This window comes from Pseudoalteromonas sp. '520P1 No. 423', assembly GCF_001269985.1.
Taxonomy (GTDB): Bacteria; Pseudomonadota; Gammaproteobacteria; order Enterobacterales; family Alteromonadaceae; genus Pseudoalteromonas.
The window spans coordinates 1,268,775-1,384,117 of sequence record NZ_BBZB01000001.1 but is presented as its reverse complement, the minus strand read 5'-3'; the positions used below and the strand labels follow the sequence as shown (position 1 = coordinate 1,384,117).

Sequence of the window (115,343 nt, the reverse complement as noted above, 5' to 3'; positions counted from 1 at the left end):
TTATCCAACTTCTGTTTTTGCTAATTTATATCACCAACGATGGGGAGTTGAAGAAGATTATAAAGTATTAAAAAGTCGAATTAATATTGAGAATTATTCTAGTGTTTCCGTTGAAGGTGTTTTACAAGACTTACATGCTAAGCTGCTGACTAAAAACCTTGCTGCTTGTGCCATCCATTATGCAAAACGAAAAATAAAGAAGCCTAAAAACAACAGGAGCTATGATTATAAAATTAACTTCACCTTTGCAATAATCAGCTAAAAAATAATGTTGTTAGGTTCACAATGAAGCTAGCTGAGTTTGAGTTATACGAATTACTGATAAGTAAAATATCAAAGAATTTAAGTATTATTCGGCCCGATTATTATCTATATTAATGCGCCCATCTTCTAAGTAAGTGACAAGTTTGTGTGCTTGATTAAGCCAATAAGTAAGTGCTTCACCTAGTTTTGATTTCGGTGGGATTTTGTCTTTATTATTAATTACCCAGACATGAAGTTTATCGATAATCGCTTTTGATTTTTCTTGTCGTACTTGATATTTTTCATCAACATTTTTGTCTTTTAGCGAAGCTTCAATACCGTAGAGTTTTCCGATAAGGTTTAAAGCAACATCTGCTTTTCCTGTTTTATTATTACCTTGCACCGTTTTTTCGTCGACAAATTTGCTACGTGCATGTGCCATACAACCTGCTATTTTTGCTTCTGTTTTGCCATAAGCACTCTAACCGTCAACTTGTAAGTAACCTTGATAGCCACCAAGGTAATTAACCACACAAGATGCCGCACGACTATTATGATATTCAAATAAAACGATATTTGGTATCATGTTAATCGTCGGTTTATCAGTACCGCAGCAATAAACCCACATATAGCTGGTTGTTTTTTCTTCTTTGATTACTTTTAAGGGCGTTCCATCTGCATCGATGACAGCTTGGCTAAGTAAGGTCTTTTTTAATCTTTCATACAACGGAGCAAATAATTCTTCGCAACGCATGATCCAATCTGACATGGTTTTACGATTCAGCTCAATACCGTAATCATTGAACATTTTTGCTTGTCGATATAATGGCAAGCCATATTGATATTTGGCGCTAATAATTTGGCTCAGTAAACTATTAGCATCAATTTTCATGCTCGCAGTTTAGCAAGTATTTTAAGTCTAATCTGTTTTCGAATTTAAATAATATTAAGGGCATGTACACGATCGTTGACTGCTATTTTGATCTAACTAGATCTGTGATTGATAATGTAATGGTTCATGACCAAGTACATCATATCCTGATAATAACCATTGAAGCTGCTCTGAACTCAATGTAAATTCTTGAGTCGATATTTTGCTAGGCCATTTGAACTTTTGTTTCTCAAGTCGCTTGTACCACAGTGCAAAGCCAGTTTTATCCCAATACAGGATTTTGAGTTTATCTTTGGCTTTATTGCAAAATACAAATAACGCACCAGTATAAGCATCACGAGTAAGTTCATATTCCACAATACCAACGAGTCCATTGATGGATTTTCTAAAATCGACAAAATCACGATGTAAAAACACCTTCGGCACATCAACAAACATTTTCATTGGGCAAACTCTCGCAATAGTTGAGCAAGATATGAAGCTGGGATTGAATTTGGGAAGGTAAGCGTTGCATTTCCAACACAGAGATTAATATTCTCAGGTTGGCGTGTTTCAAACTCAACTTGTGCGTCACTTTAGCGCGAATAAATCCAGATTGCGTTACATTTAGTTTTTTACGGTGAGCATAAAAGCTAGTAAGTGAGAGTTTATGCTGGCGACAATAATCAATAATGGTTAAACCACTAGATTGTTGATCTTTAATAATAGATTGCCATTGTTCTTGGCTGCGCATAATTCTCATAAGTTACTCCAAAAATTGTTTGGTAATAACTTAACGAGACTGATAAATATTTGTTAGACGCAGGTCGCCGGACGTTTACTTTGTTAGAAAAGATAGGAGATTCGTAGCAAACAAGTTCTCTATGAGCTATAAACGTATGTGTTAAATCCTTAAGTTAATGACATTGTTTAACAGATAGCAGTTGTTTGTGTTGTAGCAATGACATACATGTTTGTGTTACTGAAGAAAGTGAACCACTCGATGTAGGTATTTTTCGATTAGATATTAGTAATACTGTGTTTATAATTTTTAGTTTTTTGTGATAAAAGACTTTCGAAGTAATTAATATCGCTATTTACTAATTGTAATATTTCTTCTCCGCCACTAGCATTAATACCTTTATATATCAAAGGAGATAGAATAAAATCTGTGTTCTCTATTTGAGTTAGTGAATGCTGAAACTGCTCCCAAAACAGAGTTGTCATAGAAGTAGCAAGTATACTTGCGATCCCCATTTTTCGCCATGAAGGTGATACATACAAATAGGTTAAATGGCAACAAATTCCAATATTATTATCTTTACATAACTCATCGTTATCATACCAATAATCCATTATGGAAAAATTAAAACTAATGTATGCGATTGGAACATCAGCCATATCTTCTGCAAATAAAGTTAACAAATAATGTTTCATTTGTTTATTAGAATTATAACCCACTTTTATTTTAAATGAACTTGCTATTTTTTCTTTTACTTGGATAACACTTTCATTATAAATTAATGTTTTCATAATTTCTTCAGAGCTAATGTGTGTGGGTTCTTCAAAAACAATTAAGTTTGGAATTTTATGAGAAATAAACGAATTTGGATGCTGGCTCTTTATTGTTTGAAGATCTGTTTTTGTAATACTCTGAATAAATCCATTACTTTTTGACTTAATAATGGTTTCATCTAATAAAAATAAAGATTTTAGCATATTTTTTTTATTTTTCATTGTCACGATACTCCCCTACATAGAACATAGTTTGAGTCAGGTGTAACTCATATTTAATTTATAGTAGATATTATTAAGTCCTGCTAATTATTAACAATTAATAATGCAAAAAATTTAAAACACATTTTATGCTTGGAAAAATGCATAATCAAAATTGATAGTAATAAGCCCCTGACAACTCAAAAAAAACAACTCATTCCTTTGCTTATTGAAGATATCACTCAGGGCAAACGGGTTAAAACTATACATAATTAAAGCCTACTGTGAGTATTTTCATCATATAATCCACGTCCCAACCTGCTTTTAGGCGTTTTGTTTTAACGCCTACTTTTACACTTTTCTCATTTTTAATAAATTAAGCACTATTTTATTCATCATCGAGAACTTCTCTACCGCATAACCACTGCTAAGACGATTTTGATATTCGTTAAAACTGGCGTCCAATTACCAATGTAATTTATTTTCAACCAACCAATGACTAGGTATCCCATTATCTAACTCTAAAAAACCTTTAAACTAGCTAATTTTAGATTTACCATACTATTCAATTGAGTAAAATAATCACAACCACAGATAATTGCACAGATAGAGATCGTCAATATATTAACTAAAGGATGTCGAGGTGTTGATTTAAACCCGTTTGCACTGAATTAATATACAAGGTACAGATCCGTTTAAAAGTGATATCATTTTATAAATTAATATCACTTAGCATTATAAAGAAAGCTTAAATTATGAAATTCTCTAACAGTTACAGCCAACTAGATAGTGCCTTCTATCAACGTATTGCTCCAACAAAAGTGACAGCACCACAATTGCTACTTTGGAATAAAAGCCTTGCAAAAGATCTTTTGATAGATGAAAAGATCACACAAGATAAAAATCTATTAGCTCAGTACTTTTCTGGCAATCAAATACCTGATGGTGCTGAGCCTATGGCATTAGCTTACAGCGGGCATCAATTTGGCCACTTTAATCCTAATTTAGGTGACGGTCGCGCCCATTTGCTAGGAGAGATCCTAACATGTGATAACAACAGATTTGATATTCAATTAAAAGGCTCTGGCCCAACACAATTTTCAAGACAAGGTGATGGCCGCTGTGCGATAGGACCTGCTCTACGTGAATATATAATGAGTGAAGCCATGTTTGCACTTGGCGTGCCTACTTCTCGATGCTTATCGGTAGTCATAACTGGCGAACCAGTATATCGAGAACAAGCAATGATAGGGGCTGTCGTCACCCGTGTCGCATCAAGTCATATCAGAGTCGGTACTTTTCAATACTTTGCCGCTAGAGGAGATTTAGAATCTTTAAAAACATTAACGGACTATACAATTAATCGTCACTTTTCTCGTATTGATATTAATGCTGAAGATAAAGTAGAGCAATTTTTATCGGCCGCTATAGATAAACAAATTGAATTAATAGTAGCTTGGATGCGTATTGGTTTTATTCATGGTGTTATGAATACAGATAATACAGCGATTTCAGGTGAGACGATAGATTTTGGACCGTGTGCTATGATGAGCCATTACCATTCTGGTACTGTCTTTAGCTCTATTGATAAACAAGGTCGATACGCATTTGGCAACCAACCACACATTGCGCAATGGAATATGGCAAGGTTAGCCGAGTGTTTAATGTTATTAGTTGATAACAACCAAGAAAAAGCATTAGAAAAAATAGAACCTTTAATTATTGCCTTTACAGATAAATTTGAAACAGCTTACTTTACAATGCTTGCAAATAAATTAGGTTTTGATGAGGTTACCAAAAAAGAGCAGCTATTTATAAATGAATTATTAGCGCATATGCAAAAGCAACACCTTGATTATACAAATACATTTGTTAAGTTATCTGATTCTTTAACAGATACAGAACTACAAAACGAATTAAAACAAGTATTAGGTGATTGGTATACTCGCTGGCTACAAATGCTTGAAAATAAAAATCAAAATACTAAAGCAGCTCAAACATTAATGCAAAAAAACAATCCATTAGTGATCCCAAGAAATCATCATGTTGAAGCGATATTAGCAGAATATGAAACATCTGGTCAAAGCACTGTAATAGATGACTTCCTTGATGTATTGCGTTCTCCTTATCAACAACTAAAACAAACAAGTCAGTTTCAAGATGAACCTAAGGATGGCGATCATCAATATCGTACTTTTTGTGGTACTTAACACTTAAGAAACGAGATATAATGCACTACAAATCATGATCAACTTCAGCAATCACATTTAAATTTAATTAAGAGCACTTTTGAAAATAAGTAAACGCCTCAATACCATCAATAATATGATAACAAATCAATATGAACATATTTGGGATTGCTGTTGCGATCATGGGCAATTAGGTATAAATCTACTAGCGAGACAAGCTGCTTCTAAAATTCATTTTGTTGATGTTGTTGCACCTTTGATGAGCGAGCTTGGAGCAAAGTTACAGCGCTTTTTCAATATTAATCCTGATCATAAAAACTGGCAGGTATATTGTTTAGATGTTGCACGGCTTCCTTTAGAAAATACATGTAAAAACAGTAAACAATTAATTATTATTGCTGGTGTGGGCGGAGATTTATTAGTTGAACTAATTAATAGCATAATTAAAAACCATCCTGAACATAATTTAGAGTTTTTATTATGCCCAGTTCATCATCATTATAAAGTACGTACATCTCTTATTAAATCAGGGTTTGGTTTAATTGATGAAACACTAATTCGTGAAAATAACCGTTTTTATGAAATATTGCATGTCAGTCAGTCATCAGATAAAATTATTTTTCCTGTCGGTTCAAGCATGTGGGACTTTTCAAGAAAAGATGATACCGATTATCTAACAAAAACAATAAATCATTATCAACGTATGGCGCAAAAACCTGATGAGGATATTTTAGGTATTCTTGCGCAATACCAAGCTTTGCTTAATTATTAAAACTATAACAACAAGTCACCTTCTATCGGAATATAGTCTGTTGCACTATTAATTAAAGCTGCCGCGGTTAGCATAGCGACACCATAGACGGCACAAGGAACATTAAACTTACTTTGTACACGATCTAATAACATCGCAAAATCACCATCACCCGAGACTAAAATAACTTTATCAACCTCACTGGCATAATCCATAATATCCAACGTAATGCCCACATCCCAGTCACCTTTTGCACTGCCATCAGCTCTTTGGATAAAAGGTTTTAATTTCACTTCAAACCCTATGGCTCTGAGAATATTTTGAAATTGCTTTTGTTTGTCATCACTGCGCCCAATTGCATAAGCAAAAGCATATTTAACCTCTGAATTCTCAGATACTCTTGCCCAAAAAGCATTGTAGTCAAAGTTGCGTTTATGGGCATCTCTACAGGTATAATATACATTTTGTACATCTACAAAAATTGCTATTTTTTCCACACTAAATCCTATTTATTTTTATTTGTTTTTTCAGTCTCTATATAGGAACTATTTAAAATTAGCGCCTAGACTTGTTTTAAAGGGATTAAAAAATAAAATGATATGACAATTAAAAGTAATCTATCACACTCTTTAGCTATTTATGCTTTTTCATTCGTATTATGCTTTAAACTAAATGCACAAGAAACTGAGTTTTCGGGTTTTCACGGCTATTAACAGGGGCCACTATAGGTGACGATACTCAATATTTTGGACATCATGATGACTTTACATTTAAAGCAGATAGTTTAATTGGATTACAGCTTGATGTTGATTTTGCCTCAAATTTATCAGCTACAGCACAACTACTAGGTACATTAGATAAACATAAAATACAGGAGGTTATTAATGACCCATATATTATTAGTAGATGATGAACCTGCAGTATTAAATGCATTAACACGTATTTTACGAAAAGATTATCAAATTACGAGTTTCTCAAATGCCAATGATGCGCTTGAGGCAATAAAGCATAATCTAAATACAGATTCGCAATTTGATTTCATTATTTCTGATATTCGCATGCCACATATGGATGGCATTGAACTATTAACCCATATTTATAAAATAGCCCCACAAATGAGTCGAGTTTTATTATCTGGTTATGCTGATATGGAGCTTTGCCAGTCTGCAATACCTGAAAACATAGCGCAAATTATATTATCTAAACCTTGGGACAACTTTGAAATAAAAACCATAATCAACTTATTGTTAGAGCTTGCACATTTAAAGCAAGAAAATTTATCACTTAAAAATGCTCACTCATCCAATTTATAGAAGATTACAATCTAATTAATCCATTTTATCTATTTTTATATTGCTATATTCTAGGTGTTATTCAAATAAGTGAGGATTAAAACATGTTTACAGTAATTTTTGGTCGTGATGGCTGTCCATTTTGTGTTCGCGCTAAAGAAGTAGCAACACAATTAAGCAAAGATGTTGAAGGATTCAAATTTAAATATATAGATATAATTAAAGAAGGCATTTCAAAAGCTGATCTTGAAAAAACAGTCGGTAAACCGGTTGAAACTGTACCTCAGATCTTTATCGATCAAGTGCATATTGGTGGTTTTACCGAATTTGAAGCACATGCAAAAGAAAATTTAGGCTTATACAGCACAAAACAGCCTATTTAAAATTCGACCAAGTTCAATCACATAGAAAATAGTTGTAATTTACCCGAGCTATTACTGCTCTTTTCCTATACAATGCGCGCCTCTTTAAATATGCCGAGGCGCTTTAATGTCTGAATCTGTTACTTTTTCATCCTTAGAACTATCACCTGCTATATTACAAGCTGTTGAAAAATTAGGTTACGAAACACCTTCTGAAATTCAAGCTAAATGTATTCCTTCTTTATTAGCAGGAAAGGATGTATTAGGACTTGCACAAACAGGTACAGGTAAAACTGCTGCGTTTGCTTTACCCCTGTTAAATAATATAGATGTTAAAGCTAAATACCCTCAAATATTAGTATTAGCACCCACTCGTGAACTTGCTATTCAAGTAGCAGAAGCATTTGAGCAATACGCTAAATTTACTCACGGCGTAAAAGTATTACCTATCTACGGTGGCCAAAGCTACGGTATCCAGTTAAAAGCACTACGTGAAGGCGCACAAATTATTGTGGGTACTCCTGGACGTGTTATGGATCACTTAAATAAAGGCACATTAAAGCTAGATAGACTTAGCGCTATGGTACTTGATGAAGCTGATGAAATGTTACGCATGGGCTTTATCGATGATGTTGAAACTATCATGGCTAAAACGCCAGTAGAAAAACAAACATGTTTATTCTCTGCCACTATGCCTAAGCAAATTCAGTCTATTTGTAGCAAATACCTAGAAAATGCTGAACATGTAAGTGTTGCAGCACGTAATTCAACTGTTGAAAGCGTTGAGCAAGTATTTTGGATGGCTGGTCACGTCCATAAGAACAAAGCAATTGTACGTTTCTTACAAGCTGAAAACTATGACGCATCTATCGTATTCGTAAGAACGCGTAACGATACAGTACAGCTAGCAGAGTACTTAGAGCGCGCAGGTTTCTCTGTTGCACCACTAAACGGTGACATGAATCAACAAGCTCGTGAACGTACTATTGAACGTTTAAAAAATGGTTTATTAGATATCGTAATCGCAACTGACGTTGCAGCACGTGGTCTAGATGTACCGCGTATCGATTTAGTTATTAACTACGATATTCCACAAGATGCTGAAGCATATGTTCACCGTATAGGCCGCACTGGTCGTGCTGGTCGTACTGGTAAAGCACTTTTATTTGTTAAGCGTAACGAACGTTACATGCTTAAAAATATTGTTCGTGGTACTAAATCAGATATCGCTGAAGTACAACTTCCAAGCACTGATATTGTTCAACAAAAACGTCTTGAAAATTTAGCTACGACATTAACAAAAACTGCTGAGTTAAATGATATTGCGTTTTATAATGAATTAGCAGAGAAATTAACTGCTGAACTTGGCTTATCAAGTGATGCACTTGCTGGCGCTTTACTTTACTTGGCACAAAAACAGTCGCCAATCAAAGTTGAAGAAGCACCTAAAATGCCAGAACGCGCACCAAGAGGCGATCGTAATGATCGTGGCCGTGGTGATCGTAATGACAGAAGTGGTCGTAGTCGCGATCGCAATGACAGAGGCGGTCGTGGTGAGCGCTCTGAAGGTCGTCAAGACAGAGAACGTAAACCTCGTGAGCGTCGTCCTAAAGACAATGGTCCAGTAGATACATACCGTATCGAAATCGGTCGTGATGATGGTGTACAAGTTAAAAACATCGTAGGCGCAATTGCTAACGAAGCTGATATCCCAAGTAAGTTTATTGGTGATATTCGTTTACATGACGATCACAGCACAGTTGAATTACCACAGAATATGCCTGAAGCAACATTAAAGCATTTTAAAACTGTTGTAATTTGTCAAAAGCAAATGAAAATGTCTTTAAACAAGTAATTGTTTAAATAATAAAAAAAGCTTGCCTAGCCAGGCTTTTTTTATGTCTGACTTTTATATATATAGTTAAAAACACATTCTGATACTTCAATAAAATTCAGACCGCAACTATGCTCGTATTTAACACACTGCTCGGGAGTCACATCAATGCATAAAACTACAGGGCAAATATCTTGAAGATATTCAGCCATTCTTTCTTTAAAATCAATACGGCCATCTAATTCATCAACCATATTTTCAACTCCTGCCCATTTATCAGAAGCCAATAGCTTTTCAAAATAAATTTGAGATTTTGAGTTCATAAAATTTTATATTTTCACAAGTTATACAAGTCAGATTTTCAGCATAACTAAGTAAAAGTACAAAACTTTGATTGAAATCAAAAACTCCCTTTATTTAATATTAGAGCAACAAATGATTACATTTTTAGCTAATAAACCTTAGCTATAGGCTTTAATAAAGCGTTTAATGCAATCTTTTAAATAACTATCACTGGGTGCCGTATCCTCAGTGTTATGACCTAAAGTACGTTTTAAATGCCAATCACCCTGAACCATACCTAGCAACTGAATTGTCGCAAACCGTGTATCCTCTATATCCAATTGACCAGCCGCCGATATTAAAGCTAAGCACTCACTTACTTGATCTTGAATCATCCTAGGTCCTGCGCAGTAAAAACATGAACCTAACTGTGGATGCTCTGCTCTGTGAGTCACACAAGTTGTATAAACTTGAATTGCATCAGCTGATAAAATCAAATCGCTAAAGGTTTTTATTATTTTAAATATATTATCTTCTAAAGGATGTTCAGGATGATAAAGCTGCCCGTGAAATTCTGAAGCCGCACAACGGGCACCCACAGTTTCGACAAATAAAGACTCTTTGTCTTTAAAGTGACTATATACTGTTTGTTTCGATACGCCCGCTTCTTTAGCCACCTTATCCATACTGGTATTTGGATAACCATGTTCAATAAATAACTTACTGGCAGATTCAATTATTTGATCACGTTTTAACTGTGACTTACTACGCTTTGACTCAACTTCACTTACGACCATTTATGAAAAACCTCGACCCCGAAAACCACAGTAGACTAGACAGTCTAGTTTGGTTATTTTATAGTTAACCTAGACTCACCAGTCTAATATGATAACTAGCCTACTTCAAGGTGCAAACGGCAGCATACTGAGGTAGAACTTTTTCTGATTTCACCTGGAAGGTAAAATGAAAAACCAACTACTTGCTTTTTTAAGTTTATTTTTTATAAGTTTGAGTGTTTTAAGTGCTGAAAACATTGTCAATATTGAAGCAATGACATTACAACAAAAAGAGTCTTACCAAGTAGAGCGCCACTTTAGCGGTCGTATAATTAAACAGCAGGATGCAAAACTCGCTTTTGAATTTTCTGGAAAAATTAACAAAGTTCATTTTGACCAAGGTGATAAAGTCTCTAAAAACACGACGCTGATCAGTTTAGATACCCGCTTGCTTAATATTGAAAAACAAAAGCTTGAAGCGAATCTCAAACGGTTGGAAGCGGAATTATCTCTTGCTAAACAAGATCTAAAAAGACTAGTAAAATTAAAACAACAAAATTACGCAGCTGAACAAAACCTCGACCAAATCAATACACAAATTAATATTCTTAAAGCGAATAAAAGTGAAATTCGAGCCGCTATTTCAGGTATCGAACTACAAATAGAAAAATCACATTTAAAAGCCCCCTTTGACGGTATTTTAGGCCAAAGATTTGTTTCTACGGGTGAAATTGTCGCACCAGGCACGCCAGTTATTCGTTTATTAAAAAACGGCCATAATCAAATTCAAGTAGGTGTGCCACAACATTTGCAACATACAATACAAACGCATATGCCTGTCATTATCTCAGGCAAAGAATATATGGCAAAAGTGCTCAGTACAGGTGCAGAATTAGACCCTATTTCACATACCCTGCTAATGCGATTTTCGCTACCTGATGATGCGCCTATTTATGCAGGTCAAGTTGCACGATTGAAAATAAAACAGAATAAACAGGCTTTAGGTTATTGGGTGCCTTTATCTGCATTAACAGATGGTATCCGTGGGACATGGAATCTTTATCATATAAATCAACAAGACGGTACATCTCGCTTAAAACCTATCATAGTTGAGGTGATATATACCGATGGTAAAAATGCTTATATCAGCACTTCCTTACCCGATAAAAGTAAAATTGTAGCCAATGGCCTGCACAAAGTAAGCACTAACATAGCGGTCAAAGTTGTTAAAACCAGACTTGCCGATAAAGCGACTTTAAAAGGTGAGCTTTAATGATCAAATATCTATTTGAACACCCTCGTCTGCAAGCATTAATTATTGTTTTATTATGCGTTAGTGGGCTTGCTGCGATTAGCAGCTTGCCAAGAACAGAAGATCCAAGGATCACCAATCGCTTTGCCTCTGTTACTACTTTTTTACCTGGTGCCAGCGCTGAGCGCATTGAAGTACAATTAAGTGAAGTTTTAGAGCAAAAATTAAAAGCACAACAAGAAATAAAACTCATCGTTTCAACTTCACGACCGGGTATTTCAGTACTCAGTATTGAACTAAAAGATAGTGTTATTGATCCTATTCCTATTTGGTCAAGATTAAGAGATTTGTTAGCCGATGTACAAACTCAATTACCTACCCAAGCCAGTACGCCTCAATTAGATGATGAAAAAGGCTATGCGTATACACGAATATTCGCGTTAACAGGTAACACACCACAAGTATCACTTTCTACTATCAACCGTTATGCTAAAGAGCTGCAAAGTAAATTACGTAATGTATCCGGTGTGGAAATTGTACATTTTTTTGGTAAGCCTGAAGAAGAAGTATTAGTTGAAATCGACGCAAACAAAGCAGTCATATTAAATATTTCTGTACAACAAATAGCAAACGCACTTAAAGGGGCTGACTCAAAAGTTGCAGCGGGAACCTTAGTTAATAATAAAACACAAATTCAGTTAGAGGTAACAGGCGCTTTTGACTCTATCACGCGCATTGAACAAATCCCCATTACCAGTAGTGAGACTGGCAGCCAATATCAGTTATCAGATTTAGCAAGTATTACAAAATCAATTAAAACACCACAATTTGATATTGCTTTAATTGATGGTCAGCCAGGCGTTTATGTTGCGGCACGCATGCTACCTAGGCTTCGTATCGACAATTTTTCAAAGAATGTAGATGACAGCAAAAACCTTTTTTTACAAAATCTACCTGAACAAGTGCAATTAAAGGAGATTTTTAATCAACAACCCTATACAGAAAATAGATTAGGCGAACTGCTAAGTAATATTTTGGTGGGTTTTATTATTATACTCTCAGTTTTAATGCTTACTTTAGGTTTTAAAGCCGCGATCATCGTTGGTTCAGCTTTACCGCTCACCGTATTATTTACTTTAGTGACGATGCAATATTACGGCTTACCAATACATCAGATGTCAGTAACAGGTTTAGTTGTCGCACTGGGTATTATGGTAGATAACGCAATTGTTATGACCGACTCAATACAAAGGTATCGCCAGCAAGGATACTCTGCATTAAAAGCCGTACAAACTGCAGTCTCACATTTTTGGATGCCATTATTAGGGTCAACGCTAACAACAATATTAGCATTTGCGCCGATTGTACTTATGCCAGGACCAGCAGGTGAATTTGTTGGTGGCATTGCCTTAAGCGTAATATTCGCTTTAATTGGATCATATTTAATATCTCACACTTTAATCGCTGTATTTGCAGGCCAATTTATCAATGGTAAAGAGCCTAATAGCATTTTGGGGCGAGGAATTCGATTACCTAAGTTATCAGAAAAATTTACAGTTTCATTAAAATGGAGCTTAAATCATCCGAAACGAACATTATCATTAGTATTTATGTTACCAGTGTTAGGTTTTTTAAGCGCGGGACAACTGACTGAACAATTTTTCCCACCATCTGATCGTGACATGTTTCATATTGAAATGCGTTTATCACCAAGCAGTAGCATAGAAAATACCAAACAAACAACTTTAGAAATTGATCAGTTTATCAGGGAGTTTGATGGAATAGAAAAACTAGACTGGATGATAGGCAATAACTTCCCCAGCTTTTATTACAATATAAAACCTCGAAGCCGTGGCGCATCAAACTACGCCCAAGCTATGGTTAAAGTAGCTAACTTTAAGGTTGCCAATAAACTGATCCCTAAACTGCAAACTGAGCTAGATATTGCATTTCCACAGGCACAAATTATAGTTAGGAAATTAGAACAAGGCCCTCCATTTAATGCGCCAATTGAAATGCGAATTTATGGCCCTAACCTTGATACATTAAATACATTAGGATCAGAACTACGTACTTTATTAATCTCACATGAAAATGTAACTCAAACCCGTGCGACACTCATGTCTGGCAATCCTAAGCTTTGGTTAAAAGCGGATGAAATAGCATTAAAACAAAGCGGATTAACCTTAAATGATTTAGCCAACCAATTACAGTCGCAATATCATGGTGTGATATCGGGTAGTATCATAGAACAAACTGAAACTATCCCAGTAAGGGTGAGAGTATCTGATGCTGACAGAAGCTCAACGCAAGCACTCAACTCAACTAACTTTTTAGCAAACCAAGCATTAAACATTGAAGCTTTTACAGAGCTCAGTTTAAAACCATCGAGAGGCAGCATAGAGCGCAGAAATGGCGAACGGGTTAATGTTGTTGAAGGTTATTTAAAAACAGACATTATTCCACAATCAGTATTAAATGACTTTCAAGAAATTTTAGCTAATTCTGATTTTAAAGTACCGCCAGGCTACAAATTAGAAATAGGTGGCGAATCACAAAAACGCAACGAAGCAGTAGGCCAACTAATCGCTTCTGTAGGTATTATTGCAGTATTGCTGATCACTGTGCTGGTTGTTTCTTTTAATTCATTTACCATCACATTTTTAATTCTCATTAATGCTATTCAAGCTGCGATGTTAGGTTTATTAAGTGTTTACTTAGGCGGTTTTCCATTTGGTTTTACTGTGATTATCGGTCTGCTTGGCTTAATGGGATTAGCAATTAATGCCGCCATTGTTATTTTATCTGAGCTGCGTGCGACTAATGCGGGCAAAGATCAAGAAAAAATTATTGCCGCAGTGATGAATAGCTCCAGGCATATTACTTCAACAACAATCACGACAGTAGGTGGTTTTATGCCTCTTATATTAGCTGGCGGTGGTTTTTGGCCTCCATTTGCAGTATCAATTGCAGGCGGTACAGCATTAACAACCATATTATCTTTCTATTTTGTACCTGTGGCATATAAATTACTGATAGCAAAAAAATCTAAACTTGCTTTCACGCCTGAAAATAGCGAAATACCTGCAAGTTAAGCCTACTAAATAGCTTATCTAAAATTTAGATAAGCTATTTAGTCCCGCAAACTACTCGCTCTCAAAACATCAAATTACATTATTAGGTCCAAAAAACTTGGTTTAAATTCAGGGTTATGCAAAACTAGAGTTATTCAATAATCTCTATAAATTAATGCTGATAAAAGGTGACAATGAATGTCGAATTTTAATGCCTGGAAGCTCTTTAGTTTTTTTTGCTTTTCAATTTTTCTGTTAGGCTGTGAGTCTAAAGAAGAACAAGCCCAAAAATCTGTTCAGTTAGAAATTAATTCAACTGAATTAGAAATCGCAAGCTTAAGAAAAGCACTGGATAATAATTATATCCGTAACGCTAAACTGCTAAAAGAATATGATAGCTATGTACAAAATAACTTACCTAAAATCTCACAAATAAGTAGTTTAGTTGCACAAGATGCCACAACTCAAGGTCCATTATTTCAAGGTTTAACAACACGCTTAAATGATATAAAAAACGAGCCTGTTACCTTAGATAATGCGTATATCCAATTAGACAGATTAGCCAAAATTAAAGAAGCCGCCAAGCTCAGCATATTTGGTGATGCTTTAACAGATCCGTTAAATGTAATAGCTGATATGTCTGAGGGCAATTTAGCCCGTGTGGGTGCGATCAGCAAACAAGCTGAAGATGCCGCAAACCAAGGTGAAAACTTTGGTTCTGGTAGCCAAATGATAGGCAACCCTAACTATGGTAATTGGCAAACTAACTCTAGCGGTATTAGCTTTTGGCAATGGTATGGCATGTACCGTATGTTTGGCGATGTTGTTGGTGGCGTAAGCTACGATAGATGGAGCCGCAAGCGTCGTTATAGTTATTATAACGACTATGGCCGTTCACGTTATACCAGTAAAAATCAATATAAAACACAGCAAAAAATTGAAACCCGCACTAAGCAATCATACAAGCGCCAAGGTAAGCAATTCACCAGCCCTTACGCTAAAAAACGCTCAGGTGCTTCAAGTTTAAGTAGAAGCAGTTATACCCCAGTAAAAACCAGAAGTAGTTATTCAAAAAGCAACTACTCAAAGAGTTCAGGCTCTGTTCGAAATAGCTCAAGCCGTACTTCACGTGGCGTCAGTCGCGGTAAATAACCAATAAAAAATACTGGTACTAACGAATTTAAATAAAGAATTTTTTGGAGAATATAATATGAACGGATTAACATTATGGACAGCGCAAGCACTCGCCATAGACTTTATCGTCATCATAGCCCTATTTGTAAGTTTAAAACTTATTAAAGGCTGGGTCTCAAATTTACATGCCAATGATGAAATTACAAAACGTGATAACTTTGCATTTGGTTTAAGTTTTGCAGCAGGCCTAGCTGGTTTAGCTATCGTATTAACAGGAATTACAAGTGGTAACTTTGCAGATACTTTACTTGAAGAAGCGATGCAAATGGGTGGTTATGGTTTAGTAGGTATCGCTTTAATTAAACTTGGACATTTTTTTCAAGACAAAGTGGCACTACGTAAAGTTGATTTACATTTTGAGATTGTAAAAGGCAATGTAACTGCAGCACTAATTGAATTTGGTCATATCGTTACTGTCGCAATACTGATTCGCTCGGCACTAATTTGGGTATTAACTGAAGGCTGGCATGGACTGCCTATCGTGATTGCAGCATTTATCATAGGCAATATCATCATGTTATTAGTCAGTCAGTATCGTGTGCAGTTATTCAAACGCACAAATAAAAATGGCGATTGTTTACAACAAGCAATTAAAGATAATAATCTAGCTGTTGGTGTACGTTACGCAGGCTTTTTAATTGGTAGTGGTTTAGCGATTACAGCAGCGACAGGTCTTGCGCCTTATAATGCAGATAATATCAATATGAGCTTACTTTACTGGGCTGGCGCGGCTATTTTTAGTTTAGTGATGTTTATTCTTCTGCATTTAATCACTATAAAAATTATTTTATCTGGTACTGATATTTCAGATGAAGTGAACCGTCAAAAGAATGTAGGTGTTGCAGCAATTTCAGCAACAACCTCATTTGCGATTGGTTTAACGATGGCGACTTTATTGGGTAATTAACCTACATTTCATAGCTCATAAGCAATAAATACTTATGAGCTACTCCCTCACATTGATCTGAGCTTAACCCTATTGAATACCTCAACATTAACACAGTCTAAAAAAACATTATGGTTTCACGATATATTACTAATTTCAGTAATGGCAATCCTTGCTGGCTGTGGCCTTATTTATGAATATTTACTCTCTCACTATGCTGGGCGTGTTTTAGGATCCGTAGAAAGCGCTATATACGCCATGATCGGCACTATGATAGTTGCCATGGGCATAGGTGCATTCTTAGCACGCTGGTTTAAAGACGCATTCACCGCTTTTGCATGGTTAGAAGCTTTAATTGCTTTAATTGGCATGAGTTGTATTTTATTTATCGCCAGCCTTATTGCCATTAGTTACACCTTGCCTCACACCCTTTCCGATACATTCAACTTACCACCTAACGTACTACTTGATGGTTATTTATTTGAAAAAATGCAAGATGTCGCGCAATTTATGCCTTATGTATTTGGTTTAATATTAGGCATCTTTATTGGCATGGAGATCCCACTTATCGCCCGAGTGCGACAACAAGTATATGGTCGTTTTTTAGAAAATAATGCAGGTACGATTTATGGTGCTGATTACATAGGTGCAGGTATAGGTGCGGCTATTTGGGTCACTATTATGCTATCTATGCCCATAATGCAAGCTGCTGCTTGGACTGCTTTATTTAATATCGTGGCTGGATTTATCTTTTTAGCTAAATATCGTAGCCATATCCGTTATGCAAAGTCTTTATTTGTTTGCCATATTATATTGTTATGCTTATTCAGCCTGCTATTAGTGATGGGCACAACTTGGATGAAAGATTTAAGCAGCGTGTTATATAAAGACAAAGTAATCTATTCTCAATCAACAAAATATCAGCATTTAGTGGTGACGGAGCGCTTTTTAAAAAATCAAAATGAACCAATAACAGATCTCTATTTAAACGGACGGTTACAATTCTCCAGTGCTGATGAACAACTGTATCATTCAATGTTAGTTTACCCTGCTATGGCAGCATCAAATCGCCAGGAAAATGTTTTAATTATTGGCGGCGGTGATGGCTTAGCACTAAGAGATGCACTTAAGTGGCCAGTTAAATCGGTGACTTTAATTGATTTAGATGCGCAATTACTGACTTTATTTGGTTTTGAAAATAAGCAATATTCAAGTGAAAAATTCGAAATACCTAACTATATAAAACAGCGTGTGGTTAAGTTAAATGAAAATGCGATGAGCGATCCTAGAGCGAATATCATTGCAACTGATGCTTTTTTAGAAGTAGAAAAGTTATTAGATCAAAGCAAACAATTTGATACAATAATTATTGATTTACCGGATCCTAATCATCCTGATTTAAATAAACTATATAGTGACTATTTTTATAATCAGGTTCGACAATTATTAGCACCAGATGGTGCCTTAGCAATACAATCTACCTCACCTTATCATGCCCAAAGTGCTTTTTTAAGCATCGCCAAAACGGTTAAGTTTTCTGGTTTTTTACATGTTGAACAATACCAGCAAAATATCCCTTCTTTTGGCCAATGGGGTTGGACGATTGCAACACGCTCAGGACAAAGTGCCAGTCAGCGTATTGAAAAATTGCAACAACTACCAGTGGAATCACCATGGTTAAGCAAAGAATATATTCTTGCTTCATTTATCTTTCCACGAAACTTTTTTGATGAAATTAAGTCTATTGAAGTCAATAGACTAGGATCAGGTGTACTGTATGATTATCACAGTCAAGCTTGGCAAAGTGAATCTGAATTGTATAAAAACTAAATTAATTTGCACTTTACTGTTGACATAATATGTCGCAAGTGTAATTCTTAACTCAGACATAATATGTCATTTATAGCAAAGGAACAGAAGATGGAATTAAATGAACTTTCAATCAAGTTAGCAACATTCGAAGCAGAAGGTGTTAGTTTTGAGTCTTTTCTAATTGCAAGTGAAGGCGAACAGGAAGTCCTTCAAGTAATTGTTGATGGTAATGATGAGTTACCCATTTTTGTAACACAAACTGACGAACAACTGCTTTGCATTAGTTACTTGTTTTCTGAAAGCGAAGTAAAAGCAGAATTAAAAGATGAACTTAATGAAGCACTACTTAGATTAAACGTGCCAATTCCATTAAGTGCATTTGCAAAGGTTGATGATAAATATGCCATTTTTGGTGCTTTATCAGTTAATTCATCTTTCGATGATATAACACATGAATTAGTAACATTAGCTGACAACGCAATTGATGCATTAGATGCGGTCACAGCTTACTTAAATGAATAATGGTTTAGGCCAGGAGATAAGATTATGAGCATACTTAAAAAATTATTTACAGCAGTACGTGGCGGCGCAAGAGAAGTAGGTGAATCAATTGTTGACGCTAATGGTATCCGTATTTTCGAACAAGAAATTGCTGATGCACAAAACGCATTACAAAAAGCGAAAAAAAGCTTAACTGAAGTAATGGCTAAAGAAATGCAGTGTAAACGTAAAGTAAGCGCTTTAAATGACAGCATTAGCGAGCATGAAGAATATGCAGGCCAAGCACTTAGCCAAGATAACGAAGCATTAGCAATTGAAATTGCTGAAAAGATTGGTGATTTTGAAACTGAAAAAGCAGAGCAAGAACAAGTGCTAGCGGGTTTTAGTAATCATATTGTTGCCCTTAAGCAACAAGTTAAAGAAGCAGAAAAAACCATCAAGGAAAATCAGCGTCAATTAACTATGGTTAAAACCACTGAAAGCGTGCAAAAAGCAACAATGGCAGTTAATAGCACACTAAATACAAATGAATCTTCAATGACTTCAGCGCGCGCTTCTCTTGATCGTATCAAGCAAAGACAAGCTGATAGACAAGATGAACTGTCTGCAGCAAAACAGCTTGAATCAGCGGCTAACGGCGATGATTTAAAAGCTAAGATGGCAGAAGCAGGTATTGGCGGTAGCAATACCAAAAATAGCGATATTTTAGCGCGTATTAAAGCAAAACAAGGTAAGTAAGTTTTAAATACCTTAAGGTTAGCGAGTTCGCTCGCTAACTTATCTGCTCTGACTTTAACTCTATAAACATCTAGTTAAGGAACACTCCATGTTTAGCTTCTTCAAATCAAAAAAAAATAAACCCGAACGCCAGCTTAATGATGCCAGTCAGTTAAAATCTGGTGATATGCTGCAAGTCATCGATTCTTTTGCCTATCCAGCTTGGCTTAAAGGCCAAATGCTCAAAGTAGCAGATGTGCAAACTTATCAATATGAACGCAGTTCAGATACCGAATTTGTTTTAGAAACAGATTCAGGTCAAGTTGTATTTTTACAAATAGAAAAAGAAGATGGCGAACAATGGGCTAACTTTTCAATAAAAGTTCAAAGAGAAGATGTAGATGCAATTTTCACTTTAGATGAATTTTCTCGTATTTTTGATGAAGAAGATTTAACACATTTAAAAACCAACGATAAACCGAGCCAATTTAGTCAATTCTTAGCTGACGAATATAAACAAACCGAAAACCCTTATGTAGCATACTTTCATAAACAAGATTTTCGTAATTTAGCATTACCACGTTATGAAAGTGAAAGTGGTGAACCTTGTGAAATGATTACGCTAATGTCGCCTCAAGAAAGCCATAGCCTTAATATTGAGATTTGGGATGGTGGTGATACAGAAGTATCATTAACACTGACGCGCCCTATCACTGATATCGTAGACCTATTTCCTGGTAGCGCTACATGATCAAAAAAGAAGAAAAGTGGTTAAAACAAGAGCAAGCGATCCGTGCAACGCAAATGGCTTTTGATTTAAGCAGTGAAGTGCAAAAAAATATTAAGAAACAGGCGATAGATGAAGAGTTAACGCCTTCAGATATGATCCGAAAGATTTTAGATTTAGATGTTAAATCTAAAAAAACCAGACAAAGGTTATCTTTTAATCTTAATGATGACGAGATTAAACAATTAGCCATTCGCTTTGGTGTCGATACCGAAGATAAACGCGCAGTTAAACAGAAAGTAGCAGATATTTTAATTGAGTATGCAATAGACGATAACAAGGAATAAGTATGAAAGGTGCAGGCGGAACGTCAGGTGGCATAGGCCAATTTTTTATTGGTTTAGTCATGATGAGTGGCGGGTTTTATATGCTACTCAACGCTATTAAGGTGAGCTCATCTTTTGGTATGGGTACCCGCTTGTATGGCATTTCAGGTATAAGCATAACCAGTGGCATGGTAATGATCCCTTTTATATTTGGTATTGGACTCGTATTTTATAACAGTAGAAACATATTAGGTTGGATACTCTCATTAGGCTCAATTACAGCTTTAATTTTTGGTGTTATTAGCTCTATACGCTTTTCATTTGCAAGTATGAGTTCATTTGATTTAATTGTTATTTTAGTGCTGAGTATGGGTGGATTAGGTTTATTTTTAAAATCTTTAAAAGCGATAGATAAGCATTATCCTGATGAAAAGTCTTAACTTTTATTTAAAATCAATTTATATTATGGGAATAATATATTACATAAAATAATAAAAGTTTAATGATTAAACTAATAAAAATGTAAAAGGAATAAAATGGAATTTTTAAATACCGCATTGATCTTTCCAACTGTTGTATTTTCAGTGTTATTAATCATAGTTATTTTATTTTGGTTAGTCACAATCGTTGGCTTAGCCGATATAGATATGTTTGAAGCAGATGTTGAACTCGAAACCCAAGCGAATACAGCAAGTACCTTAGGAATATTTAATAACTTAGGCTTAAGTGAAGTACCTTTAACGGTTTCAGCTAGTATAATAATTATGACTGCCTGGTTAATCAGCATTTATAGTCAAGCTTGGTTTTTAGCTGAGTTTAAATCACATTCATTATATTATGTTTTTGGTGCGCTCATTATATTTGCATGTAGCATCATATCACTTCCCATTAGCGCGCTAATTACCAAACCATTAAGACGCTTTTTTACCAGTAAACAAACAGCCAATAAACATGATTTTATCGGCCTAGAATGTACCATTGCCACCTCAAAAGTAACCCAGACATTTGGCCAAGCGAGAGTCACGCTTCAAGGGGCTGAACAATTAATTGAAATCAGAGTTCAAGATCCAACCCATCAATTCAATCTCGGTGATACCGCACTATTAATAGAGCACTTAGTTGACTCTCGTAGTTACGTTATCGCACCAAAACCTTGGTCATAAACCAATAATATATAAACTAATCAGCTGAATTTAAGTCATTTAAATAGCTAACAAAAGCAACATATAATCATTTAGTAAGGAAACAACATGGATTTTTTAGACAATTTAGTACCAATATTAACGTTTGTTGGTATCGGTATCGCAATTATTTTTGCCATTTTACTAATCGTAGGTAAGTTTTATCGCAAGGTAGATCAAGGCCAAGCATTAATCATTAATAAAATGAAAAATGAGCCTGATGTCACCACCACAGGCGGAATTGTATATCCTGTGATCCATAAAATGGAAGTAATGGATATTTCAACCAAGCGCATGGTATTAGAACGCAAAGATAAAGGCGGTTTAATTTGTAAAGATAATATTCGTGCCGATATTACAATTACATTTTATATTAGAGTTAACGAAAATAAAGATGATATTTTACGTGTCGCTAAGCAAGTAGGTTGTGTACGCGCATCTTACCCTGAAACACTACAAGAGCTGTTTGAAGCAAAATTCTCTGAAGCACTTAAAACAGTCGGTAAACAGCTAGATTTTGTTGAATTATTCACTCAAAGAAATCAATTCAGAGACAAAATAAAAGAAGTGATTGGTCAAGATTTATCGGGTTATACCCTAGAAGATGTGGCGATAGATTATTTAGAGCAGACTGCGATTTCAAAGTTAGATCCACAAAACATTTTAGATGCTGAAGGTATACGCCGTATCACTGAAATGACAGCTTCACAAAATGTTGCAACTAATCAGCTAAAAAACGAAGAAGATATTCAAATCAAAAAGCAAAATGCTGAAACACATGAAAAAGCATTAGAATTAGCACGCCAAGAAGAAGATGCCAAAGCCAGACAAGCAAGAGAAGTTGCAACAGTAAAAGCGCGTGAAACAGCTGAAACAGAACGCGTTCAGCAAGAAGAGCGTTTAAAATCAGAGCAAGCTAAAATGCAAACTGATGAAGCGATTGGCATTACGGAACAAAACAAACAACGAGAGCTTGATATTGCCGAACAAAATCGTTTACGTGTCTTAGCCATTGAAGAAGAAAAAGTATTAAAAGCACGCCAAATAGAACAAATAGAGCGTGAAAAAGAAACTGAAATATTAACCATTAATAAACAAAAAGCACTGGAAGTTGAACGTAAAGAAATAGCTGAGGTACAACGCGATCGTATCGCGGTTGAAAAAACAGTTGCTCAAGAGCAGGAACGCATCAAAGATGTACAAGCGCTTTCAGAAGCAGAAAGACAAAAAGAATCTCTTATTATTGCAGCCAAAGCAGAAGCTGAACAGGCATTAGTAAAAGATATAGAAGCAGCTAAAGCCGCAGAACAATCAGCTGAATATAAAGCAAAAGAGCAAGAAACTTTAGCGGCAGCACAATTACGTGTTGCAAATCAAAATGCTGAATCTAAGAAGATATTAGCTGAAGCCACCAAAGTAGAACGTGCAGCCATAGGTCTAGCTGAAGCAGATGTAATTAAAGCAAAAGCCGAGGCTAGTGCAGTACAAGGCGAAGTTGATGCGAAAGTACTTAAACAAAAGCTTGAAGCCCAAGCGCAAGGTGATAAAGAAATTGGTTTAGTCGATGCTGAAATTAAGGAAGCGATGGCACTGGCAATAGAGAAACAAGGCGAAGCTGAGGCGCTTAACTTAGAGCGTATGATGACAGCTGAAGCAAAAGGCTTAGAAGAAAAGCTTGAAGCACTTAATGCAATGAGTCCTGAAGCCAGAGATTACGAAACTTACACCTTACAACTCAATCAGAAGAAAGAATTATCACTAGCCTCTATTGAAGCGAATAAACATGTTTCAGCTAATCAAGCTGAGATTATGGCTAAAGCATTAGGTTCAGCAGATATTAATATTATGGGTGGTGATGGTCAGTTCTTTAATCAATTCATGAAAGCAATCAGCTTAGGTAAATCTATTGATGGTTTTGTTGATGAAAGCAAAGTTGTGCAATCAGCATTTAAAGATCATTTAAGTGGTGAACGTAACATCATTGAAGATTTAAAAGGTGTGATTTCAGGTGCTCAAGGTTCAAGTGAAACCTTGAAAAATATGAGCATGACAAAACTGATGAATCAATTTGCTAATTCATCGGAAGCAGATAAATCACAATTAATGAGCTTATTGGGCTCTACTTTTAATTCCAATAATAAAAAAAATGGCGCTCAAGATTCTTAATTGAACCATAACATACTTCAAATCACATGATTTTTTATTGTGTGATTTGATATTCAATTTAGGCTTTTCATTTATCATGGTTATCGAAATTTCAATGCGTTTCGTTGTAATTTCAATAGCATTGGTATCAAGATATAAACAGTTAAGTCAATTTTAACTGGACTAGTTCAGCAATAGGATTTTATAAATGACGGATTCACATAACTCAGACCAAGACAATATAGCTTTACAAGGCGGATCTTATGATTTGATCAAAAGGCGTTTATTAAACTTAGGCACTGAACTAAAGTCACAAATAGATAACGTAAATCAAGAACGCATTGAAACCTTTGGTAGTACAGATTTAAAAGTAAAAGGCCGAGTACGAGTACGTACTGAAAACAACTGTATTCCACGTGATATTATATGCATTGGCGATACGCTGGTTTTTGCTTTCAATGTCTTTATTGGATTAAAAACAACAACCAAAGTGTCTGATGTATTTAGTTTGCACAGGCTAGTCAATCAAGAAGAACACTTTGAAATAGAAGATATAAAAACTGATAATAGTTTCTTAACCGATAGCAGGTTTATTCGCGACTTTGATGAGCTATATACTTATTACAAACAAGCGCAACTGCAGCATTTATATAAGCAAGATGGTCATTTATATGCGATATTTCAAATAGGCGAACGCCTTACTGATATTCGTGTATTCCGTTGGTCTATCTCAGCTGACAATCAAATTAGTTATATTGATAATCGTGGTGAAAAAGCAATAAAAGCACCACAAAATCACGATTTTGAATGGCATCAAACCAGCAGAAAAGAACATGAGGAAGGTCGCTACCCTCATATCAACATTTTAGATAAGGTATTTGTTGAAACTTTAAATGGTACCTTAACAATTAAAATTGAAAATAATACTAGCTCAGGACAAGGGATCTACAGTGAAACAGTTGAAGATAAAAATCAATCTTTAGCTGATTGCGAACTGGAATATGCCCAAGTCGGTTCATTGATTTTATTGAAAATACTGCCTTATCGTGAAAAGCAGTGGCGCTACTTAATTTTTAACAGTGATTCTCATCAAGTGATCCGCCAAGATGCGATTGGTGATGCATGTGTACAATTACCAGAAGATCACGGCATTATTTTTCCAGGTGGTTATTATTTACAATCTGGTCAAACTCGGAAGTTTGAAGATAACGCTGATGATTTAGAGTTTCACCGTCAAATAAAATCCCCTAATGGCGAAGATGTCTTATTTGTATTTTATGAGCCAAAAGAAGGTCGTTATGCCCTATTTGCTTACAACTTAATTGATAAGAATTTACAAAACCCTATTTTTGGTCATGGTTATACGTTATTTGAAGACGGTACAACCCTTACTTTTAAAGCCGATAAAGATGAAGCTGAGCGAGTTCATCCAGTTCAAATATGGCAAAGCCCATTTGTTAGTCCTGAGTTTGCCGATAATGCACCGCAAGATACTAGCCTTTTAGGCAAGATCGGTAATCCTGATTTAGTACGTGGTATTTCAGATTTATATAGTTTGCATAAATTAATCAACGAACAAAGTCCACAAATCCATCACTATGAAGCCATGATTGGATTATCTCGTAACTTATTCGATCGGTATCATTGGCTATCTGAAACTACTTTTAGTGATATAGAGCAAAGCTTACATCATATTTTTGAGACTTCAGAGCAAGTCTTGGATGAGTTTGAAAAAGTTAATGAAATACAGAGTAAAGCAAAACTTGCACTAAACGATGCAAATACAGCTTTTGAATCTTTAAAAAGTGCAATCCGTCCAGATAGTTTTAAACTCGCCAGTGAGTTTGTTGATGGCTTAAATCAACTTAAGCAGCAAAAAGGGCAATTAATCAGCTTAGAAGAATTAAAGTTTATTGATTTATCCGCATTAGAAATTTTAAATCAACAAGTTGACGATATAACGCAAATGTTAAGCCAAGCCACCGCTGTTTTTTTACAACAAGAAAAAGCGCTTACGCCCTATCATACAAGTTTAAAAGAAGTTGAAGACTTTACCAAAACCTGTGAAAGCGTAACTGAGCTAAAACAACATATCGCTACCTTAGATGAATTAAGCAATGGCTTAGATTTACTAAACCATACCATGCTTGATTTACAAATTGACGACAGCCGCATTCGCAGTCAAATATTAGAAGATATTTCAATTGTATATGGCTTAGTTAATCGCGCTAAAGCCAGTATCGAAATCAAGCGTAAAAGCTTAGGTTCAGTGGAAGCTAAAGCTGAATTTTCAGCCCGATTTAAACTACTATCACAAAGCGTTACTGGTGCACTTAATAATGCAAAAACACCTGTAGAATGTGATGACCAATTATCTCGTTTACTGATCCAACTAGAAGAGTTGGAATCTCAATTTAGTGAATACGATGAATTTTTAGCTGATATTCTCACTAAACGTGATGATATTTTTGATAGCTTTGAAAAACATAAACAAACTTTAATTGATGCCCAGCAACGACGTGCGGTCAACTTAGCTTCTGCAGCAGAGCGTATTCTAAACGGGATCAATCGCAGAACAGCTACTTTCACTGATTTAGATGTACTAAATACTTATTTTGCTTCAGATCCAATGATCAGTAAGCTAAAAGCTTTGATCAATGAATTAAAAACCTTGGACGATCAAATCAAAGCCGATGATTTACAAGCAAAACTTAAAGCATGTAAAGATCAAGGAATACGAGGATTACGGGATAAACTCGATATTTATAGTGATGGTGGTAATACAATCTCGATTGGTAAGCACCAGTTTAGTGTTAATAAACAAGTATTAGATCTGACGTTATTACCGAAAGATAATGAGCTTACGTTACATCTAACCGGTTCAGATTATTTTGAAAGCATTAAAGATCCACTTTATAAAAATCAACTAGATGCTAATAAGCACTTATGGGAGCAAGCATTAATCTCTGAATCTGAGGTAATTTATCGCGGTGAGTATTTAGCATCCGCAATCTTGCTTGCAGCAGATTCAATTACTGATCCGCTTACTTTTAGTCAATTATTTACAGCTCAAAAAGATAATAGTTTAATTAATCTCGTACAAAAGTTTGCAGAACCTAGATATCAAGAAGGATATGAAAAAGGCATTCATGACCATGATGCCTGTCTCATTTTAAACGTATTATTAAAGCAAAAGTCAGAAAATGGCTTATTAATTTATCCTGCTGCTGAGCGTATTATTGCTGCTTTATTTTGGCAAAATAAAGAACAAACAGAACAGGAGTGTTTATTACAACAAGCCAAAAATGCCGACTTAATGCAGCAACACTTCAAGGATAGTGTCTTTTTCAATAACCTGACCACCAGCTTAATTGATGAAATAAGCCAATTTCAGCAGACTAATCCCCTATTAGCTGAGCATCATTTAGCAGCCAATGCACAAATTTGTGCTCAGTACTTAATAAATGAACTCGCACAGCAAAAACCTGATTGTGATCAAGCCCTTTTTTCTATTACAGCTGCTGCAAAAAGTTTAGCTGAACAATTTATACAAGATGTTAAAAGCAAAGGAATTTATAATCATTTACTACAAGCTGATGAACAACTCTGTGCCTTAACACCTCGCTGGCAACTCTACTTCACTTGGTTAAATGCATATAATCACACATTGCAAATACCGGCTACACACGCTATTTCACTTGAAAGTGCGCATTACTTACTGTGTTTAACGCCTGCTTCATTACAATTTAATAGCTTAAACAATACTGCAACAGATAATCGTATTACCGGGTTAATGGGGCAACACTCAAGAATTTCCGAACAAAATTTAACTGTTGATTATGCAGAGTTTTTTGCCCGTACTACTGAGTATCAAAACAGCCAAGTTAGCGCCTTTTCTCAATACCATAAACTGCGAAATAATATACTCGAAATTGAAAAGGAACGCTTACAATTAGATGAATTTAAAGCACGTCCTTTAAGCTCTTTTGTACGTAATCAATTAATTGATAAAGTATATTTTCCCATCATAGGTGACAATTTAGCCAAGCAAATTGGTGCTTCAGGAAATAATAAACGTACCGATTTAATGGGCATGTTATTACTCATCTCACCTCCAGGATATGGTAAAACAACCTTAATCGAATACATTGCCAGTCGTTTAGGTTTGACCTTTGTTAAAGTAAATTGTCCATCGATAGGCCATGATCAAGTATCTCTAGATCCCGCCCAAGCCATTAATGCTACCGCCGAAAAAGAAATTGAAAAGATAAATCAAAGTTTCGAAATGGGCAATAATGTCATGTTATATCTTGATGATATTCAACATACTAACCCTGAGTTTTTACAAAAATTTATCTCTTTATGTGATGGTTCTCGGCGTATTGATGGCGTATGGAAAGGCAAAAGTAAAACCTATGATTTACGAGGTAAAAAGTTTGCAGTGGTCATGGCTGGTAACCCTTATACTGAATCAGGTGAAAGCTTCCAGATCCCTGACATGTTATCTAATCGTGCTGATATATATAACTTAGGCGATACATTATCGGGTTGTGAAAGTGAATTTGCGATGAGTTTCATTGAAAATGCATTAACTTCAAACTCTGTATTGGCACCGCTTGCCAATCGAAATATGCAAGATCTCTATAAACTAGTTCGTATTTGCCAAGGCGAAGATATTTCCCTTAATGAGTTAGAACATGGCTATAGCCAGGCTGAAGCAAGTGAAATCAAAGCTGTACTGACTAAATTAATGACAATTCGTGACACTGTGCTCAAAGTTAACGAACAATATATCGCATCAGCAGCGCAAGATGATAAATACCGCACAGAGCCACCTTTTAAATTACAAGGTAGCTACCGAAATATGAATAAAATGGCGGAAAAAGTGGTTGCCGTCATGAATGACTCAGAACTTGAAAATTTAGTACAAGATCATTATCAAGGCGAAGCACAAACGCTCAGTAAAGGTAGTGAAGAAAACTTACTTAAACTAGCTGAATTACGTAAAACACTCAGCAAAGATGATAATGAACGTTGGCAAGCTATTAAACAAGATTATAGTCGTCTAAATAAGTTAGATGACGCTGGCAGTCCTGCAATGTTAGCCGTTAATCAAATGAGTTTATTACATGAATCGCTTGAAGGTATTTCAAGTAAACTTGATAAACAAAACCTGAGTTGGGATCATAGTGATTCATTACTACAGGTGGCTAACTCTATAAACCAAACTAGCCCTCAAAGCCAGTTACAAACCATAGCTGAATCTTTAATCGCTAATAACTCTAATGAGCAACTAACAACACTTAACCACACGCTCACTCAACTAGATAACAACCACAATTTACAACAATTATCGCAATCACTAAGCCAAGCTATCAGTGCTAATAACAACACTGATAAATTATCTGAATTAGTTTTAGCAATTCAAAACAATAATAATTCAGAGCAGCTATCTCAGCTCATTGATATCAATAAACAGTTAACTGACACATTACAGCAACAAGCTGTGCCTGAGGTGAATATCGATAATCATACCGATCCACAAGTAGCCGATGCAGTACAAGCCATAGCACAAACGATTGATGTATCTTTATTACCTGTATTAAAAATTATGCATCATAAAATAAGACTCGATCATGATGTATGGAATAAAGTTGATGCGATATCTAAAAAATTAAAACAACTTGATCCTGCTTTTAGCGAACCAGAAACAACATTAACCAGACACGATGAAGAAATTGTCGCAACCAGAAATAATTAAGGAAAATACGATGCACTGTCCTAAATGCAAAAATAAAGATTTAACTGCGACAAAAATAGATAAGGGGTTATCGGCCATGGGCTGCCAGCAATGTTCTGGCGCTTTAATCTCTTTACTTTATTATAGAGACTGGGCTGAATTATCAGCGAGTATCGGCTGAAGATATAGACCTTGAAAATGTAAATGCTACTAGCACCGCTTTGAATTGTCCTAAATGTGCACGCTTAATGCGTAAATTTAGGATCTCAGGTTGTCATAATAATCGATTAGATTTATGTAATAGCTGTTATGATGTTTGGTTAGATGACGGTGAATGGCAAACGTTACAAGCACTGCAAATGAGCAATTTAATGCCGAGTATTTTCACCATTCCGTGGCAAAAAAAAGTACGTATTCAGGCACAAGATGAAGATAGAAAACAGCGTTATATAAAAATATTAGGGGAAGACGATTTAAATAAATCAGAGCAGTTAGTCAATGGTTAAAATATCACCCAAAAAGACAAGATATAATGTTTTATATTAATCATCAGTAAGTTATTACGTTAATAGCGATTGACATTACCACTGCACCTAAACTTTAACTGTTACTTTATAAGCGCAACGTCTCGCTCCTTCAATGATATGCTCTTCTCTGCTCACAGTTGCAACATCAGCTAAAATAGTTTGGAATAAATTCAGCTCAGAACGACAGAAATTTAAACAACTACTAGCAGCAGCGCAGATAGGACAATGGTTTTCTAATAGCCAGTAAACAGAGTCATCACATATTTTATTATCAAGCGATCCTTTTACTACATTGGCCATATACCCTTCTTGGGTTCTTAACTGTGCTAAAGCATTTAGCTTATCTTCTAAACCCTCTTTATTCGCTAATGCAGCTTGATATAAATCTAATGATGCTTGCTCTCTATGAGAAATTAACTGCTCTAAACCAGAATCCCCAAATACACTTTTAACAGAATCAATTAGCTGAACCGTAAGCTCTTCATGCCTATCTGAAAACCGGCTATTACTTTTAGTTGTTAATGCCCAATATCGTGTAGGCCTGCCTCTGGCAGCCTTTTTATCTTCAAAACTAATATCACCAGACTCTTCTAGTGCTTGCAAGTGTTGCCTCACCCCCATAGTTGTTAATTTTAACTCGCTCGCTAATACCTTAGCAGTTAATGCACCTTCAACTTTAAGTAAGCTAATTATTTTTTCGCTTGTTTTCACACCTTCACCAGTACGCTATTTTTATTTTTCCTCCCTATTATTCCTTAATCAAATATTAAGTAAACTTTTTTATTTACTTTATTCGAAGTCCCCTCTTTACAAAATTAAGTAAAGAGTTTACTTTACTTAAAAATAATAAACTGGTAGCAACACCAGATCATTTAATCATTAGAAATGTTGAGCAAGTCTTAACTGATGATCAAGGCCAAGATTTAGACCCTAGAGATACAAACCTAAGAGATAGAGTTAATTACAGCATGCATATGTTGCATCAATATAGTGGCGCATTAAAAACGATTAGAGCGCAACATCACAACCAACCTTTCCCTAAACAGCAAGAGTACTTATACGGCATGTAAACCATAATTTATAAGGATAGATATATGAACTTAAATCAAGTCACACTACCCGTGAATAACATGGAAAAAGCAACTAAGTTTTATACTTTATTAGGCTTTTTACTGATAGTTGATACACCTCACTATGCAAGATTTGAATGCCCTAATGGCGTAAGCTTCTCACTATCATTAAATGAAGAGCCTTTCAGTAATGGTGCCATTATTTATTTTGAGAATGAAGGTTTAGATATTTGGGTAGAAGCGCTGATAGCTAAAGGCGTTGAATTTAAGCAATTACCTACTGATCAATCTTACTTATGGCGTGAAGCTATTTTAATCGACCCTTCAGGCAATAAAATTAAGCTCTATAAAGCAGGTGAAAATAGATTGAATCCGCCTTGGCGAGTTAATTAGGATATAAGATAAAGGAGCATAAAATGATACACCTAGAACATTTAAATTTAGTCGTAAAAAACATACCTAATTCACTTAAGTTTTATCAAGCAGCACTCCCTCACTGGTCTATGCGTGGTGGCGATAGAAGACAATGGTCTGGTAAACCTCGTAACTGGGTACATTTTGGTGACGATTACCAATACCTATCACTCAATGATAATGGTGAAAATGAGAATAGAGACTTAACAGGCCATCAGGTAGGCCTTGCCAATTTTGCCTTTGTTACACATGACCTTAAAAATGTCATGGCAAGATTAGCATTAGCAGGCTTTACATCTGAAAAAGGTGACATCGAAAATAAATCCCGTCAAAACTTATATTACTTAGATCCTGATGGTCAAGTTATTGATATAAAATGGGATTTATCTGAAGGTAATACAAGTAATAGTTTAAATCTCAGTCATACATATCAGACAGCGGGACAATATCAAGTATCGCTGACTGTAACAGATAACGAAGGTGCACAAGCAGGTACTGCAATTTCAGTCAATTTAACAGATTTAGACGCTTTACCTGTTGCCGATTTCTCTTATAGCAAATCTGGTTTACAAGTATCTTTTATCAATAATCTACTGATGATGTTGATATCACAAACGCCATTTGGGCATTTGGCGATGGACAAATGGCGTTAACTAAAAACAGCCAAAATATCTATTCACAATCAGGTAGCTATGATGTCACGTTAACCGTATCCGATAACGCAGGGCAATAATCCTCTATCACTAAAAAAATTACGGTTACAGATGGACAAAAAATCAAGCATCAAAAGAGCATTCAGGTAACTGGCAAGAGTGGAGCTATATAAACCAATGTAACTAATCGCAATTACCTTGATAATTTAAGTTACGTCATACTCAACTATGGCATAACTTCATTACTTTAAAAGTATCAAAAAAATGATAAAACCAGCCATGGGTACATATCTAAAAAAACACCATTTTTACAGGAAAATACTAATAATTGTCATTACTAATAAAATGCCTATCTCGAAATAATAATAACTCTAATTTGCATTGTAAGTACTTTATTTTAAAAGAATATATCTAATTCGTATTTATATAAAAACATTCTAACACTGTCTATTTTTTGTTCTACACTTTAATTACCTAAATGTTTTTACTACTAGTGCAAAACAGGACATTAAAAATGAAAGGCAAAAGTAACATAATAAGCTCTTTGAATCAGATCCTGACCTATGAGCTGACATCAATTAATCAATATTTTTTACATGCCAGAATATTCAAAAACTGGGGCTTAGAAGAGCTCAATGAAAAAGACTATAAAAAATCTATCAAAGATATGAAACAAGCTGATGATTTAATTGAAAGGATTTTATTTTTAGAAGGCTTACCTAATTTACAGCACCTAGAAAAGCTTCGCATAGGAGAAAACACTACCGAAATGATCCAATGTGATATGGACTTTCAACTAGAGCAAATCGCCATAATGCGAACAGCCATTGAATTATGTGAAAAAGAGGAAGATTACGTTAGTAGAGAATTACTAGAGTCTATCCTTGAGTACGAAGAAGAACATGTAGATTGGCTCGAGTCTCAACAGTTCTTAATTGATAACACAGGTATAGAGAACTACCAACAATCTATGATGGAGTCTTAACATGCAAGGTTCACAAAAAGTAATAGATCTACTCAACAAACAGCTCACCTTAGAACTCACTTCTATGGATCAATATCTTGCGCATGGCAAAATGTTCGAAGATTGGGGAATTGACAAACTCCATGAACATGAAATGCATGAACATGAAGAAGAATTAGGTCACGCTAAACGTTTAGCTGAAAGAATACTATTTTTAGAAGGCCAAGCAGATACAGCCTCCAGAGCACCTTTATTAATCGGCTCTAATACCAAGGAAATGCTAGAAAATGATTTAAAAGCTGAACATATTGTAGCTGAAAGTTTAAGAATGATTATTGGCGTCTGTGAACAAGAAAAAGATTATGTGACGCGAGAAATTCTTGAAGACTTATTAGATGATACAGAAATGGATCATATTTACTGGTTAGAGCAACAACTTGGTCTCATTGATAAAGTCGGGATACATAACTATATTCAGTCTCAAATGAGTACACCTTAAAATTAATTTTTCAAAACAAAATCGCTTGTAATAGCTAAATGTTACAAGCGATTTTTTTATTTTAATATGCTACTTCTGACGACTAGGCTCAAACGTATCATACCTAGGTAACCCTGCATCTAAGTCTTCCCAATTAGCTTGTGAAGATACAAAATTATGAGATATGGGTCGCTCTATAATATCAGACTCTAAAATACCTAAGCGTAGCCTAAAGCGGCTTGGATCATCTTTATTTTCACTGTATACAGGTGAACCACATGCTGAACAAAAGTGACGAATTCTTCCTGGTTTAAAAGTAAATGAAGATAATTTTTCTCTGCCTTTTACAACTTTAAAGTCACTTGATTGTACAAAACCATTGGTAGCAAAAGCGGTACCACTTGATTTTCGACATAATGAACAATGACAATGAATGATATCGCTAATATAGCCTTTTAACGCGACTTCTACCTCGCCGCATAAGCATTTACCTGTATACATTTTAAATCCTTTAAACTGTTAGCATTTTTTGAGTAGCTGCTAATAAATTATGTTTTGTTGTTGGTTCTACAGAGGCATGCCCTGCATTTTCGCTTATCACTAATTCTGATTTTGGTAAATGTTGATGTAAAATCCAAGCATTATCAAATGGGCAAACAACATCATAACGACCATGAACTATCGTTGTTGGGATATGCGCTATTTTATCGCAATTAGCTAAAATTTGATTTTCAGTTAAGAAACAATCATTCACCATATAGTGTGCTTCATGGCGCGCTAAACTCCAACTAGATTCATCATCAGTTTTATCTGCAACAAATGCTTCATCTGGTAATAAAGTACAACAACGGATCTCCCATTGTGCCCAAGCTTTTGCAATTTTTAATGCCAGTTCTTTATCTTCACCTATCATGATTTCATAAGCCGCTTTGATAGAAGTATCAGCTTGACCTTTAGGTAAAGTATCTAGGTATGCTTGCCAGTAATCAGGGAACAATCGTGTAGCACCACCTCCAGAAAATGCCCAATTAGTATCGTCTGGTCTGGCTAAGAAGATCCCCCTTAATACTAAGCTTTTTACATTGTCAGGATGAGTTTGTGCATATACTAAAGACAAAGTTGAGCCCCATGAACCACCAAATACATGCCAACTATCAATCGCCAGCTTAGTACGGATCATTTCTATATCAGCAACTAAATACTTGGTTTCATTTTTCTCTAAACTGCCATGAGGTTTTGAACGACCACAGCCTCGCTGATCAAAAAGAATAATGTGATATTTTTCAGGATCAAAAAAGCGTCTATCTGTTTCTGAGCACCCTCCTCCTGGCCCACCATGTATAAATAAAACAGCTTGCCCTTGTAGGTTACCGCATTGTTCTACATAAACTTGATGGCCATCACCTACTTCTAATAAAAAATCATTGAAAGGTGTTATTTCAGGATAAAACTCATTCATTTATTTGTCTCACTATTTTTTTCTGATGCAAAACTATCAGAAAAAGCAGGTGTATAAAATATTTAATGTGGGTTTTTTATCACTCAATAGTTAAAAGTGGTTATGGCAAATTTGGAATAGGATGAGGCTTTTCAAGCAAGACTTAATCAAACAGCATGCGCCCAATTTAGTTTCATTTCAAGCTAAAAGATCACTATTTTATTAATTAAAAAAAAATTAATTTATTTGTCATTTAACCCTTGTTTTTTCGATGCACAAGACCGATTATTATATTGAAGACAATGAAAAAGGATACAAATATGAAGATAGAGATTTCCGGTCATCACGTTGAAATTACTGAAGCTATTAAACAATCAGTAGAGAATAAATTTTCTAAAATCGGCCAGCATTATCCAGATATTATGTCGCTAAAGGCTATTGTTACAGTAGAGCGAAATGAACAAAAAATTGAAGTATCGACCGTATATGAAGGAGTAAGTATTTCAGTAAACGCATCAGATAAAGAACTATACTCAGCAATTGCAAGTGCAGTTAAAAAGCTAGAGTCATCTTTATCACATCGCAAAGGCGTTTTAAAAGCGAATTTACATAGCAAACCACATTCAGCAGAGGTATTAGACGAAGTTGAATAACCAATAAGGTTTTTGTTAGCTTGCTCTAAATTTTGAGCAAGCTTTCCCATTTAAAATCAATTAAAACAATCCTTAACTACAAACACTTTCCCCAGACTGACTTTTATTAACTAATCCAAGTTCTACAATTATTTTAAGTAAAAATGTTTCCCTTTCAATCGACATGCCTTTTTTATCACTATTGGCGATTGTATCTTCGTTATGCTTAATCGCTTTAAATATATTAACCCAAACAGGTTTCATACCATTTTTAATTTCATAATCTTCAAGCTTAGTTTCACCTAACTCATCATCTATGGTGCAAGTAAAACAATAAGACAGCATATGAACAATATCAAAATTAGCTTTATACCAAGGTCTAAACTCTTCATATAAACCAAATTCTTTAATATCTGTAATATTACAAGCACCGGTCTCTTCACTTAACTCTCTAATTAAGCCTGCTTGAATATCTTCTCCCTCATCAATACCGCCACCAGGTAAAGTGTAATCATGGTATCTAGCGGTATACACCATTAAAATATCTTCACCTTTTAAAATAATGCCTCGAGCAGCCTTACGTTGAAAAACACTGCCGGATAAAGATGCTATATCAGGATGAGTAGTTGATTTTAATAATTGCATATAACTCGATAAATTAAGATTTGGAGGCGCGAATTTTAACTCAGATAAAACATGATATATACCATAACTGATTCTTTTTTATTCTTTATGACCTTACACAAACTAAGGGCTTCACATTCATTTACATTAGCTTTCAAACTACTAAAATAGAAATAAGAACAATTATCATAAACTTACAATTCCTATACTTTTTTGCTCAATTTAAGTCCAAATTAGTTCTATACAAGAGACTTATGCTAAGTAGAACCCTCAAAAATTGACAGCGCTATCTACATCTATTTTATCGCATTATGTAGATTAAAAAGAATAAATGTTTAATGTAAATAAACTACTCAATAACCTACAAGTGAGTGCAAAACTTCGTTTAACAATCATCATATCCAGTTTGATTATTTTAATAACTCAGTTACTTTCTGCCGATAAATTAAAAGAAAATATGTACGCAGAACGCACCCAAAATGCCAAACTATTAACTCAAGTGATTAATAATCAAGTTAATGCCATTTCAACTATGGACGATAAATCAATAGATGAAAAAAAGCAGTATATACAGTCGCTTTTAATGCTATGAATAAAGATTTTTGCAATGTGCTATTTAATATTAATGACAATACCAATTCATTGGCTTCACAAGCAGAAGAGTTATCTTGTGTCACCAAACAAATTAATACAGGTATGTCATTACAAAAACAAAATATAAATAATATCAAAGGTGAAGTGAGCGATTTATCTGCATCAGCAGAAAACGTATTTAAGCAAACTGAATCATCTTTAACAGTCGCAAAACAAGCAAATACGCTTACTATTGAGGGTCTGTCACATATAGAGCAAAACGCTAAAACAATTCAATCGGTTGTGTCCAGTGTGGCCAATGCACAGCTGACAGTAAAAGCACTGCAAGTATCTTCAAGCCAGATATGTGAAGTCCTTGATGTTATTAAACAAGTGCCTGAGCAGACAAATTTACTCGCACTCAATGCCGCTATTGAAGCAGCAAGAGCGGGAGAGCAAGGTCGTGGCTTTGCAGTGGTAGCAGATGAAGTCAGGACATTAGCTAAACGGACACAAGATTCCACAGCAAATATTGAAACCATGATAGATAAACTGCATCAAGGTGTTGAATCCACTGTATTGGAAATGACAAATTGTAAATACGCCACAGAGAAAGGTTTAGAAATCAGTAATGCTTGTAATACAACTTTAACTAAAATAGATGTTTCAGTTAAACAGCTCATGGCTAACTGCTCAGATATTGCCGGCGTTACACTAGAACAAAAGCAGGCAGTTGAAGTCATAGAACAAAGCATCTTTGATGTTTCTAATATCGCAGAAGAAACAGAGCTAGGCGCTAAACATGTTTATTCATCAATTCATCAATTCATCAATTCATCAATTCATCAATTCATCAATTCATCAATTAAATGAAATGTCACAAAGCCCCAATTGTCTAGTCCAGCGGTTCAAAGTCTAAATAGTTAAAAAATTGTCGAGCGCCCTGCTCGACAACTCTCCATTAACCTTTATTAATAATGTTCGCGTACACCTGTCCGCGGACTGTCCGCTGTCCGTCCGTACAATTATTTAAAAAAACACCAAAAGAACAAAAACCAATAGAATCAACAAATTAAAAACTGGCACACTAGTTGATATAGTAAGAAATAATTACACGATAAAAATATAAATAAGGACATGGCTCATGATTAAAGATACTTCACAACAAGACCGTGTAGTACAACCTAAAAATAATAAATTTTTAGGTTTTAATCGTACAAGTTTAATTGCCCTGACATGTGCAACTGCAATAGCTTTAATTGGTTGGATAAGCTATCCAGCGATGGCATCATTGTTAAGTGCAGATCTCACAGTATCAAAACAACAAGTTCGTTTAGCAACCGTTGAGCGCGGTCTATTTATTGAAGATATTCGTGTTGAAGGCCGTACTATTGCCGCTGTTAACCCAACGCTCTACTCTATGGATGAAGGCACCGTATTTTTACATGTAAAACCAGGTGATACAGTTGAAGCAGATCAACTATTAGCTGTAATCGATAGTCCACAACTTAAAAGTGAATACGCACAAGAACAAGCCAGATTAGATGAGCTTTCGATTCAAGTTGAACGCCAAAAAATTCAAACCCGTAGTGATTTATTAAATAATCAACAAACTATGGAAATTGCAGCAGTAGATTTGGCTGCAGCACAAAGCGAAATGGCCCGCTCAAAAGCCAGCATAGAAAAGTCGCTTATTTCGCAATTAGAATATGACGAAGTTGTCGTAAGATTAAAGCGTGCAACGCTCACTAATAATCATGCTATCGAAAGTTTAAAGCTACAAAAAGAGCAATTAGAGTTTGAGCTAAAAGCATTAGAACTGCAATTACAGCGCCAAAGCCATATTAGTGAAGAGCTAGAGCGAAAAGTCGCTGCATTAGAAATTCGTTCACCATTAAACGGTATTGTTGGTAATGTTAATATCCAACAAAAACAAGCCGTATTACGTAATACACCACTATTATCACTTGTAGATTTATCCGCTTTTGAAATTGAAGCGCAAATTCCAGAAAGCTACGCCGATGAATTAGGGCTAGGATTTGATGCCAATATCACCCTTAATGGACAATCTTATGCTGGTAAGCTGACTGCAATTTCACCTGAAGTAAACAATGGTCAAGTCTCTGGACGCGTACGTTTAATTGAACAAATTCCAGGCATGCGTCAAAACCAACGCGTATCAGCACAAATCATTATAGAGAAAAAAGACAACGTTCTCACACTCCAAAGAGGTGCTTTTGTTGAATCGGGTGCAGGACTTAAAGCCTATGTTGTAAAAAACAATTTAGCAAAAAAAGTGAAAATAACACTGGGTGCACGCAGTACAGGAAAAGTTGAAATAACCTCAGGCTTACAGCCTGGTGACACCGTAGTTATTTCAAATATCACACCATTTAATGATCAAAGCCAAGTGCTAATAACCCAATAAAATTTTATTAAAAATAGCTTAGCTACAAGAAGAACAAAAAATAGTAAACACCTTAAATAAAGGGTTTAAATAAATATATTACGCCACGTAGTGGCCTCAATAAAACTGCACAGCAGATTTATAAGGATTTGAAATGTTATCAATGAAAAATGTCAGCAAAATTTATCGTACCGACTTAATTGAAACCCACGCATTAAGCGATGTTAATTTAGAAGTTGCAGAAGGTGATTTTGTATCCGTTACAGGGCCTTCAGGTTCAGGTAAAACAACTTTTTTAAACCTAGCGGGTATGCTTGAAACCTTCGAACAAGGTGACTACTTTTTAGATGGTGTAAACGTTAAAGGCCTTAACGACAATCAACTATCACGTTTAAGAAATGAAAAGATTGGTTTTATTTTTCAGGGGTTTAATCTTATTTCAGATTTAAGTTTATACGACAATGTTGAAGTCCCTTTAATTTTTCGTGGTTTAAATAGAAGCGAGCGTAAAAAACGTATTGAGGAATCTCTAGAAATTGTAGGCCTAGCATCTCGTATGCATCACTTACCTAATCAACTCAGTGGTGGTCAACAACAAAGGGTTGCGATTGCTCGCGCTTTAGCAGGTAAACCACGCTTTTTGTTAGCCGATGAACCCACAGGAAATTTAGATTCTTTAATGGCACGCCAAGTCATGGATTTATTGCAAGATATCAATAAAAAAGGCACTACGATTATCATGGTAACCCATGATCCTGAACTTGCTAGGCGTGCTAATCGTAACATTCAAATTCTTGATGGCCAAGTAAGTGATATTCAGCAATCTCAATTAACAGATATGGCTGTTTAGGAGTATCAAATGAGTGAGTTACTAAAACAAGTTCTACATAGTTTAAAACATAAAAAAAATCTGAACGCCCTGATGGTGATTACTATTGCAATTGGCATTGCCTTAATGACCACTATGATGACGATTTCACTTCAACAGCAAAAAGTACCGTTACCGCATAAAAGTGAAAATGTGCAATTGATTATGTTAGATAACCGTGCTGCTGATGCGTTAGAGCAAGAAGCGTCTCGTATGCCAAGAACAACTTACAAAGATATCGAAAACATTTTTAATGCTCGATTAGCTGTTAACAGCCTAGTCAGAATATGGGAAACACAATTTATTGCTGAACCAGAAAATTTAACAGCAAGACCAATGAATTTATCTGCTAGTGCAACAAACTATCAACTTTTCAATCTTATGGAAATGCCATTTATTTATGGAGAACCTTGGAGTAAAGAAGCTGAATCAAGTTCACAAGCTGTCATTGTAATAGACAAAACGGTTAATGATGAACTCTTTGGTGGAGTAAACTCTGTTGGTAAACGTCTGTTAGTAAATAAAAAACCACTGACTGTAGTTGGTGTGATGGATATATCTGTTCATAACAGACGATTTCAAAATAGATATTTTAGCACCAGAGATAATGATCAAGCCTTTATTCCATATACTTTTGCATTAGATAATAATTTTAGGCGACGTGGCCAAGTTTTTTGTCCCGAATCACAAAGAGCCTTAAGCAGTACCTTTAGAACGCAAAATGTGGCTGGATTAAAAACATCTGAATGTGGCTTTGAAAATCTATGGGTTGAATTTTCTAACGCTGAACAGTCAGATGCTTTTTTTTCTTGGCTCACAGCTTATAGTCAAAAACAAAAAGAAGTAGGACGCTTTTTCCAAGAAAAAATCGTTTATGGTCAAACTATTAATCAGCTTATGACTGTGTATGGAAATGATACATGGATAAAAACTTTAGCCATGATGTCTTACCTATTATTTGCAGTATGTATTATTAATACTTCAGGAATTATGTTGGCAAAGTTTCAATCAAAGTCAAAATTAGTCAGCTTATACCGCGCCCTAGGTGCAACAAAAGCTTATATCGTAAAAATACATTTAATCGAAGTATTGTTTATTTCTCTCATAGGTATTTTAGTTGGTTTGTTACTTTCAAAATTTGGTTTAGAAATTATGTTCCATATTAGAAGATATCAATCTGATTATTTATCAGATCCTGTTCAGTTACGTGCAATTTATTCCATTGATTGGCTACTTATAGCTAAAACAGCAACTATCACAGTTTTCAGCGTCATTATCGCTGGTCTTTATCCAATATGGCGCATTAGTAATCTTGCTCCAGCTAGTCAATTACGAGGCACATAACATGGAAATTTTACATATATTAAAAATATTAAAGCGCTCTAAAGCCATCGCATTATTAATCATTTTACAAATTGCGATCACTTTAGCCATCGTGAGTAACTCAGTATTTATTACTGCTAACGTTCTAGATAACTGGTTAATTGAAGCTAATTTAGATGAACACGAAATCATCAATATTTGGACCACTGTATATGATGAAAACTTGGATAAACGCCAATTGTTAGAGGATGACCTAAAACGATTAACAAGTATAGACGGCGTAAATTTGGCGACACCAACAATAGAAAACGTACTTGAAAGAAGAAGATACTACAATCAAGTTTATAACTCTGTTGATGAAAATGCGGCGGCACATGAACTTGGGTTATTTGACACCAACTTAGATGGTCCAGCAGTCTTAGGCATAGAAATGATTTCAGGCAGAACGCTTGAGCCTCTAGATTTAATACAAGGCCATTATCTCGACGTACAACAAACGGCACCCAACGTACTTGTTAGTGAAGATATGGCTGAAAGCTTATTTCCTGACGGCAATGCTTTAGGCAGTACTTTTTATATAACCAGTGAAAGAGTGCCAGCAAAAATAGTCGGTATTTATAAAAATATCATGTTAGGAGAAATGGCTGTTTATGGGCAAGTTGAATACCACAGCGTTATTCGACCACAAGTGAAATATGGTCAAAATGCTCTATTCAATTATATGGTGCGTATCAATCCAAATATGGGTGAGGAAATTTTACAAAAGATTGAGGATGTTTTATATGAGCAACCAGGCAGATATGTGCAAGGGGTTGAATTTGCAGCGCGTGCTAAAAAACGCTTGTGGGATGGCCGTAGTAGCTTTGCCTTTACTATGTTGGGGATCAGTTTCATTGGCTTATGTATTACAGCCATGGGCATTGTTGGTTTGGTAACTTTTTCTGTATCATTACGAAAAAAAGAAATTGGTACTAAACGCGCTTTAGGTGCAACTAAAAGCCAAGTAATTAGATATTTCTTAATTGAAAATAGTATTTTAGCCTTTATGGGCATGGCCTTAGGCATTATTTTATCACTCTACCTAAACCTACTTTTAATTGACCGATTTAATATTAGTGGTTTAATACAGTTTGATTATTGCGTTTATATTGCCTGTTTTATTTGGTCAATATGTTTAATGGCTGTTTATTTTCCTGCAAGAAAAGCCGCGAATATCGCACCTGCAATTATCACACGTGGTTTAGCGTAAATAATTAGAATAATTTTTGAGGGGGAATCCCCTCAAAAAATTAAAACATAACAAGTATAGTTTTAATCTCGAATTTCCCATAAACGGATATACAGCTAATAAAAGTAAAAATAGCTAAAACAACAGTAATTAAAATAAGAATAACGCCATAAAGTGGCACCAATAGAAATGCGAAGCAGCTCTATAAAGGATTAACATGAACCCAAAAGTCTTAGTGATAGACGACAACCCAGATGTAATAAAAGCACTTAGAGTGCTTTTTATTTTAAACGATATTGAATGTATAGGTGCCGAATCCCCCGCTCAAGGGCTAAAGTGTTTAGCAGATCAAAAAATTGACTTAGTTATTCAAGATATGAACTTTAGCCAAGACACCATTTCAGGTGATGAAGGCAAAGTTTTATTTGGTCAAATACGCGAAGCATTTACTGATTTACCTGTTATTTTATTAACCGGTTGGGCAGATCTCGAAACAGCAGTGCAATTAGTAAAAGAAGGCGCAGCAGATTATTTGTCTAAACCTTGGAATGACGATAAAATTTTAGCCTCAGTACGAAATCTTATAGAGCTATCTCAGCTACAACAACAAGACTCTCGCCGTCGCACTCGTGTGCAAACCCGCTTACAAAAGCTACAACTGAAATATAACTTATGTAGTATGGCTTTTGCTGCTGAATCTATGTTGAGTTTATTGGAAATGGCAACGCAAGTCGCAGCTGCCCCTATCCCCGTTTTAATAACAGGCCCTAACGGTGCAGGTAAAGAAAAAATAGCAGAAGTCATTCAAGCGAATAGTGATTTAAAAAACAAACCTTTCATAAAAGTAAACGTAGGTGCCCTGCCCGCAGATTTATTAGAAGCTGAATTATTTGGTGCCGAGCAAGGTGCGTTTACAGGTGCAGGAAAACAGCGCATTGGCCGTTTTGAAGCAGCTGATGGCGGTACTTTATTTTTAGATGAAATAGGTAATTTATCTATTGAGGGTCAAAAAAAGCTATTACGCGTTTTACAAACTGGTGAATTTGAACGTTTAGGCAGTTCAAAAACCCAAAAAGTTACCGTTAGAGTGATCAGTGCAACCAACGAAAACCTCACAAAAGCCATTAAAAAAGGTCATTTTAGAGAAGATTTATATTACAGACTCAATGTGATTGAACTTGATTTACCCCCGCTAAACCAACGTAAAGAAGATATTAACGCGCTGATATCATTATTTATGGATGAAGGTAAGACCTTATCAAAAAGCGCTGAATCGTTAATACAAAACTATGATTGGCCAGGCAATGTAAGAGAGTTACAAAATGCCATTGCACGAGCATGTTTATTATGTGGCGATAATGAAATTCAGCCCGAACATTTAGGCATAAAACAGACTAAAAGTACTCGAAATGAAGCTGTCGAATATACAAAATCTGATATTGAAAAAGCATTAGAGCAACATCAAGGGGTTGTATCACAAGCTGCTAAAAGTTTAGGTTTAAGTCGCCAAGCCTTTTATCGCAGAATGGAAAAATTCGCCATTGAGCTAAATAAAAAATGATTAAAAAAATGACGCTTTCCGCGCGATTACTGAGTTTATTTTTTATTGCGTTATTAATACAAGCTTGCATTTATGTAAGCTTTTCCTACTTAGGCTTCCCCTTAATATTAGCGGTATTTATAGGATTGATAACTAGCTTTAGTTTGGTGTTTGTAGGCATTCAAAGCTTATTAAAACCAAGCCGAGATTTGATAAGCGCACTAACATCCGGGGTTTTAAGTTTTCAAGATAATGATTTTAGTGTGCAAATTCATAATGAGTTTAAAGGCGAATTAGGGCAATTAGTTAATGCCTATAACGCCTTAGCAAAAACCATGAAAAAAGAACGTATGAGCCTGTTTCAGCGTGAATTATTGCTCGATACTATAATGCAAAGTACACCTGTTTCAATCGTTTTAACCAATGAAAATGAACAGGTTGTTTATTCAAATTTAGTGGCGCAAAAGCTATTTAATGTAAAAGGAAAGTTAGAAGGGCTAACCTTTACAAACATTGTGAACCATCTTGATGATGAACTTAAAAGCAGTTGTTTAAACAAACAGTCAGGATTAATTACCTTAAATAAAGATGATAAAAAGCAGACCTATTATTTGTCTTGTCAACATTTTCAAATGAATATGCGTCAACATACTTTATATTTATTTAAAGATTTAACCACTGAGATTTCACGACAAGAAATTAACCTGTGGAAGAATGCAATTAGATTAATTTCTCACGAACTAAACAATTCATTAGCCCCAATTGCATCACTCACCTCATCAGCACTAAAAATACTCGATAAACCAGCCCACTTTGAGATGCTTCCTGATATATTAACAACCATTAACCGTCGCGCAGATAATTTAAAAGTATTTTTGGAACAATACGCCCAGTTTGCTCGCTTACCAGAGCCAACTAAAACAAGACAAAACCTCAAAATACTGCTCACTTCAGTGCAGCGTATTTATGATTTTAATTTATTAGGCGAATTGCCCAAAGTAGATGGTTATTTTGATGCAACTCAGATTGAACAAGTATTTATCAATTTATTAAAAAATGCGCATGAATCAGGTTGCGAGTTAAGCGAAATTGCACTTAAAGTCGTATTTGAAAATAACCGTTTAGTCTTTGCGTTAGTTGATAGAGGTAAAGGTATGCAAGCCTCACAACTTCAACAAGCTTTATTGCCTTTTTTTAGTACCAAAGAAAAAGGCACAGGTTTAGGTTTAAGTTTATGTAATGAAGTAATATCTGCCCACGATGGCCAATTAAAATTGGCCAATCGTGAGCAAGGTGGATTACTCGTTAAATTTGATGTGCCAGCTTGGGATAAAAGTAAACAAACTTAAATTTACCTTTGATCATCTCAATATAAATGCAAGATAAGTTTAAGCGGATTGAATAAACTTATCTTGTTGATTATTTTCGACTTTAATTATTTGCCCACTTTCCATATAGAGCAACTTATCTGCACAATCGAAATATTTATCATCATGACTAATAACAAAAACACATTTACCTCTGTTTTTGAGTTCTGGTAATAACTCTTTATAAAAAATATCTTTGAATACAGGATCTTGATCTGCAGCCCACTCATCAAAAATCACGAACGGTCTTTCTTCTAAGTAAGTAATAACTAAAGCTAGTCTTTTACGTTGTCCTTGAGAAAGAGATTGCGTACTAAAAGCACCATTTTGAATTTTTACCTTATGATTTAGATGTAACTTTTTAATTAGGCTATTACCATGTGCTTCTCTTTCTTCAGAGCTAGTTTCATCACATTCAAGTAAGCTTTCAAATAAATGAAAGTCAGAAAAAACTGCAGTAAATAGTTGACGATAATTATCTTGTTCAGCTTCAGAAACAACATTACCATCTAGATATATTTTACCAGATTCTGGGCGATATAAACCTGAAAGTAACTTGGCAAGCGAGGTTTTTCCACTGCCATTACCTCCAACCAAAATATTCACCTCACCAGGATTAAACTCTAAATCTATAGGCCCCAAAGTAAAAATATCATCTTTCACTTCTTGATAGTATGAATGGGTAACGCGGTTCAATTTGATTTGTTTAAAACTAGTCTTATCATGACTACTTTCAACGGAAGTTACTTCTTGATTAATTTCACTCGTTATTTCATCTATTCTCATAGCGGAAACTTTAGCTAAATTAGCTCTAGGCAAGTTAATTAATAAGACTTCAAGTGGTGTAACCATATACAAAATAACAAGAGAAAAACCTGTTATCGTTACCAATCTATCCGTTGATTCTCCAGCAAGAAAAAATAAAACAAGCCCTATAAAAGCATAAATTAAAAAGTTACCCCAACTAGATGAAATCACAAAAATAGACATACCTGTTGCACGTTGCTTTCTTACAGATTCTATAGATCCACCTAACAATTGCGCTTCAAAGTGCTGACGTTTTTTTCTATTAAGCTTAAGCTCTTTAGCCCCATCAATTAAGGAACGAAAGTAACCATATAATTTATCTTGTTCATGAGCTGAGTTATTTAAATATTTAATCGCTTTTAGATGTGCTAAATGATATCCCAATCCGCCTAATAAAAATGTACATAAAGCTACGATAAAAATAGTAAAAGATAAATATGCCATATAAGTTAAGCAGCCAATTACAACAACAGCATTAGTTATGATAACTGGTACACTTACAAAAAATTGAGCAACATTTGTACTGTGATCTGACAGTGCAGATTGGATTTTTGCCCCACCAATTTTTTCTAATTTTTCAAATGATGTACTGAGAATTTTATTACTAATAAAGTGTCTCATATTGGCATGTGCATTTTGGCTTAATTGCTCAAATAAAGTTTGAGACATCGCCCTTGCAAGAAAACCCAAAACAGCAAGTGCCGTAAAAGGTAAAATAAAAGATTGAAGTTCTTGTTGAGATGAAGCGCTTATCGCGCCATTTATTTGAGTTAATAACAACACACTACAAGCCCCCGATACAATGCCCGCCATGATTGCCATTACGAGTAAATTACGAGATCTCTGTATTAAAAATTTAAGCACATCTGATATCCAAAATATAATTTTAACTATTAGACGAAAATCTCACGCAATAATTTAACTAAAAATTCCCTTTACATTTATATCGTTCCTAAATGAAAATGCGCCTTTTAATTCTTAAAATGCATAACAATTACATTAATTTATCAAGCAAATTAAATTAATAACTAGGGTGCCTATATGCTAAATTGCCTCAGTTCTATATTCACAGGAGACTTGAAATCTCTAGCCACTCCTGTGATGAGTAATGTTGAAAATCACCACTGTGATATGAATTTAAATGAGCTCTTAGATAAATTACCTGTAATGATTGAAAAATATAAAGAACAACATTACAAAAACACCTGTATTTCAGTAGATGAAGTCGCACTAGTCTCTGCTTGGAGTTTAGATTATTTGTGGAAGATATTACCTTCAATTATCGTGGCATCATGTGTTTTAAAAAGATCTCTGCCTTTAAGTATTGAGAATATTAAAATACATATTAGCCCTTTAGGTACTATTGAAAATATCATGTTAACTGATGAAGGGATTGCAATTCCTCATAGTTCTACTCAACTGCGCTTTTCTCCATTAATTGAAGATCACTTAACGCCAATTTTCAAATCGTTAAATTATCAATTTAATGTCCCTGAAAAAATATTATGGGGCAACGCAGTGAGATACATAAAAAACATATTTAATACCTTAATTGAGCGCTTACCCTTAATAGAAGATATTAATTTAGATCAACAAACCTTATTAACAACAAAAAGGTTTGAAGACGGTAGTTATAACCCGCTTTATTTTAAAACTAGATATATAAAAACTGATAATGTTCAACATATGGCCCATAGTCAATGCTGTTTGTATTACAAATTACCAGATAATGACTATTGCGCCTTATGCCCTAGAAAAAACTTTAAATAATTATCAAAACTACAATTGAACCTCTTTTTTCTGAATTAGTGAGTAGAAATAACTACAAAATAAATTTTAAATTTTGGATTATATAAAACGTCATTATTAATATTCTTTTATTGCTTAATTTTAAATAGAAATTAACAGAACAAAGATCACGCTAATAAATAATGATTTTTAAAATTTGCCTAGTGTTAAATTTGGCTACGGTAGGTTTTGAATATATATACCGGATGGAAACACAACCATCCAATAATCAGGATATTAAAATGAAAATTTACGATTTAATTGGTATTGGTTTTGGACCATCTAATATCGCACTTGCGATTGCACTTGAAGAAAATGATCCTCAAAGCTTAAAAAATGTATGTTTCATTGAAAAACAAGCTAGCTTCGCTTGGCACAATGATATGATGCTAGAAAATGCACATATGCAAATTTCATTTTTAAAAGATCTTGTTTCTTTAAGAAATCCAAAAAGTCATTATAGCTTCATCAATTACCTTCATGAAAATAATCGCTTAGCTGATTTTATAAACCTAAAAACGTTTTATCCTAGTCGAACTGAATTCAATGATTATTTGAAATGGGCTGCAAGTCACTTCCATGACAACACTGCATATAGTGAAACTGTATTTGAAGTTATCCCACAATTAAATGACTTAAATAATGTCACGCATTTATTAGTTAAAAGCTATAACAGTGAAGGTAAAGTAGTAGAGCGTTTAACTAAAGACTTAGTTATTTCTGTAGGAGGCACAGCTAATGTGCCTGAAGAATTTAAAACATTCAAAAATGATCCGAGAATTATTCACTCAAGTAAATACTTATCTGAGATAAAACAAAATCACTTGGCCAATAAAGTTGCTGTGATAGGTGCAGGACAAAGTGCTGCAGAAATATTTATGGATCTCAACAGTCAGCATCACAAGCCTAGCATTGATTTAATCATGCGTGCTCGAGCTATAAAGCCTTCAGATAGCAGCCCTTACGTAAATGAAATTTTTAATGCTGAATTCACCGATTATGTTTTTGATAAAAACCAAGCAGAACGCCAAGCATTATTAGAAGAGTTTTGGCATACTAACTATGCAGCACCCGATCTTGAAGTTATTCAAAGTATCTACGATGTATTTTATCAACAAAAAGTGACTGGATCTGACCACCATAGTTTTTTACGCGGGCATCAAGTGAGTTCTGTTTTAGCAGATGAAAATGGCGTTCACATCATAGTAAAAGATTTAGATAATGGCACTACTTCGCAAAATACGTATGACACCGTTGTACTTGCAACTGGATACCAAAGACAACAACACCTGACATTGCTAGCACCTTTAGCCCAATATCTTAATGACTATAATGTAGACCGCACATACTGCATTAAAACTTCTGATAATTTTGAACCTAAAATTTATTTACAAGGCTCTTGTGAGAAAAGTCATGGCTTAAGTGATACTTTACTTTCTATTATGTCAGTCCGTAGTCACGAGATAGTTACGTCTCTGTCTAAATCTAGTGAGTTAGTAGATTAAAAAATATATCGTTGAATTTATTTAAGTACATCACGAATTTAAAACAGGCTGTATTTTAAATTATGAAAATACAGCCTTTATAAAAACTTTAAAAACGAAACTATTAACAAACATAAAAGCACCAGCGTCCATTGTTAATATCAAGTCATTTAGCACCAAACTTCATCAAGTTTATTAATTCTTCTCATGAAAAATACAATTTTGTATTTAGTATTCTTTTTACCTGATATAAAATACGAATGAAAACAATTATCACTTCCGGAGAGAGTATAGTGAATTTCAACAAACGTAGCCCAATGTTTAAAAAGTCTCATTTAGCAATCGCAATTGCTTTGAGTTCATCTTCAATGACCTCTATCGCTGAAGAAGAAACAAATAATAGTTATACTAAAGAAGTCTATTTAGAAAAAATAGAAGTAACAGGTAGCAGATTAGAGCAAGCTTCATCTGCGACAGGTATTTTATCTTCGATCAAAAATATCCCTCAATCTATCTCAGTATTAGACCGAGATTTACTTGATAGCTTTGGTGTTGAAAATGCGGCTGACGCTTTAAAACTAGCCCCAGGTATACATGTACAACAAGTTGAGTCTTCTCGTACATTTTTTAATGCGCGAGGCAATACAATCACTAACTTCCAATTTGATGGCGTACCTGTACATTTCGATAGCTTCTTTAGTGAAGCCGCTAAAGACTCTGTTTCTTTTGATCGAATTGAAATTGTACGTGGCGCTACGGGTCTATTATCAGGTATGGGTGAACCATCAGCCGCAGTAAACTTTATCCGTAAAAAACCTAAAAGTGATAATAATGGTTTCGTTAAGGCTTCAGTTGGCTCTTGGGATACATATAGAGTAGAAGCAGATCAATCTCTTGTTTTGGATGAATCTGGTGATATTAAAGCACGATTTGCAGGTGCTAAAGAGCAAGGTGAAAGTTATATAGATCTTGTTGAAAAGGACAACGTACAGCTATACGGCATAGTTTCTTACGATATAAGTGAAAATACTATTGCAAATATAGGTGGTGAGTACACAAAGAGTAGACCTAAAGGCAGTACTTGGGGCGGTTTACCTTTATGGCATACAGATGGCACAAATACTGATTTTGATGAAAGTCAAACGACTGGCGCTGAATGGACCCGATGGGATCGAGATACTTCAAGTGTTTTTGTCAACTTAACGCACTTTTTTGAAAACGACTGGAGCATCAGGGCTGAGATAGAAAATCGCGAAGACAGCATGGACGGTAAACTTATCTATATGACTGGCTTAGTACACGAACCTACAGGCTTAGGTATGCAAGCAACTAGTGTAACTAACTATATTAGTGATCGCGAATTACAATCTGCTCGTGTATTTGCCTCAGGTTCTTTTGAATTTCTTGAAAGAGAACATAAGCTAATGTTAGGTGCGATTCAAACTAAACAAGACATTTATGCATATTCGCATATCCCTTTAACTCCTATTGAAGTTGGTAGTTTTTATGAATGGGATGGCTCAGTTGAAGAACCAAGCTTTTCAGCTGAAAAATACGGTGAAAGTACTGATAAAGAAAAACAAACTGGAATTTATTTTGCTACTCAATTAAGTTTAACTGATGACTTAAATCTAACTTTAGGTAATAGACATACTAAATACGAATTAAACTCTGTAAAACAAACTGTTAATACTCCATATGCAGGTTTAGTTTATCAAGTGACAGATCAAGTTTCAGCATATTCTAGCTACACTGAAATCTTCAGCCCTCAATCAGCACGAGATATCAATAATAATTTATTAGATGCAATTATTGGTAACAATATAGAGTTAGGTATTAAAAGTAGCTTCTTAGATGATGCCATGGTAGTAACTGCTGCAATTTTTAAAGCAGAAAAAGATAATGTTGCACAACTAGATCCTAATGCGACAGAACCTTTACCTGGCGGTGCGTATCCAAGTATAGCTGTCAAAGGCACTAATCACAAAGGATATGAACTTGATGCAACAGGTAATTTAGCAGAAAACCTAACATTAAACTTTAGCTATAGCCATGTTAAATCTGAATATCCTGATGGTCGTGATTTCTCAACTCACTTACCTAAAGACCAAATAAAATTATCTTCTATCTATGATATCAATCATGCAACATCGGTTGGTCTAGTAGCTAACTGGCAAAGTAGCACAGTGACAATTTTACCTGATAATTTAAATCCATTAAAACCATTAGGTATTGATTTAAAAGCTGAACAAGATAGCTATACATTAGTTGATTTTATGGCTAAATACGAAATTAATGACAATCTAAAATTGCAACTAAATATCAATAACTTATTTGATAAAAAACACTATGCTAGTACACAGTGGTTCTACAGCGGCTACTACGGCGCACCAAGACATGCTAAATTGAGCATTAACTACGCTTGGTAATATATTTAAGTACACTTAAATAACAAAAAAGGGTATCAAATTAATTTGATACCCTTTTTTACTGTATTAAACATTTAATTCAATATTACTTAAAAAAGCTGATCAGTTCCTCACTTATTTGCTGTGCGCCTGCACCAGTCAACATAGTAAAGTGATCGCCATCAACCATTTGAAATGCCACTTTGTGTTTTAAGCTTTCATCGAGTGCAGACATATATAAAGGCAAATCAACATCGGTTTCCTTTGCTAAAATCATCAGAGGTTTAATACCTTCATCTGGTGTGACTTTATAAGTAAAAAATAACTCAGATTGAATATTGTAAACATGTTGGATCTTATCAATAAATGCCTTATCAACTGCTTTATTGAGTTTGATCTCATCCCTTAAAGTTTGCTTTGTTTTAGGTTTCACATAATTAGCTAAATCAAATATTGTATCTAGGAATACTAAATGCGCTTGATGACCCTCTTTTTTCAAGTATTTAACCATCTCAAGAGCGATTGCACCGCCATATGAGTGTCCTAAAATATAAAATGGACCGCTTGCTTGCTCCATATAAATATCATGTACAAATTGCTCAGCATTTTCGGTAATACTTGAAAAAGGTTTAGATTCATCAAGTATACCTCTATGGTGAAACGCCATAATGTTAAACTGATTTGCCAGTGGCGTTTGCGAAATTGTAGCAAAAGTATTTGCTAAGCCACCGACACCTGGCACACAGTAAATAGATAAGGCATTATCTTGATTATTATTAAGTTTTACCAAAGACCCTTGAGTACTTGGTTCATTTTCCATTGTCACTTTGCTTTTAATTTTACAAGTCATAATAAAATCAGACAAAGACTGAATAGTGTTATATTCAAATATCGCTTTTAACGGTAGCTCAAAGTTCAATATTTGACTGACTTTAGAAACTAACTGCATGCTTAATAATGAATGCCCACCTAATTCAAAAAAGCTAATATCTGTACTTAACTCAGCTGAATTTATATGAAGTATCTCAGCCCAAATAGCGACAAGTGCTTCTTCCGTTTTGTTAATAGGTTTGACTAGCGCTTTATTGTTCACTGACATCTCAGCACTAGGTAAAGCGCTTTTATCTATTTTTCCATTAGGCGTTAATGGCCAGTCTTCGACTGCAACAAATTTATTCGGGATCATATAATCAGGCAATGAGGCTTTTAATGATAACCTGAGTTCAGATACTAGCTCTTGCAGATCTTGTGCGCTGTTCAATTGAATATATGCGATTAATTCTTGCAAGCCACCAGCTTGTGCCTGCGCGATCACAAGTGCCGAATTAACCTGTTTTTGTAACGATAACTGATATTCAATTTCACCTAATTCAATTCTAAAGCCTCTAATTTTCACTTGATCATCTGTTCGCCCTATATATTCAAGCTCACCTTGATGATTCCAACTTGCTAAATCACCTGTTCGATATAAACGGCTACCCTGATCACAAAATGGGTTAGCTATAAACTTTTCAGCTGTTAAATCAGCTCTACCAAAATAACCTCGTGCTAAACCACCCGAGAAATATAATTCACCCACAACGCCAAATGGAACCTGGTTCAAATTGCTATCTAATACATAAGCTTTTCTATCACCAACAGCTTGACCTATAGGCATATAAGCTGACTTAAATTCATCTCCTTGAAAGTATTTTGAAATAGCGGGTGTAATGACAGTTTCTGTTGGGCCATAACCATTAATAATGCGTTTAGTCCCTAATGTTTTTTGAATAAAATCAAAAGCCTCTTTACTCATTGCCTCACCGCCAACGGTATAAGATCTCACAGCTAATTGAGCACCTTTAGTACCTACCATTTGCGCAAATTGATGTAAATAACTAGGTGTAAAACAGGCGATTGTTACCCCATATTGCTTCATTTTTTCAAAAGTCTGCTCTGGCGTCCAAATATCATTATCCCTAGGAAACAAAGTAGAACCAAAAACTAAAGGTGTCCAAATTCTTTCATGAGCACCATCAAAATTAATTGAGGCAAACTGTAACTCACAATCATCTGGTGTCATTTCATATTCTTGACCTATACATTGTATATGCATAGATAACGCTTTATGCGTTACAGCCACGGCTTTTGGTTTGCCTGTTGAGCCTGATGTATAAATTAAATACACTAAGTTATCACCAAATATACATCGCTGTGGATTTGCTTTATTCATTAAAGAAGTATCGAGTTGATCCATATTAATCAGAGTTTGTTGCTTTTCCATTTTTGGTAAAATAGATAAACTAGACTCAGTTAGAATCATTTTTAAATTAGCATCTTGAGCAATAAACTTTTGTCTATGTTCAGGGTAATTGGGATCTAATGGCACATAAGCCGCACCAGATTTCATAATTGCTAATAACGCGACTACCATGTTTAAAGATCGATTTAATGAAACGCCAATTCTATCTTCTAACTGTACACCTGAAGTAATTAAATAATGTGCTAGCTGATTGGCTTTATCATTAAGTTCTCTATATGTCATTGTTTGATCATTACAGATCAAGGCTATGCTTTGAGGTCTAATACAAGCTTGCTTTTCAAATAATTCAAACACATGTGCATCATCATCATGGACAAACTTATTAGCATTGAATTGATTTAACTTAAGATGTTCGCTTTTAGGTAAAACACTAAGCTGAGCAACATTAACATCAGATGACTTTAATGCTTGTAATAAATTCTTTAACGCTGTCAACATATATTCTGATATTGTTTTTATTTCAACGCTATCGTGAATATGGAAACACAATAAAAACTCATCAGACAAATCATCAACAGCTAAACCAAATGGGTAATTGGTTCTCTCTTGACCTGAAATAAACTTAAACAAAGGGTTCTGTTCATTTTCTTGTTTTTTCTTTGAATGACGATAATTCAAAACACCACTAAATAAAGGCACATCAGGTTGTAAACCACTACACCTTTGAGACTCTCCTAAGGATGTTTGCTCATAAGGAATTAATGCAATCAAATCACGAGAGATTTGTTCAATAAATGCTTTCGCCGATTTATTTAACTGAATACGGATAGGCAAGGTATTGATAAACATACCTAACATCGACTCTATATTATCTACCCCTTGTAAGCGTCCCGACATCACAGTACCAAAGACAAGATCACTTCGACATGAACAAGCACTTAACACCATAGCCCAAGCACCATGGAAGATCGCCGCAGTACTCAATTTCATGGTTTTAGAAATATTTCTTATGTCATCATTAAGTTCATTTGTTAATTGTAATTTTAACTCATTAATATCATCACCATTACCTCTTACATTTGATATACCAAAGGGTAATGTAGGTTCAGTAATATCACTTAATTGCGCTTTAAAAAATTGCGTTGCATCTAAGGTTTTTCCTTGCTCTTGAGTAAATGCAATAAACTCTCTATATGGCGCTGGTGTTGCTAATTCCTTATGACGACCTTTTTCAAACATAGCTAATTCATGTTGAATGATTTCTAAAGTAACATGATCAGAAATCAAGTGGTGTGCTTGTAATAGGACATAATATTTCCCAGTTTCAGGCACTTTAGCTACTTTAATACACATTAAAGGTGCTAACTCTATCTCTAACCATTGATTCTTAGGCTCAGTTAAAACTTGCATCTCATCAAGAATATTCACCCCTTGCGGGAAATCTAATTCAGTAACAGGAAGTGCTACCTGCTTTAGGACAACCTGAACAGCTTGTTCTCTATCTCGCCATAAAATTGCTGTACGCAATACATCATGTCGATTAATAATAAACTTAAATCCATCCATAAATGCTTTTAAAGCTTCATCATTAGCTATTTCAAATAAGTTAGGCGTCACATAGGGATCACTTTTTAATGATTCGCTTACACCATGTATAAATAAGACGCCTTCTTGTAACGGGGCTAATGGATAGATATCTTGTATATTCTTCATTCCGCCAGGAACTTGACTGGCAATCTGATTTATCTCTGTTTGAGATAAAGAAATAAGTGGCAACATAGATGGCGTAATAAAATCACAGCTTCCTGGTACTTTAGTACCAATTACTTTATTACTGCGCTCATTTGTTGAAACGCCTTTAACCAAACGCTTGGCGATATCAGCTAAGTCACTGGCATTAAATAACTCAGCAATTGCTGACTCATAACCTAACTTGTTCAATTTTGAAGACAATTCCATTAATAATAATGAATGTCCACCTAATTCAAAAAAGTTTGCTTTTGTAGATATGTTTTCAGCTTCAATTGAAAATAATTGGGCACATATTGATATAACATCTTTCTCAGCTTGTGTTGTAGCAGGCACATACTCGTCTTGCGCGAGTGAAAGATCAAAATCAGGTAAAGATTTCTTATCTATTTTTCCATTAGGAGTTAACGGCCACTCCTCAATTAAAACAAATGCCGATGGCATCATATGACTAGGCAATTGTGAAGATAAGTCTTCTTTTATGGCCTCTATCGTCGTTTGTGAATGCACCATTAACTCAGCACTTACTTTTGCATAACCAACAAGTTGATTGATTCCTGTTGGCATTGTTTTAGCCATAATAAGTGCGGAGTCAACTAATTCATGCTGACTGAGTTTATGTTCGATTTCGCCCAATTCAATTCTAAATCCTCGTATTTTAACTTGATCGTCTATACGACCAAAATACTCTAATAACCCTTGTTCATTGAATCTTGCGATATCACCTGTACGATATAATCGGGAACCTTTATCACAAAAAGGATTCGCAATAAATTTTTCAGCTGTCAGCTCGGGACGTCCATAATACCCTCTAGCTAAACCACCAGAGAAATATAACTCGCCTGTTACGCCTACAGGTAATAAGTTTAAGTTTGCATCTAATATTAATGCTTCTCGATCTCCTACCGCATTGCCTATTGGCATATAAGCAGTTTCAAAAGTATCAGTTAAATGGTATTTTGAGATTGCAGGTGTAATTACGGTTTCAGTGGGCCCATAACCGTTTATGATGCGAGCTGGAGATAAGGTTTTTTGAACATAGTCAAAAGCATCCTTACTCATAGCTTCTCCGCCAACCGTATAAGACCTAATTGGCAGCGCCGCACCTTTTTCTCCAATAGTTTGAGCAAATTGATGTAAATAGCTAGGTGTAAAACAAGCGATTGTTACACCAAATTCAGCTATTTTTTCATAAGTTTGTTCTGGCGACCAAACTTCATTATCTCTAGGCATTAATGTGGAACCAAAAGCCAGAGGTGTCCAGATCCTTTCATGAGCACCATCAAAACTGATAGAAGCAAATTGTAATTCGCAATCATCTTCAGTCATACCATATTCTTTTCCAATACATTGAATATGCATAGATAATTGATCATGCGAAACTGCCACAGCTTTAGGTAATCCTGTAGATCCTGATGTATAAATTAAATAAACTAAATTATCAGGAAAAATCTTACTATTGACATTAAACGTCGGATAATAAGTTAAATCTAATTTATCTATGTTGATGCGTTCAATAGATTCCATCGCAGTACAAGCTAAGTCACTCTCTGTTAGTAATAACTTAACACCACTATCTGAGATAATATATTCTTGACGTTGTTTTGGATATGCAGGATCGATAGGTACATAAGTATTCCCTGATTTCATAATTGCTAACAAAGCAATAATCATATCTACAGAACGATTTACACATACACCAACTCTATCTTCTAAGCATGCGCCTTTTTCTCTTAAAAAGTGCGCTAAACGATTCGCGCGTTCGTTTAATTCTTTATAAGTTAATTGTTTATTTTGACATATTAAGGCAATTGCATCTGGGGTTGATTTAACTTGCTGCTCAATTAATTGGTGAACATGTGAGCCTTTATCATATTCTAATTGTGTTAAGCCTTTTTTAGCTAATTTCAAGCCCACTTCATCAGAAGCTAAAGCCAAATCTATTAACTCAACTTGTGGCATCATATTATTCAAATTGCTTTCTAGGCTTGTAAAAATATGAAGAAAGTCAGAATTAATTTTTTCAATATGCGCTTTAGTAAAAATTGACTGATCAAAAATCCAATTGATCACACCTTTAGAGTTCGTCAGTAATATTTCTATTGAAATATCAAATTTAGCACTCACGGTTTCTATTTCTAAAGGCGACAAAGTAATATCATGTAATGAGTGCGCTATATCCTTACCATTAGACAAATCAGTTTTCATGTTTAACATAATTTGAAATAAAGGTGTAAAGGCTTGCTCCCTCGGAATATTTAAATGTTCAACTAACTCTTCAAAAGGCACATCTTGATTTGATTGTGCATCTAAATGTAACTGTCTAAGATCAGAAAAGTAATTAGCAAAACTTGTATGATCTGTGTTTGCTCTCAAAACCAAGGTATTGGCAAAAAAACCAATCAAAGGAGCCAAATCAGCTTGCTGCCTATTCGCAATTGGCGTACCAATAACTATGTCGCTCTGATTACTGTGTCTAGATAGCGTTAATGCTAAAACCCCATGCATAAGCATAAAAGGAGTTAAGCGATATTGCTTTGCTAGCGCTTGAATTGACGCTAATTGCGCTGAAGGTAAATGAGATGAAACTGTTTGACCTATATGTTGTTTTATTTTACTTCTGGACATATCTAAAGGTATTTGATGACATGAGGGCACGCCATCAAGTTGTTGCTTCCAGTATGCAAGCTGATCAGATGTTTCTTGATTATTTTGCCAATGAGCATAATCACTATACTGAATTGCCAATTCAGGTAATGGGCTCTCAATCGATTTGGCAAAAGCACTGTATAAACTAAAGAATTCTTTTTGCAATACATCTATAGACCAACCATCCGAAGCAATATGATGCATCACTAACAATAAAATACCTTTAGATCGGTTGCTATCAGCACTTAAATCTATATAGCTAGCTCGGATCATTAAATCACTTTTTAAATTAAATGATTTTTGGACCTCGCTTTTGATTAATTCACTGCTTGCCTGAGTGTTTTGACTACCAGGTAAAGTATATTCTGCAGTTTTAAATTGCCATGAATTTAAAACTTGGAAATCACCATTTGAATTACTTTTAGGATAAACAGTGCGAAGCACTGCATGTCTTTTGATGATTTCATCAAAAACGCTATTTACTAATGTTAAATCCAATTTCCCATCAATTTTTAACCCACAAACTATGTTGTACTCTGAAGAACTTGATTGGAGTTTATCGATAAATAACAAACGTTTTTGGGCAGAAGATAAAGTTTTTATATCTGCATTTACTTTTTCAATTTTATTTTCTTTATGATTTTTTTGCGTTGAAAATTGATTTGCTAATAAAGTAATTAACTCATTTTTATTGGCTTTTAATAAAGATTTTATTTCAGAAGTCATAGCGCCAACAGGCGCCTTAAATTTCAATTTGCCCTGTTCAAGGTAAAGATTAATGCCTTTCCCTAAAACTAACTCTAATACTGCACTTGGAGTCATTATATTTCACCTTCTTCAACAACATCTAAATCATCTAAATATGCTTGCGACGCATTATATTTCTCAGTTAATTGCTCATGCGCAAGCATTTGAGCCATTTGTGCCAAATCCCTCATATTAAATAGTGACTTTAATTCGACACCTGCATATTCAAAGCCATCCATAGTTTTTATTTGAGTCAATAAACGCGCAACCAATAAAGAATGCCCCCCTAAATCAAAAAAGTTGTCATTAATACTGATTTGATTGACAGGTTGATCTAGTAACTCAGCCCATATATTTGCTAATGTGATTTCTAATTCACTGCTTGGCTTAACATAAGCTTCTTTGATATTGCTGGTATTTAATTTAACCAATGACTTTTTATCCAGCTTGCCATTTGGTGTAAGTGGCCATTGAGAAATCTGAGTATATGAATTGGGCACCATATAATGAGGTAATACACTTGCTAACACAGCTTTTATTTCACCAAAATCATAAACATCCTCTTCATTGCTAGATGTTCTTGATAAGGTTTCTTCAAATTGGATATATGCAACGAGATGAGCATCGCCATTAGCATTATTTTGCACTAAGACAACAGATGAATTAACCTCTTCTAATTGATTTAATTGAAATTCAATCTCAGCAAGTTCAATTCTAAATCCACGAACTTTTACCTGTTCATCAGCACGGCCTATAAAAGCGAAGTTGCCACAAGGTAGTTTTTTAACTAAATCACCGGTTTTATATAAACGTACTGCTACACTGCTATTGGTAAACTGATGATTTATAAAGCGCTCATCAGTACGAGTTTGATCCATTAAGTAACCTCGAGTAACCCCTTGACCGCCTATATATAATTCTCCGACGGTACCATCTGGTACTAACTGATTATGCTGATTCAAAATATAAAACTGGGTATTTTGAATTGGCTTGCCAATATCAACACTGTCTTTTGAATTTAACGCACTTATTGATGACCAAACTGTTGTTTCTGTTGGACCATACATGTTAAATACAGTTACTTTATCTAAATTTACTAACTCATTTTTCAGGCTGTTGCTTAGCGGCTCCCCCCCTGATAACAAAGTGACTGGATGACTTGGCTGCCACCCTATTGTTGTTAACATTTTCCAAGTTGCAGGTGTCGCTTGTATTAAATTCACATTAAATTGTGCTACTAACTTAGAAATTTCATCTGCATTTTGTGACTGAGATTTATCACTAAAAATTAAAGCCGCACCACTTATTAAAGGTAAGAAAACTTCAAGAGTATGAATATCAAAAGATAAAGATGTTAAGCCTAAAACACTATCACCTGATTTAAGCTCAAATTTATTTTTCATAGCGCTTATAAAATTAATAAATTGAGCATGCTCAACCATGACGCCTTTAGGTGTACCTGTGGATCCTGAAGTATAAATAACATAAGCTAAATTTTTAGGGTTTAATCCAGATAACACCAAATCAAGGTTCGCTTTACTCAGCACATTAGAATCAAATTCAGATGTAAATATTTCTCCCATATCATTAAGCAAGACAGACTTTTGCCCATTAAGGGGTAGTTGAGCTAATAATTTTTCTTGAGTTAAGACCACAGTTAATTGACCATGAGTCAACATGTGCTCTACTCTAGATGATGGATAATCAGGATCGATTGGTACATATGCACCTCCAGCTTTTAGCACAGCTAACACAGCTACAACTGTAGATATAGATCTTTCTAAGCACACCCCAATACGCATATCTGGTTGAATCTTATATTGGTTCAATAAATGATGCGCTAATTGATTGGCTCTTTCATTGAGTGTTTGATAACTAATACGATACTCACCAAATACTAAAGCTGTGAGATCTGGCGTACATGCTACTTGTTGTTCAAATAATTGATGGATGCACGCAGAGTTATCTAGCCTAACTTCAAGCCCCTGAGAATCACATAATTGACGATTAACTTCTTCTGGAGGCAAGATAGTTAACGAATTCACGGCAACTAAGTCCTCTGAAATTAAAGCATCAACTAAATTGGTTATAGCGGTATGCATATAACTTTCAATTTGACGAAGATTAATTTGTTCTGCTATTTGAAAATTAAATGAGAATTCATCACCAAAATCATCGACCGATAAACTTATTGGATAATGAGTGCGATCATGTCCTGATAAATATTTGAAAAACGTATCATCTTGAGTACTTTGACTAGCGTTTACATTTAACTGCTGTGAATGACGGTAATTTAAAACAGCATTAAATAGCGGTGTGTCATTATGTACATTGGCACAACGTTGAGCTTGAGCTAATGAAGTTTGTTCATATGGTATTAAAGACAAAAGGTTATGATGCACTGTTTTTAGGAATGATGTGACATCTTGATTATTTAAATCAATACGTAAAGGTAACGTATTAATAAACATACCGACCATTTTGTCTATCTGGGTTACCCCTTGTAATCGCCCAGACAAAACAGTACCAAAGACAACTTTATCAACACCACTACAAGCGCCTATCACCATAGCCCACGCACCATGAAACAAAGCAGCTGGTGTTAGCTGGTGTTGCTGACAAACTTGCCTTATTTTATTATTTAGTTGAGCATCTAAAGCCACTCTAGATTCAATGATCTTACTTTGACTCTTACCATCGATAATTAAGTTAAACGCTAAACTAGGCGCATCAATATCAGTTAACTTTTGAGTAAAGTAATCTAAGGCATCTTGTTGTTTATCTTGCAGTAATGTGTATTTAATAAAATGACGATACTCAGGTGCTGGTAATAATATATCTGATTTACCCAGAGCAAATAACTTCAACTCTTGCTGAATAATTTCCAAAGTAACATGATCAGCAATAAGATGATGAGATTTTAGCAAGGCATAATAGCGTTCTGTTTTAGGATCAAAAGCAACTGTTAAATTCAATAAAGGCGCTGTTTCTATATCAAACCATAACTTTTCACTATCGCTAAGTGCTAATATTTCATCCTTAACATTCCTAGTATCATCAAATTGTATGTGTTCAACTTTTAATTGTGCTTGCTTTAATACAACTTGAAAAGCTTGGCTGTTATTACGCCACATGATTGCAGTTCTTAATGCATCGTGTCTGCTAATTACAAAATTTAAACCTTTGATAAAAGTTGATAGGTCTTGTTCGTTTTTAAGCTCAAAAATACTAGGGGAAATAAAAGGGTCTGCTTGTTTTGCTTCACTTAGTTTATGTATAAACAATATACCTTCTTGCAGCGGCGCCAATGGATATATATCTTGAATATTTGCCATGCCGCCAGGCAACCTATTTGATATAGCAATAATTTCATCTTGTGATAAAGCAGCTAAATCTATCATTTGTGGTGTAACACAATCACAAATATCAGGTATTTTACTCGAAATATCTTCTTGATTTATTTCAGTATTATCAACCAACAACTTAGCCATTTGCTGTAAATTTTCAGCTTTAAATAGCTCACTTATTGAAACATCAAAACCTTTGGCTTTTAAACTCGCGTTTAACTTCATTATTAATAAAGAGTGTCCGCCCCATTCAAAAAAGTTTGCACTTAGGCTTAATTCACTGCTATCAATATTGAGTAATTGTGAGCAAACCTCAACAATTAACGCCTCTTGCTGTGTACTTGGAGCAATAAAACGATTTAGTTCATCAGCTAAATCAGGCTCAGGTAAAGATTTTTTATCTATTTTTCCATTAATAGTTAATGGCCAATTTGTAATCGCCACTAAGTGTTGCGGCAACATATAATCTGGTAAAACTTGCTTTAAATATGCTTTTAATAATTTAATATTTTCGCTGTTTTCATTAACTGATTTAAATTTAATATATGCCTGTAAATACATTGTTTTTGATGGCGATACTTTTGTTAAAACAATCACAGAGTCAACTTCAGGATATTTCGCTATTTGCTGCTCTATTTCACCTAATTCAATGCGAAACCCTCTAATTTTAACTTGTTCATCAGTACGACCAATAAACTGGAGTTCTCCATTAGGTAAATAACGAACTAAATCGCCTGTTTTATATAAAACACTGCAATTATCGACACCACATTCTTTACTATATGGATTATCAATAAACTTTTCTTTTGTTAATTTAGGGTTATTTAAGTAACCTCGGGCTAAACTATCTCCCCCTATATAAAGCTCACCAACAGCACCAAGTGGCGCTAAAGTACCATCAAAGTTAAAGATATATAAATAAGTATTATATAAGGCTTTACCGATAGAGATCGGGCTATTAGGTGTTAATTTTGCATATGAGGCACACACAGTTGTTTCAGACGGACCATATGCGTTATACATTGCATAGGATGCACTCCAAGTATTCGCCACATTGGCATCACATGCTTCCCCAGCTACTATCAAAGCTTTAAAGCTATAATTATTATCAAAATCTAAACACGATAACAAAGCTGGCGGTAATGTCGCATGTGTAACATGTTTTTCTTTCAGTAATGTCTGCAGTAATAAATTTGATTGTTTTTCTTCTTGGCTACATACATACAAGCCAGCACCATTAGTAAATGCCATTATCCATTCAAATGTTGCGGCATCAAAACTAATGGATGCAAATTGCAATACGCGACTATCAGCTGACACATCAAATGATTTTTTCTGGCTATGCGCTAAATTGACAGCACCACGATGCGCTAATAACACACCTTTTGGCTGGCCTGTTGAGCCAGAAGTGTAAATAACATATGCTAAATGCGACGACTCTAATTTTATTGAAGCCGGTAGAATATTCTCATTAGAAGATAAGCTTATGTCATGCTTTATCACTTCATCATCGATGCATAATGTATTAAAAGCACTTAACGCTAAGCGAGTTTCTATGCATTTTTGTGTAATAATTACACTCGGGTTAGCATCAGCTAAAATATAATCTACTCGAGATTTTGGATATTCAGGATCTATCGGTATATAAGCTGCGCCTGATTTTAGTATGGCTAATATAGCAATCACCATATCAATTGAGCGTTCAATACTTAGTGCGACTAATGAATCAGGTGAAATATCGTATCTTTCGCGTATAAAGTGAGCTAACTGATTAGCACTATGGTTAAGTTGACTATAGCTCAATGATTGATTTTCAAATACGATCGCTGTGCTATCTGGCCGCGCCAAAACGTGTTCTTCAAATAATTCATGAATACAGACTGATGCGTCATAAGCGACAGCTGGATTATTTGACAGATTTAATAAGCTATTGATTTCTTTTTTATTTAATAAAGATACGTCAGAAACTGGGAATTCACTTAATTCTTGTTTATTTAGATCTGTCTCTAGTTTTGAAAATTCTTCTAATACTTGGCATAAGTGATCGCTCATCAAGCGAATATGTTGCTCACTGAAAATTGATTTATCATATACCCACTTTATTTGAGCACCTTGCTCTGTAATCTTGATATCTATATCTAAGTCAAATCTCGCTACAACTGTATCAAATTTATATTCAGATAAGCTGCAATCCTTTAAAGGCACTTTAGCCCCAGTAGTGGACAACTGATTACTTGCAGTTAAGACTATTTGAAACAAAGGATTGTATGCTGTACTTCGAGTAACATTTAATCTTTCTACCAATTGCTCAAATGGTACGTCTTGATGAGATTGTGACGATAAATTTACATCTCTTATATGATTAAAATAATCAAGTAGTCTATTATGGGAAGTATTTAGGCGTAAAACTAAAGTACTAGCGAAGAAACCAACGAGTGATTCCAGTTCAATAAACTCTCTGTTTGCAATAGGCGTACCTATCACAATATCACTGTTATTGCTGTGCTTTGATAAAACAAGGGCTAATGCACCATGAGATAACATAAATGGCGTTAGTTTATGCGCTTTAGCTAAACTCAACAATTTAATAGCTATGTCTGAGTTTAATGTCTGAGTAATTTCTCCGCCATGATATTGTTTTTTTTCTGGTCTTTGAAAGTCCAAAGGTAAACTATGGATAGCTGGTACATCTTCTAAGTGCGCTTCCCAATATTTAAATTGAGATTCTAATTGATCACTATTATATTTTTGTTGTTGCCAAGCGGCATAATCACCGTATTGCAGTTGCATTGCATTGAGCTGACTTTCTTCATCTTTAGAAAATGACTCATATAAAGACACTAGCTCTTTTTTAAGTATTTGCTGTGACCATCCATCAGCAGCGATATGGTGCATATTAAAAACTAATACGCCTTCATTAGACATGTGTAAATAACTCACCCTGATCATAAGATCTGAAGTTAAATCAAAAGGTGAATAAGTTTCTTCTTTGAGTATCTTCTCTAGTTTTTCTTGTTGTAGATTTTCATTAAAACTTGTTAAATCATATTCTTTAATACTAAATTCAAATTTTTCCAAAATAATTTGAATTGGGCCATCTTCTGTATTTTTATATACAGTACGTAAAATTTCATGGCGCTGGATTATTTCATTAATGGCTTTTTGCAAAATAGAAAGTGAGACCTTGCCTTCTATTTTAAAAGCGACAGCTGAATTATATTCAGCTGAATTGCCTTGAAGTTGTTCAATTAACCACATTCGGTTTTGTGAAAATGACAGTGGATATTGAGTTTGTTTAAGCGAAGGTATTTGTAAGTTTACTGCATCATCTAGATCGTCACCTAAAACCATTTTTAACATTTCAGGATCAAATTCCGATAGTAAATCATCAATCATTTTTGCACCATCTAAAAAAGAAAAGCGGGAGTTAACCCCGCTTTTTAGATCAGTACACTGTACTGACTTAAAGTAGAAGTTTACGTCTCAATTGCTGCTGCTCCTCTATACCTAAAGTTGCGAGTTTTAATTGGATCGCTGCTAATTTTTCTAATTTAGACGGTTCAGAACCTAAGTTATTTAAAACTTTTGCAAGTTTTACTACATTTGAGTTTTCAAAAACCATAATAGGCTCTATTTCAACTTTTAATAACTTTCTCAGCCTAGTGACAAATTTAATCACTGTAAGAGAATGTGCACCTAACTCCATAAAACACTGAGTTGTACTAATGTCATTAATTTCTAGTAAATCTTTCATCACATCGCATATAAGTGTCTCTAATGAGTTTGCAGGTTTAGTAATAACACGTTCACTAAAATGCTCAGATTTAGGCAATAAACTTTTGTTAATTTTCCCATTGCCAAATAAAGGTAAATCTTTAATCGACAACCAAAATGTTGGGATCATAAATGCGGGTAGCTTATGTGCGAGTTTATCTATATATTTTTTTTGAGAATCAGAATCAAGCAAGCCTGTTTCTTTATTTTCATTTACTATATAAGCAATTAAAGTATTATTTTCTCCTATAACTACAGCATGCTCTATATCTGAAAAAGTATTTATATGATGCGCTATTTCATTTGGTTCTACCCTAAAACCTCTAATTTTAGTTTGATCATCTTTTCGACCAGCTAATAAAATCCCCCCATCTACATGATATCTAGCTAAATCTCCTGTTGGATATATTTTATCCGCAAAGTTAAGCCCAGTTTTAAAGCCAAACTCTGGACTATGGTTAAAATATTGACTTGCTAATTGATGACCAAAAATATGTAACTCACCTAACTGACCAACCGAACATAATTCATTAAACTCGTTCAAGATCACAGCACCACAGCCTTCAAACACTCCGGTTAGCTTAGGGATAAACTCATCTTTACTGACTTTGTCAAAATGATGATACATCACTCCAACTGTTGACTCTGTTGGTCCATAATGATTATAAATATCAATTTCATAAGACTTTTTATATATAGATTTGATCAACTTACTCGATACAGCTTCACCACCAAAAATTATTTTTCTCGGCACATATCTCCAAGTATCACTATCAATTAAAGCCATGTAATGAGTAGGTACAATTTTAATACAATCAATATCATTTTGTTCTAAAAACAACTGGAATTTTTCAGAATCATTGACTTGTTCATCGGTTGCAATATGCAAGCTAGCACCGTTATACAATGCATTAAATAAGCAAGTGTAACCTAAGTCTGCTGCGATAGTAGATGTCATTGCAAAGTGCTTATTTTCATTAAGAGATAAGGCTTTAGAAGATGAATAACAGTACTGATTTAGCTGGCTATGGCCGATACAAACACCTTTTGGCTCTCCTGTAGTACCTGAGGTATAAATCATATATGCCGTATTCGAGGGTTTTATATTAGGTAGTACATTTGCTTGTGGCGCTTGCTCTGCAAGTGTTTGCAAATTCAAATGTGCTATGTCAGCAACCAATTGGTCTTGCTCAGTAATTATAAATGCCGGTTTTGCTTGATTTGCAATTTGATTAATTCGCTCAATCGGCCATTGTGGATCTAATGGTATATAAGCCCCACCTGCTCTCATTACACTCAACATAGCAACCACAAGCTCACAGCTTTTAGGTAAACAAATAGCTAAAGTATCACAGTCTTTAACACCTAGGTTAATGAGTTGGCTAGCATAGTTATTTACTTTTGTGGCTAAAGCTTTATAACTATACTGTTTTTCACTGCATTTAATAGCGACCGAATCAGCTTGAGTACTTTCATAATACGCTAGTTTGTCAAAAATAGTCTCAATTGCAGAATGAACCTCTGAATTATCAAGTTTTAACAACGCTTCTTTTTCAGTATTACTCACCAAACTTATTGCTTTAACTGATTTATTAAGGTAGAGACCCCCCATAGATAATAAATACAGATATTGAGACATAAGCTGCTCTACTACGGCTAGATTCACAGTGCTTTTTTGATAACTCAAAGATAACTTAAATTCATCGCCTAATTGGTAGCAACGCTGACTTATTTTTGCCATGCTGACATCTTTGGTATTAAGTAGTTTCAAACGATTATTTTCAGGCGCATAGATAAAACCTGCAGCTGTTGTTATATCAAGCCCTTTAAGTAGTTTAGTATTAAAGCATTCAGCCCATTCTTGATGAGAGCTCAATTGAGCATCAAGTTTTTGCAACCAAGAAATAAAACTGTCATTTTCATCCAGTTTAATATTAACGGGTAAGACATTTTCAAACACCCCAATAGCATCAGCTAAGGCTTCATCATCTTGTTTAGGATCATATTGCCATAAACTATTAAATTGAGATTGTGCTGTTAACTTAGCTAATAAAAACCACCATGTGCCCGTTAAAATTGTACTGATAGAAACGTTATATTCAGATGATGTTTGTTGAATTTGTGATAAAATACTTGGTTCTAAGTTTATTAATTTAGTTTCAAAAGCCATAGTGCTATTAGACTCTTGAACAAATAAATCGCTTATTTCTATTTCAGGAGAGCCCGTTAAATTTTCCTCAGTATATTGTTGCCAATATGCTTGACCTTGTAAGCCTTCTTCTGAATTAATTAATTCATCTCGCCATTGTACAAAATCAGGAAACTGTAACACTTCCTCAACATCATCATTTGATACCAGTTGTTGCGATAAGCAAATGACACTAGCCATATCCATGACAATTGCACTCACTCTTAAAAATAAAAACTTATTTTCAGAAGTGACAACTTGAATAACCTGTATATTATTAGCTGTTTGTGCATTTATATTACTAGGTAATAAAGCTAAAACAGAATCAAAGTTTGGCTCACTTGTATCTTGCCAAGCTAAGCGATCAATTACGACTTTTTCAAGGCCTATAGGAATACTGCGAATCCCTTTATAACCCTCAACCGATTTGTATATAGATGTTAAACTTATATGCTGTTGGATCAGTAAATTTAACTTTTCTTCTAAAGCTTCTACTTCAATAACATTATCTAAGTGCAACTTTACTTGGTGAAAAGCATCTATGCCTGAACCTTCTAAAATACTATTTTGAGTATCACTTAGACTTACACCTGATGGGTAAGCATTAATGTATTCGTTTAACATGCTTCATAACCTTCTGTTTCTTTTTCTTCAGTTTCACTAATTGATAGTTGTGATTTATTAAACATATCTCCCATAGCCACCACGATTTTACGTGCACCTTCAAAAGGGTCTCTAGCATGAGCTGCAAGCATATTATCCAACATCACAACATCTGACTTTCTCCAGTCAAATCGAACCGCACATTCTTCATATGCGTCACCAATGATCTTCATTTCTTCGGTAGATATTTTGCTGCCATCACCAAAATAAACATTTCGAGGTAAATTATTTTCGCCAACTAATTCAAGTAAATCATTCCTATCTCCTTCATCTAGAACTGAAACATGATGCAATTGAACTTGATTAAAAAACGTTCTCTCACCACTTAACGGATGTACAATAACGCCATGTGTTTTAGTACGAGTTTGTAAACCATCCTTTTCTAACCATTCAAATTCGGTTCCTGAATTCCTCAGCATTTGCTCTACTTCAGCTTTATTTTCTGTTTGGAAAAATGATTGCCAAGGAACATCTAAACCTTTAATAAAACTTCGAACATATAACAGGCCTTTTTCTGAAATTTTATTAACTAAATCTGTTGATAAGACATCTAACATTTTTCGACAATCAACAATAGGTGTTGCGCCACCTATAGGTGAAGGTGTTTCACAGTAAAACCATTGTTTTCTTGGCCATTTAGATAAATGAGCACTTTCGTTATGAAATAAAATCATCTTGTCTTTAGGGTATGGTGTGGATTTGTAGGTATTTTTACCTTTAGTGTTTTTAGGTAAGTCTCCGTAATTACCATACAGACCAGGATGCAAAGCTTCAGCAAATTTTTCAAAATCTGTAGCTGATTCTAACGAAAGGCCTCTAAATACTATGCCACCATGCGATAACAATAAATCATTAATTGCAGGTCGATTAGCTTGAGCCCAACTAACAGGATCAACGTCTTTTGATGGTGCTTCTAATACGATAGGAAATGTGCCTTTATCATTAAAAAATGATTTTTTAAGTGGTGATTCAACCGCTTTTACTTTTGACTTCAAACCGCGCTTTAACGATGAAAACTTAGATTTTTTACTTTTTTGTTCACTATCGATATCAACTTGTAATTGCTTAACAATTGAGGCAACAAGACTTTGTGATTCGGATATTATTTTTACTGTAAATTCAATCCATTTAGCCAATAAGTTTTGCATTTTTTGTTCTTGATATAAATCCGCTTTAAATAACCAGCGACACTCAATTTCACTGCCAGGTGTAACAAAAAATACTGAGTCAAATTTACTTAATTCATTCGCTTGAGATACTAATTGCGAAGCAGCTATATCATTAAATTGCCAATTAATCTCAGGCATATTGTGCATTACAAATAGCTGCTGAATTAAAGGTGATACTCCAGCCTTAAAAGGAACTTTTGATAATTGAATAATTTCATCTAACGGGACATTTTGATTTTCATTTATATCTATACTTTGTTGCTGTGTTTGCTGAATATACTCACAGATGGTTAAATCACCTTCAAGTTTAGACCTTCTTGGCAACACTTTAATAAAGTAGCCTATTAATGAAGCTAGCTCAGGCTGCTCTCGACCAGCAAGATCAGTCCCTAAAACAATATCATCTAATTTAGTTAATCCGTGTATGAATAGTTGGTAGCTACTTAATAAAACATTAAATAATGACGTTTTTTGCTGTTTAGCAAATGCCAAAAGCATCTCACTATTTGTAAGTGAAAACTTAGCTTGGACACTTTTACCTAAATAGCTAACTTCTGAAGTTTTAGGTAAATGTGGTTTTATTGCACTATTTAAAGGTGTATCAGCACAAATTTTTTGCCAATAACTTTGTTCTAATTGATAGCTTTGAGATGATTTATATTCATTTTGCCAATATGCATAGTCTAAAAATTGAACTTTTAATGGCGCCAGTTCAGCTTTGCTACCTCCCAAAACTTGTTTATAAGCAAGCCCCAGCTCTCTCATAAAATTACTCATAGACCATCCATCACTAATAATATGATGCATATTTACAAATAATTGAGTTTTATTAGCATTCAAATGCAATAATTTAGCTTTTAGTAACGGAGGCTTAGCTAAATCAAATCCTTCAGACTCAAACGCCTTTTGAATTTCAATCGCTATATTATCTAATTCAGAGTCATTATGATGGCTGATATCGGCAAATTTGAGCTCAAAAAGTATTTCATCTAATAAAACCGTGCTTGGTTCTTCTGATTTCTCGACAAAAGCAATACGGAAAATTTCATGGCGATTGAATACTAATTTAAATGCTTCAGATAATTTTTTGTGATCAATGCTCCCGTTAAATTCAACTCCACCTGATATATTATACGCTAAACGCTCTGCTTCACTTTTAGCTAATTTATCCGTGAACCACATTAACCTTTGGCCTGGTGATAAAGGCATATTATCACTGCGTTCAATTATCTTTATTTGTTTATCAGTAGGTTGTGCCGAAGTTAATTCTAAAGCCTGTACAAATGAAGCTAGATTTTGACTTTCAAATAATAAGCGTGGCTCGCAAACATAATTTAAATCGGTATTAACTTTACTCGCCATAGTTACAGCTTTAATTGAATCACCTCCTAAAGCAAAAAAGTTATCATTCAATCCAACTCTTTCTACCGATAGCACATCTTGCCAAATTTGACTCACCTGCTGAGCTAACTGAGTTTTTGGAGCTAAATAACTAGCACTAGTAGAGTTTGATTGATTTGAAAAACGAGCATATTCATCTAGTGTATGATTAATATAACCTAAAGAGCAGGCAGAACGCTGTAATTTGCCACTTGAAGTTTTAGGTAAACAACCTGGCTGTAATAGCATTACATCACCAATAGATTCACCACAATAATTTATTACCGATTGATTGATTTGATTGAATATCTCTGAGTCTAACTCTTTATTTTGGAATCGCTTAGGAAGCTCTAAAGCCACGCCTATTGTTTCAGTTTCTTTTGTTTTTATAGCAAAAATTGCCACTCGGCCTTTACGGGTAAACTCACAATTATTTTCAATATGCAGTTCTACATCTTGTGGATATATATTACGCCCGCGAATAATAATTAAATCTTTAAGACGACCTGTTACAAATAGCTCACCTTGCTCTTGAAATCCTAGATCTCCAGTCCTTAACCAACTTTTATCTTTGTATTGTACAAAAGTAGCATTCGTAGCATCTTGGTTATTCCAATATCCAGACGATATACTCTTGCCGCTAACCCAGATCTCACCAACTTCATTGTCGTTACAAGGTGTAAGTGACTCTGCTGACATAATCATTATTTCATGAGCTTGATATACACCTCCTGAACTAACAAGTATGGCCCCGTCTTTATTTTCTTTTGCGATATTTTGTGACAGTGCTGCTTGATCTATAGATTTAGTGATCATGCCCTTACCACGCTTAGCACCAGTCACAAATAAAGTCGACTCAGCTAGGCCATAACATGGATAAAAAGCTTCTTTTTTAAACCCAACACTTTTGAATTTTTGGTAAAACTCAGTCAATGTATTATATCGAACAGGCTCAGCGCCAGAAAAAGCGATATTCCAAGAGCTTAAATCGAGATCTTTAATTTGAGACTCTTTTATTCTTTCTAAACATAACCTGTATGAAAAATCTGGCCCACCTGTACCTGTGATCTTATATTTTGAAATGGCTTCTAACCATCTAATGGGTCTTTCTAAAAAATAATTGGGACTAGTTAAAATTAATGGCACACCAGCAAATAATGGTAATAATAAGCCGCCAATCAAGCCCATATCATGATATAAAGGCAACCAACTTAGTAGCTTATCAGATTGTGAAATACTAAAACCTGACTGGATGAGTTTAAGGTTTGCATCTAAATTAGAAAAACTAACTTTTACCCCTTTAGGTAAGGCAGTTGAACCAGATGTATATTGTAAAAATGCGATATCATCATTTTGTATACTGACAGGCTTATATTGATAGTCTTGGCAATCTAAAAGTGCATCAACAAAAATTGATGACACATTTACAATATCCCCTAACTTTTCTTCAAATTTATTCGATAAATCAGAGGTAGTGATCACACAGCTAGCACCTGAATCTAAAATTATAGAACTAATACGCTCTAAATGTTGTGGCTTTAAAGATTCTGGAGGGTGTGCCGGTACAGCAATTAAACCCGCAAATAAACAAGCAAAAAAGGAGATAACATATTGTTCGTCATTGTTTAATAAAATGACAATTCGCTCTCCTTGCGCATGTTTTTTTTGTAATTCGCTCGCTAACGAAATAATTTTTTTGTGTAATTCTGCATAAGATAACTTCACTTCCCCAGTAGCTTTCAAAACGGTCAACCCGACTTCATTAGGCTGAGTTGATACTGAATTTAAAAAGTTATTAATTATGTTTATTTTTGAATTTGGTAATAAAGTCGCTTTAGAAAAAGTCTTATTCATTTGAATACCTTTTGATAAAAATACCGAGAAAATGAAGTTATAAATTACCTATTTATCAGAATTCATTTGTTCTACTAATGACAAAGGTCGCATGTCAGTCCAGTTATTGCTTATATACTCTAGGCATTCTTCTTTATTGCCTTCTATTTTCTCGCTAGTCCACCCACCTGGGATACTTTTACTTTTAGGCCATAAGGAATATTGGCCTTCTTTATTTTTAAGCACACAAAATAAAGCATCTTGTTTATCAAAATAACTCATATTTACATTTCCAAATTTTTGCTTTTTTTACTCTGAAGTTATGACGATTGAAGTAGACAAAACTTTAAATAAGAAAACCTCTTATTGCGAATAATTATCAAAATGATTTAGAATAGCATTACAGTACCATTAAAAGATCCAAACACTAAGACCAACAACCATGTCAGTACAAAAAACAAACAACCCAAATCAATGGCAAGATGTGTTTACCAAAAATAGAACCTCTATGTTAGAAACAGCAGGTGAAATAACTGGGTGTCACAAAAAAGCTGAAGATATTTTGCAAGATGCATATATAAAAGTGATAGAAAAATCCCCATATGAAAGTGTTAATTACCATAAAAGTTTTGCATTTCGCGTTATTCGAAATTTATCTATAGATCATTACCGTCGTAAGAAATTGGAAAGAAACTTATTCCAAGAAGATGAAGAATTAGATGAACAACAAACTGAGTATAACCAATGCATAAATAACCCTGAGCGCTCTATCATTTGCATGAACCAATTCGAAGTAATAGATAAAGCACTTTCTAAAATGAGTGAAAGAAGTCAAAACACCTTTAAACTTTTAAAGCATGATGGATTGAGTCAAGTCGAGATTTCAAATAAGTTAAAAATATCGCCTACTTTGGTAAATTTTATAATCAAAGATGTCATTAGTGATTTAAAGCTCGCATTAACCGAAAAGCCACAATATATTAATTAACTTTATTAAAGAGATAGTCAGATTAGCTAAAAGTATCTATCTTATTAACTTCAATGAAATCAATTTACTGATGTTCACTATGTATTTTAATAAGGATTTTTTTATACAAATGAAATAAATCCGATATTTCTGAAATTGAGATATTTTCATTTATTTGATGGATCGTTTTATTACTTGGGCCAAGCTCTATTACTTGCGTAGATTGATTAGCAATAAAACGACCATCTGAAGTACCTCCTGAAATAGACAAGCTAGGTTGCATATCAAATAACTCTTGAATGCAGCTACTCACTAAATCTGTAAAGCTCTCTTTGCCAGCTTCGCAAACAGTTTGATAGGGAATACATAATCTTTGCCATAAAATTCGTGCATGAGGATCAATACTATGCAATAAATTTATCGTTTTACTTTTAAATTCTTCTAAGTCAAAACTACTGTTAAATCTGATATTAAAGCAAAGCTCTGCTTGGGGGGGGACAATATTATCAGTGAAGTCTGAAGTAGTTAAATATGTGATTTGAAGCGTATTTCCGGGTTGATGTTGCGTACCTAAATACCATGGAAACTGTAATAATTGATTGGAGAAATTAACTGCTTTGTGTAATGCATTATCAGCTAATAAAGGATAGGCAACATGGCCAGCTTTGCCACTAAAATTAATTTTAGCTGAAATCGCTCCCCTTCTACCTACTTTAATTACATCTCCTACTTTTGATGTCGCTGTAGGCTCCCCAACTAAACAATAGTCTAAAGCAATTCCCTTTTTATTTAATGCTTCCACCATAATTTTAGTGCCAAACTCAGCCTCACCTTCTTCATCACAAGTCAAAAGCCAATACAGGGTGCCTTTTTTAAGCGTTTTTAATACAGATTCAGTCGCAGACATAAAGCAACCTATAGAGCCTTTCATATCAACAGCCCCTCTGCCATACAATTTTCCTTCAGAAATCACACCAGAAAAAGGTGGATGCTTCCAAGATAATTCATCTGCAGGCACGACATCAATGTGACCTGCAAAGGCAAAATTAGGACCATCATTATCAAACTTTTTATATGCTATTAAGTTATCAACTCCACCTTTTGATATTTTTTCAAATACAAATCCATGTTTTTTTAACCAATTAATTAAATAATCTAAGCAACCATGATGATCTGGCGTAATGCTAGGATAAGAAATCAGCTTTTGTATGTTCTCAATTGCTTGCGCTATATATTGTTTTGTAAGTAAAGATTCAGCCATAACATATAATTTAAATATTGCTCTAGCTTTTAAAGACGAGATTGAAGTATAAAAATTTAATAAAAACCCATCTTGCATACAAAAATGATAAGCATTACTATTTAAATGAGAGAAATTAACTTATGAGAGTAATATGCTGCTATCAAATAATATTAATGCATTTGAATATCTAGAGAATGGATTAATGGATCCTTTAAACAACTTGTCTTTGATTGGTAAATGGTCTAAAAATAATTCATTTTTATTATCTCCATTTCATAATCAATACACATTAGACTGGTTAATTAACGCTTTTGATGCACTTTTTCATCATTTTACTGAGATAAAACATATTCGCATTCCAAAAAAAAGTTGGCAAAGTCAACCAGCTTTACAAGATATGATAAAAGTTTTAAATGCTGAAAGTTTTTCAAAATATGAATTTTATTGTTCAAAATTAGTAGCTCATAACGATAAAAAGCAAATTTTAAGTAACTTTAACAAAGAAGATCTTATTTGCCCTACTCGGAATTTATCGCCAACAGGTGAAGTGTACAGACGTTTTGACCATAAATTACAGCAAATGATTTCTTTTAGAGTAGTCGATATTGAGTCCGATTTAGCTCTTTTTCACAATTGGATGCACAACCCTAGAGTCGCAGAGTTTTGGCAACAAGCATGGCCTGAAGATGAATTAAAACAGTATTTATTAAATAAATTATCAACGCCGATAACATTACCTTTAATTGGCTATTTTAATGATCAGCCTTTTGGTTATTTTGAAGTTTATTGGGCTGCAGAAGATCATATTTCGGAACACTATAATTGGCAGGCTTATGATCGTGGTTTACATTTACTGGTAGGTGAAGAGTCCTTTCGAGGTAAAAACTATTTTGCATCATGGTTATGTGCAATAAGCCATTTTATATATCAAGATGATCCCCAGACACAACGTATCGTTTTAGAGCCAAGAGCTGACAATCATAAACTATTTAATCACATTCTACATTATGGATACAAAAAACAATTTAATTTTGAATTTCCACACAAAACAGCAACGCTTTTAATGGGTAACAAGCATGATTTTTTTAAAAGAAATTTAAATTGCTAATATCTAATTAAAATTATAATTACTATAAATTTGAACACCCAAATAAAAATAAATATCATTTGCATTAAGTAACTTTAATTGTATAAAGTTACTTAATGAATTATTTAAAATAAATAAAGCTAATGAACTTTGAAAATCAACTCGCTATCGTTATCGGTGCGTCATCAAGAATAGGTAAAAAAGTTGCAAAGACCTTATTGCAACAAGGTACCAAAGTCATCCTATTAGATAATGACAAACAACAACTTGTTTTATTGTATATGCAGCTAAAAAATGATTTCGAAAATAAAGTTTTTTTCTTCGAGTTTGATATAGATGATAAGTGGCAAGTTTTTCAATTTCTAGATATGGTAGAACAAGATTTTGGCTCTATAAATAATTTAGTTAATTGCTCAGATACCTTAAGCCTAGCGTCAATTAAAAATGAAGCTGGTCGCAACAAGCAATCTCATTTTTACAAATGTACTTTGCAAGCGATTGCTAAAAAAATGGCAAAACAAAAATTGAGCAGTATTGTCACGCTTGAAACACAACTAAAGAATCCACTTAAACAGTCATTAACCAAATTATCTCGAGAATTAAATACATTTGGGGTACGGTTTAATATTTTAAATTCATCAGTATTTAATGCTCAAATGCCTGTAAAAAAAATGATTGAGTTTGAAAATAAAATTTCAAATACAATCATTTTTTTATTATCAGATAAGGCAAAGCACATTAGTATGCAAAGTCTTAAAATTGATGGTTACCCAGAAATTGAAAGTATTTAGGTCTTTGTATATTAACCATTTAAAGTAAATCTTAAAATTGATGATTAAATAATGAGTAAGCAACTAACAACATAATTGAGCCTACCAGCATATCTATCATGCGTTGAACTTTAGGTTGTGCAAGCCAAGGAGCCATTTTTGAAGCACCTGTTGCTAAACTATAAAACCATAAAATAGAAGCTAACATTGTACCCACTGCAAAAGCTATTTTTTCATTACCCGCAAACTGCCCGCCAACACTGCCTAAAATCATAACGGTATCTAAATAAACATGCGGATTTAATAAAGTCACAGCAAAAGTAGTACCTACAACAGCTGCTTTGGTTTTAATCCCTTTTTGACTGCCAAAACCTTGATATTTATTTTGCCAAGCGGTTTTAAAAGACATTGCACCATAAATTAACAAAAATGAAATACCGCCCCAAGTGATCGCTAATAATAGCCATTCACTACTGGCTATCAGCTGACCTCCGCCAAATACCCCTAAGCCGATTAATAATACATCACACACCATGCAAATTGTTGCGGCTAATATATGATGATTACGTTTAATGCCCTGCCCTAATATATGAGAATTTTGTGCGCCTATCGGAATGATCATGCTAGCGCCTAAAACCAAACCTTGAAACATTGCTGAAATAGTCATTTACTACTGCTCATTGAAAATTGATGGAGTAAATTTAATACTTAAATTAAAATAAATAAAATTAATAGTTTTTATACTTGATAAATTTTACTTATATAGAGGTAACATGAACCAGCTAGATTATAAATTATTGCACGCTTTAAGCATTGTAATTAAACAGCAAAGTTTTGAAAAAGCAGCTGATGTTTTATGCATTACACAACCTGCGGTTTCACAAAGGATCAAACAATTAGAGCAACTGGTTGCCCAGCCTGTTTTAATACGCGCCCAGCCTATTGTCGCAACTGAGCTAGGTAAAAAACTATTAAGTCATTATCACCAAGTACAACAACTAGAGGCTGAATTATTACCGCAAATTCTACTAGATCAGCCAGAATCCACTTTAACAGTTAATTTAGCAACCAATGCTGATAGCTTAGCGACTTGGTTAATAGGTGCATTAACACCTTTAATAAACCAACACCCAATTGAACTTAACTTAATTGTTGCCGATGAATCCCGTACATTAGATAAATTGAAAGATGGTGAAGTATTTGGTGCCATTAGCCTCAATGATAAAGCAGTTTCAGGCTGTGAAGTGACTCAGCTAGGTACAATGGAATATATTTTAGTAGCTTCACCTGAGTTTAAAAAAAGATATTTTGCCAATGGCATTAATCAACAAAGTTTACAATATGCACCAGGTGCCGCTTTTGATCAAAAAGACGATATGCATATTAAATTCATTGAACAACATTTCGGTTTAAAAGGCGGCAGCTATCCATGTCATACAGTGCGCTCATCAGAGGCTTTTGTGGAATTAGTAAAACAAGGTGCTGCTTATTCTTTGATCCCTAAATTACAAATTGAAAATGAATTAACCTCAGGTGAAATAATTAATATTTCACCAAATATAAAGCTCACTCAAACTTTATATTGGCACAGATGGTCTTTAGTAAAAGGCGTTTATAAACAAATATCTGAAACAATAATCAAAACAGGTACTGATACCTTAAAAGGATAAAATAACTTTAGAGTTTATCTAAGTGCTAAGCCTAAAGTCCTTTTATACTCGCTGCGGGTTTAATGTTGAGATCTCCAGAATCCAATCTAATAATTGACTTTTAAGACGACTGGTCCAATAATAGTCAGCGGATAAACTTAAATAACCCAATCCGAGACAGTTAAAATGATTAAACAAGATACTAAAGAGATGATCTTGGCAGCTGGCCATTCTCTGATAATTGAAAAGAGCTATAACGGATGTGGCCTTAAAGAAATACTCGATACAGCAGGTGTGCCCAAAGGGTCTTTCTATCATTACTTTAAGTCCAAAGAAGACTTTGGCATGGCGCTTATAGAACGCGCTTCAGATGAAAATAGCGAATTCATGCGTGATATTTTCCGCGATAGAAAGTTCACACCATTAACCAGGATTAAAAACTTCTTTGCCCGCATTCAGCAATATCATGATGAGGAAGGCATTGATTGCCAATGTTTAATTCCAAAATTAGCACTTGAGCAATCTAAATTAAGCGAGACCATGCGTGGTGCCTTAAAGTGTTCACAAGATTCAATGAATGCCCTAATGGCGCAAGTTATCACACAAGCGCAAGCTGAAAATGAACTAGCTGATAATATACATCCGCAAAAAATGGCTGCTTTTTTATTTAGTGCTAGCCACGGAGCATCAATTCAAATGCAAGTTGAAAATAGTGCCCAACCCTATAATGACTTTGTAGATATTGTATTTCAGAACCTATTAGTCAAACCTTAAGTTAAAATATACAACCCTTTTCAGGCACGGCTTTAGTCGTGCTTTTTTATGTCTTAAGCTAAAACAATTCAAATAGTCTCAATCAAACTACATCACACACACGCATACAAAAACCCATTTTAAAAACATTCCGTTGCAAAATTTATTAATCAAATCTCTTATACCAATTGTATTAATTAACTTCCCATTCAGCGGGAGTTAATTAATACAATTGGTATTATATAACTGAAAATTTAAAATAGAATAAAAAAAAACATAAATTCGATCTTGCATCTGATCGCAAAATAATCAAAAATACACAAATAGACGACTGGTCTAATAATTTACAAATATTCAACAACAATATTGTCGGGGGATGATATGCGCCAAAATTCATTTTCAAGTGTATTAAAAGAATCTATTTTAAGTATTCTTTTAATTATGAGTGTTGCTTCACTCTTTTTCTCATATAACGTGTCAGCTAATCAAGTTGTGCGCTTTTCAAGTGTTGCACTGCAAGACTTACAATCACATAAACGTGTAACTGGCACTTTAAAAGCTTTAACACAAACTCATATTGCATCTGCAGAAGCGGGTGTTGTGATAAAAGTTTTTGTAAATGAAGGCGACTCAGTAAAACTTGGTCAAGAATTGTTGCAAATAGATAACCGTAAAATGTTAGCTGAAAAGTCTCGACTAGAGGCCGAATTAGCACTTGCACAAGCAAAGCATGCTTTAGCACAAGCTGAGTTTAATTTAGCTGAAGACGATTATATTGCTTACAAACATTCTGCAAATAAAAATGCGATTTCAGAACAAAGGCTTCGCCAAAGTAAAACTGCCGCTTTATCTGGTCAAGCCAATGTGATTGCTGCCCATGAAGCTATAAAGGCATTACAAGCACAATTAAATATTGCTGAAGTACGCTTAGATGATATGACAATTAAAGCCCCTTTTAATGGACAAATTACCCAAAGAATCGCTGAACCTGGTCAATGGTTAGGTGCAGGTGATAACGCACTGACTTTAACTTCTCAAGGTAAATTAGAGGCTTGGTTAGATGTACCTGAGCGTTTTGCTCATACCATGACATCAATTCCAACTAAAGTAGGTCTCAGTGTAGGCGATAAAATGCTAAATGGTTTTAACATTAAAGTATTACGTAATGTAGATGCCAGAGCCCGTACATTCAAAGTTGTTAGCCAAGTTGAGTTTCAAGGTTTAATGCCTGGTATGTCAGTAGAAGCTTGGTTACCAGAAGGCGCTAAAACGCAATACTTAACTGTACCAAAAGATGCGATAGTACAGCGTGGTACAAGTACTTTAGTTTATAAAGTGAATCAAAAAGATGAAAAACAAATGGCTGAAGTAATTCCTGTCACTGTTGTATTTCATCAAGGCAATATCGCGGCAGTATTGAGTCCGATGTTAAAAGCAGATGACAAGGTAATCACTGAAGGTAATGAAAGGTTAATGCCTGGTCCTGTTATGGCTGTAGCTGATGAAACAAATACAAAGGCATTATAATGAAAATTGTTGAAACGGCTGTAAAGCAGCCCATTAGCGTCATTGTAGGTGTTTTACTTTCTATCATGGCGGGGATCTTAGCTTTTAATCAAGTTCCTGTTCAAATGACCCCCACTGTGGACTCTGTTGTTGTCAGTGTTCGTACTTTTTGGGAAAACGCGTCTCCTGAAGAAATTGAGTCAGATGTAGTTGCTGAACAAGAAAAAGTACTTAGCGATGTGACCGGTCTAATTTCTATGACCAGTATCAGTCAAACATCAGCTGCTCAGTTAAGATTAGAGTTTGAAACAGGCACTGATATCGCACAAGCGCAAGCTGAAGTAGTGCAAAAGCTAAATGAAGTTCCTGCATATCCTAACGGTGTAAGCGAACCAACCGTTGAGGGCATAGATCCTATGTCGGTTGATTATATTGCTTGGGTTGGTTTGGCAGCAACAGATCCAACATTTGATAATACAACTTTATATGACTTTATGGAGCGTCGTTTACGTCCTAGATTAGAGAATATTGAAGGTGTATCAAAAGTAGGTATTTTAGGTGCCCGTGAACGTGAATTACAAATACGTTTTGATTCTACTCGATTAGCTAACTATGGCATCAGTTACAGTGAACTTGTTGATGCAATACAGCTAACTAATAGTAATTATTCTGGTGGTAAATTACCTGACGGTAAAAATGATATTCGAGTACGTGCTATGGGTCGCTTTAGCGATGCACAAACTGTTGCCAATACTGTTATTCGCCGTGATGTTAATGGCCCTGTTTATTTAAAAGATATTGCAGAAGTTGTAGAAACTTACAAAGAAATGACTGACTGGGTACGTGCACGTGGCGTACAAATGCCATTTTTCAATTTCCAACTTGCTAATGGTGCCAATCTACTGGATACCATGAATAAGCTAAAAGCTGAGTTTGCTGCACTAAATGCACCGGATGGTTTATTAGAACAACATGCTAAAAAACTGGGTTTAACAGGCACATTTGAAATGGTACTGACTTGGGATTCTTCTAGTTATGTTGAAAATGCGATTTCATTAGTACAAAGCAATATCTTAATAGGCGGATTACTTGCTGTATTAACCTTATTATTATTCTTAAGATCATTAAGAACTATCGGCGTAATTGCTATCGCAATTCCTATTTCTATGGTGGGTTCTATTGTTGTTTTAGTGGCTTTAGGTCGCTCGATTAATATCGTATCACTGGCGGGCATGGCCTTTGCTGTTGGTATGGTAGTTGATAATGCAATTGTAGTAATCGAAAATATATTTCGTCATTTAGAAATGGGTAAAAAGCCATTAAAAGCCAGTGTTGAAGGTACACAAGAAGTAGCCGGTGCTGTATTTGCATCAACTTTAACAACGCTTGTAGTATTCATTCCAATTTTAACAATTCAAGATAGTGCAGGTCAGCTATTTAGAGATATCTCTTTAGCGATTATGGCTGCGGTTTCTATCAGCTTTATTGTTTCAGTATTAGTAATACCCGTTGCCGGCGCACACTTATTAAGAGCCCGTTCTGAGAGCAAACAAGTTCAAATCAAGAATCCTATATTAAATAAGCTATCAGCAAGAGCTGAGAAAGTGCCATCACAAATTGGTAATTTTGTTTATAAAATTTCTGGCAGCACTAAAAAACGATTAACTGTCATTGGCAGCTTTGCAGTAGTTACCTTAGTGGGTATCGCTATATTAATTCCACCTATGGATTATTTACCTAAAGGTAACCGTAACTTTGCTTTTGGCTTTATGGTGCCACCACCGGGCTATAATTTAGATCAAATATCAGAAATTGGTGATCGTATCGAAGAGAAACTTCGCCCTGCTTGGGAAATATCTGGCGATAGATTTACAGCTGAAGCTAATTTACGTAACGGCCCTTTATCAACAGTCGATAACCGTCCTGATGTACATTTAATGGATGGCTCTGTCATTAAAGCGCCTAAAATCGATCATTACTTTTTAGTCGCTATGGGTGGTCAGGTATTACATGGCATGATCCCTATGAATGCTAAAGAAACCGTTGATGCCGTTGATTTATTAAATCAAACATTAATGGGTGTAAACGCACCAGATGTAATCGGTTTTGCTTTTCAATTCCCACTATTTAATACAGGTGGTACAACTGGATCTGCCATTCAAATTGATTTAGTAGGTGATGATTTACCGCAAATAACCCAAGGTGCCACAGCATTACTATTTAAGTTAATTGGTAACTATGGCCCTTATGCCACTTTACCAGAACCTGCTAACTTTTTATTACCAACACCTGAGCTTGCAATTAAGCCAATTGACGAAAGATTAGCTGAATTAAATATGTCTCGTCGTGATTTAGGCTTGGCAGTGCAAGCAAATGGAGATGGCATTATTTTAATGAATGGCTTTGAAATTGGCGGTGAGTTAAAAGATATTAAAATTGTAAGCAATGCGCAGCAAACAGATTTCCCTATTGATGAGTTGTTGCAAACGCCTTTAGCAACACCTGAAGGACAAGTAGTTGATTTACAATCTTTAGCGGTATTAGAGCGCAGTCAAAGTGCAGATCAAATTAAACATGTTGCGCGCCAACGTGCGGTTACTTTACAGTTTACGCCACCAGCTGGTATGCCATTAGAGCAAGCAATTGCTTCTATTAATAGCATGGTTGAAGAACTCAGAACTCAAGGTGCAATTTCTCCTTTAGTTGAAGTTAACCTTGCAGGTAGTGCTGGTAAACTAAATGATATTAAAGCCGCTTTATTAGGTGATGGTTCTTTCACTGGCATGCTAGGTTCTAGCTTTTTCTTAGCTATGCTAGTTATCTATCTCGTTATGGTTGTTTTATTCCAAAACTGGAAATACCCGTTAGTAATATTAGTAACTGTACCTCTTGCAACTTTGGGTGGATTTATGGGGCTATCTGGCGTGCATTGGGTAAGCGTTATGGACAGGTATACACCAATACAAAACTTAGATGTACTGACTATTTTAGGTTTTGTGATACTTGCGGGTGTTGTGGTAAATAACGCTATTTTGATTGTTCATCAATCTTTAAATATTTTGAAACAAAAAACAATCAGCCCACGCTTGGCTATAAAAGAGTCTGTTGAGAGCCGAGTTCGCCCTATTATGATGTCGACTTTAACCTCTGTAGGTGGCATGTTACCTCTAGTTCTGATGCCTGGTGCCGGTAGTGAGCTTTACCGAGGTTTAGGTGCAGTAGTTGTTGGTGGCTTAGTTGTCTCAACCGTATTTACTTTAATTCTAGTGCCTATCATATTAAGCTTTATGATAACTGAGAAAGATTATCAAGACCGCAAACTTGATGATCCGCAGTTAAAGGAAGCCGCATAGTGTAAAAACTTTGCATGATATGGATATCATTTGATGACTGACAAAATCCCAGCTTATGCTGGGATTTTTATTTTCTTTAAAATTGTATACAATCTAACTTCATCTTCAAAGATTGGAATGCAAATGCCACACTCACTAATAAAAAAAAGCCTATGAACCCAGCCTGGTTCAATGATAAAAATGAACAAAAATACAATTTAAAAAGCCCAGCACTCCAATAATTCTTTTTCTAGTAGATGCATTGATATCAATTCGTTACTATAGCTTTTTTATTACCGTTAATATCGATATGTTTGATTTAGCTATCTTAGGGGTTTTTATCCCGACTTTCTTTTTTGTTTCTATCACACCGGGCATGTGCATGACGCTTGCTATGACCTTAGGTATGAGTATCGGGGTGCGTCGCACTATGTGGATGATGATAGGAGAGCTCATTGGCGTAGCGCTAGTTGCCATTGCAGCTGTGTTAGGGGTTGCTAGCGTGATGCTCAATTATCCTGACATTTTTGAAATATTAAAATGGCTAGGAGGTACCTATTTAGCTTATATTGGCATCAATATGTGGTTATCAAAAGGTAAGATGGCGATAGATGAGAATCAACAACATGATGTCAGCCGACAGTCCTTATTTACTCAAGGTCTAGTAACAGCTATCGCCAATCCTAAAGGATGGGCATTTATGATTTCTTTATTGCCGCCTTTTATAAACGTAGAACGGGAAGTTGCACCACAGTTAATCATGCTACTTAGCGTTGTTATGATCACTGAATTTACCAGTATGATGGCCTATGCCACTGGCGGAAAAAGCTTAAGACTATTTTTAAGCCGCGGTGATAATATCAAATGGATGAACCGTATAGCTGGCAGTTTAATGGTAGGAGTTGGTATTTGGTTAGCATTAGGCTAATACTTCCTTGTCAAAAATAATCTATAAAAAAACACCTCACTATCATTAATGACAATAAGGTGTTTTTTATTAGAACAATAACTTGTTTTTCTAATTATTGCGCTGCTACCAAGTAGCCTCAATAAATCCGCGAAGCAGGTTTATCTTTATACTTTTTGGCTTGCGACCCAACGTTTGATCTTCGCTTCTAAAATTGGCATAGGTAAAGCGCCATCAATTAGAATTTGAGTATGGAACTGTTTAACATCAAACTTATCACCAAGCTCTTTAGCACTATACTCTCGTAGTTCACGAATTTTAAATTGACCTAATTTATAAGATAATGCCTGACCTGGCCATGCAATATAACGCTCAACTTCAGATTCAATATCACTGGCAGCCATAGATGAATTTGCTTTCATATATTCAATGCCTTGCTCACGGGTCCAGCCTTTTGCATGAAAACCTGTATCTAGTACTAAGCGCATTGCACGTAATTGCTCATCAACTAAACGGCCGTACCACATATATGGGTCAGTGAATAAACCTAGCTCTTTACCTAAGCTTTCTGCATATAACGCCCAACCTTCAGCAAATACGGTATAGCCACCAAATTTACGAATGCGTGGTAAGGCTTCAACTTCTTGCTGTAATGCGATTTGGAAGTGATGCCCAGGTGCTGCTTCATGAATCGATAAGGTTTCTAATAAAAACTTAGGTTGTGCTTTTAAGTTATGGGTATTGATGTAAAAGATACCAGGGCGAGAACCGTCTGGCGCAGGACCTTGGTAAGAAGCACCCGCAGCCGATGCTGCTCTGAAGTCTTCTACCGCTTTTACAACATAATCAGCTTTTGGCGCTATATCAAATAACTGGGGTAAGCTTGCATCTATTTTTTGTTTTACTTGTTCATAAGCTGCAATGAGCTCTTCGGGTGTATCATAATAAAACTCATCACTTTCTCTTAAATGAACAAAAAATGCAGCTAAGTCACCTTTAAAGTTTACTTGCTCTTTTACTTTTTTCATTTCACCTAAAATACGTGATACTTCACTTAAACCAATTTCATGAATTTCATTGGCTGATAAGTCTAGAGTCGTATTTGTTTTTATTTGGTATTCATACCAAGCCTTACCGTTTGGCAATTCACTGTAACCCACACTTGCACGTGTTTTAGGTATATAATCTTGCTCTAAGAAGGTCACCATGTCTTGATACGCAGGCACTAAACTATTTAAAATCATACTTTTATGCGCTGACTTTATTTTAGCTTTCTCTTGCTCAGTTAAAGTATCAGGCATAGCCGCAACAGGCATCCAAAATACTGATTGAGTATGATCTGTTACAACATGGGCTTTAAATTGAGGCAATAGCTTAACCGCTAACACATTTGGCAATACTACACCTTGCTCTGTGCCTTGCTTCATGGCCACTTGAACACTTTTAAGCCAAGTTACAAAACCTTCAGCTCTTAATCTAAAGTCTTTAAAATCTTGTACTGTACTAAAAGGCTGAGCACTTTGACCTGAACCTAACCCTGCAAATGTATTATGTGCGCCACCCATTTGATCAATTGGTAAAAGGTGATCTAAAAATTTATCACCTTCAACTGCTAACGCTAAATCTCGAGAAAAAATCTCGTAAGTCAGTAATGCCTGACCTGTTAATTTATTAATATTTATTTTAGTAATTTTATCTTGATATTTTTTAACAAAAGCCAATTCTTTTGCGCGATTTTCAGCACTGATCGGTGGAGAGAATTGATCGTTATATTGAGGTTGGCCAACAAAAGTGCCTGATATTGGACTAAAGGCTAAACCCTCATCAAAGTATGCTTCAACGATGTTTTCTATTTTTTTATTTTCAGATAGTTGAATTTTTTGTTCTACTGCCGCTGTTTCTTGAAGTTTTGACTCAACACAACCCATTAATGATGCGCATATAGCCAAAGAAAGTAAGGTTTTATTTTTCATGAGAGGCACTTTTTTAAAAGACTAATTTTGTACCAGAAATTTCTGGTATTCGTTTTTTGTCAGTGTATATTCTGTATTAATAAAACGAAACCTATATAACCAATTAATTTGGATATATTTTCACTTGTGAATTAAGAATGAAAAATGATTGAATCTGAAATAAAAGAATTTGAGCGCATGTATGCAATTGTTATGGAGTATTTAGTCACTTACAGCTTTCAAGTTGTTGCAGCACTATTTATTTTATTAATTGGTATTTGGATAGCCCAAAAACTGTCTAAATTCATTTTTAAATTAATGCAAAAACATAAAATAGATATCACTCTAAGTACATTTGTAAGCAATGTTGTTAAAGCATTATTCATTACTATGGTAGTGATTATTGCCTTAGGAAAATTAGGTGTAAGTGTTACGCCATTCGTTGCAGCCATAGGTGCTGCATCTTTAGGTGCGGGTTTAGCGCTACAAGGCATGCTAGCAAATTATGGTGCTGGTTTGGCTATTATCGCAACTCGCCCTTTTAAAGTGGGAGATACCATACAAGTAAATAATGTATCTGGCTTAGTTAAATCGATTGAGCTAGGTGTCACCATTTTATGTAACGAAGATAATGTAGAGATCACTGTGCCTAATAAGCATTTAGTGGGTGAAGTGATCAATAATTCATTTGAATATTCTTTAGTAGAAGGTGAAGTTGGCATTGCTTATGATAATGACCCACATAAAGCCATTAGTGTCATTGCACAAGTATTAGGAAATATCACTGCAATTACACAAACACCAAGAGCACAAGTGGGTGTTGATAACTTTGCTGATAGCAGCATATCAATCAGCTATCGCTATTGGGTACCAACGACAGATTTAATTGCCACTAAATTACAGGTTAATTTAGCAGTTTTTGATGCGTTAAAAGTTGAGAAAATTGAAATTCCTTTCCCTCAAAGAATCGTGACAATTAATAAAAATGAGCAAGAAGACTAGCTTCTACAACGATAAAAATAATAAAAAGCCCTCAAAAAATCATGTTTAAGGGCTTTTTTATCAAAATATCAACTCGCGTTTTTGATATTTAAACGACTACTTTTTATGCTTAAAAAGCGAAGTTATACTGTGCTGCAAATATATAAGCGCCGCCAGATGTTTCAAAGCTCCACTCTTGACCTAAATCATCAGTTTCAGTGAAGTTTTCCGTTCCGCCTTTAACGATAGTTACACCTAAATCTACAGATGAATTATCATCTAATAGGTAGTTCATACCACCACTCACCCAAATACGGTTAGTATCTGGAATTGAAATCGTTAAATGATTTGGATCTGTTGGTGTTTCATCGTAAGCAATACCAGAGCGTAATGTGATTTTTTCATTGTAATCATATGTTGCACCAATTGCATAACGCATCGCATTTGAAAAGTTTTCTTCTTTAGCAAATACAGGAGTATCAGAACCTTCAACAAAACCTTCTAGATTTTCTACACTGCTCCAGCCTGTCCACATAATGCTGTAGTGTACCGCTACGTCTTTTTTCACTTGATGGAAACCTGAGAACTCCATAATTGCAGGTAATGTTAAATCTAAAGCGCCAGGTACGACTTCTTCACCTAAACCGCCTAAGCTTGGCGGTAAACCATTGCTATAATCGCCTTCAAAGCCCAAATCTACTTCACTACGGTAACTAAAGCCATATCGATTCCCATCGTTGATTTCATAGGCTATGCCAATATTCCAACCAAAAGACGTATCATCACCTGATAAATCAGCTGCCACTGTCTCTCTAGGTAATGGAAGCGCTGTTTCACCAAAGTTTCTAATTAACTCAGCTTCTGCGTACACTAAGTTAAGACCGCCAGCAACAGTAAAGTTTTCATTTACACGGTAAGATGCATTGGCATTAAAGTTAACTGTTGTGATTGATGTTTCACCACCGACTTGACCTGCGGCATAATCTTCATCAAACTCTGTCGCTAAACCAAAATTAGAGAAAAGACCAAAACCTACAGCGACATCATCGTTAATAGGCGCAATAAAATATGCAGCTGGAATAACAGCTGCAGGACCGATGTTGTCACTGTCTAACTCGCTTGGATCAGTATGTGCTGGTGCACTAGTGCCTTCTAATTGAACGTCAGGGCTAATGTAACTACCAGCAACGGTTAGTACCATTTTATCAAATTGAGCCATTAGCGCAGGGTTACGCGCTACAACAGAAGCATCTTCGGCTATTGCAGCTTCACCAGCAAATGCACGACCTAAACCTGCTGCACTGTGCTCAGCAAGCTGAAAAGCAGCACCAAAACTATTGAAAGATAAACAAGCTAAGCTTGTTGCTAATAAAGTCTTATTAAATGTTATCAATTTAAACCTATAGATATAATCTGTGTGAATCCTAGCCTACCTGATATTACCGACGGTAACTGTAACTTAAAGTGACCGAAAGCCCTGTTTTGTTAAGAAATAGTGTATTTATCCTAATAAAAAAACACTAAATGATAATAATTATCATTTACAAAGTGGTTTTTATGTAATATTATTAACACTCATTTTCATTCAGAGATAAAAGGAAGCTTTAGTCATGGATATAGTCATTTTATTGTTTGCCATAAGTAGCAGTTTAGTTGCTGTTCATACTTTTAAAAGAAGTATTTATTACGCAACAAGAGAATTATTAGATCATGATAATAGAATGACACGTTATTGGTTTGTTGGTATCGCGTTTACTTGTTTTTCTCTGGGTGCGTTTTCGATTAGTTTAGGCAGTGCTTTAGGCACTTTATGCTGGTTACTTATGATAGGTTCTCACTTAACGGCTATTTTCTCTTTACCTACTTTATTTTCAACAAATAAAAAGATAAATAAAGCAGTTAAGCAATCAGCTGCTCTTTCAAAAGGCGACTCAAATTTATTTGATGATCTTGTGGTCTAATGCCTGATGTTATTTTTAAAGATGTATCTTCAGAAGCTAAATGTACATCTTTACTTGTTATATAGTGATTGTGTTTTGCATTATAAAACACTTTCACTTTAGGCCGAATTGGATTACTTTTATTGCCTTCGATCACGATAGCAAGTCTATCTGATGTTAATTTTACAATTGAACCTACCGGGTGAACGCCCATGCACTTTATAAACTGTTGCACTAGTAATGTATCGTATTTATCTTTTTGACCTAATAAATGTCTTAAGACACTAATTGGCTCTAACCCTTGCTTAAACACTCTATCAGCTGTCATAGCATCATAAGCATCAACAATTGCGATCATACGTGCTGTTTTACTTAATTTATCTTCTTTAATGCCTCTAGGGTAACCACTACCATCCAATCTTTCATGATGATTGATGATCATATCTAGCATTACTGGGGTGACCCCTTTTTGCCCTTTACATAAATTGAATCCTTGTGCCACGTGCTTTTTCATGGCTTTAGTTTCAAGTTCATTGAGTTTGCCAAGTTTATTAATAACACCTTGTGGTACTTTTGCTTGACCTAAATCATGCAATAAAGCCCCCATAGCCAATTGAAATACAGCTTGTTTTGAATACTTCAAATAACGTGCAAAAACAGAAATAAGAATCGCGGTATTAATCGTATGACGCCAAGGATAGGCATTTTTATCCCTTAACCTAGTAAGTACAGCCATTGCATCTTCATTTCTAAATACAGAATCAACAATGTCATTAGCTACATCATTGAGCATATTGATATCAACTTGCATACCTGCAGCAATATCTTGATGTATGGTTCTAACTTTATTTAGCCCTTGATCATACGCAATACAGGCCTTTGAGAACTCTTTATCTAAGCTTATATCTTCTTGGATAGGTTTCTTTTTTGATTTACGGTTTTCTTTGCTAGGTGCTGCTTTGATGTCAGCTTCTGATGTTTTATCTATATCTGTTTCAGTGTTGTCTTGTGCAATTTCAGATTGAGTAAAGTCTACAATCACCTCAAGAATGCCTTCACTTTTGAGCTTGTCTATTAATGCTTGGCTACGTACCCAACCATGGGTTTTAATCTTTAGCTTTTTCTTTTGTTTACTTACATTTTTTACAAACATCCCTGGACGTAATTCAGATATAGATAAGGCTTTAAGCATAAACGACTTCTATTAGAGGAATGAATTTTCAATTAATGAAACACAAAAAATTTACCCGAATTTAACATTGAGAATGGGGACTGTCTAGTATTTAAACTAAAAATGAGACTTTAGTATTGGTTTTATAGAGGATTAAAGGTGAGAAAGATTCATTGAGCAACAAGATATGTTGCTCAATTTAAATATACCAATTCTGATGAGTTAATGATCAAATATAAATGAGCATGTATTTATTAGAATTGGTATCGATTACTCTTGGAAGTAAGTGCCCCAACCATCGTATTCTACATCCATTTCTTTGGCTAATGCTGACAGTTTATCAACATCTTCCATTATTACATCTACATTGAGCTCAGCTTCAACAACGATGTCGAAACCCCACACTTTACCGCCATCTTCAAGCTCAAGTTCTGCTGGATCTTCAACGTCATAACCAAATTTAAAAGCTTCTAATGCAGCTGTTTCTAGACGTTTAAAGTCATCACATACAAAGTGATGTTCCACTTCATAAAGTACTTCAGGATCAGAACCATCTTCCAATAATGAATCTACGATGTCTTCACTTATTTCACGCCAGTTTTCCATTTATTTCACTCTTATATTTTCAATTTATTTTCAGCTATTGATTACAAAGTATCAAGCTGTTTGATCTTACTATCCATGATAGCATGAACTTCATTCGCTTGCGTGCGTACACTAGATTCTTTATTTAAAATAATCGGATCTAAAAACTCAATATATATAGTGCCATTATTCCAGCGATTCAAATTGATTTTTTTATGTGTAGTACTCATACATACAGGAACAACAGGCACATCAGCTTGCAATGCTGTATGAAAAGCGCCTGTTTTTAAAGGTAATAAACCTCTACCGTAACTTCTCGTACCTTCAGCAAACATCCAAACTGATAGGTTTTTTTGTTTTATTTTGTTGGCGGCTTTACTAATTGTACCCGCTGCTTTTGTTCTATTTTTACGATCTATTAAGATATTACCTGATAACCAATATAATTGGCCAAAAAACGGGATCCACTTTAAGCTTTTTTTACCTATACTTACCGTTCTTTGTGGCACAGCAGCTGTTATCGTGAAAATATCATAGCTATTTTGATGATTTGCAACATACACTACTGAATTACTTTTTGACTCATCAGGTGCATTAATGATTTCAATTTTAACGCCTAATAATTTAGCAATTTGGCTATACCAAGTGGCACAACGATGAACATGATTTGGGTGAAATGGCACGATAATGCACATTAATAACCCCAGTAACCCACTTATTAATATAAATAAAGCAATTAATAATAATCGGATAGCAGCTAACAAATGAAAACCCTCAGCAAAAAATACAAATAAAATATTCGCGGGCAGTATACCCTATTTAATAAAAAAAGCATGTTTTAGCTTACAAGTGTAAGCTTTAAACCAAAATTTTTAGGCAAATAAAAACCCCTTGCGGGGTTTATAATTTATTAAGTGTTTTGAAAGGAGACACTATTTATCGTCAGTTACTTCAGATTCATTTGTTTGTGCCTGCAGTTGCTCAATTTCAACTGCGTCTACACGTTGCAGGCCTCTTGGTAATTTATTACCTCTGCGACCACGATCACCATAATAATGTTCAAGATCTGTTGGTTTTAGCGTGAGCTTACGTTTACCTGCAAGTAAAGTAACATGGCTATTAGCGGGCACAACAGCAAGTACTTTTACAAACTCTTCTCGTGTTTTAACTCTGGCAGTGGGTATTGAAATAATTTTATTGCCTTTACCTTTGCCAAGTTTAGGTAGATCTCGTAATGGGAATAACAGCATACGTCCTTCATTCGAAATGGCCATACACATGTCTGTGGCAATATCATTCACTTTATTTGGTGTCATTAATAATGCAGCTTCAGGAACACTGACGAGTGCCTTACCGCTTTTATTTTTACTCACTAAATCACTAAAAGACGTTACAAAACCATAACCGCCATCAGAGGCCATTAAAAACATGCTTTCGTTCTCAGCCATTAATACATGTTCAAAATTCACGCCTGCGGCAAGATTAAATCGCCCTGTTAAAGGCTCTCCTTGACTACGCGCAGACGGTAAACCATGGGCATCTAAAGTATAAGCCCGTCCAGCTGAATCTAAGAATATTGCAGGCTGGTTACTACGCCCTTTAGCTGAAGCCCTATATTCATCACCTGAGCGATAATTGAGTCCTTGCGCATCAATATCATGACCTTTAGCACAACGTGCCCAACCTTTATCTGACAACACTACAGTAACCGCTTCAGAAGGGATTAAATCTTTTTCGCTCATTGCTTTTGCTTCATGACGCTCAACAACAGGTGAACGTCTGTCATCGCCGTAAAGCTCAGCAGCTTCAATGATTTCTTTTTTGATTAGAGTAGACATGCGACGCTCAGAACCTAAAGTCAGCTCTAATTTATCACGCTCTTTTGCTAACTCGTCTTGCTCACCTGTAATTTTAAATTCTTCTAACTTAGCAAGGTGGCGAAGTTTTAATTCTAAAATCGCTTCAGCTTGAATATCCGTCAGATCAAAACGCGTCATTAATACTGGTTTTGGTTTATCTTCTGTTCGAATGATTTCAATCACTTCATCAATATTTAAAAACGCGACTAATAAAGCTTCTAAAATATGTAAGCGAGCTAATACTTTATCTAAACGGTATTGTAGTTTCCTGCGCACTGTTTCACGTCTAAATACCAGCCATTCTGATAAAATAGTTTTTAAATCTTTAACTTGTGGGCGACCATTTAAACCTAACATGTTTAAATTAACACGATAGCTTTTTTCTAAATCAGTTGAAGCAAATAAATGCGACATTAAAGGCTCAACTTTAACGCGATTTGAGCGTAACATGATCACAATACGTGTTGGATTTTCATGATCTGATTCATCACGTAAATCTGCAACCATAGGCAGCTTTTTAGCTAACATTTGCGCTGCAATTTGCTCTAAAACTTTACCGCCAGAACATTGATGCGGTAAGGCTGTGATCACTATGTCGCCATCTTCTTCTTCATAAACAGCGCGCATTTTCACAGAGCCTTTACCTGTTTGGTAAATTTTCTTTAGATCTGCTTTTGGCGTGATGATTTCTGCATCAGTAGGATAATCAGGCGCTTGAACTAGCTCTAAAACATCATCAAGTTCAGTTTTAGGTTTATCTAATAATAAACAACATGCTTGTGCGACTTCTCTAACATTATGCGGTGGTATATCAGTTGCCATACCAACAGCAATACCTGTAATACCATTCAATAATATATGTGGTAAACGTGCAGGTAAAACAACAGGTTCTTTCATGGTACCGTCAAAGTTAGGCGTCCAATCAACTGTTCCTTGGCCTAATTCTTTCAGTAATACTTCAGAAAATTTAGATAAACGCGCTTCGGTATAACGCATAGCAGCAAATGACTTAGGATCATCTGGGGCACCCCAGTTACCTTGCCCATCGACTAATGGATAGCGATAAGAAAAAGGTTGCGCCATTAAAACCATAGCTTCATAACATGCACTATCACCATGAGGGTGAAACTTACCTAATACATCACCTACAGTACGCGCTGATTTTTTATATTTTGCAGCTGCAGATAAACCTAATTCACTCATCGCATATACAATACGACGTTGCACAGGTTTTAGGCCATCACCAATATGTGGCAATGCACGATCCATGATCACGTACATGGAATAATTAAGATAAGCGTCTTCAGTAAAGCGCCCCATTGATTGTTGTTCTATGCCTTGCAAACTTAAATCTGTTGCATCAGTCATTGTTATTTATTCTCTTTAACTTTTTTATTCTGAGTACTAAAACACAAAACGCCGCTCTGTGATCTTTAATAAAGCTTTACAGCTAATTTATACTTCTGCTCGATCGCCACTAGATTCAAGCCATTGTTTTCTGTCACTGGCGCGTTTTTTCGCTAACAACATATCCATTAATTCAATGGTATTGCCTTCGTCATCTAAAGTAAGTTGTACTAAACGACGGGTATTTGGATCCATGGTTGTTTCTCTTAACTGTAATGGGTTCATTTCACCCAAACCTTTGAATCGCTGTACATTCACTTTTCCGCGTTTTTTCTCTGCTGCAATGCGATCTAATATGCCATCTTTTTCATCTTCATCAAGGGCATAATAAACTTCTTTACCAATATCAATACGATATAGTGGTGGCATGGCTACATAGATATGGCCTTTTTCAAGCAATACTCTAAAGTGCATCATAAATAACGCACATAATAAAGTGGCGATATGTAAACCATCTGAATCGGCATCCGCTAGGATACATATTTTACCGTAACGTAATTGTGATAAATCGGTTGAATCTGGATCCATGCCTATGGCTACAGAGATATTATGTACTTCTTCTGATGCTAATATTTGGCCAGAATCGACTTCCCACGTATTTAAAATTTTACCTCGAAGCGGCATTATCGCTTGAAAATCACGATCTCGAGCTTGTTTTGCTGAACCACCTGCAGAGTCACCTTCCACTAAAAATAGTTCAGTTCGTTCAACATCATTGGCTGAACAATCGGTTAACTTACCTGGTAATGCAGGGCCTGATGTAATTTTTTTACGAACAACTTTTTTAGCTGCTCGCATACGTTTTTGCGCATTTGAAATACATAATTCAGCAAGTAAATCAGCTTTATCTGTATGTTCGTTTAACCATAGGCTAAATGCATCTTTTACAACACCTGCTACAAATGCGGCACACACACGAGATGATAGTTTCTCTTTGGTTTGCCCGGCAAATTGCGGATCTTGCATTTTAACCGACAAAATATAATTACATTTATCCCAAATATCATCAGGTGTCAGCTTTACACCGCGCGGTAATAGGTTTCTAAACTCACAAAACTCACGCATCGCCTCTAAAAGACCTTGGCGTAAACCATTTACATGTGTACCGCCTTGCGCAGTTGGAATTAAGTTTACATAACTTTCAGCAATGCCTTCTCCACCTTCTGGTAACCAAACAACAGCCCATTCAGCGCCTTCAGTCTCACTATTAAAGTTACCAATGAAAGGTTGCTCAGGTAAACAATCAAAACCTTTAACAGCCTCTTTTAAATAATCTTCTAAGCCAGCGGCATATTCCCATTCAAGCGTTTCTTTGGTTTGTTTATTGATAAAACGAATTTTCAAACCTGGGCATAAAACAGCTTTTGCTTTTAGTAAGTGTGTTAGCTTTAAAACAGAAAAATTAGCAGAATCGAAGTATTTTGGATCAGGCCAAAAATGTACGCTAGTACCTGTATTTCTTTTTCCTACAGTGCCTGTGATTGATAAATCTTCAACTTTATCACCATTTTCAAAGGCCATTTGATATTGATTGCCTTCACGCTTTACAGTTACTTCAACACGCGTCGATAATGCATTAACTACTGAGATGCCTACCCCGTGTAAACCACCTGAAAATTGGTAATTTTTATTTGAAAATTTACCACCAGCATGCAATTTAACAAAAATAAGTTCTACAGCAGGAATACCTTCTTCTGGATGAATATCAGTAGGCATTCCTCGACCGTCATCCACAATTTCCAAAGAATTATCAGTATGTAAAATAACATCAATTTTACTAGCATGCCCTGCGAGAGCTTCATCAACACTATTATCGATAACCTCTTGACCTAAATGGTTAGGCCGCGTGGTATCGGTATACATACCAGGTCTGTGTTTTACTGGATCTAGGCCATTTAATACTTCAATTGACCCTGCGTTATAATCTTGTTCACTCATAATTGCTATATTCTTACTTATTATGTTTTGATTAATTATTTTGATTAATTGTTTTATTTTTAAGCTATTTCTAAAAAATTAGCAATACTTTCAAAGTGACGCTCAAATTTTATAAAGCTATGATCGCCACCAAATTCTACTGTTTGTCTGCCATCAGCATAATACTTTACTGCATCTTGGTAATTTAAAACTTCATCAGCTGTTTGCTGTAATAAATAAACTAATTGAGGCTGATGCAATTTTGCAATATGTATCTGCTTTAATTGCGTAACATGTCTCATCTCAAGTTGATAGCTATAATCTTGGTACGGATTATATTGCTCGCCTAAATATGTTTTCATTAAATTAAAAGGCATAACTGCAGGATTAACTAAAACTGCTTTAATACCAAATTTTTGCGATAAATAGGTAGCAAAAAAACCACCTAAAGAACTACCAATTAAAACCGTTTTATCATTAATTAATGATTCTAATGTAATTAATGCCGCTAATGGCTCATGATTTAAACATGGAACTAGGTATTCTACTCTATCATTAAATTTTTGTTTAAGATATTGACCAAATTGCTTAGCTTTAAATGATTCAGGTGAACTATTAAACCCATGTACATATATAACACGTGCTTTAGTCATGGATTTTCACCCAAATGACTTGTGTATTAAGCTCTCCTTGCTCGTTTATATTAATTAATCTATAGCCAGCTCCTAAATTTTCTTGCTGCCAATCAGTTGTACTTTTTTTAAATTGAATTGATGTTGCTGGCGTTGCATAAATATCGATACCTTTATAGCTTCTGTCATATTCATTATGCACATGACCATGCACATACAAAGGCACTTTATGTGTTTGACTCAACTGAGTTAGTAATTGCTCACCATTGGTTAATATGTGTTTATCTATATAACCTTCGACTTTTAATGGGTGATGATGAGCAAAGATAATAGTCGGCTTTTCACTGCCATTTACCTGTTTTTTAATTTCCATTAATTTAGTGTTACTTATAAACCCTGATGGCGTTTCACTTTTACTATTAAGTAATAAAATTTGAAAATGTGCCGTATCAATGCATTTATGATTCAGTAAATTACTCTGCTCTTTAAATGCCGCTGTAAACATTTCTAATTCATCATGATTACCTGGCAACCAAAATACCGGAAAATCCAATTCTTCACTTTGAATTAAATCAACAAACCTCTCATAAGACGCAATAGTATGATCTTGGGTTAAATCACCACCAAAAATAGCTAAATCGGGTTTGTTAGTTTTGATATCTTTAAGCGTTTGTTTTAATGCTTGTGATGTATTTACAGCAAAGTACTCACCACTATTGTGAGCAAATAAATGACAATCCGTAAAATGTGCAATTGTGATACTTGATTTATTTATTTGATAACGATCATCAAACCAATCCATGATTCACATCCCACAAACAATTAGCACGGCCATGAGTAATACAATGATCCAACCAATCTAATAAAAATGCATTCACCTGATATTTTTCATCTTTTTGATGCATTAATGGGTTTGGGTATTCATTTGAAGGTTTAATACGTTTTAAGTAATCAGGACTAATCACTTCAGCCATTCTGGCATCATGGTAAACACGCACTAAAAGTTTAGGATTAATAAAGCCAATCACATTGCTACTGATTTGTTTAAATATGATATCAGTTGTAAATCTAGAGGTAGCAGTTATCTCGAGTTGGTAACAAAATTTTTCAACATCTATCTTGCTAGTATCGCCAACAGCTTCTGTTTTTGGCATTAATTTCATAACTCGAAAATAATTTTGCTCGCACACAGTCATAAATGCTGGCAAATTAGGTATATATTTTTGAGATTTTAATAAATGAGTCATGATTTAAACTTATCTAAATTCAATGCTAACCATTGTAAACTAATCACAGTCGCAGCGTTATCAATTATGCCATTTTTAAGGTATTCCATCGCTTGTATTCTTGGCATTACATGTACCTTAATATCTTCATCTTCATTATCTAAGCCAAATAATCCGCCAGCTTGGCTTAAATCAGTTTGTGCCATATAAAGATAGAGACGCTCAGTTGTGCCGCCTGGACTTGATAAGTAAGACATCATAAAGGTTAAATCATCGAGTTCTAACCCAGCCTCTTCTTGGGCTTCTCTTATTGCAACTTGTTGATAATTATCAGAACCATCAGCCATGCCAGCGATACATTCTAATAACCAAGGTGATTTATCTAAAGCAGGATCTAATGCGCCAATACGTACTTGTTCAATTAATAAAACACTATCAGTTTTAGCATCATAAGGTAAAACAGCAACCGCATGGCCTCGCTCTAATATCTCACGATAAACAAGATCCGAATAGCCGCCAGCAAATAACTTATGACGAAATCCATAGCGTTCAATTTTAAAAAAACCATCATATACTGCTTCTTTTTCAATAAGATCGATGTCTTTGCTCTTGAAAATTGAGATATTGTTCATATATAGACCTAAATAACTATTGCACAAATCTATATTATTGTACCTTTGTTCCAGAAAATTAAATATATTCTGTTACACTTGAATACCTTATTTTACGTATTAGTTTTTAAATTTCACGTAAAAACAGTTTAACATCTTTGCAATTAAATAAAGAAAAATTGATAACGGACGCGACTCACATGATGCGAAAAATGAATAAAACAATACTATCAGCCTTAATCGGTTTAAGTTGTAGCTTTGCTGCAAGCAATACTTTCGCCGAAGATTTACTACAAGTTTTTGAAATTGCAACGGCAAACGATCCTACAGTATTAAAAGCAAAATCAAATGCTGATAGACAAACATATGGTATTGACCGAGCTATGAGCGCCTTATTACCATCAATTAACTTCTCAATGAGTTATGATAAATCAAATAGTAATGGTTATGAGTTTAACGAAGATACATTACAATTTGACTCAACCGATAGCGATGTAGATCTATTTAAACGAGGCATATCCTTACAACAATCATTATTTGATTTAGGTGCTTGGAAAGGCTTAGACATAGCACAAAAACAAGCGATGCAATCTAAAGCAAGCTATGACCTTGCACAGCAAACATTAATCGTGCGTGTATCTAACGCCTACTTTGATGTGCTAGGTAATATGGATGATTTAGAATTTGTTCAAGCTGAAAAACGTGCCATTGAACGTCAATTAGAACAAACTAAACAAAGATTTGCAGTTGGTTTAACTGCCATTACTGATGTTCACGAAGCACAGGCTCAATTTGATAACGCAGTTGCCCGTGAAATTGTAGCTAAAAATGATGTTGAAACATCTCGAGAGCAATTACGTGAAATTACAGGTAAATATCACGCAAAACTAAACCCTCTTAATACAACTAAGTTTTCTACTGTTAGCCCAACTAAGCAAAGTAATGATTTCATCAAAGTAGCTGAAGATAAAAATATCGAACTTCAAATTGCTAAAGTTGCAGTTGATATTGCAAAAGTACAAATTGAAGAGGCTAAAGCAGGTCATTACCCTAAATTAACTTTAAATGCGTCTTATGGTGATTCTTTAAATGATTCTCCGATGCCTAGAACTGATGGCACAAGTGTTGGTTTAAGTTTTGCTGTACCTATTTATTCTGGTGGCGCAACACAAGCAGCCGTAAATCAAGCAAGTGCATATTTTGTTGGTAGCAGCGAAGATTTAGAAGCAACTCATCGCTCTGTAACACGTAATGTACGTACATCTTACAACCAAGTTGTATCAGATATTGCAACTTACAAAGCATTAGAACAAGCTGTTGTTTCAGCACAAAGTGCGTTACAAGCAACGGAAGCTGGTTTTGAAGTTGGTACGCGTACTATCGTTGATGTTTTACTAAGCACACGTAATTTATTTGATGCTAAACGTAACTTATCAGCTGTTCGTTATCGCTATGTTGTATCAACTTTAAGCTTAAAACAAGCAGCAGGAACATTAAACAAAGCTGATATTGAAGCGATTAATCGCGGCTTAAACTAAGCTATATCTCAAAGGGGAGCGTATTCGCTCTCCTTTAGTTTCAATAAACTACTTTCAATAAACTATCTACCTCGCTTATAATCTTGCCTTTCTTATTACCTAACTTTGAGTTGCTTTGTGGTAAACGATCCAAAATTTAAATTATTCTTTTTACATCCTAAGTTTTGGTTAACTTGGATTGGCACAGCTATTTTATACATTATTTCTTGGCTGCCATTTAAGTTACAAATAGCCATGGGCAAGGGCCTTGGCCGTTTGCTACATAAGTATTTCAAAAAGCGCCGCCATATCGCAGAGCGAAATATTGAACTGTGTTTTCCTGATATGCCAAAAGAGCAGCAAAAACAATTAGTGCTAAAAAACATGGAAAATACTGGCATTGCTATGTTTGAATCTGTTATGGCTTGGTGGTGGCCGCAATGGCGTGTTAAGCGTCATCATGGTGAAATCAAAGGTTTCCATCATATAGAAAAAATTCAAGCATCAGGGAAAGGTGTATTGATGCTAGTACCCCATATGTTACACCTTGAGATGGCTGGCCGTATGATGGGCGAAACACAAAATGGTGTTGGTTTTTATCGCCCTCATAATAACGCTTTAATTGAATACCTTATGACTAAAGGCCGCTTAGGTTCAAATGAGTATTTGATAGGTAAAAAAGATGTCAAAGGTTTGCTTAAAGCATTGAGTAAACAAAAACTATGTTATTACCTGCCAGATCAAGATTATGGTCGTAAACGCTGTGAGTTTGTGCCTTTTTTTGCAATGACAGAAACAGCAACTACTACAGGCACAACATTATTTGCATCAAGTAAAAACTGCGAAACTGTTGGTTTTAGAAGTAAACGTAATGCTGAAGGTAAATACGATATTGAAATTACACCTGTGTTTAAAAACTTCCCTTCAGGTGATGAAGTGCAAGATTTAACTCGCGTTAATCAACATATTGAATATGCGGTCAATAATGCCTCTGAGCAATATATGTGGCTTCACAGACGTTTTAAAACGCGCCCTGACAAAAATACTCCCTCTCTTTATAAATAACAAACATTTAAGTAACCTAAACTCTATAGAGGATTGATTGACATTAAAATAATGTTAATATAGTTAATATCTTTATAGAGTCGGTTCATATTATGTGGTTTTGGATTAAACATTTATCATTAGCAGTTGTATTAATTCTTGCTGCAGCTTATTTTTTATTGGCTGGCGGCCCTATCTATACACCAGCTAAAGCAACAAAATCAAATGCTGCGGCTGACGGTCTCTCTAGTTTTTACGCTTCGATTCGTGGTTCACTAGATAATATGACATCTGATCGTGAATTTGTTCAGAATATAAAAGTACCTACTACAAAGCTAACAACTGTATTACAAGAACGCGCTGAAATAGTAAAACCTTCTACTGCAAAATGGAAAGGCACAGTGCAAAGCAGGCGTTTTGAGTCAGGTCAAACACTTAAATCTATCATGAATCAATATGCTAAAGATGAAGGCATTGCATTTTATTGGTATTTAAATAAAGACTACAAAGTAAAACATAACTTCAGAGTTGAAAATAACTTTGTTTCTACTTTATACCAGGTAGGTAAAGCCATAGACAGTGACTTTGAATTCGATGTTAAAACATTTTTTTGTTATAAACATCGCGCTGCAGTGATCACTGAAAAACCTTCTCAGTTTGTCAGAGAAAACTGCATTAAAGCGACGATGTAATATTCTATAAGTGAGAGGCACAATTATTTTTGCCTCTGAGCCCTCAAAGTCCTGATTATTTATTTCGCTATAATCTCTTGCCATGCTTGATAAACATGATGTTTATGCTGTTGGATCTCAGTTTTACTCACTAACTTATCTTGTTGGCGTAAACTCAATAAATGATATTGATCTCGATAGTCACAATAAGCACTTATTAATTGATCACCCTGCGCTTGAGAAATCAAACCCAACTTACTTGCCGTTTTAAAAATGCGAATATTATCTGGGTAAAACATGATTTTTTCTTGTTCATGACTGTTTGCTAATACCAAATACTGCGCAATAAACTCAATATCTGCCATACCGCCTTTATCTTGTTTTAAATCAAATAGCTCATTATTACCCTTAGCCAAATGTTTGCGCATTTTCTCTCGCATTTTGGCCACTTCAATTTGCAATGCATTTTTATCTCGGCTGAGGCTTAATACCTGATTGCGAATTTCAAAAAACCTATTTTGCAGAGATTTTTGACCAAAGATCATACGCGCTCTCACTAAAGCTTGATGCTCCCAAGTCCACGCTTCTTTTAATTGATAATCGCTAAAAGTTTCAATATTTATTGCTAACAAACCAGAAGCGCCCTCAGGTCTTAATCGAGTATCTAATTCATATAAAATGCCAGAGGCAGTACGCGTATTAAATAAATGCATTAACCTTTGTGCCAGTTTTAAATAAAACTGACGGGAATCTATTTGCTTAGCGCCATTGGTTAAGCTGTTACCTATACAGTTATGTAAAAATACTAAATCCAAGTCAGAGCCATAACCGAGTTCAATCCCCCCAGCCTTACCATAAGCAATAACGGCAAACCCTTTATCTTCATCTGTTGCACCTTCTGGATAGCCAAATCGCTCAACCATTTGTTGCCAAGCGAGCAATACGCTTTGCTCTACAATGGCTTCAGACAGTGCGGTTAAATGATTACTGACATTAGTAATATCAAGTATACCTGTTGCATCTGCGGCTGCAATTCGTAATTGATAAGCCTGCTTAAACTGCCTTAAAGCTTCCATTTGCAACTCTAAGTCATGACTATCTATTCGTAAAAAGTATTGACGAATTTCATCTTTATAGGCATCTAAACTGAGCGGTTGATACAAAATAGCAGGATCTATCAACTCATCTAATAAAATTGGATAACGCGCAATTTGCTCTCCAATCCATTTACTATGACTACATAACAATACAAGCTGCTTTAATGTGCCTTGATTTTCAAATAATAACTCCAAATAAGCAGTTCTTGATGCGACTTTTAACAGTACTTGATTGATCATACGAAAAACACTGACATCTATTAACTGTTCAGTACTTACTAGCATTAATTGCTCTAATAGTTTTGGCATTAGCTTATCCAAGGTATCCCGCCCTCGACTACCAATTTTTATTTTAACTAATTGTTGCTTAAACTCTGCTAATTCTTTTTCCCAATGTGTTAAAGCTTCATCAGAAAAATTTACATTTTCTAATAAACTAAAATCTGAATTGCCCCATAATGCTTCATATAAAGCCGAGTCATCATCTACCTCTTCTTTTTCGGTGCCTACCATCAAATCAAATTCATCATGAATCTTCATCATCACTTCTGAAATTTCAGCGAGTACTTTCTCGTAACTTTCAAAACCTAACAAATGTGTCAGCCTTTGTTGATTTAAATTTTCAAAAGGTAAAGTTTGTGTTTGTTCATTATTAAAGGCTTGTAGATATTGCTCTACTTTTCTTAAATATAAATATCCAGCCCTTAGTTGTTGGGCATTTTTGGTTTCTAAAGCGCCTAATTCAACTAACTGTTCAAGCGCTTTAAGTAAAGACTGTGTTTGTAGATTGACATCTCTACCGCCTCTGATCATCTGAAAAGCCTGTACTACAAATTCAGCCTCACGAATACCACCAGCACCCAGTTTTATATTACCTTTTAAGCCTTTTCGTCTCACTTCTTGCGCTATCATAGCTTTCATTTTACGAAGCGACTCAACAACAGAAAAATCGATATATCTACGATATACAAAAGGTTTTAATAAAGTATAAAACTCATTTCTATATTGCGTTTCAAATTCAATTTCTTCTGCTTCACTACACTGGATTAATCGCCCTTTAAGCATGGCGTAGCGTTCCCAGTCTCGACCTTGCTCTTGATAATAATCTTCCATCGCATTAAAGCTAATTACTAAAGGGCCGCTATCACCAAAAGGTCTTAGCCTCATATCTACCCTAAATACCTGACCGTCTGGCGTTATTTGGTTTAAAGCTGCTATTAATTTTTGCGACACCTTAGTGAAAAATACTTGCGCTTCAATACTGCGCCTACCTCCTTGAGTTTCACAATGCTCTGGATAGCTAAAAATCAAATCGATGTCTGATGAATAATTCAACTCAAAACCGCCAAGCTTGCCCATGCCTAAAATTAACATAGGTATCGCATCGCCGCTTTTATTAAGTGGTTTACCATTAATTCTAGCGACTTGCTCATAAGCCCATAAATAAGCACTGTGGATTAAAGAGTCTGATAATTTAGAAATATATTTCATACTATCTTCAATTGGGTTTTTCTTTACTAAATCTAAAAAAGCCACTTTTAACCAATAACGGTTTCTATAATCTCTTAAAGATTTAAAACACTGTTTATCCGTTTCAGTCGTAATTTGTTCGGATGTTAAAGCGGGTATTATTTGAGTAGTTTGTATTTCTTTGTGATTTAATAACCAAACCCCTAATTCAGGAGATTTTAATAAGATGTGATAAGCAAAATCACTTAAACACAGTAATTTTACTAATGCATAATTTTCACAGTCTGCAGTGATATTATCGTTAACTTGCTCAGGGTAAATTTCTACAAATCTTTTCATACCTAGTTGATATAAAACTTCAGACAAGTTAATCGACATATATTTCTCCAAAAAATTCATATAAAATCTGTTGATTCAATCACTATAGCGCAACACTATGGATTATATCACTCTTTCAAATCAAGCCTTTATCGCGCTTGGTAGCTCTTTTATTCTTGCTCTGCTAGTTATTTTAATTGTTCGAACAATAATGAAAAACAAGTCACCGAACGGTTTACGAAAGGAACTTGCGCAAAAAGATAACTTTGCCATGGGCATAAGTTATGCTTCAACTCTCTTTACCGTCTTAGTGGTAACTGGTTTTTTATTTAAAAATCTAAGTTTTACAGACATTAGAGCCGATACTTTATATGGCATTTTACTGATGTTATTTGCTTTTGCGTATATTCATGTTGGCAAAAATATCCATGCTAATTTCATATTAAAAGATTTTAACGAAGAAAAAGAAATTCAGCATAAAAATATATGTGCTGCTTTAGTTGAATCAGGTGTGATGATAGGCAATGGCATATTAATTTTAGGTTTATATAATTGGTCACATGCGCAAAGCTTAGATGGATTGCTGATATTAGCCGTTACCTTTATTTTGCTTCAAGTTTTTATGTATATAAGTAGTCGCTGGCAAGAATATGCTTTTAGTAAAGCAAATCAAGGAAGCTCATTACAAAACCAATTTAAATTTGAAAATATTTCCCTTGGATTACGTTATGGTGGGCAAACCCTAGGCACTTGTTTAGCCATTTATGCTGGTTTAGCAAGTGCGGCATACTTCCCTGGTAAAATGGTTGAAAACTTAATTATGGTTGCAATGCAATGTGGTATTTTAATTATTCTGCAGCAATTTTTAAGCGCTTTAGCAATTCGATTAGCATTACCAAAAATAAATACGGAATCGGAAATCGATCAGCAAGATAATATTGGTATCGCAAGTATTGAGTTAGCTATTTATATTGCTGTAGGTTTATTGCTCGTAAAACTATTTTAATTCGCTTTTTTGGGATTAGTCAGTATGATCTAGCTAATCCCAAATAAAAGTGTAAACATTTTCATGAATAAATTAGTACTAGCAACTGGTAACTTAGGTAAAGTAAAAGAGTTAAGCGATATGCTGAGCTCTTTAAATATTGCAGTTGTTCCTCAAAGTGAATTTAATGTCTCTGAAGTGGCTGAAACTGGTACTACATTTGTTGAAAATGCCATTATTAAAGCCCGCCATGCTGCAAAAATAACAGGCTTACCTGTTATAGCCGACGATTCTGGATTGGAAGTAGATGCACTCAATGGCGCGCCGGGCATATATTCAGCACGTTTTGCAGGTACTGATGCCAGCGATAAAGATAACTTATTAAAGTTATTGTCTGAGCTAAAAGATGTGCCTGAAGAAAAACGCACTGCGCGATTTTGGTGTGTATTAGTATTAATGCGCCACAGTGATGACCCTACCCCGCTCATTTGCCAAGGCTTTTGGGAAGGAAAAATAACCACTGAACCAAGTGGTGAAAATGGCTTTGGTTACGACCCTATTTTTTATGTACCAGAAAACAAAACCACTTCAGCTCAATTAGATAAATCAACCAAAAATACATTAAGTCACCGAGGTAAAGCACTAAAACAACTTGTTGCTTTATTACAAAAAAAGTTGCAAGCATAACCATGAAATTACCTGCACTTAGCTTATATGTTCACATACCTTGGTGTGTGCAAAAATGTCCATATTGTGACTTTAACAGCCATAGTCAAAAAGGCATTATTCCAGAAACTGACTATATCCAAGACTTATTAAATGATTTAAAACAAGATTTACATTATGTACAAGGTCGGCTTTTAAAATCTATTTTTATTGGCGGTGGTACTCCTAGCTTATTAACTGAAGCAGCCATAGGCAAGCTGATCAAAGGGATACAAGCTATGATCCCTTTTGAAGAGAATATAGAAATCACTTTAGAGGCCAACCCAGGAACAGTAGAGTCAGGCCGATTTAAAGGGTATGTTGATATTGGAATAAACCGTATATCTATTGGCATTCAAAGCATGCAAAATGATAAGTTAAAAGCGCTAGGTCGTATTCATGATGCCGATGAAGCAATTAAAGCTGCAGAACAAGCTCGTAATGCTGGTTTAAACAGTTTCAACTTAGATTTGATGCATGGTTTACCAGGCCAAAGCTTAGAAGATGCTTTAGGTGATTTAAACAAGGTGATTGCTTTAAAACCTAAACATATTTCTTGGTACCAATTAACAATCGAAGAAAATACCCAATTTCATTCTCGACCACCAAAACTGCCAGAAGATGAGGCTTTATGGGATATTCAAGAACAAGGCCATCAAATTTTAACTGATGCAGGTTATCAACAATATGAAATATCAGGTTATAGCTTGCCTGATTATCAGTGCCAACATAATTTAAATTATTGGCGCTTTGGTGATTACTTAGGCATAGGTTGCGGCGCACACGGTAAAATCTCTTTACCGATACAAAATAAAATTGTGCGCACTGTAAAAATTAAACACCCAAAAGGGTATATGGCACCAAGCGAATCTGAACAGCCAAAAAGCTATTTATTTAATAGCTGGCAAGTTGAACAAGACGATTTACCCTTTGAGTTTTTCATGAATAGATTGCGATTATTTGAAGCTTTCGATCAAAGTGAATTTACTGACTATACTGGGTTACCCATTAATTTAGTTGCGCAATCTTTAATAAAAGCCAGTGAACAAGGTTTAATTTTACAATCAGTATCTAAAAATAACGCACCGCAGTGGCAAGTCACCGCAAAAGGTCACAGATATTTAAATGATTTGTTAGAATTATTCGTCTAAAAAATGGTAACAATTGCGAATAAGCTAAAACATACAACAATTGATTAACCAAACCTATAAAAACGCGCTATTAACTCAAATTTATAGACAAAAAAAATTCGTTACAAAATTATACTGGGTTTTAAATTGTAACTATATACAATGTTCATAAAAGCACCCATAAAAATACTCTTGAAATAAAGGTAAATATAATGATAAAGCAAACACTTATTGCAACAGCAATTAGTACACTTCTACTAACGGGTTGTCAGCAAACGCAAACAACTAATGCGTCGGATACTGCAAATACAGTTGTACAAACAACGCAAACTGAATCTGAAAAAGCAAATGCATTTTTTGAAGAAACTTTTAATCGTAGCGTTATGCGTAGCCCTGTTTACCAAACTTACATGGGTATTAAAAAAGATTACGATAAGTGGGATGATGGCTCTGAAGCACGTGCACTAGAAGATTTAGCTTTAACTAAAAAAGATTTAGTAACATTAAATGCGATGAACTACGCTGCACTTGATGACAGCACTCAGGTTAGCTACAACTTGATGAAGCAAAATCTTGAAGATACAATTGCAGACTTCAAATGGCGCCATTATAACTACCCTGTAAATCAAATGTTTGGTACTCATTCTATGGTACCTGCATTTTTAATAAACCAACATCAAATTGCTAATGTTTCAGACGCTAAAGCGTATATTTCTCGATTAAATGGCGTAACAGAAGTATTTTCTCAACTCGAAAAAGATCTAGAAGTAAGAGCACAAAAAGGCATTATCGCTCCTAAGTTTGTTTTTCCTCACGTAATTGATTCAAGTAAAAACATTATTAAAGGTGCACCATTTGAATCTGGCGAAGACTCTACTTTACTGGCTGACTTTAAACGTAAAATAAATAAGCTTGAAATTGAACAAAGCGAAAAAGATGCGCTTGTTTCAGAAGCAATTAAAAGCTTAGAATCATCAATTAAACCTGCATACCAACAATTAATCACTTACCTTAAGTCGCTAGAAATGCGTGCCAATAATGAAGATGGTGCATGGAAGTTCCCTAACGGTAAAGCTTTCTACAATAATGCATTAGCACGTACTACAACAACTGACTTAACAGCAGAGCAAATCCATAAAACGGGTTTAAGCGAAGTTGCACGTATTCATAACGAAATGCGTGAAATTAAACAAAAAGTAGGCTTTAAAGGTGATTTAAAAGCCTTTATGCAGTTTATGAAAACTGATAAGCAATTTTACAAGCCTGATACAAAAGAAGGTAAACAAGAGTACTTAGACGAAGCAGTTGCCCTAATAGACAATATGAAACTACGTTTAGATGAGTTATTCATTGTTAAACCTAAAGCAGATTTAAAAGTAAAAGCTGTTGAAGCATTCCGTGAAAAAGCAGCAGGTAAAGCATTTTACCAACAGCCAGCGCCAGATGGTTCTCGCCCAGGTGTTTATTATGCAAACCTTTACGACATGGAAGCAATGCCTACTTACCAAATGGAAGCGCTAGCTTATCATGAGGGTATTCCGGGTCATCACATGCAAATTGCAATTGCACAAGAACTTGTAGGTGTGCCTAAATTCCGTAAGTTTGGTGGTTATACTGCTTACATTGAAGGTTGGGGTTTATATTCTGAGTTAGTACCAAAAGAAATGGGTTTATATGAAGACCCGTATTCAGATTTTGGTCGCTTATCAATGGAATTATGGCGCGCTTGTCGTTTAGTTGTTGATACTGGTATCCACGCAATGAAGTGGACTCGTCAAGAAGGTATTGATTACTACGTAAATAACACACCTAATGCGACTTCTGACGGTGTTAAAATGGTTGAGCGTCATGTTGTAATGCCTTCTCAAGCCACAGCCTACAAGATTGGTATGCTAAAGATTTTAGAACTGCGTAAATCAGCTAAAGATAAACTTGGTGATAAATTTGATATTCGTGAGTTCCACGATGTTGTACTAAAAAATGGTCCTTTACCATTAAACGTACTTGAAGACTTTGTAGACCAATACGTCGCTTCAAAATAATACAAACTAAATCAATACTTTAAAAAGGGCCTTTTGGCCCTTTTTGCTACGTTTTACATCAAAGGTTAGATAACCTTGGATTATGAAATAAAGTTGAATGGCGTGTTATTCAACATGCTCCTGGCGCCAATTCAAGCTCTAAAGATCCTAAACAATTAGAACTACTCAAAACGAAATACCAATTAGTTTTAAAACGCGCACCAGAAATTAAAATCATCAACCCTAGTATCATACCGGATACTGCGCTTGCAAATACTTACATCAAATCAACTTACGATAAGCATAGGCTTAGCACTGACAAGAGCACATGCAGATAATAATTATCATATGCTATTAGAGTATGCTGATAAAGCGCTGTATTTTGCTAAATCAAACGGTCGTAATACCAGTGAATTAGCACATTTACCCACTTAATTATAACTATTAAGTTAAATAGCTATCTCCGGTTATGACCTTCATGCCATTATCAGATAATGCAACTTGGTGTAAATGATAAAACATTAAATCTTGATGTAAAATGCATTCTTGTGTATCTATATCGACTAACTCTCGCATTAGCTCTAAGATAGACCAAAAGCTTAAATCTCCCATAAAAGGGATTTCTTCTAGCTGCTGGTTTTCACCAAACAGTTGTGCCAATGACAGTGGTTTAACAGACAAAATATCTAATATTTGCCACTGCGTCCGAGATAGTTCAGGTTTAGGCGGTGTTTCTTCTAAAAACCGTGTAATCGCCAGTTTTAAACTAGGCCAATATTTAAATTCTAACGCTAAACATTGATTAAGCTTAGTGCTTTGAAGTTGCTCCGGAGAAATTAAAGCTTGCCATACGGTATTAGCTAAATCATAAAAGGCTTTTTCTGGAGTGAACCTTGTTTGAAAATAACGCTGTACATGCTCAGCGTTATGTTCTCTGGGTGGTAAGTGATCTGGCAGCATCACGATTTTTAAGCTGTTAGACTCCATGTGGGAGCTTTTAAACCAAGCTAAAAACTGTAATCCAATCAAACAATCAAATAGTTCAGGGGTAAGCCATAATACAATTTCATCGGTCGGGTCTAATGCAAGTAATGCATCATCTCTTTGCTTAAATTTGGCTTTTACATCAGACAAAGCAATGCAAAAAAAATCAGCTAAAAATTCACTACGATATTCACTTATTTTTATTAAGTCTGTTTGTTCCGTAATAGGGCCATGATGCAAAACATCTTGCCATGCTTGAAATTGATCTTGAATGCCTATTTTCTTTAAATAGCTATTAGCACTATCACCATTGGTAATATGGATCATTATTAACCTATAATCTATAAAAGTACTTTTGAAAAATAACTTAATCTGATAAATAGTATTCGATTGTTGAAACCACACGCACTTTTTTAATATTTGGCGTATTTGAATCACGATCTGAAATACTAAATTGCCCTTGTCTTGCAGATTTAATTTTACCTAGTTTGGAATCAGAGTCTTTAGCAAACTTTAGCGCTACTTCTCGGGCATTTTGTGTAGCTGTTTGCACCATTTTAGGTTTTATATCGTTAAGTTTTGTAAATAGAAACTGTAATTTATTATTATACTCTTGTCTTAGCATTACAATATTTTGTTTTGCTAAATCACTTATTTTAGAGCTCGCATTTAATACTTTATCCGGTGAATGAGTATATACTGATAAAGATGATTCAACGGTATAACGATATTTAAACTTTTGATTATTAGAATATTCTGTCGCAAGCTTATCATGTACCGATTGTGTGCCTATTGTAATTTCATTATCATCAAAGCCATGTAACTTTAAAAATGCGATGATGCTCTGATTTTTTGTTTGCACCTTTTCCATTAGCTGCGTTAAATCATTGCCTGCATCGGAAAACTTAATTGGCCAAATAGCCGTATCAGAATTCACTTCAAGTTCAGCAAGCCCTTTAACAACCACTGAGCGCTCCATTGACTTAAATGTAAGCAGTCCACTTTTAATTGATAAACCTAAACCAATTAAGCCTATTATTAATGAAGCGCCGACAATTAAACTATCTATACGAGAATTCTTTTGCAAAATTTAACCCTTTATATGATTTATTCAACTAAGTGTTTATCTAGACCTTTGTATTGTGGTGTTTGTACTGAAAGTACTTTTAAAGGATTTGAGGATGTTACTGTTACACCGTGCTGGGTATTTTCAGGTACGCGTATATAGTCGCCTTTTTTAATCTTAACGACTTTGTCATTAATAGTCATATCACCTGTACCATCCAAAATATAAATGATCTCGGTATGATGTGTGTGAATATGTAAAGGCACCTGATCTGCTATAGATATTAAAAATTCACTTGCATGTTTATCACTGCCTAATTGAGTCACAGATAATTTTCTTGCATCCTCTTGAGCAACTAATGTGTCTAAATTAAGTATTGATGTGCCTAATGCAGCACAAATAAACATGAGCGTCATAATTTACCTTTATATTTTTATTATTTTTGTTCATGGATTTGTGAATAGGATACCTAAGAATTGCTCCAAATCAAAGCTTATACATTATTAGTCGACTAAACGTATATTAGACTAATGGATTAGCCATAAATGTCGCATAATAAACACAGGATCGATAAAGTACTAAAATTAGCATAAGGCAAAGATCATATATGACAGTTAAGCGAATTAGCCAATTTTTCAATCCAAAATCAGTTGCCGTTATTGGTGCATCAAATCAAGAAAACCGTGCAGGTTTTGTGGTAATGAGAAATTTATTACAAGGTGGCTTTTACGGCCCTGTTATGCCTGTTACTCCTAAGTACAAAGCTGTTCATGGTGTGTTAGCTTATCCAACTATTTCTGATCTGCCTCAAGTACCCGATCTCGCTATTGTCTGCACAAATAAACATTTATCATTTAAGCTGATTGGAGAGTTAGGCGCCAAAGGATGCAAATACGCAATTTTAATCGCTTCAGGCTTTAAAACTGAACATAAACATCAGCTAAAAGAAGTGGCAAAAGCTGCTGGCGTAAGTATTTTAGGACCGAATTGTTTAGGCTTACTGATCCCCAGTATTGGTTTAAATGCCAGCTTTTCACATACTGTTGCATCTCAAGGTAAAATCGCTTTTATTTCGCAATCAGCAGCAGTTTGTTCAACCATATTAGATTGGGCACAAAATAGAGGCATCGGGTTTTCATACTTCGTATCTATGGGCGATTGCATCGATATAGATTTTGCTCAGTTAATAGATTTTCTGGGTCGCGATGCCAAAACTCAAGCTATCTTGCTTTACATCGATAATATAGAAGATACTCGTCGATTTATTTCTGCAGCGAGAGCCGCGGCTTTTAGTAAACCTATTATCGCTATTAAAACAGGTAAAACTCAAGCAGGTGCAATAGCAGCACAGCAGCATACTGGTGGCAATACGAGTTCAGATGCAATTTACGATGCCATGTTTCAACGCGCCGGTATGCTCAGGGTAAATGATTTACGCGAATTATTTGCAGCAACTCAGACCCTAGCACTACACCCTAAACTGTTAAAAGTAGAGCAACTGACCATCTTAACGAATGGCGGTGGTCCTGGCGTTATGGCTGTTGATAGTTTAACGCAAACATCTGGAAAGTTAAGCCAGTTAAGCGATGACACTATCGCATTATTAAACAAAGTTTTACCTCAAGAAGATATGGC

The 115,343-nt window shown here is 35.0% G+C and carries 90 protein-coding genes and 2 pseudogenes (2 of these 92 cut by a window edge); 58 read left to right on the top strand and 34 right to left on the bottom strand.

Annotated elements, in window-relative coordinates; genetic code table 11:
- A protein-coding gene (locus tag PSA_RS26210; RefSeq protein ID WP_231665338.1) for a transposase crosses the window boundary here: on the top strand, nucleotides 1–262 show its 3' portion. 8 nt of this gene lie to the left of the window's left edge; only the last 262 of its 270 coding nucleotides appear in the window; its start codon lies off the left edge, out of view; its stop codon occupies nucleotides 260–262.
- Nucleotides 263–352: 90 nt separating this feature from the next.
- Here PSA_RS26210 and PSA_RS24395 read toward each other — a convergent pair.
- The 4 genes and pseudogenes from PSA_RS24395 to PSA_RS06255 all read right to left on the bottom strand — a co-directional run.
- Nucleotides 353–1,129 (bottom strand): annotated as a pseudogene (locus tag PSA_RS24395) (IS66 family transposase); the annotation flags it as partial.
- A 102-nt stretch (nucleotides 1,130–1,231) separates the two neighbouring features.
- The gene (gene tnpB / locus PSA_RS06265) at nucleotides 1,232–1,579 is read right to left on the bottom strand and encodes an IS66 family insertion sequence element accessory protein TnpB (RefSeq protein WP_042146572.1); all 348 of its coding nucleotides are present in this window, start codon (nucleotides 1,577–1,579) and stop codon (nucleotides 1,232–1,234) included.
- Nucleotides 1,563–1,877 (bottom strand): transposase, encoded by a 315-nt coding sequence (locus PSA_RS06260; RefSeq protein ID WP_231665226.1) that lies wholly within the window; start codon nucleotides 1,875–1,877, stop codon nucleotides 1,563–1,565. Before PSA_RS06260 ends, tnpB begins: the two co-directional genes overlap by 17 nt.
- A 257-nt stretch (nucleotides 1,878–2,134) precedes the next feature.
- Nucleotides 2,135–2,851, bottom strand: a complete 717-nt coding sequence (locus PSA_RS06255) for an N-acetyltransferase (RefSeq protein WP_042146571.1) — start codon at nucleotides 2,849–2,851, stop codon at nucleotides 2,135–2,137.
- A gap of 734 nt (nucleotides 2,852–3,585) precedes the next feature.
- Here PSA_RS06255 and PSA_RS06250 point away from each other — a divergent pair.
- Nucleotides 3,586–5,040: a YdiU family protein gene (locus PSA_RS06250; protein WP_042146570.1), complete on the top strand. Its 1,455-nt coding sequence runs from the start codon at nucleotides 3,586–3,588 to the stop codon at nucleotides 5,038–5,040.
- Between the two features lie 79 nt (nucleotides 5,041–5,119).
- Nucleotides 5,120–5,791, top strand: coding sequence for a tRNA (adenine(22)-N(1))-methyltransferase TrmK (locus PSA_RS06245; protein ID WP_042146569.1), 672 nt, complete (start codon nucleotides 5,120–5,122; stop codon nucleotides 5,789–5,791).
- Nucleotides 5,792–5,793: 2 nt separating this feature from the next.
- Here PSA_RS06245 and PSA_RS06240 read toward each other — a convergent pair whose 3' ends face one another.
- The gene (locus PSA_RS06240) at nucleotides 5,794–6,267 is read right to left on the bottom strand and encodes an NYN domain-containing protein (RefSeq protein WP_042146568.1); all 474 of its coding nucleotides are present in this window, start codon (nucleotides 6,265–6,267) and stop codon (nucleotides 5,794–5,796) included.
- Between the two features lie 387 nt (nucleotides 6,268–6,654).
- On the opposite strand from PSA_RS06240, the gene PSA_RS06235 reads away from it, so the two are divergent.
- The 3 genes from PSA_RS06235 (at nucleotide 6,655) to PSA_RS06225 (ending at nucleotide 9,279) form a co-directional block, all read left to right on the top strand.
- Nucleotides 6,655–7,083: a response regulator gene (locus PSA_RS06235; protein ID WP_042146567.1), complete on the top strand. Its 429-nt coding sequence runs from the start codon at nucleotides 6,655–6,657 to the stop codon at nucleotides 7,081–7,083.
- 83 nt (nucleotides 7,084–7,166) lie between these two features.
- Nucleotides 7,167–7,445 carry a GrxA family glutaredoxin gene (locus tag PSA_RS06230; RefSeq protein ID WP_042146566.1) on the top strand — a complete coding sequence of 93 codons (279 nt, stop codon included), beginning with the start codon at nucleotides 7,167–7,169 and terminating at the stop codon, nucleotides 7,443–7,445.
- Between the two features lie 106 nt (nucleotides 7,446–7,551).
- A complete protein-coding gene (locus PSA_RS06225) occupies nucleotides 7,552–9,279 on the top strand; it encodes a DEAD/DEAH box helicase (RefSeq protein WP_042146582.1) in 1,728 nt (575 codons plus the stop codon).
- A gap of 41 nt (nucleotides 9,280–9,320) precedes the next feature.
- On the opposite strand, the gene PSA_RS06220 is transcribed toward PSA_RS06225, so the two are convergent.
- Both PSA_RS06220 and PSA_RS06215 read right to left on the bottom strand, forming a co-directional pair.
- Nucleotides 9,321–9,581 (bottom strand): hypothetical protein, encoded by a 261-nt coding sequence (locus tag PSA_RS06220; RefSeq protein ID WP_042146565.1) that lies wholly within the window; start codon nucleotides 9,579–9,581, stop codon nucleotides 9,321–9,323.
- 138 nt (nucleotides 9,582–9,719) lie between these two features.
- Nucleotides 9,720–10,337: a TetR/AcrR family transcriptional regulator gene (locus PSA_RS06215; RefSeq protein WP_042146564.1), complete on the bottom strand. Its 618-nt coding sequence runs from the start codon at nucleotides 10,335–10,337 to the stop codon at nucleotides 9,720–9,722.
- A 166-nt stretch (nucleotides 10,338–10,503) separates the two neighbouring features.
- On the opposite strand from PSA_RS06215, the gene PSA_RS06210 reads away from it, so the two are divergent.
- From PSA_RS06210 to PSA_RS25750, 15 genes are all read left to right on the top strand, one after another.
- Complete coding sequence (locus PSA_RS06210; protein WP_042146562.1) at nucleotides 10,504–11,589, top strand: efflux RND transporter periplasmic adaptor subunit; 1,086 nt, start codon at nucleotides 10,504–10,506, stop codon at nucleotides 11,587–11,589.
- Nucleotides 11,589–14,663, top strand: coding sequence for an efflux RND transporter permease subunit (locus PSA_RS06205; RefSeq protein WP_042146561.1), 3,075 nt, complete (start codon nucleotides 11,589–11,591; stop codon nucleotides 14,661–14,663). The genes PSA_RS06210 and PSA_RS06205 overlap by 1 nt, the downstream gene beginning before the upstream one ends.
- 177 nt (nucleotides 14,664–14,840) lie before the next feature.
- Nucleotides 14,841–15,794 carry a hypothetical protein gene (locus PSA_RS06200; protein WP_042146559.1) on the top strand — a complete coding sequence of 318 codons (954 nt, stop codon included), beginning with the start codon at nucleotides 14,841–14,843 and terminating at the stop codon, nucleotides 15,792–15,794.
- Between the two features lie 58 nt (nucleotides 15,795–15,852).
- The gene (locus PSA_RS06195; protein WP_042146557.1) at nucleotides 15,853–16,743 is read left to right on the top strand and encodes a DUF350 domain-containing protein; all 891 of its coding nucleotides are present in this window, start codon (nucleotides 15,853–15,855) and stop codon (nucleotides 16,741–16,743) included.
- Nucleotides 16,744–16,884: 141 nt separating this feature from the next.
- Nucleotides 16,885–18,552, top strand: a complete 1,668-nt coding sequence (locus tag PSA_RS06190) for a polyamine aminopropyltransferase (RefSeq protein ID WP_231665331.1) — start codon at nucleotides 16,885–16,887, stop codon at nucleotides 18,550–18,552.
- Nucleotides 18,553–18,642: 90 nt separating this feature from the next.
- Nucleotides 18,643–19,056, top strand: coding sequence for a YjfI family protein (locus PSA_RS06185; protein WP_042146553.1), 414 nt, complete (start codon nucleotides 18,643–18,645; stop codon nucleotides 19,054–19,056).
- 24 nt (nucleotides 19,057–19,080) lie between these two features.
- On the top strand, nucleotides 19,081–19,773 hold the full coding sequence (locus PSA_RS06180) for a PspA/IM30 family protein (RefSeq protein WP_042146552.1): 693 nt from the start codon (nucleotides 19,081–19,083) through the stop codon (nucleotides 19,771–19,773).
- Nucleotides 19,774–19,861: 88 nt separating this feature from the next.
- Nucleotides 19,862–20,503, top strand: a complete 642-nt coding sequence (locus PSA_RS06175; protein WP_042146550.1) for a hypothetical protein — start codon at nucleotides 19,862–19,864, stop codon at nucleotides 20,501–20,503.
- The gene (locus PSA_RS06170) at nucleotides 20,500–20,826 is read left to right on the top strand and encodes a hypothetical protein (RefSeq protein ID WP_042146548.1); all 327 of its coding nucleotides are present in this window, start codon (nucleotides 20,500–20,502) and stop codon (nucleotides 20,824–20,826) included. Before PSA_RS06175 ends, PSA_RS06170 begins: the two co-directional genes overlap by 4 nt.
- 2 nt (nucleotides 20,827–20,828) lie before the next feature.
- Nucleotides 20,829–21,245 carry a hypothetical protein gene (locus PSA_RS06165; protein ID WP_042146546.1) on the top strand — a complete coding sequence of 139 codons (417 nt, stop codon included), beginning with the start codon at nucleotides 20,829–20,831 and terminating at the stop codon, nucleotides 21,243–21,245.
- 96 nt (nucleotides 21,246–21,341) lie between these two features.
- Nucleotides 21,342–21,968 carry a hypothetical protein gene (locus PSA_RS06160; protein ID WP_042146543.1) on the top strand — a complete coding sequence of 209 codons (627 nt, stop codon included), beginning with the start codon at nucleotides 21,342–21,344 and terminating at the stop codon, nucleotides 21,966–21,968.
- An 87-nt stretch (nucleotides 21,969–22,055) separates the two neighbouring features.
- The gene (locus tag PSA_RS06155) at nucleotides 22,056–24,152 is read left to right on the top strand and encodes a hypothetical protein (protein ID WP_042146541.1); all 2,097 of its coding nucleotides are present in this window, start codon (nucleotides 22,056–22,058) and stop codon (nucleotides 24,150–24,152) included.
- Between the two features lie 187 nt (nucleotides 24,153–24,339).
- The gene (locus PSA_RS06150; protein WP_082305644.1) at nucleotides 24,340–29,892 is read left to right on the top strand and encodes a DNA repair ATPase; all 5,553 of its coding nucleotides are present in this window, start codon (nucleotides 24,340–24,342) and stop codon (nucleotides 29,890–29,892) included.
- 10 nt (nucleotides 29,893–29,902) lie between these two features.
- Nucleotides 29,903–30,052, top strand: coding sequence for a zf-TFIIB domain-containing protein (locus PSA_RS25755; RefSeq protein ID WP_197276811.1), 150 nt, complete (start codon nucleotides 29,903–29,905; stop codon nucleotides 30,050–30,052).
- Nucleotides 30,053–30,119: 67 nt separating this feature from the next.
- The gene (locus PSA_RS25750) at nucleotides 30,120–30,377 is read left to right on the top strand and encodes a hypothetical protein (RefSeq protein WP_197276810.1); all 258 of its coding nucleotides are present in this window, start codon (nucleotides 30,120–30,122) and stop codon (nucleotides 30,375–30,377) included.
- A gap of 87 nt (nucleotides 30,378–30,464) precedes the next feature.
- Here the strand turns inward: PSA_RS25750 and PSA_RS06140 are convergent, their stop codons facing one another.
- Complete coding sequence (locus PSA_RS06140) at nucleotides 30,465–31,109, bottom strand: metalloregulator ArsR/SmtB family transcription factor (RefSeq protein WP_042146540.1); 645 nt, start codon at nucleotides 31,107–31,109, stop codon at nucleotides 30,465–30,467.
- Between the two features lie 125 nt (nucleotides 31,110–31,234).
- Between PSA_RS06140 and PSA_RS24390 the strand changes: the two are divergent.
- The 6 genes and pseudogenes from PSA_RS24390 to bfr (PSA_RS06120) form a co-directional block, all read left to right on the top strand.
- Nucleotides 31,235–31,468: pseudogene (locus PSA_RS24390) on the top strand (NADPH-dependent oxidoreductase); the annotation flags it as partial.
- Between the two features lie 24 nt (nucleotides 31,469–31,492).
- Entirely contained in the window at nucleotides 31,493–31,861 is a 369-nt protein-coding gene (locus PSA_RS06135; protein ID WP_042146538.1) for a VOC family protein, read from the top strand.
- Nucleotides 31,862–31,884: 23 nt separating this feature from the next.
- Nucleotides 31,885–32,535 carry a PKD domain-containing protein gene (locus PSA_RS26810; protein WP_082305643.1) on the top strand — a complete coding sequence of 217 codons (651 nt, stop codon included), beginning with the start codon at nucleotides 31,885–31,887 and terminating at the stop codon, nucleotides 32,533–32,535.
- On the top strand, nucleotides 32,526–32,615 hold the full coding sequence (locus PSA_RS24380) for a hypothetical protein (RefSeq protein ID WP_082305642.1): 90 nt from the start codon (nucleotides 32,526–32,528) through the stop codon (nucleotides 32,613–32,615). The genes PSA_RS26810 and PSA_RS24380 overlap by 10 nt, the downstream gene beginning before the upstream one ends.
- Before the next feature lie 434 nt (nucleotides 32,616–33,049).
- Nucleotides 33,050–33,520, top strand: coding sequence for a bacterioferritin (gene bfr / locus PSA_RS06125; protein WP_042146536.1), 471 nt, complete (start codon nucleotides 33,050–33,052; stop codon nucleotides 33,518–33,520).
- A 1-nt stretch (nucleotide 33,521) separates the two neighbouring features.
- Nucleotides 33,522–33,998: a bacterioferritin gene (bfr, locus tag PSA_RS06120; RefSeq protein ID WP_042146534.1), complete on the top strand. Its 477-nt coding sequence runs from the start codon at nucleotides 33,522–33,524 to the stop codon at nucleotides 33,996–33,998.
- 69 nt (nucleotides 33,999–34,067) lie between these two features.
- On the opposite strand, the gene PSA_RS06115 is transcribed toward bfr (PSA_RS06120), so the two are convergent.
- Nucleotides 34,068–34,478: a GFA family protein gene (locus PSA_RS06115; RefSeq protein WP_042146533.1), complete on the bottom strand. Its 411-nt coding sequence runs from the start codon at nucleotides 34,476–34,478 to the stop codon at nucleotides 34,068–34,070.
- A 10-nt stretch (nucleotides 34,479–34,488) separates the two neighbouring features.
- Entirely contained in the window at nucleotides 34,489–35,436 is a 948-nt protein-coding gene (gene pip, locus PSA_RS06110) for a prolyl aminopeptidase (protein ID WP_042146532.1), read from the bottom strand.
- 299 nt (nucleotides 35,437–35,735) lie between these two features.
- On the opposite strand from pip, the gene hpf reads away from it, so the two are divergent.
- Nucleotides 35,736–36,068 carry a ribosome hibernation-promoting factor, HPF/YfiA family gene (hpf, locus tag PSA_RS06105; RefSeq protein WP_042146530.1) on the top strand — a complete coding sequence of 111 codons (333 nt, stop codon included), beginning with the start codon at nucleotides 35,736–35,738 and terminating at the stop codon, nucleotides 36,066–36,068.
- 72 nt (nucleotides 36,069–36,140) lie between these two features.
- On the opposite strand, the gene PSA_RS06100 is transcribed toward hpf, so the two are convergent.
- A complete protein-coding gene (locus PSA_RS06100) occupies nucleotides 36,141–36,692 on the bottom strand; it encodes an NUDIX hydrolase (protein ID WP_042146528.1) in 552 nt (183 codons plus the stop codon).
- Nucleotides 36,693–37,002: 310 nt separating this feature from the next.
- Between PSA_RS06100 and PSA_RS06095 the strand changes: the two genes are divergently transcribed.
- From PSA_RS06095 to PSA_RS06060, 8 genes are all read left to right on the top strand, one after another.
- Complete coding sequence (locus PSA_RS06095) at nucleotides 37,003–37,263, top strand: hypothetical protein (protein WP_042146526.1); 261 nt, start codon at nucleotides 37,003–37,005, stop codon at nucleotides 37,261–37,263.
- Nucleotides 37,264–37,280: 17 nt separating this feature from the next.
- On the top strand, nucleotides 37,281–38,117 hold the full coding sequence (locus PSA_RS06090; protein ID WP_197276809.1) for a methyl-accepting chemotaxis protein: 837 nt from the start codon (nucleotides 37,281–37,283) through the stop codon (nucleotides 38,115–38,117).
- Between the two features lie 271 nt (nucleotides 38,118–38,388).
- Nucleotides 38,389–39,672: an efflux RND transporter periplasmic adaptor subunit gene (locus PSA_RS06085; RefSeq protein ID WP_042146525.1), complete on the top strand. Its 1,284-nt coding sequence runs from the start codon at nucleotides 38,389–38,391 to the stop codon at nucleotides 39,670–39,672.
- 133 nt (nucleotides 39,673–39,805) lie between these two features.
- The gene (locus tag PSA_RS06080) at nucleotides 39,806–40,501 is read left to right on the top strand and encodes an ABC transporter ATP-binding protein (protein WP_042146524.1); all 696 of its coding nucleotides are present in this window, start codon (nucleotides 39,806–39,808) and stop codon (nucleotides 40,499–40,501) included.
- Nucleotides 40,502–40,510: 9 nt separating this feature from the next.
- Complete coding sequence (locus PSA_RS06075) at nucleotides 40,511–41,863, top strand: ABC transporter permease (RefSeq protein WP_042146522.1); 1,353 nt, start codon at nucleotides 40,511–40,513, stop codon at nucleotides 41,861–41,863.
- Between the two features lies 1 nt (nucleotide 41,864).
- On the top strand, nucleotides 41,865–43,091 hold the full coding sequence (locus PSA_RS06070; RefSeq protein ID WP_042146520.1) for an ABC transporter permease: 1,227 nt from the start codon (nucleotides 41,865–41,867) through the stop codon (nucleotides 43,089–43,091).
- A gap of 196 nt (nucleotides 43,092–43,287) precedes the next feature.
- Nucleotides 43,288–44,631 (top strand): sigma-54 dependent transcriptional regulator, encoded by a 1,344-nt coding sequence (locus PSA_RS06065; RefSeq protein ID WP_042146519.1) that lies wholly within the window; start codon nucleotides 43,288–43,290, stop codon nucleotides 44,629–44,631.
- An 8-nt stretch (nucleotides 44,632–44,639) separates the two neighbouring features.
- On the top strand, nucleotides 44,640–45,959 hold the full coding sequence (locus tag PSA_RS06060) for a PAS domain-containing sensor histidine kinase (protein WP_042146579.1): 1,320 nt from the start codon (nucleotides 44,640–44,642) through the stop codon (nucleotides 45,957–45,959).
- Nucleotides 45,960–45,998: 39 nt separating this feature from the next.
- Here PSA_RS06060 and PSA_RS06055 read toward each other — a convergent pair whose 3' ends face one another.
- Nucleotides 45,999–47,648, bottom strand: a complete 1,650-nt coding sequence (locus PSA_RS06055) for a cyclic peptide export ABC transporter (RefSeq protein ID WP_042146517.1) — start codon at nucleotides 47,646–47,648, stop codon at nucleotides 45,999–46,001.
- A gap of 177 nt (nucleotides 47,649–47,825) precedes the next feature.
- Between PSA_RS06055 and fhuF the strand changes: the two genes are divergently transcribed.
- The 3 genes from fhuF to PSA_RS06040 all read left to right on the top strand — a co-directional run bounded on the left by fhuF (nucleotide 47,826) and on the right by PSA_RS06040 (nucleotide 52,485).
- A complete protein-coding gene (fhuF, locus tag PSA_RS06050; RefSeq protein ID WP_082305641.1) occupies nucleotides 47,826–48,554 on the top strand; it encodes a siderophore-iron reductase FhuF in 729 nt (242 codons plus the stop codon).
- A gap of 260 nt (nucleotides 48,555–48,814) precedes the next feature.
- Nucleotides 48,815–50,077, top strand: a complete 1,263-nt coding sequence (locus PSA_RS06045) for a lysine N(6)-hydroxylase/L-ornithine N(5)-oxygenase family protein (RefSeq protein ID WP_042146511.1) — start codon at nucleotides 48,815–48,817, stop codon at nucleotides 50,075–50,077.
- 272 nt (nucleotides 50,078–50,349) lie between these two features.
- Nucleotides 50,350–52,485, top strand: a complete 2,136-nt coding sequence (locus tag PSA_RS06040) for a TonB-dependent siderophore receptor (RefSeq protein ID WP_193216522.1) — start codon at nucleotides 50,350–50,352, stop codon at nucleotides 52,483–52,485.
- An 85-nt stretch (nucleotides 52,486–52,570) separates the two neighbouring features.
- Here the strand turns inward: PSA_RS06040 and PSA_RS06035 are convergent, their stop codons facing one another.
- From PSA_RS06035 to PSA_RS06015, 5 genes are all read right to left on the bottom strand, one after another.
- Nucleotides 52,571–59,926: a non-ribosomal peptide synthetase gene (locus PSA_RS06035; RefSeq protein ID WP_042146507.1), complete on the bottom strand. Its 7,356-nt coding sequence runs from the start codon at nucleotides 59,924–59,926 to the stop codon at nucleotides 52,571–52,573.
- A complete protein-coding gene (locus PSA_RS06030) occupies nucleotides 59,926–66,594 on the bottom strand; it encodes a non-ribosomal peptide synthetase (RefSeq protein WP_052380037.1) in 6,669 nt (2,222 codons plus the stop codon). The genes PSA_RS06035 and PSA_RS06030 overlap by 1 nt, the downstream gene beginning before the upstream one ends.
- 67 nt (nucleotides 66,595–66,661) lie before the next feature.
- The gene (locus PSA_RS06025) at nucleotides 66,662–69,784 is read right to left on the bottom strand and encodes an amino acid adenylation domain-containing protein (RefSeq protein WP_042146505.1); all 3,123 of its coding nucleotides are present in this window, start codon (nucleotides 69,782–69,784) and stop codon (nucleotides 66,662–66,664) included.
- Nucleotides 69,778–74,226 (bottom strand): TauD/TfdA family dioxygenase, encoded by a 4,449-nt coding sequence (locus PSA_RS06020; RefSeq protein ID WP_052380036.1) that lies wholly within the window; start codon nucleotides 74,224–74,226, stop codon nucleotides 69,778–69,780. The genes PSA_RS06025 and PSA_RS06020 overlap by 7 nt, the downstream gene beginning before the upstream one ends.
- Nucleotides 74,227–74,274: 48 nt before the next feature.
- Complete coding sequence (locus tag PSA_RS06015; RefSeq protein WP_042146503.1) at nucleotides 74,275–74,487, bottom strand: MbtH family NRPS accessory protein; 213 nt, start codon at nucleotides 74,485–74,487, stop codon at nucleotides 74,275–74,277.
- A gap of 160 nt (nucleotides 74,488–74,647) precedes the next feature.
- On the opposite strand from PSA_RS06015, the gene PSA_RS06010 reads away from it, so the two are divergent.
- Nucleotides 74,648–75,193 carry a sigma-70 family RNA polymerase sigma factor gene (locus tag PSA_RS06010; RefSeq protein WP_042146502.1) on the top strand — a complete coding sequence of 182 codons (546 nt, stop codon included), beginning with the start codon at nucleotides 74,648–74,650 and terminating at the stop codon, nucleotides 75,191–75,193.
- Between the two features lie 64 nt (nucleotides 75,194–75,257).
- On the opposite strand, the gene dapE is transcribed toward PSA_RS06010, so the two are convergent.
- A complete protein-coding gene (gene dapE / locus PSA_RS06005; protein ID WP_042146576.1) occupies nucleotides 75,258–76,433 on the bottom strand; it encodes a succinyl-diaminopimelate desuccinylase in 1,176 nt (391 codons plus the stop codon).
- Nucleotides 76,434–76,566: 133 nt separating this feature from the next.
- Here dapE and PSA_RS06000 point away from each other — a divergent pair, with 133 nt between their 5' ends.
- Nucleotides 76,567–77,523: a GNAT family N-acetyltransferase gene (locus PSA_RS06000; RefSeq protein WP_052380034.1), complete on the top strand. Its 957-nt coding sequence runs from the start codon at nucleotides 76,567–76,569 to the stop codon at nucleotides 77,521–77,523.
- Nucleotides 77,524–77,645: 122 nt separating this feature from the next.
- Entirely contained in the window at nucleotides 77,646–78,293 is a 648-nt protein-coding gene (locus PSA_RS05995) for an SDR family NAD(P)-dependent oxidoreductase (RefSeq protein WP_042146499.1), read from the top strand.
- Between the two features lie 31 nt (nucleotides 78,294–78,324).
- Here PSA_RS05995 and PSA_RS05990 read toward each other — a convergent pair whose 3' ends face one another.
- A complete protein-coding gene (locus PSA_RS05990) occupies nucleotides 78,325–78,939 on the bottom strand; it encodes a LysE/ArgO family amino acid transporter (RefSeq protein WP_042146497.1) in 615 nt (204 codons plus the stop codon).
- A gap of 106 nt (nucleotides 78,940–79,045) precedes the next feature.
- On the opposite strand from PSA_RS05990, the gene PSA_RS05985 reads away from it, so the two are divergent.
- The 5 genes from PSA_RS05985 (at nucleotide 79,046) to PSA_RS05965 (ending at nucleotide 86,440) form a co-directional block, all read left to right on the top strand.
- On the top strand, nucleotides 79,046–79,942 hold the full coding sequence (locus PSA_RS05985) for a LysR family transcriptional regulator ArgP (RefSeq protein ID WP_042146495.1): 897 nt from the start codon (nucleotides 79,046–79,048) through the stop codon (nucleotides 79,940–79,942).
- A gap of 165 nt (nucleotides 79,943–80,107) precedes the next feature.
- Complete coding sequence (locus PSA_RS05980; RefSeq protein WP_042146493.1) at nucleotides 80,108–80,695, top strand: TetR/AcrR family transcriptional regulator; 588 nt, start codon at nucleotides 80,108–80,110, stop codon at nucleotides 80,693–80,695.
- A gap of 360 nt (nucleotides 80,696–81,055) precedes the next feature.
- Nucleotides 81,056–82,201 carry an efflux RND transporter periplasmic adaptor subunit gene (locus tag PSA_RS05975; RefSeq protein WP_042146491.1) on the top strand — a complete coding sequence of 382 codons (1,146 nt, stop codon included), beginning with the start codon at nucleotides 81,056–81,058 and terminating at the stop codon, nucleotides 82,199–82,201.
- Nucleotides 82,201–85,533 carry an efflux RND transporter permease subunit gene (locus PSA_RS05970; protein ID WP_042146489.1) on the top strand — a complete coding sequence of 1,111 codons (3,333 nt, stop codon included), beginning with the start codon at nucleotides 82,201–82,203 and terminating at the stop codon, nucleotides 85,531–85,533. The genes PSA_RS05975 and PSA_RS05970 overlap by 1 nt, the downstream gene beginning before the upstream one ends.
- A 289-nt stretch (nucleotides 85,534–85,822) precedes the next feature.
- Nucleotides 85,823–86,440 (top strand): LysE family translocator, encoded by a 618-nt coding sequence (locus PSA_RS05965; protein ID WP_042146488.1) that lies wholly within the window; start codon nucleotides 85,823–85,825, stop codon nucleotides 86,438–86,440.
- Between the two features lie 146 nt (nucleotides 86,441–86,586).
- Here PSA_RS05965 and PSA_RS05960 read toward each other — a convergent pair whose 3' ends face one another.
- Nucleotides 86,587–88,392 carry a DUF885 family protein gene (locus PSA_RS05960; protein WP_042146486.1) on the bottom strand — a complete coding sequence of 602 codons (1,806 nt, stop codon included), beginning with the start codon at nucleotides 88,390–88,392 and terminating at the stop codon, nucleotides 86,587–86,589.
- 144 nt (nucleotides 88,393–88,536) lie between these two features.
- On the opposite strand from PSA_RS05960, the gene PSA_RS05955 reads away from it, so the two are divergent.
- Nucleotides 88,537–89,373 carry a mechanosensitive ion channel family protein gene (locus PSA_RS05955; RefSeq protein WP_042146484.1) on the top strand — a complete coding sequence of 279 codons (837 nt, stop codon included), beginning with the start codon at nucleotides 88,537–88,539 and terminating at the stop codon, nucleotides 89,371–89,373.
- Between the two features lie 109 nt (nucleotides 89,374–89,482).
- Here PSA_RS05955 and PSA_RS05950 read toward each other — a convergent pair whose 3' ends face one another.
- Nucleotides 89,483–90,742: an outer membrane protein transport protein gene (locus PSA_RS05950; protein ID WP_042146574.1), complete on the bottom strand. Its 1,260-nt coding sequence runs from the start codon at nucleotides 90,740–90,742 to the stop codon at nucleotides 89,483–89,485.
- A gap of 220 nt (nucleotides 90,743–90,962) precedes the next feature.
- Here PSA_RS05950 and PSA_RS05945 point away from each other — a divergent pair, with 220 nt between their 5' ends.
- Nucleotides 90,963–91,313: a hypothetical protein gene (locus tag PSA_RS05945; protein WP_042146482.1), complete on the top strand. Its 351-nt coding sequence runs from the start codon at nucleotides 90,963–90,965 to the stop codon at nucleotides 91,311–91,313.
- On the opposite strand, the gene PSA_RS05940 is transcribed toward PSA_RS05945, so the two are convergent.
- From PSA_RS05940 to PSA_RS05900, 9 genes are all read right to left on the bottom strand, one after another.
- Nucleotides 91,252–92,484, bottom strand: a complete 1,233-nt coding sequence (locus tag PSA_RS05940) for an HD-GYP domain-containing protein (RefSeq protein WP_042146480.1) — start codon at nucleotides 92,482–92,484, stop codon at nucleotides 91,252–91,254. The two genes, PSA_RS05945 and PSA_RS05940, sit on opposite strands and share 62 nt — an antisense overlap.
- Before the next feature lie 249 nt (nucleotides 92,485–92,733).
- Entirely contained in the window at nucleotides 92,734–93,069 is a 336-nt protein-coding gene (rraB, locus tag PSA_RS05935; RefSeq protein ID WP_042146478.1) for a ribonuclease E inhibitor RraB, read from the bottom strand.
- 41 nt (nucleotides 93,070–93,110) lie between these two features.
- A complete protein-coding gene (locus tag PSA_RS05930) occupies nucleotides 93,111–93,812 on the bottom strand; it encodes a 1-acylglycerol-3-phosphate O-acyltransferase (protein WP_042146476.1) in 702 nt (233 codons plus the stop codon).
- Nucleotides 93,813–93,980: 168 nt separating this feature from the next.
- The gene (gene parC / locus PSA_RS05925; RefSeq protein WP_042146474.1) at nucleotides 93,981–96,275 is read right to left on the bottom strand and encodes a DNA topoisomerase IV subunit A; all 2,295 of its coding nucleotides are present in this window, start codon (nucleotides 96,273–96,275) and stop codon (nucleotides 93,981–93,983) included.
- 87 nt (nucleotides 96,276–96,362) lie between these two features.
- Complete coding sequence (gene parE / locus PSA_RS05920; protein WP_042146472.1) at nucleotides 96,363–98,252, bottom strand: DNA topoisomerase IV subunit B; 1,890 nt, start codon at nucleotides 98,250–98,252, stop codon at nucleotides 96,363–96,365.
- Between the two features lie 59 nt (nucleotides 98,253–98,311).
- Nucleotides 98,312–98,884, bottom strand: coding sequence for a YqiA/YcfP family alpha/beta fold hydrolase (locus PSA_RS05915; RefSeq protein ID WP_042146470.1), 573 nt, complete (start codon nucleotides 98,882–98,884; stop codon nucleotides 98,312–98,314).
- Nucleotides 98,877–99,665: a metallophosphoesterase gene (locus PSA_RS05910; protein ID WP_042146469.1), complete on the bottom strand. Its 789-nt coding sequence runs from the start codon at nucleotides 99,663–99,665 to the stop codon at nucleotides 98,877–98,879. The genes PSA_RS05915 and PSA_RS05910 overlap by 8 nt, the downstream gene beginning before the upstream one ends.
- Nucleotides 99,652–100,110: a DUF1249 domain-containing protein gene (locus tag PSA_RS05905; protein WP_042146467.1), complete on the bottom strand. Its 459-nt coding sequence runs from the start codon at nucleotides 100,108–100,110 to the stop codon at nucleotides 99,652–99,654. The genes PSA_RS05910 and PSA_RS05905 overlap by 14 nt, the downstream gene beginning before the upstream one ends.
- Nucleotides 100,107–100,721 carry an NUDIX domain-containing protein gene (locus tag PSA_RS05900; RefSeq protein ID WP_042146464.1) on the bottom strand — a complete coding sequence of 205 codons (615 nt, stop codon included), beginning with the start codon at nucleotides 100,719–100,721 and terminating at the stop codon, nucleotides 100,107–100,109. The genes PSA_RS05905 and PSA_RS05900 overlap by 4 nt, the downstream gene beginning before the upstream one ends.
- 191 nt (nucleotides 100,722–100,912) lie before the next feature.
- On the opposite strand from PSA_RS05900, the gene tolC reads away from it, so the two are divergent.
- The 3 genes from tolC (at nucleotide 100,913) to PSA_RS05885 (ending at nucleotide 103,953) form a co-directional block, all read left to right on the top strand.
- The gene (gene tolC, locus PSA_RS05895) at nucleotides 100,913–102,238 is read left to right on the top strand and encodes an outer membrane channel protein TolC (RefSeq protein ID WP_042146573.1); all 1,326 of its coding nucleotides are present in this window, start codon (nucleotides 100,913–100,915) and stop codon (nucleotides 102,236–102,238) included.
- Nucleotides 102,239–102,355: 117 nt separating this feature from the next.
- Nucleotides 102,356–103,282 carry an LpxL/LpxP family Kdo(2)-lipid IV(A) lauroyl/palmitoleoyl acyltransferase gene (gene lpxL, locus PSA_RS05890; protein ID WP_042146462.1) on the top strand — a complete coding sequence of 309 codons (927 nt, stop codon included), beginning with the start codon at nucleotides 102,356–102,358 and terminating at the stop codon, nucleotides 103,280–103,282.
- A 92-nt stretch (nucleotides 103,283–103,374) separates the two neighbouring features.
- Nucleotides 103,375–103,953: a TcpQ domain-containing protein gene (locus PSA_RS05885; RefSeq protein WP_042146460.1), complete on the top strand. Its 579-nt coding sequence runs from the start codon at nucleotides 103,375–103,377 to the stop codon at nucleotides 103,951–103,953.
- A gap of 59 nt (nucleotides 103,954–104,012) precedes the next feature.
- Here PSA_RS05885 and glnE read toward each other — a convergent pair whose 3' ends face one another.
- Complete coding sequence (gene glnE / locus PSA_RS05880; RefSeq protein ID WP_042146458.1) at nucleotides 104,013–106,877, bottom strand: bifunctional [glutamate--ammonia ligase]-adenylyl-L-tyrosine phosphorylase/[glutamate--ammonia-ligase] adenylyltransferase; 2,865 nt, start codon at nucleotides 106,875–106,877, stop codon at nucleotides 104,013–104,015.
- Between the two features lie 58 nt (nucleotides 106,878–106,935).
- Here glnE and PSA_RS05875 point away from each other — a divergent pair, with 58 nt between their 5' ends.
- The 5 genes from PSA_RS05875 to PSA_RS24375 all read left to right on the top strand — a co-directional run bounded on the left by PSA_RS05875 (nucleotide 106,936) and on the right by PSA_RS24375 (nucleotide 112,093).
- Nucleotides 106,936–107,823 carry a hypothetical protein gene (locus PSA_RS05875; protein ID WP_042146456.1) on the top strand — a complete coding sequence of 296 codons (888 nt, stop codon included), beginning with the start codon at nucleotides 106,936–106,938 and terminating at the stop codon, nucleotides 107,821–107,823.
- Between the two features lie 63 nt (nucleotides 107,824–107,886).
- On the top strand, nucleotides 107,887–108,489 hold the full coding sequence (locus tag PSA_RS05870) for an XTP/dITP diphosphatase (protein ID WP_042146454.1): 603 nt from the start codon (nucleotides 107,887–107,889) through the stop codon (nucleotides 108,487–108,489).
- A gap of 2 nt (nucleotides 108,490–108,491) precedes the next feature.
- A complete protein-coding gene (gene hemW, locus PSA_RS05865) occupies nucleotides 108,492–109,658 on the top strand; it encodes a radical SAM family heme chaperone HemW (RefSeq protein WP_042146452.1) in 1,167 nt (388 codons plus the stop codon).
- A 191-nt stretch (nucleotides 109,659–109,849) separates the two neighbouring features.
- Nucleotides 109,850–111,679 (top strand): DUF885 family protein, encoded by a 1,830-nt coding sequence (locus PSA_RS05860; protein WP_042146450.1) that lies wholly within the window; start codon nucleotides 109,850–109,852, stop codon nucleotides 111,677–111,679.
- Between the two features lie 246 nt (nucleotides 111,680–111,925).
- Nucleotides 111,926–112,093: a diguanylate cyclase domain-containing protein gene (locus PSA_RS24375; RefSeq protein ID WP_231665225.1), complete on the top strand. Its 168-nt coding sequence runs from the start codon at nucleotides 111,926–111,928 to the stop codon at nucleotides 112,091–112,093.
- 9 nt (nucleotides 112,094–112,102) lie between these two features.
- Here the strand turns inward: PSA_RS24375 and PSA_RS05855 are convergent, their stop codons facing one another.
- The 3 genes from PSA_RS05855 to PSA_RS05845 are packed head-to-tail and all read right to left on the bottom strand — an operon-like array spanning nucleotide 112,103 to nucleotide 114,124.
- Nucleotides 112,103–112,969 carry a DUF1835 domain-containing protein gene (locus PSA_RS05855; protein WP_042146448.1) on the bottom strand — a complete coding sequence of 289 codons (867 nt, stop codon included), beginning with the start codon at nucleotides 112,967–112,969 and terminating at the stop codon, nucleotides 112,103–112,105.
- A 40-nt stretch (nucleotides 112,970–113,009) separates the two neighbouring features.
- Nucleotides 113,010–113,729, bottom strand: a complete 720-nt coding sequence (locus PSA_RS05850) for an SIMPL domain-containing protein (RefSeq protein WP_042146447.1) — start codon at nucleotides 113,727–113,729, stop codon at nucleotides 113,010–113,012.
- A gap of 20 nt (nucleotides 113,730–113,749) precedes the next feature.
- On the bottom strand, nucleotides 113,750–114,124 hold the full coding sequence (locus PSA_RS05845) for a cupin domain-containing protein (protein WP_042146445.1): 375 nt from the start codon (nucleotides 114,122–114,124) through the stop codon (nucleotides 113,750–113,752).
- 191 nt (nucleotides 114,125–114,315) lie between these two features.
- Here PSA_RS05845 and PSA_RS05840 point away from each other — a divergent pair, with 191 nt between their 5' ends.
- Nucleotides 114,316–115,343 carry the beginning of a bifunctional acetate--CoA ligase family protein/GNAT family N-acetyltransferase gene (locus PSA_RS05840; protein WP_042146443.1) on the top strand. It continues 1,645 nt past the right edge of the window, so 1,028 of the gene's 2,673 nt are visible here — the first part of the coding sequence; the start codon lies at nucleotides 114,316–114,318; the stop codon falls past the right edge of the window.

What these genes read in the sequence shown, in the direction of transcription:
- tnpB (WP_042146572.1), bottom strand. Translation starts at nt 1,579, where the DNA reads ATGAAAATGTTTGTTGATGTGCCGAAGGTGTTTTTACATCGTGATTTT.
- PSA_RS06260 (WP_231665226.1), bottom strand. Translation starts at nt 1,877, where the DNA reads ATGAGAATTATGCGCAGCCAAGAACAATGGCAATCTATTATTAAAGAT.
- PSA_RS06255 (WP_042146571.1), bottom strand. Translation starts at nt 2,851, where the DNA reads ATGAAAAATAAAAAAAATATGCTAAAATCTTTATTTTTATTAGATGAA.
- PSA_RS06250 (WP_042146570.1), top strand. Translation starts at nt 3,586, where the DNA reads ATGAAATTCTCTAACAGTTACAGCCAACTAGATAGTGCCTTCTATCAA.
- PSA_RS06235 (WP_042146567.1), top strand. Translation starts at nt 6,655, where the DNA reads ATGACCCATATATTATTAGTAGATGATGAACCTGCAGTATTAAATGCA.
- PSA_RS06230 (WP_042146566.1), top strand. Translation starts at nt 7,167, where the DNA reads ATGTTTACAGTAATTTTTGGTCGTGATGGCTGTCCATTTTGTGTTCGC.
- PSA_RS06225 (WP_042146582.1), top strand. Translation starts at nt 7,552, where the DNA reads ATGTCTGAATCTGTTACTTTTTCATCCTTAGAACTATCACCTGCTATA.
- PSA_RS06220 (WP_042146565.1), bottom strand. Translation starts at nt 9,581, where the DNA reads ATGAACTCAAAATCTCAAATTTATTTTGAAAAGCTATTGGCTTCTGAT.
- PSA_RS06215 (WP_042146564.1), bottom strand. Translation starts at nt 10,337, where the DNA reads ATGGTCGTAAGTGAAGTTGAGTCAAAGCGTAGTAAGTCACAGTTAAAA.
- PSA_RS06210 (WP_042146562.1), top strand. Translation starts at nt 10,504, where the DNA reads ATGAAAAACCAACTACTTGCTTTTTTAAGTTTATTTTTTATAAGTTTG.
- PSA_RS06205 (WP_042146561.1), top strand. Translation starts at nt 11,589, where the DNA reads ATGATCAAATATCTATTTGAACACCCTCGTCTGCAAGCATTAATTATT.
- PSA_RS06200 (WP_042146559.1), top strand. Translation starts at nt 14,841, where the DNA reads ATGTCGAATTTTAATGCCTGGAAGCTCTTTAGTTTTTTTTGCTTTTCA.
- PSA_RS06195 (WP_042146557.1), top strand. Translation starts at nt 15,853, where the DNA reads ATGAACGGATTAACATTATGGACAGCGCAAGCACTCGCCATAGACTTT.
- PSA_RS06190 (WP_231665331.1), top strand. Translation starts at nt 16,885, where the DNA reads ATGGCAATCCTTGCTGGCTGTGGCCTTATTTATGAATATTTACTCTCT.
- PSA_RS06185 (WP_042146553.1), top strand. Translation starts at nt 18,643, where the DNA reads ATGGAATTAAATGAACTTTCAATCAAGTTAGCAACATTCGAAGCAGAA.
- PSA_RS06180 (WP_042146552.1), top strand. Translation starts at nt 19,081, where the DNA reads ATGAGCATACTTAAAAAATTATTTACAGCAGTACGTGGCGGCGCAAGA.
- PSA_RS06175 (WP_042146550.1), top strand. Translation starts at nt 19,862, where the DNA reads ATGTTTAGCTTCTTCAAATCAAAAAAAAATAAACCCGAACGCCAGCTT.
- PSA_RS06170 (WP_042146548.1), top strand. Translation starts at nt 20,500, where the DNA reads ATGATCAAAAAAGAAGAAAAGTGGTTAAAACAAGAGCAAGCGATCCGT.
- PSA_RS06165 (WP_042146546.1), top strand. Translation starts at nt 20,829, where the DNA reads ATGAAAGGTGCAGGCGGAACGTCAGGTGGCATAGGCCAATTTTTTATT.
- PSA_RS06160 (WP_042146543.1), top strand. Translation starts at nt 21,342, where the DNA reads ATGGAATTTTTAAATACCGCATTGATCTTTCCAACTGTTGTATTTTCA.
- PSA_RS06155 (WP_042146541.1), top strand. Translation starts at nt 22,056, where the DNA reads ATGGATTTTTTAGACAATTTAGTACCAATATTAACGTTTGTTGGTATC.
- PSA_RS06150 (WP_082305644.1), top strand. Translation starts at nt 24,340, where the DNA reads ATGACGGATTCACATAACTCAGACCAAGACAATATAGCTTTACAAGGC.
- PSA_RS25755 (WP_197276811.1), top strand. Translation starts at nt 29,903, where the DNA reads ATGCACTGTCCTAAATGCAAAAATAAAGATTTAACTGCGACAAAAATA.
- PSA_RS25750 (WP_197276810.1), top strand. Translation starts at nt 30,120, where the DNA reads ATGCGTAAATTTAGGATCTCAGGTTGTCATAATAATCGATTAGATTTA.
- PSA_RS06135 (WP_042146538.1), top strand. Translation starts at nt 31,493, where the DNA reads ATGAACTTAAATCAAGTCACACTACCCGTGAATAACATGGAAAAAGCA.
- PSA_RS26810 (WP_082305643.1), top strand. Translation starts at nt 31,885, where the DNA reads ATGATACACCTAGAACATTTAAATTTAGTCGTAAAAAACATACCTAAT.
- PSA_RS24380 (WP_082305642.1), top strand. Translation starts at nt 32,526, where the DNA reads ATGGCGTTAACTAAAAACAGCCAAAATATCTATTCACAATCAGGTAGC.
- bfr (WP_042146536.1), top strand. Translation starts at nt 33,050, where the DNA reads ATGAAAGGCAAAAGTAACATAATAAGCTCTTTGAATCAGATCCTGACC.
- bfr (WP_042146534.1), top strand. Translation starts at nt 33,522, where the DNA reads ATGCAAGGTTCACAAAAAGTAATAGATCTACTCAACAAACAGCTCACC.
- PSA_RS06115 (WP_042146533.1), bottom strand. Translation starts at nt 34,478, where the DNA reads ATGTATACAGGTAAATGCTTATGCGGCGAGGTAGAAGTCGCGTTAAAA.
- pip (WP_042146532.1), bottom strand. Translation starts at nt 35,436, where the DNA reads ATGAATGAGTTTTATCCTGAAATAACACCTTTCAATGATTTTTTATTA.
- hpf (WP_042146530.1), top strand. Translation starts at nt 35,736, where the DNA reads ATGAAGATAGAGATTTCCGGTCATCACGTTGAAATTACTGAAGCTATT.
- PSA_RS06100 (WP_042146528.1), bottom strand. Translation starts at nt 36,692, where the DNA reads ATGCAATTATTAAAATCAACTACTCATCCTGATATAGCATCTTTATCC.
- PSA_RS06095 (WP_042146526.1), top strand. Translation starts at nt 37,003, where the DNA reads ATGTTTAATGTAAATAAACTACTCAATAACCTACAAGTGAGTGCAAAA.
- PSA_RS06085 (WP_042146525.1), top strand. Translation starts at nt 38,389, where the DNA reads ATGATTAAAGATACTTCACAACAAGACCGTGTAGTACAACCTAAAAAT.
- PSA_RS06080 (WP_042146524.1), top strand. Translation starts at nt 39,806, where the DNA reads ATGTTATCAATGAAAAATGTCAGCAAAATTTATCGTACCGACTTAATT.
- PSA_RS06075 (WP_042146522.1), top strand. Translation starts at nt 40,511, where the DNA reads ATGAGTGAGTTACTAAAACAAGTTCTACATAGTTTAAAACATAAAAAA.
- PSA_RS06070 (WP_042146520.1), top strand. Translation starts at nt 41,865, where the DNA reads ATGGAAATTTTACATATATTAAAAATATTAAAGCGCTCTAAAGCCATC.
- PSA_RS06065 (WP_042146519.1), top strand. Translation starts at nt 43,288, where the DNA reads ATGAACCCAAAAGTCTTAGTGATAGACGACAACCCAGATGTAATAAAA.
- PSA_RS06060 (WP_042146579.1), top strand. Translation starts at nt 44,640, where the DNA reads ATGACGCTTTCCGCGCGATTACTGAGTTTATTTTTTATTGCGTTATTA.
- fhuF (WP_082305641.1), top strand. Translation starts at nt 47,826, where the DNA reads ATGCTAAATTGCCTCAGTTCTATATTCACAGGAGACTTGAAATCTCTA.
- PSA_RS06045 (WP_042146511.1), top strand. Translation starts at nt 48,815, where the DNA reads ATGAAAATTTACGATTTAATTGGTATTGGTTTTGGACCATCTAATATC.
- PSA_RS06035 (WP_042146507.1), bottom strand. Translation starts at nt 59,926, where the DNA reads ATGACTCCAAGTGCAGTATTAGAGTTAGTTTTAGGGAAAGGCATTAAT.
- PSA_RS06030 (WP_052380037.1), bottom strand. Translation starts at nt 66,594, where the DNA reads ATGATTGATGATTTACTATCGGAATTTGATCCTGAAATGTTAAAAATG.
- PSA_RS06025 (WP_042146505.1), bottom strand. Translation starts at nt 69,784, where the DNA reads ATGTTAAACGAATACATTAATGCTTACCCATCAGGTGTAAGTCTAAGT.
- PSA_RS06020 (WP_052380036.1), bottom strand. Translation starts at nt 74,226, where the DNA reads ATGAATAAGACTTTTTCTAAAGCGACTTTATTACCAAATTCAAAAATA.
- PSA_RS06015 (WP_042146503.1), bottom strand. Translation starts at nt 74,487, where the DNA reads ATGAGTTATTTTGATAAACAAGATGCTTTATTTTGTGTGCTTAAAAAT.
- PSA_RS06010 (WP_042146502.1), top strand. Translation starts at nt 74,648, where the DNA reads ATGTCAGTACAAAAAACAAACAACCCAAATCAATGGCAAGATGTGTTT.
- dapE (WP_042146576.1), bottom strand. Translation starts at nt 76,433, where the DNA reads ATGGCTGAATCTTTACTTACAAAACAATATATAGCGCAAGCAATTGAG.
- PSA_RS06000 (WP_052380034.1), top strand. Translation starts at nt 76,567, where the DNA reads ATGCTGCTATCAAATAATATTAATGCATTTGAATATCTAGAGAATGGA.
- PSA_RS05995 (WP_042146499.1), top strand. Translation starts at nt 77,646, where the DNA reads ATGAACTTTGAAAATCAACTCGCTATCGTTATCGGTGCGTCATCAAGA.
- PSA_RS05990 (WP_042146497.1), bottom strand. Translation starts at nt 78,939, where the DNA reads ATGACTATTTCAGCAATGTTTCAAGGTTTGGTTTTAGGCGCTAGCATG.
- PSA_RS05985 (WP_042146495.1), top strand. Translation starts at nt 79,046, where the DNA reads ATGAACCAGCTAGATTATAAATTATTGCACGCTTTAAGCATTGTAATT.
- PSA_RS05980 (WP_042146493.1), top strand. Translation starts at nt 80,108, where the DNA reads ATGATTAAACAAGATACTAAAGAGATGATCTTGGCAGCTGGCCATTCT.
- PSA_RS05975 (WP_042146491.1), top strand. Translation starts at nt 81,056, where the DNA reads ATGCGCCAAAATTCATTTTCAAGTGTATTAAAAGAATCTATTTTAAGT.
- PSA_RS05970 (WP_042146489.1), top strand. Translation starts at nt 82,201, where the DNA reads ATGAAAATTGTTGAAACGGCTGTAAAGCAGCCCATTAGCGTCATTGTA.
- PSA_RS05965 (WP_042146488.1), top strand. Translation starts at nt 85,823, where the DNA reads ATGTTTGATTTAGCTATCTTAGGGGTTTTTATCCCGACTTTCTTTTTT.
- PSA_RS05960 (WP_042146486.1), bottom strand. Translation starts at nt 88,392, where the DNA reads ATGAAAAATAAAACCTTACTTTCTTTGGCTATATGCGCATCATTAATG.
- PSA_RS05955 (WP_042146484.1), top strand. Translation starts at nt 88,537, where the DNA reads ATGATTGAATCTGAAATAAAAGAATTTGAGCGCATGTATGCAATTGTT.
- PSA_RS05945 (WP_042146482.1), top strand. Translation starts at nt 90,963, where the DNA reads ATGGATATAGTCATTTTATTGTTTGCCATAAGTAGCAGTTTAGTTGCT.
- PSA_RS05940 (WP_042146480.1), bottom strand. Translation starts at nt 92,484, where the DNA reads ATGCTTAAAGCCTTATCTATATCTGAATTACGTCCAGGGATGTTTGTA.
- rraB (WP_042146478.1), bottom strand. Translation starts at nt 93,069, where the DNA reads ATGGAAAACTGGCGTGAAATAAGTGAAGACATCGTAGATTCATTATTG.
- parC (WP_042146474.1), bottom strand. Translation starts at nt 96,275, where the DNA reads ATGACTGATGCAACAGATTTAAGTTTGCAAGGCATAGAACAACAATCA.
- parE (WP_042146472.1), bottom strand. Translation starts at nt 98,252, where the DNA reads ATGAGTGAACAAGATTATAACGCAGGGTCAATTGAAGTATTAAATGGC.
- PSA_RS05915 (WP_042146470.1), bottom strand. Translation starts at nt 98,884, where the DNA reads ATGACTAAAGCACGTGTTATATATGTACATGGGTTTAATAGTTCACCT.
- PSA_RS05910 (WP_042146469.1), bottom strand. Translation starts at nt 99,665, where the DNA reads ATGGATTGGTTTGATGATCGTTATCAAATAAATAAATCAAGTATCACA.
- PSA_RS05905 (WP_042146467.1), bottom strand. Translation starts at nt 100,110, where the DNA reads ATGACTCATTTATTAAAATCTCAAAAATATATACCTAATTTGCCAGCA.
- PSA_RS05900 (WP_042146464.1), bottom strand. Translation starts at nt 100,721, where the DNA reads ATGAACAATATCTCAATTTTCAAGAGCAAAGACATCGATCTTATTGAA.
- tolC (WP_042146573.1), top strand. Translation starts at nt 100,913, where the DNA reads ATGAATAAAACAATACTATCAGCCTTAATCGGTTTAAGTTGTAGCTTT.
- PSA_RS05885 (WP_042146460.1), top strand. Translation starts at nt 103,375, where the DNA reads ATGTGGTTTTGGATTAAACATTTATCATTAGCAGTTGTATTAATTCTT.
- glnE (WP_042146458.1), bottom strand. Translation starts at nt 106,877, where the DNA reads ATGTCGATTAACTTGTCTGAAGTTTTATATCAACTAGGTATGAAAAGA.
- PSA_RS05875 (WP_042146456.1), top strand. Translation starts at nt 106,936, where the DNA reads ATGGATTATATCACTCTTTCAAATCAAGCCTTTATCGCGCTTGGTAGC.
- PSA_RS05870 (WP_042146454.1), top strand. Translation starts at nt 107,887, where the DNA reads ATGAATAAATTAGTACTAGCAACTGGTAACTTAGGTAAAGTAAAAGAG.
- hemW (WP_042146452.1), top strand. Translation starts at nt 108,492, where the DNA reads ATGAAATTACCTGCACTTAGCTTATATGTTCACATACCTTGGTGTGTG.
- PSA_RS05860 (WP_042146450.1), top strand. Translation starts at nt 109,850, where the DNA reads ATGATAAAGCAAACACTTATTGCAACAGCAATTAGTACACTTCTACTA.
- PSA_RS05855 (WP_042146448.1), bottom strand. Translation starts at nt 112,969, where the DNA reads ATGATCCATATTACCAATGGTGATAGTGCTAATAGCTATTTAAAGAAA.
- PSA_RS05845 (WP_042146445.1), bottom strand. Translation starts at nt 114,124, where the DNA reads ATGACGCTCATGTTTATTTGTGCTGCATTAGGCACATCAATACTTAAT.